This window comes from Sphingobium sp. 15-1, assembly GCF_013375535.1.
GTDB classification, from domain to species: domain Bacteria; phylum Pseudomonadota; class Alphaproteobacteria; order Sphingomonadales; family Sphingomonadaceae; genus Sphingobium; species Sphingobium aromaticivastans.
Genome location: NZ_JABXJG010000001.1, coordinates 2,516,832 through 2,628,491 on the forward strand (window position 1 = coordinate 2,516,832; position 111,660 = coordinate 2,628,491).

Below are 111,660 nucleotides of genomic sequence, written 5' to 3' on the forward strand. Positions count from 1 at the left end.
CATAGCTTTTCCAGCCGCGCATCCGGGCACCTTCTTCCGCCGCCGTCCGCTTCTTCTTCGCCTCCGCCAGCGAACGGCTGTGGCCCCAGAAGACCTCCGTCTTGCCATTTTCCAGCATCGCGACGATCCGCCAATAGTGCGTGAAGGCATCCGCCGTCGGCCCGATGGTCTTCACATAGCCGTCCGGCATCGTCGCGGTCAGATAGCGCTTCTTCCTGGCCATGCGCCTTCAGCCCATGAAGCGATGCAGCGCGGTCCCATGGGCGCGCAGCCAGGCCCGCGCAGGCCGGGGGTCTTCGCCCAATATCCGCTTGTGCGCCGCATGGAAGGCCGGGCTGTGATCCATGTGCAGCAGATGCGCCAGCTCATGCGCCACGGTCGCCCGGCGCACCTCCGGCGGGCAGAGGATCAACCGCCAGCTATAGCGGATCGCTCCGCTGGAGGCGCAGCTCGCCCAGCGGCTGCGCGGATCGCCAATGCCAACCGACGCCACGATCAGTCCATTGTCCCGCGCCATCTCATGGCTTTCGGTTTCCAGCACCGCCTTCGCCCGCGTCTTCAGCCAGCGCAGCACGCGCGATCCCACTGATTCCGCCGCCCCGCCGAGCAGCAACCGTTCGTCCTCCAGCCAGATCGTACGGGATGCGCCTTCAACCCAGCAAATGCGCACCTCCCGCCCCTCCAGCGGAAAGACGGCGCCGTCGCAAAGCGTCACTTGCGCCGGCTGCCTCGCCATTTGCGACCGGACCCAGCCCTCATGCTCCTGCGCCCAGCCGAGCGCCCGCTTCAGATTGGCGCGTGTAGGCAGCGAGAGCCGCAACTCGCCCCGCGCTTGATCCAGCGACAATCGATAGGCCTTAGCCCGCGCCGACCGGCAGACCCGCACCGGAACGGCGATGCCGTCGATCAGGATTTCGGCGTCAGAGCTCTCTGTCGACAAGATGGTTTTCCCAATCGCCAGCGTCGGCTTCCGCAATGGTCCAGCCGCGCACGGATTCCTTTGCCCGGTGCACCGCCTCCCGATCGCCGCAGATCAGATAATGCCATTCCGGCAATGGCTTGCCCTCCCCGCGCAGCCGATAGGAGCAGGTGCGCGGCAACCAGCTTATCGTCTTCACCTTGGCGGGTGTCAGCCGCACGCAATCGGGAACGAAACGGCGGCGTTCCTTATAATTGGTGCACTGCCCGCTATGCCGGTCGAGCAACTGGCAGGCGACATTGGTGGGATAGATGCGCCCGGTATCCTCATCCTCGGCTTTGTGCAGACAGCATTTGCCGCAGCCGTCGCACAGCGCTTCCCACTCCGCGCGATCCAGTTTGTCGAGGGGCTTTTCCCAGAAGTCCAACCGTCACTTCACCCATTTTTCGAGGAAGGCCGTCACCTTTGCAGGATCGCCCTCATCCGCATCCGGCGTCCCCGGATCGTCCACCGGCACCAACGCGACCGGCGCGCCATCGCCCCCGAAGAGATAGGGCGTGCGGCTGTGGCTGACCAGATAGCCGCTCGCGCCCTTCGTCTCTTCCTTATTGTAGAGCACGACGAAATCCTTCGCCACCTTGGCGATCTCGTCCGGCGTGCCGGTCAGGCCGATTAGGCGGGGGTGGAAGGCCGCGACATAGGTTTTGAGGACGGCGGGCGTGTCCCGATCCGGATCGACGCTGATGAAGATCGGCTGGACCTTTGCGGCGAGCGCCTGTTTATCCTTCTCGAACTTCGCGAAGCCCTGCATGATCCGTTGCAGGTCGACCGGGCAGACATCGGGGCAATAGGTGTAGCCGAAATAGACCAGCCGATATTGGCCCTTGAAATCCTCCCAGCGGACCTTCTTCCCATCCTGATCGGTCAGGGTGAAGGGCGCGCCGATGCTCGCTCCATGCAGATCGCCCTGGGCGCTTTCATCGCCGCTTGATGCATTGCCCCCGGCACCCATATTACAGGCTGCCAGCAGGGCGGTCAGCGGCAGGGCGAGCGAAATCAGCGCTTTGTTCATGGCGCCGCCAGCCATGCCCTGCTATGGCCCGATTTGCAAATCCCAACGGGGCTATGGACAAAATGACAGGACGTTTTCCGGCTTGGATGGGCGTTGGCCGTGCCGCCGCTTTGGCCTTGGCGCTGCTGTCGCCGGTCGCGGCGCAGGCGCAGTTTTCCGACAATTACAATTTTCTGAAGGCGGTCAAGGATGCCGACGGGCAGAAGGTGACCGACCTGATCCAGAAGCCGGGATCGACCGTCATCAACAGCCGCGACGTGACGACGGGCGACACCGCGCTGCATCTGGTCGTCGCCCGGCGGGACAATACATGGCTGACCTTCCTGCTCGCCAAGGGCGCGAACCCGAACCTCACCGACAATAATGGCAACACGCCGCTGATGGACGCGGTGCAGGCCCGGTTCGAGGAAGGGGCTCGCAGCCTGCTCACCTATAATGCCCAGGTGGACAAGGCCAATGGCAGCGGCGAAACCCCGCTGATCCGGGCGGTGCAATTGCGCGATGTCGGGCTGGTCCGGCTGCTGGTGGCGCAGGGCGCCAATCCCGACAAGCGCGATAGCATCGCGGGCATGTCGGCGCGGGACTATGCTGAGCGCGACGCGAGAACGCCGGGACTGGTGGAAGCGCTGAGCGCGGCGAAGACCAAGACCGCGCCCAAGGGGCCGGTGCAGGGGCCGGTGTTCTGATTTCGGGCAATTACAGGCACCTTGTAGGCCGTCACCCCGGGCTGGACCCGGGGTCCCGCTTTTCTTCCGAAACCGCACCTAGCCCAAGGCAGCGGGACCCCGGATCAAGTCCGGGGTGACGAGACAGGGAACGGCAGGAAACCACCCATCTCCGTCAAAGTCCGACTACCACCCCAGTTCCGCGGCATGATCCGGGTCCGCCAGCGCCGTCAGCCGCCTGGCCGCCCGCCTCGCAAAGCGCAGCGTTTCCGCCTTGCGCCGCGCCGCCGCCAGCGGCTCCATCGGCGCCGGGCGCACCAGTTCAGCGTCATATTGATCCGCGACGATCAATCCCGTCCGTCCCGGCCATAGCGCCTCGCTCTCGAACAGCGACAGGTCGAAGCCGGACGGCACCGCCCAGAAATAGCGATCGCAAAAGTCGAAATAATCCGGCCATTTCATGTCACCCAGCAGGTCGGCGCGGCTGCACTTGATCTCGACGATGGTGATCCGCCCCGCCCCGTCCAGCGCCATGATGTCGGCGCGCCGGCCATTGGGCAGCGGCACCTCCAAAATCCCGCTCATGTCGTGTCGGAAAAACAGGCGCAGCGTCCCCCGCGCCACGGCCAGCGCCGTGCCGTCGGTCAAGGGCGAACAACTGTCGGACAGATCGGATTCCATACCTTCCCTTTAGAACGGAAAGGGAACAAAAGAAAAGGGCCGATTCGGCAGACACCCGAACCGGCCCTTCTTCACCCCCTTCGCGCCGGGCGCGAAAGCGTATCAGCGATAGAAGATATGATTGTCGATCGCGGCGAGCTGACGCTTGCCCCAGCCCGGCGAAACGCGGCGGGCGTGGAAAAAGAGCGCACCCTCAGCCTTGCTGTCCCAGCTATCGTCCATCGCGATCTGGGCGATGGCGACAGCTTCGCGCCAGCTTTCGCTGCCCAGACGGATCGACGGCATGCCATTGCCGCGCACGAAGCTGAACTGGCCCGGCTGGTACACGACGCCGCACAGGCTGTCGGCAAAGCGGCCGGACTTGGCGCGGTTGATGATGACGCGGGCGACGGCCAACTGGCCTTCCAGGCTTTCGCCCTTGGATTCGAAATAGACGGCGCCGGCCAGGCACTTCATGTCGCCTGCAACATCCTCGGGCGCGCCTTGCGCATCCACGAGGGCGGCGAGATTGTCGGCCTTCACATCGTCGCTGTCGGAAAGGGGAGCCAGCGGCTGCGCGATTTCACGCGGCGCGGCGAAAGTGACGGCGGGCTTGGTGCCGACCGAAGGAGCTGCATTCAGCTCCGAAGTCCCGGTGAGGGACGTGACCGACGGAGCGGCTTCGGAAGCGCTCGACATATCGGCCGCGGTGACCGCCGCGGTGGCGGAAAGGGCAAATGCCGCGATGATCGCAGCCTTTAGACGAAAACTCATTACAGCTCAAAATCGTGCGGTTATTGGCCGGGGACGTCAAAACCCCAAAACACCGACGTCCGGCCGCCCCCCGTCTGCGTGTTTACCGCATCCGCCCCCCATGGACGAAAACCGGCAACCTGCGCGTTGAAAGCGTTGGAGGCCTGTGCCCACGCGCGGGAAATGAGTCAACGGTTAACAGATCGTTTCAGCGGCGAACCGTTCCGCATCCGCGATGTCGAGTTCAATGACCCACAGATCGGGGTCCGATCCGCGCCGGCGCGCAAGATATTGAGCCATGGCCTCTACCCCCTTTTCCGGGTCCGGGCCGCAGCGGGTGAGGCTATAGCCGCCCGCAAAGTCAGAAACGCGCTCCAACAGGCCTAGTTCCCGGCCTTTTTCAAGCGCTTGAATCAGGATCACGCCGCTGATCTCATCGCCCTTGACCAGCACCGTGGCAAATCCGCCCTCTGCGGCGCTGCGCCGCACCAAGGCGCCGACCAGCATCGCGCTGGTCAGCCGGGCGCCGGATCGGTCAGCCGGCATAGCCCGGCAGGGAGGATAGCGGAAATTGCGACCGCATGAAGGTGCCGGTGCCGCGCCCGACCTCCTCACCCTCGGCATCGATCAGGCTGGCTTCCGCGACATAGACGCGCCGCTTGCCGCTGATCCAGCGTCCTTCGGCGCGGATGCGGCCCGGCCCGATCGGGCGGGTGAACAGCAGGTTGAAGCTGGTCGTCAGCAGGAAACGGTCGCTGACCAGGCTGTTGGCGGCGTAGAAAGCCGCATCGTCCAGCATCTTGAAATAGACCGTGCCATGCACAGCGCCCGCCGCATGGAATTGCGTCTCATCCACATCGAAATGGATGATCGATCGCCCTTCTTCCGGCACGACCAGTTCCGACTGGAACAGCCGGTTGATCGGCGCGGAGCGGTAGAGATTCTCCAATGCCCGGAAATGCGCCGCCTCCCCGCTGGGCGAGGCGCCGCCACCGGGCCCGGAATCAGGCTGCGTCACGCGCCTCGCCACCGGCGAGCAAGGCGTGGAGCGCCGCCGCCGACTTGGCGCCGCGCAGCCGGGCGACCTGTCCCTCATCCCGCAAATAGCGGGACACGCGCGCCAGGGTCTTCAGATGTTCGGCCCCGGAATCGACCGGCGAGAGCAGCGCGAAGACAATATCGACCGGCGCTTCGTCCACCGCGTCGAACGACACCGGCGGATCGAGCAGGACGACCACGCCGCACATCTTCTGCAGGTCGGGAATCTTCGCATGGGGAATCGCGACTCCGCCGCCGAAGCCGGTCGACCCCAGCTTTTCGCGTTCCAGCAGCGCCTCGGCCACCAGATCGGCGTCGAGGCCGTAGGCTTTCGCCGCCAACGCCGCAACCCTCTGAAACAACTGCTTCTTGCCGTTCACCGAAAGGGCCGTGCCCAATGCATCCGGTGCGACGATATCGTTGAAATGAACCATGCCGAATCCCAGCCGAGCCGCGCCCAGCTTCGGAAAAATGACGCAATGCCCGGATCTTTAAAGTCCGGCCCCATAGGCCGCCAGCCGATCAAGGTCAACCAGCGGCCAAGGGCAAGCTATCAGCGCATCAACCCAGGCGCGGTTCCACCCAGCCGATGGTCCCGTCATGCCGGCGATAGACCATATTGTAGGCGGCCGTCCCCGCATTGACGAACAGCAGCGCGTTGGTGTTGCGCAGGTCCAGCATCATCACCGCGTCGGAAACGCTGGCTTCGGGAATGTCGACGCGGGTTTCCGCCACGATCAGCGGTGCTTCGGCCGGTTCCTCTTCATCGGCCAGGGAAGCGAAAATCGTATAGCCCGCGCCGTCCAGTCCATCGGGGCCAAAGCCGTTGGACCGGCTGGCTTCGGCGGCGGCGGCCTGGGCGCTGCGGTCCTTCAGGCGGCGCAGATAGCGGCGCAACTGCTTCTCGATGCGCTCGGCGGCCTGTTCGAAGGCGGGGTGCGCCTCCTGCGCCTCGCCGGCGCCCTTCAGGATCAGGCCCGTCATGACATGGCAGACGATGTCGCAATGGAAGGCGCCGTGCGGGGCCGGCCGGAATGTGACCTGGGCGGAAAGCGCGCGGGAGAAATATTTCTCGGCCATGGCCTCCAGACGGGTCCAGACATGCTCCTTGAGCGCGTCACCCGTATCGACCTGATGCCCGGAAACACGAATATCCATATGCCTTCTCCTTATTCTTGCCGGACCGCCCGGGATTGGCGACCCGGTTGGCATGGAGGCCGTGAAGGCAGTGCATCCCGAAAGGGGACGGCTGTAATCAGGCCTCCTCAAGCCAGAGCGGCTTGTCCAGCGTCGCGACGAACGCTGCATGCCTCTCCAGCTCCTCCGCGCTGGCCGTAAAGACGCGCGCGGGACGAACAGGGCGAACCGCGACTTCCGCCGCAAGTTCCATATTTATAACGAGTTTCTCTTCCTCCTGTGCAAGACCGAGGCCGATCTGACGGCCGCCGGTCAGTTCAATGTAAAGCTGGGCCAGCAATTCGGCGTCGAGCAACGCGCCATGCTTGATGCGATGGCTGCGGTCGATGCCGTAGCGGGTGCAGAGTGCGTCCAGGCTGTGCTTGGCGCCGGGATGGAGTTGCCGGGCGATGGCGACGGTGTCGATCATCCGTTCCATCGACACTTCGGGCAGGTTGCATAGCTTCAGTTCGTGATTGAGGAAGCCGAAGTCGAAGCGCGCATTATGCGCTACCAGATGGCTGTCCTCCAGAAAGGCCAGCAATTCCGCGACTCCCGCCGAAAATAGCGGCTTGTCCCTCAGGAATCCGTCCGACAGCCCATGAACCGCTTCTGCCGCCGCAGGCATGGACCGCTGCGGATTATAATAAGCGTGGAAGGTGCGGCCCGTGGGCACCCGGTTGAGGAGCTCAATACATCCGATTTCGACCAGGCGATCGCCTGAGGCAGGGTCGAAGCCAGTCGTTTCGGTGTCGAAAATAATCTCGCGCATCGCCCTCTACAACGACTCTTTCGGGACTGTCCCTTATCGGACTCTCTTCGCGCCAAGGCAAGCGACCAAGCGGCGAACCTGGAAGCGAGTCTCTGCGAAGGTGGTTCCGGTGTGAATGATATAGTCAGCCCGCCGCCGCTTTTCAGCATCGGGTGTTTGCAGATGGACAATCCGGCGGAATTTGGCGGCGGTCATGCCGGGGCGCGCCAGGACGCGCTTGCGCTGCTTCCAGGCGGGGGCGGTGACGACGATGACTCCGGCCAGCTTGCGGTAGCCATGGGTCTCGAACAGCAGCGGAATGTCCAGCACGACGAATTTCCGGGACCGATGGCGACGCAGAAACGCCTTGCGACTCTGCTGCACGGCGGGATGGACGATGGCTTCCAGCGCCTTCAGCTCCTGAGGATGGCCGAAGACCGCCGCGCCCAGCTTTGCGCGGTCCACGCCCTTGGGGCCGGTGGTGCCAGGAAAGCGGGCCTCTATGGCGGGCAACAACGCCCCGCCCGGTCCCTGAAGCCGGTGCACTTCGGCATCGGCGTCGAACAGGGGCACGCCTTCGCGCCGCAACATGGCGGCCACGGCGGATTTGCCCATGCCGATGGAGCCGGTGAGGCCGTAAATCTTCATGCCATAATCTTCATCGATCTCAGGCGGCGAGAAGCAAGGCGCGCAATTCCTCGTCCCGCTCGCGCGGCGCTTCGGCATCGAAGAAGATGTCGAAGGCCAAAGCGGCCTGTCCGATCAGCATTTCCAGCCCGTCGAGGGCCTTCAATCCCCTCGCCCGCGCCGCCTTGAGCAATAGCGTCTCCAGCGGCGCATAGACGATGTCATAGACGGTCGCGTCCGTGGCCAGGGGCGAAAGATCGAGATCCAGAACCGGCTGGCCCACCATGCCGAGCGAACTGGTGTTGACCAGCAGATCGGCCTTGGGCAGCGCATCCGCCATGCCGATCACCCGGCCCTGGGTTCCCGCCCGGTCGAGCAGCGCCTGGCCTTTCGCCGCGTCGCGGGCCATGACAGTGATGTCAGGCACGCCCAGACTCATCAGCGCGAACAGGATCGCCCGCGCCGCGCCGCCCGCGCCGACCAGCACCGCGCTTTGCCCTTTCCATTTGTCGCGCAACAGCGGCTGGAGGAATCCGCCCGCATCGGTGTTGGTGCCGATCAGCGGCCCGCCCGTTTCGCTCGCGATGGTGTTCATCGCGCCGATCCGTGTCCGAACGCCGCCCGGATCGTCGGTATAATCCATCACCGCAATCTTGTGCGGAATGGTGACGTTGCAGCCCAGCCAGTCGGGATCGGCCCGCCGCGCCAGGAAATAGGCGGACAGCCCCTCGCTGGTCACATGGGTCTTCTTATATTCCGCCTCGATCCCCAGCGCATCGAGCCAGAAATTGTGGATCAGCGGCGATTTGCTGTGCGCGATCGGGTCTCCGATCACTTCGGCATAAGGGAGCTTGTCGGTCATGACGCCAGAACGCCCCGGACGCGCAGAAAGTCAAGCAAAGGCAGCAGCGGCAGGCCCTGAATCGCGAACTGGCTGCCTTCCACCTTCGCGAAAAGCTGCGCGCCCGGCCCCTCTATCCGGTAGCAGCCGACGCACCAGCGGCATTCTTCCCAATCCGCGTCGAGATAGGAGGCGATGAAGGCGTCCGACAAAGAGCGCACGGTCATCCGCACCCGCTCGATATGCCGCCAGATTGGTTCGCCGTTCAAGGCGATCACCGCCGCGCTGTGGAGATGATGCACCCGGCCGGAGAGCCGTTTCAATATGCGCTCGGCATCGGCGCGGTCGACCGCCTTGTCGACCATCGCGCCGTCATCCAGGCTGAGGGTCTGGTCGCAGCCCAGCACCAGCCCGCCCGGCACCCGCCGCGACACGCGCAGCGCCTTCAGCTCCGCCAGGGCATCGGCCAGTTGCCGGGCATCCAGCCCGGCGGCGCGCAGCGCTTCCTTGGCCGCTTCCTCATCGACGCCGGGGGACAGGGCCTCGAACGGCACCTGCGCCGCTTCCAGCAGCGCCCGGCGGCTCGCGCTTTGCGATGCCAGCACGATCATGGTCTCATGCTCCTTCCGCCAGCACGCGGTCGTTGAACAGGTTGATGATGGCCGCCGCCGCTTCCTCGATCGAACGGCGGGTCATGTCGATCACCGGCCAGCCATTATCCGCGAACATGCGCCGGGCAAAGGCCAGTTCCTCCTGCACCTTTTCGATGTCGACATAGCTGGTCTCCGGCGCCTGATTCAGAGAGAGTAGGCGATTGCGGCGGATTTGCACCAGCCGCTCCGGACTGACGGTCAGCCCCACCACCATCGGGTGCTTCAGCGAATAGAGGGCGCGGGGCGGCGGCGACTGGATCACCAACGGGATATTGGCGGTCTTGTACCCGCGATTGGCGAGATAGATGGACGTCGGCGTCTTGGAAGCGCGGGACACACCCGCCAGCACGATGTCGGCCTCCTCCCAATTTTCATGGCCGACGCCGTCGTCATGGGCGATGGTGAACTGGATCGCCTCGATCCGGGCGAAATAGGCTTCGTCCAATATATGCTTGCGGCCCGGCCGGTTGCGGGTTTCCTGCCCCAATATGTTGGAGAGGGCGTCGGTCACGCTGTCGAGCGCCGCAACATGGGGCAGGCCCAACGCCCGGCAGCGTGTCTCCAGCCGCCGGCGGAGCTGATGGTTGGACAGGGTGAACAGCACCAGACCCGGATTGGCGGCGATCTCCTCCATGATCCGGTCAAGATGGACGTCGGACCGCACCATCGGCCAGAAATGCCGCACCGCCTCGACATTTTCGAACGCACCGATGGCGGCCTTGGCGATATTCTCCAGCGTCTCGCCGGTGGAGTCCGAAAGGAGGTGGAGATGGATGCGCGACATGAAGCATATCTCTGTGGGGAGGCTGTGGATAAATCAAGGTATAGCTTGCGGGCAAAATCAGGCACTTATCGCCCTCCTCGATTCCGGGAATCTTGTCCACAGCCCGCCAACAGATGGAAATTCATATCCACAGCCTGTGGATAACGGGGATAATGGGACTGACTCGGACCGGAATCAGTGACCTCAAGGAGTCAAGTTGTTGGCAAATCCGGGCACAGCGCATAAACCCCGCTGCCAACCGCCCTACTATCTCCATCATCCTTTTGAATCTAAATATAAGAGAGTTTATGACGGGATCTGATGCCGGCCTTTCGAATGGCCTAACGCCCAAGCCATTGCTTTCGGTCCTGAAAGGCGCGTGCCCCGATGTGCCCCCCATGTGGCTCATGCGTCAGGCGGGCCGTTATCTGCCCGAATATCGCGCCTTGCGGGCGGAAAAAGGCGGATTCCTCGAACTGGTCTATGACAGCGGGGCGGCGGCGGAAGTGACTCTGCAGCCCTTGCGCCGTTTCGGTTTCGACGGCGCGATCCTGTTTTCCGACATTTTGATCGTGCCCTATGCCATGGGGCAGGATCTTTGGTTCGAGGCCGGGGAAGGCCCGCGTCTGGCGCCCATCCTGGCCGAGACGGAGTTGTCGGCCCTCAAACCCGATTTCGGCCGCTATGAGGCGGTCTATGAGACGGTCCGGCAGGTCAAGGCCGCGCTGGACCCAGAAGTGACCTTCCTGGGCTTCGCAGGCAGCCCCTGGACCATCGCCACCTATATGGTCGCGGGGCAGGGCAGCAAGGATCAGGGCGCCGCCCGCCGCCTCGCCTATCAGGAGCCCGAACGCTTTGCCGCGATCGTCGAGGCCATCATCGACGCGACGGTCGTCTATCTTTCCGGCCAGATCGAGGCCGGGGTGGAGGCGGTCCAGCTTTTCGACAGTTGGGCGGGCAGCCTGGCCCCGCTGGAGTTCGAACGCTGGGTGATCCAGCCCAACAGGCGGATCGTGGAGAAGCTGAAGGCGATTCATCCGGAGATTCCGGTGATTGGCTTCCCCAAGGGCGCGGGCGCGAAACTGGCCGATTATGCGGCCGGGACCGGGGTCGATGCGGTGGGCGTCGATGAGACGGTCGATCCGCACTGGGCGAACCGTGCGCTGCCGCAGGGTCTGCCGGTACAGGGGAATCTCGATCCGCTGGCGCTGATCGCCGGCGGCAAGGCGGTGGAAGAAGCCGTCGACAATATCCGTGCCGCCTTTGCCGGGCGGCCGCATATCTTCAACCTGGGGCATGGAATCCTTCCCGACACCCCCATTGATCATGTCGAAGCGCTGCTTAGCTATGTGCGCCGGACGCGGCCATAGCGGGAGACTGAACCATGCCTTATCTGGGAGCAGCCTATTTGTGGGTCAAAGCCGCGCATGTCATCTTCGTCATCTTCCTGATGGCGGGCCTGTTCATGATGCCCCGCTTCTTCGTCTATCACCAGCAATGCCCGGTGGGGTCCGAAGAGGATAGGAAATGGATCGACCGGGAGCGGCGGTTGCTCAAGATCATCCTGAACCCGTCGCTGATTCTGGTCTGGGTCTTCGGTCTGATGCTGATGGTGGAGATCGGCGCCTGGCATTTCGGCTGGTTCCACCTGAAGCTGCTCTTCGTGCTGGGCCTGTCGGGCTATCATGGCTGGATCGCGGGCTATGCGAAGAAGCTGGCCAAGGGGCTGCGGCCGTTGACGGAGAAGCAATTGCGGTTCCTGAACGAGATTCCGGGAATCGCCGCCGCGGTGATCGTGATCGCGGTGATCGTGAAGCCGTTTTGATGATCTGACCCAATGCCGCATGCTCCTGCCTTCGCAGGAGCATGATGGGGTTTAGACCGGATCGACAGCGATATTGTCGATCAGTCGGGTCTTGCCCAGCTTCGCCGCACCGAGCAATCGTGCCGGACGGTCCAGCAGCGTCATCGGCTCCAGCGTCACCGCGTCGCACAGCGTCACATAATCGATCGGGTCGAAGCCATGCGCTGCCAACAGGGCGATCGCCTTGGCGAGAGCGGCCTCGACGGTGGCGCCCTTTTCCATCTGCCGGGCCGCTTCGCCCAGGGCGCGGGGCAGGGCCAGCGCATCCTTGCGTTCTTCCTCGGTCAGATAGGCGTTGCGCGACGACAGCGCCAAGCCATCCTCGGCCCGCTGGGTCGGCACGCCGATGATTTCGATCGGAACGTCCAGATCGCGCACCATCTGCCGGATCACGGCGAGCTGCTGATAATCCTTCTCCCCGAACAGGGCGACGTCGGGGCGGACCTGGTTGAACAGCTTCGTCACCACCGTCGCCACGCCGTCGAAATGGCCCGGCCGCGCCGCGCCGTCCAGCCCTTCGGTCACGCCCGAAACGGAGATGTTGGTGGCATAGCCCGCCGGATACATGACATCGACGCTCGGCGCCCAGAGGATGTCGACTCCGGCGGCCTGCAGCATCTGCGCGTCCTTCGCCTCGCGCCGGGGATAGGCGTCCAGATCCTCATTCACCCCGAATTGCCGGGGATTGACGAAGATCGACACCGCCACATGCCCGGCATGGCGGCGCGCTTCCTCGACCAGCGCCATATGCCCGTCATGCAGCGCGCCCATGGTAGGCACCAAAGCCAGCGGTTTTCCGTCGCTTTTCAGCGCCTCGACGGCGGCGCGCAGCGATGGCAGGTCACGGAGGGTTTGCACGACAGGAACGGCTCCGATAAGGGCATCAACAGGGGTACATCCTGCTAAGGCACGACCGGTTCGAACGGTCAACAGACAATGCGACAATCAACGGGGTTATAAAGGTCCGATGGCGAACGCCCAAACGCACCATATCGTCTTCGCCAATGAGAAGGGCGGAACCGGCAAGTCGACGACCGCCGTGCATACGGCCATTGCGCTGACGGTATTGGGCCATCGCGTCGGCATGATCGACCTTGACCCGCGCCAGCGCACCATCACCCGCTATATGGAGAATCGCGCCGACACCGCGCGCCGCCGCGGCATCGACCTGCCGACTCCAGAATTCGCGGTGTTCAAGGGCGACAGCGTCGAGGCGCTGGAGGAACAGGCCGCCGCCATGGCCGAGGACAAGGATTTCCTGGTCATCGACACGCCCGGCCGCGACGATGATTATGCCCGCCACATGGCCGCCCGCGCCAATACGCTGGTGACGCCGATGAACGACAGCTTCGTCGATTTCGACCTGATCGGCCAGGTGGACGCGGAAACCTTCAAGGTGAAGCGCCTTTCCTTCTATTCCGAACTGATCTTCGAGGCGCGCAAGACCCGCGCCAAGGCCGATGGCGTGACCATCGACTGGGTGGTGCTGCGCAACCGCGTCCAGCATCATGACGCCCGCAACAAGAAGCGGGTTGGCGACGCGCTGATGGAGCTTTCCCGCCGCGTCGGGTTCCGCGTGATTCCGGGCCTTTCGGAACGCGTGATCTTCCGCGAGCTGTTTCCATCCGGCCTGACCCTGCTCGACAAGGGGCATTTGGGCGAACTGGGCGTCAGTCATATCGCGGCGCGGCAGGAACTGCGCGAGATGGTGTCCGGTCTCGCCCTTCCCTCACGCGATGAGGTCGCGCCGCTGGATCTGCTCGGCGCGGCCTGATGGGTCTGCTGGCCTTGGCTTTGATCGGGCTTGCGGCCTGGCTTATCTGGACGGGACGATTGCAACGCATGAGCGCAAAGGATGGCATGGCGCTGGGCGCGGCTCTGGTCGGCGCGGTCATGGCGGCCAAGGGCAAGCCGCTGCTCGGCGCGCCGCTGTTGCTGGGCGCTACGCTGTTTTTCTTTGCCAAGAGTCAGCCGGGCAAGGCGAAAGCCAAGTCGGGCAAGCCCGCCCCGCAACCCGTTCCGCCGCAGGCGGTGATCGATGCCCGCAAGCTGCTGGGCGTCGGGCCTGATGCCGATGCCCGCGCCATTCGCGCCGCGCATCGCCGCCTCATCGCGTCGGTCCATCCGGATAAGGGCGGCACCGAAGCGCTGGCGGCCCAGATCAATGCGGCCCGCGACCTGCTGATCAAGGAAAGTGCGCAGCGCCACTAAAGCCAAGGGGAGAGGATGCCATGGCCCATCGCTTTCATCCCACGCTCCTGCGCGAATATGACATTCGCGGAGTGGTTGGCCAGACCCTGGGCGAGGCGGATGCCTATGCGGTCGGGCGCAGCTTTGGGACGATCGTAAGGCAGGCGGGCGTCAGGCGAGCAGGCGGATCAAGGGTCGCGGTCGGCTATGACGGGCGGCTGAGTTCCCCGGCGCTGGAACAGGCGGTCGTCCAGGGCCTTCAGGATTCCGGCGTGGATGTCGTCCGCATAGGCCTGGGCCCGACGCCCATGCTCTATTATGCCGAAGCGGTCCTCGATGTGGACGGCGGCATTCAGATAACCGGCAGCCATAATCCCGCCGATCATAATGGCTTCAAGCTGGTGCTTCAGCATAGCGCCTTTTTTGGCGAGGACATTGCGAAGCTGGGCGCCATGGCGGCGGCGGGCGACTGGAGCGATGGTGGCGGCCGGGTCGAGACCGTCGCCATCATGGACCGCTATGCCGCCCGGCTGGTGGAGCGGTTCGACGGCGCCGCCTGGCGCATTGGCTGGGACGCGGGCAACGGCGCCGCCGGCCCGGTGGTGGACAAGCTCGTCAAGCTCCTGCCAGGTGAGCATCATGTGCTTTTCACCCAGATAGACGGACATTTTCCCCATCATCACCCCGATCCTACTGTCGAGGCGAATCTGGCGGACCTGAAAGCGCTTGTCCGCTCGAAGAAGCTCGATTTCGGAGTGGCTTTCGACGGCGACGGCGACCGGATCGGCGTGGTCGACGGCAAGGGCCGGACGATCTGGGGCGATCAACTGCTCGGCATCTTCGCGGAACTGGTGCTGAAGGATCGCCCGAACGCCGTGATCGTCGCGGATGTGAAGGCCAGCCAGGCCTTGTTCGACCGCATTGCCGCGCTGGGCGGCCAGCCGCTGATGTGGAAGACCGGCCACAGCCTCATCAAGTCCAAAATGAAGGAGATTGCCGCTCCGCTGGGCGGGGAGATGACCGGCCACATCTTCTTCGCGGACGATTATTATGGTTTCGACGATGGGCTTTATGCCGCGGTGCGTCTGATCCGGGGTTTGACCCGGCTCCGCCGGAGCGTCACCGATCTGCGCGATGAGATGCCCGAAATGGCCAATACGCCGGAAATCCGTTTTCCCGTGGAAGAAAGCCGCAAATTCGCCGTGGTGGAGGAGGTGCGTGCCCGGTTGCTGGCCGCTGGCGCGACCGTCGATCAAACCGATGGTTTGCGGGTCACCACCGCTGACGGTTGGTGGTTGCTGCGCGCCTCCAATACCCAGGATTCGCTGGTCGTGCGGGCAGAGGCGAAGGATGCGCGCTCATTGCAGCGCCTGATCGCGGTCATCGACGCGCAATTGGGCGATTCGGGCGTGATTCGGCCTTGAATCATCCGTTGGAAGGCCGAACTAAAGGGTAAAATGCCAGGAAGGGGCGCCCTATTTCCTTTACGGAAATCAGGCAAAAGCATGACGATTGCATGAAACGCAATCGAGCATCAGCTTTTCGCATTTGCGGAAATCATCGCTGCACTGCAAAAGGAAAAGGCCTTTCAGGCATCCTCTCCTAAAACTTTCAAGCCGTCCTCCGGGGCGGCTTTTTTTTGCCCTAATCGAGAGCGCGATTTTCGCTTCCTGCCGTAACGTCGCTGCCCGATCCGACCGGAGAGTCCACGGAAACCCGTGCAAATTAGGGCTTTCCGAACGAATATTTAACCATAATGCTGATAACAGCGTGGCTCACAGGGGATCATTCTCTGGCGAAAGCCATTTTGCCTTGGTCGAGTTTCAGGAGAGGAATCATATGCCTTCGCGTCGCCCTATCATCGCCAGTCTCTTGCTGTCAGGCGCATTGGCAGCGCCCGTTCCGGCTTTTGCGGGCGGCTTCTACCTGCAGGAACAGTCGCCCAAGGAAACCGGCCGGGCGCTGGCCGGTGCGGGCGCGGCAGCGGATGATCCGTCCACCATTTACTTCAATCCCGCCGCGATGACGGAATTGTCGGGCGTCCAGACCTCGATCGGCGGCATCGCGCTGATGGCGTCGGCGCATCAGGCCAATCGCGGCACTTATCGCACCGTTCCGACCCTGCCCGGCGCGCGGGTGCCGGTGACGGGCAATGACGGCGGCCAACCGTTCGAAAAGGTCATTCCCATCCCCAGCTTCTATGTGACGGCGCAGGCGACCGACCGGCTGTGGCTGGGCCTCGGCGTCAACGCGCCGTTCGGATTGAAGCTGGATTATGATGATGGCTTTTTCGGCCGCTATGACTCGCTCTACACCAACCTCAAAACCTATAATATCCAGCCCAGCGCCGCCTATAAGCTCAATGAGAATTTCTCGATCGGCGGCGGCGTCGACGTGCAATATGTGAAGGCGACGCTGACCAACGCCCTACCCCAGCTTTCGCCCCTGGCCCCGGCGGACGGCTTCGCCCGGCTGAAGGGCGATGATTGGACCGTCGGCTGGAATGCGGGGCTGTTCTACACCAACGGCGCCACCAATGTCGGCGTCTCCTACCGCTCCGGCATCAAGCACAAGCTGACCGGCACGCAGAGCATTTCCGGCCTGCTGGGTCCGATCGCCGCCGCCAATGGCGAGCTGGACGCGTCCGCGCCGCTCAACCTGCCCGACATCGTGACGGTCGGCTTCATGCATCGCCTGACGCCGAAGCTGCGCGCCATGATCAGCGCCCGCTGGTACAATTGGTCGAAGTTCAGGGGCATCGCCATCACCTCCGCTGCCGGCACCAGCAACAAGGAACTGGATTACAAGGACAGCTACAGCGTCAGCCTGGGCGGCGAAGTTGACGTCAGCCCGGCTCTGACCCTGCGCGCTGGCACGATGTTCGACCGCTCGCCCACCAATCCGCAGCATCTGACGACCCGCGTGCCCGATGGCGACCGCACCTGGTTGTCGGCCGGCGCGACCTACAATATCTCGCCCGCCTTTGCGCTGAACCTGAGCTATGCCCATAATTTCGTGGAAAAGGCGAATATCATCCGCCCGGACAGCTATTATCCCGCGCCCGCGACGGTGACGGCGACCACCCTGTCGCAAACCAGCGGCAATGCGGACCAGATTGGCGCTTCGCTCACCGCGCGCTTCTAACTTGATCCAATAATCCCTATAGGGGCTCCATCATCACGGAGCCCCTTTTTCATGTCCGACCATAATCCCGGCCTGCGCCCCTGGCGCGACATCGCTCGTCGAGAGTGTCGCCAGATCATGGTCGGCAATGTTCCCGTCGGCGGCGGCGCCCCGGTCACGGTGCAGACCATGACCAACACGCCGACCCATGACGTCAAGGCGACCGTCGACCAGATCCGCCGCTGCGAGGAAGTGGGCGTGGACATTATCCGCGTCTCCTGCCCTGACGAGGCGTCGACCGCCGCGCTCAAGCAGATCGTCCGCGCCGCCCGCGTGCCGATCGTCGCGGACATTCATTTCCACTATAAGCGGGCGCTGGAAGCCGCCGATGCGGGCGCGGCCTGCCTGCGCATCAATCCGGGCAATATCGGCAGCGAGGCGCGGGTGAAGGAAGTGGTCGACGCGGCCAAGGCCAATGGCTGCTCGATCCGTATCGGCGTCAATGCCGGGTCGCTCGAAAAGGACTTGCTCGAAAAATATGGCGAGCCTTGTCCCGAAGCGCTGGTCGAAAGCGCGCTCGATCATATCAAGCTGCTCCAGGACCAGGATTTCCACGACTATAAGGTGGCGGTGAAAGCCAGCGACGTCTTCCTAGCGGTCGCCGCCTATATGCAACTGGCCGAAGCGGTGGATTGCCCGCTGCACCTGGGCATTACCGAGGCGGGCGGCTTGATCGGCGGCACGGTGAAAAGTTCCATCGGTATCGGCAACCTGCTTTGGGCCGGGATTGGCGACACGATCCGCGTCTCCCTGTCTGCCGAACCGGAAGAGGAAGTGCGGGTCGGCTATGAGATATTGAAGTCGCTCGGCATCCGCACGCGGGGCGTGAAGGTCATTTCCTGCCCCAGTTGCGCGCGCCAGGGTTTCGACGTGATCCGCACGGTGCAGGCGCTGGAGGAACGGCTCCAGCATATCCATACGCCGCTCTCGCTCTCTGTACTCGGCTGCGTGGTGAACGGCCCCGGCGAAGCGCGGGAAACCGACATCGGCCTGACCGGCGGCGGCGCGGGCAAGCATATGGTCTATCTCTCCGGCCTGACCGATCATACGATTCAGGACGAAGGGATGATCGATCATATCGTGAACCTTGTCGAAGCCAAGGCGGCGGAGATCGAGGCGGCCACCACCGACGCCGGCAAGGCGGAAGCGGCGGAGTAAGCCGCTTTCCTTCCATGCAGGCACGCCGTTCCCTCGCCCTCCCCTTTGCTGTCTGCTGCCTGGGGGTGGCGCTGTTTTCCGTGATGGATGCGGCGATGAAGGGATTGAGCCTTTCCATCGGCCTGTTCAACGCATTGTTCTGGCGCGCCGCGGCGGGCAGCCTGTTGGGGCTGGCGCTGATGCTGCTGACGCGGCAGCGCTGGCCGGGCCCGGCGGTGCTGCGGCTGCATATGCTGCGCGGGGCAGTCGTGGCGGCGATGGCCAGCCTGTTCTTTTGGGCGATCATGCGGTTGCCGTTGGCCGAAGCCATTGCCCTGTCCTTCATCGCGCCGCTGGTCGCGCTCTATCTTGCCGCGCTACTGTTGAAGGAAAGGATCGGGCGGCAGGCCATCGGCGCGTCGCTGCTGGGGTTGGTCGGGGTCGCCATCATCCTGTCCGGGCGGTTGCGGGGCGATTATGACGCGAATGCGCTGCTGGGCGCGGGCGCGGTGCTGGTTTCGGCGGTATTGTTCGCCTGGAACCTCATCCTCCAGCGGCAACAGGCGCAACTGGCTTCGCCCATCGAGGTCGCCTTCTTCCAGCATATCGTCATGCTGGGCGTGTTCACGCTCTTTGCCGGCGGCGCGGGATGGATGCCGGTCGTGCCTGAGGTCCGGTCCTGGGCGCTGATCGTCCTTGCCGCGACCCTTGCATTCACCTCGCTCGCCGCGCTCGCCTGGGCCTATGCGCGGGCGGAGGCGCAGGTGTTGATTCCGGTGGAATATACCGCCTTCGTCTGGGCGGCGATCATCGGCTGGCTGGCTTTTGGCGACCGCTTGACCCTGACCACGGTGGTCGGCGCGCTGCTGATCGTGGTCGGCTGCCTGATCGCGTCCCGCGCCGGTTCAGCCGAGCCGCCTCATGTCGAACCGTCCGTCGCCTGAAAGGAAAAGCATGTCCGTCACCATCCGCGAGGCCGCTCCCGCCGACATCGGGGCGATTCACGACTTCATCCTTGCTCTGGCCGACTATGAAAAGCTGTCGCATGAGGTGAAGGCCGACCGGGCCACGCTGGAGAAATATCTCTTCGGCCCGCGCCCAATGGCCGAGGTGCTGATCGCGGAAAATGACGGCCAGGCCATCGGCTTTGCGCTTTTCTTCCACAATTTCTCAACCTTCGAGGGGCGGCCGGGAATTTATCTGGAGGATTTGTTCGTCATCCCCGAAGCGCGGGGCCTGGGCGCTGGCAAAGCGCTGCTCTCCCGCCTCGCGCAACTGGCGCTGGAGCGGGATTGCGCCCGGCTGGAATGGTGGGTGCTGGACTGGAACGAGCCGTCCATCGCCTTCTATCGTTCGCTGGGGGCGCGGCCGATGGACGAATGGACGGTGCAGCGCGTCGACGGCGAAGCGCTCAGCGCTCTTGCTTCAGCGCATCCTGCACGCTGACGCCCAGCAGTACGGCGGTGAAAGCCCCCAGCGCAACGACAACAAGGATGGGATAGAGCGTGGCGATCATGGCGAAGTCTCCTTTCGCCGGACTTTTGCGCTGGGTCGCCCCGCATCGACATAAGGAATGTTACGGAGTCGACGGGACGAGCCGAGGGGCCGGACTCTTGACGGGGACTCCCCGCCCGGCGCATTGTGCCGGACGGAACATTTAGGGGACAAGGACTTACCATGGCTGTCAGCCGCGGAGCCAAACGCACGCCGGAATGGCGCGAAATGCTGAAACGCAGCCTGATCCGCAGCGGCGCGCTGATCGGATCGATCGCGTTGATCCTGGCGACCCTGTTCCTGGCGCTGGCGCTGCTCAGCTATCAGCCGAGCGACCCGTCGATGAACACGGTGGCGGGCGACCATGTGCAGAATATCATGCAGGCGCCCGGCGCCTGGATTGCCGATTTCCTGCTCTGGCTGTTCGGCGTGCCGGTGGCGCTGGTGCTGCCGCTGATGGCGATCACGGCGCGGCGGCTGTGGGGCGATCAGGACATGAGCGGGTGGAAGGCGCAGTTCGGCAAATGCTTCGCCGGCATCGCGCTGCTCGGCATAGCGCTGGCGCTGTTCCAGACCAATCCGCTGGTCGGCCTGCCCGCCGGATGGGGCGGCATCATCGCGCTGGTGACGGCGCGGGGCGTCATGAGCCTGGCCGCGCAGGCGCCCGCCGCGCAGAGCTGGATTACAGGAATCCTGGTCGTGCTGACGCTGATCGGGGGCGCTGTCCTCTGGTATCGCAGCCTGGCGCTGGAAAAGCCGATCATCGCGTTGCGTCGGCCTTCGCTGCCGCGTCTCAGCCTGCCCAAGCCCGCTTTCGCCCTGCCCGGCGGCGGGGCTGTGGCCGATCCCTTCGATGATGAGGATGAGGTTGTCGAGCGCATCGCCGCGCCACGCAAGACCGTCACCAACGAACCCAAGCCGCCGATCAACATCCAGACGCCCAAGCCCGCCCCGGCGCAGCGCCCCATGGCGCCGGTCAGCCAGGACGACCTGTTCGGCAACAGTTCCCTGCCCTCGCCCGACCTGCTGAATCCGATTCCCGCCAGCCAGGGGCAGAAGATCGACAAGGCCGCGCTGGAGCGCAATGCGCGCTTGCTGGAATCAGTGCTCGACGACTTCCATGTGAAGGGCAATATCGTCGAGGTCCGCCCCGGCCCGGTCGTCACCATGTATGAGCTGGAACCCGCGCCGGGCATCAAGGCGAGCCGGGTGATCGCGCTGGCCGACGACATTGCGCGCAACATGTCGGCGCTTTCCGCCCGCGTGGCGACGATTCCGGGCCGCACGGTGATCGGCATCGAACTGCCCAACGCCAATCGCGAGGGCGTGTCCTTCCGCGAACTCATTACCTCCGAGCAGTTCATGCAGGAAGCGACGCTGCCGATCATCCTGGGCAAGAATATCTCGGGTGAGCCGATCATCGCTGACCTTGCCCCCATGCCACATCTGCTGATCGCCGGTACGACGGGTTCGGGCAAGTCGGTGGGCTTGAACGCCATGATCCTGTCGCTGCTCTACCGCATGACGCCGGATCAGTTGCGGCTGATCATGATCGATCCGAAGATGCTGGAATTGTCGACCTATGACGACATTCCGCATCTGCTCTCGCCGGTCGTGACCGAGCCCGCCAAGGCGATCCGCGCCCTCAAATGGGCGGTGGAGCAGATGGAGGACCGCTATCGCATGATGGCGTCGATCTCCGTCCGCAACCTGGCCAATTATAATGAGAAGGTCCGCGCCGCGAAGGCCAAGGGAAAGCCCTTGGGCCGCCGCGTGCAGACTGGCTACGATCCCGAGACCGGCAAGCCGATCTATGAGGAGGAGCAGCTCGATTTCCAGCCGCTGCCTCAGATCGTGGTGGTGGTCGACGAGCTGGCCGACCTGATGATGACGGCGGGCAAGGAAGTCGAATTCCTGATCCAGCGGCTGGCTCAGAAGGCGCGTGCGGCGGGCATCCACCTGATCCTGGCGACGCAGCGGCCGTCGGTCGACGTCATCACCGGCGTCATCAAGGCGAACCTCCCGACCCGCATCAGCTTCTTCGTGACGTCGAAGATCGACAGCCGCACGATCCTGGGCGAACAGGGCGCGGAGCAGCTATTGGGCAAGGGCGACATGCTCTACATGCATGGCGGCAAGGGGCTGATGCGCGTCCATGGTCCCTTCGTGTCGGACGATGAAGTGCGCGTGGTGGCGGATCACTGGCGCGCCCAGGGACAGCCCGACTATATCGCCGCCGTCACCGAGGAACCGGAGGAAGGCAGCTTCGCGCTGGACGGCGTCGATCTGGGCGACGACAGCCCCGACGCGCAGCTCTTCCGCAAGGCCTGCCAGTTGGTGTTCGAGAATCAGAAGGCCTCGACCAGTTGGCTCCAGCGGCAATTGCGCATTGGCTACAACAGCGCCGCCCGCCTGATCGAGCAGATGGAGGAGCAGGGGCTGGTAGGTCCGCCGAACCATGTTGGCCGCCGCGAAGTGTTGCGCGACGAAAGCGGCAATCCGCTTTAGGCGGGGTGAGGATTGGCCAGAATGGCCAATCCAAGACATTCCCCTCCCGCAAGCGGGAGGGGTTAGGGGTGGGTGCGAGCGCAGCGAGCTTCCAGCTTAGCCGTTGAAAATTAACACTGATGTCGCGCCAGCCCACCCCCTAGCCCCCTCCCGCCCGCGGGAGGGGGAATGTCCTGAAACCACCCAATTCGCGTTATGAAGGCGACATCCCACGAACAAAGACCATTGCTCACGAATAAATTTCATTTGTCTGATGCGAAAAAGTCACTGCCCATTTCGCTCTGAAACGGGATTTTGCGTGACCGTTTGCGCTTTTGTGGGGTCGTAAAACATGCCCCGGCCCGCAGAAATCGCTGATTTCCAAGGCTGATTGCGTTTCGTGCAATCGTCCTTCGGTTCTTCGCATTTGCAGCGAAGCGTGATTTGGCCGAAGAGGGACCTGCCTTTCAGGCATCCTCTCCTAAAAACTTTCAGGCTGGTCTTCGGATCAGCCTTTTTTTTGTCACCCCGCCCGGCTAAGCAGAAGCCGCTTACCGCAGCGCCTAAAAAATAAATTGGGAGAGGGGCCGCCGGAAAAACCGGCACTGGCGAAGCGGGAGCAGAGGGGGATTGAGCGGTCGCGCCGCTCTCCCCCTTGCCGTTCTCATTTACTGATAAGATGCAAGGGCTGGGTGGCGTTAGCCGCCGTTAAGCGCAACGCGCTCCTGCGAAGGCAGGAGCCCAGTCCTGCCGTTTGTGTATCATTGCTCCCTAAGAACTGGGCTCCTGCCTTCGCAGGAGCACGTTGCGTCCGGCAGTCCACCATTCGCCAAACCGGCCCTCAGGCCCACCGTTGAAGCAGATGGCCGATTCGTTGCATGAAAGGAACGAACGGGTTCACAGCGGGTTCAAGCCCTGCCACCTAGACTTCCTCATCCTGAACAACCGGAGATGATTGCATGAAGCGCATCCTTGCGCCCTCCACTCTGACGTTGGCTGCCCTGACGCTGGTTGCCGTACCTTTCGCGGCGCCCATGATGCCGGCGTCCGCACAGGCGGATCAGTCCGATCTGTCGAAGGTCAACGCCTATATCCGCGCCGTCACCACCATGACCGCCGATTTCGCCCAGACCGACCGCAACGGCCAGACGCTGACCGGCCAGCTCACCATCAAGCAGCCGGGCAAGATCCGCTTCCAGTATCAGAAGGGCGTGCCGCTGCTGATCGTGGGCGACGGCAAGGCGCTGACGATGATCGACTATGAGGTGCGGCAGGTGCAGCGCTGGCCGATCGGCAATTCGCCGTTGGGCGCGCTGATCGACCCGAACAAGGATCTGTCGAAGTTCGGCAAGGTGATCCAGACCGGCGATCCGACGATCCTGAGCGTTCAGGCGCGCGATCCCAAGCGGCCGGAATATGGCACCATCACCATGATCTTCAAACGCAACGCGGCCAGTCCGGCGGGCTTGCAGCTTTATGGTTGGGTGGCGCTGGATTCGCAGAACAACCGCACGGCGGTGAAGCTGTCGAACCAGCGTTATGGCGTGGCGGTGGCCGATTCCGCCTTCCGCTGGGTCGATCCGCGGCCCAAGGGGCGCGCGTCGGGCGGCTAAACGGGCCACAGGTGCGACGGACCGAAAACTTTTCAGAATCGTTCATCTGAGGCTCATATCCCGGACCCTAAAAAGAACTCCACGGCGAGAGACGAAACCGGGATTTCCCCCCTGTTACCCGGAACCCCGCTCCCGTCGCAAAGCGCTTCAAGGGCGCGATCGAGGCCCCCGTTCCATGCCCCCGGAGCGGGGGCCTTTTTGCTATGTGTCGTCATTTGGCCCACGGAGGGCTGCAAATAGCGGCTTTCTGCGCTTCCGGTGCTCACGACCTGTAAGGTCGCTGCGCGCCGGTTCTCGAAATCCACTATTTTCGCTCCACCCTGGGCCAAATGACGACACATAGCGCCTCGCGTGATTGCAGGCCCGCCGCCCTTGCGCGGGAGGGCGGAGGGTCTTAGTGGATCACCATGCCTCAGACACTCAGTATCGCGTCCTGGAATATCAACAGCGTTCGTGCCCGGCTCGACATTGTGGAACGCTTTCTGACCGAGGAAGCGCCCGACATCCTCTGTCTTCAGGAAACCAAGGTGGTGAACGAGATTTTCCCCACCGCGATGTTCCGGCAACTGGGCTATGTTCATCAGGTGCTGAACGGTCAGCGGATGCACCATGGCGTGGCGATCATGTCCAAGGTGCCGATCCATGAGGATGACCGGTTTGACTGGCAGGCCAACGGCGAAGCGCGCCATGTCGGCGTGCGGCTCGACAATGGCGTCAGGATCGAGAATGTCTATGTGCCTGCCGGTGGCGATGTGGCGGATCGGGAGGTGAATCCGAAATTCGGGCAGAAGCTCGATTTTCTGGAGCGGATGATCCAATGGTCCTCTGGGTTGGAGGACAAGCCGACCATATTGACCGGCGATTTCAACATCGCGCCGATGGAATGCGACGTGTGGAGCCACAAGCAATTGCTGAACGTGGTCAGCCATACGCCGGTCGAGTGCGAGATATTGGCGCGGTTGCAGGCGTCGAACGACTGGGTCGACATAGGCCGCCATTTCTATCCCGCGCCGCAGCGGCTTTATACCTGGTGGAGCTATCGCGCGAAGGACTGGGCGGAATCGGATCGCGGACGGCGGCTCGACCATATGTGGATGACCCAGGATGTGGCGGGCAAGGCGCTCAGCCATCGCGTGGTCGAACCGGCGCGCAACTGGGGCAAGCCGTCCGACCATATTCCGATCGTCACCGAGTTCGCCTTCTGATGAGCGCGCGCGCCGCCGCTCGCGCCATCGACGCGCTGCGCCGGGGCTGGCCGGTGCGGGTGCAGGCCGCCGACGGCGCCTTGCGGCTGATGGCGGTGGAAGGGGCGGACGCGGTGACGCTTGCCGGATTCGATCCGGGGGCGGAAGCGGACATATTGATCTCCGCGGCGCGGGCGCAGACGCTGAAGCTCGCCAACCAGATCGCGGCGGCCGATCCCGACATGCCGGTGCTGGTGGCGCGGGCGCCGTGGATCGACGCCGATGTGGCGACGGCGATTTCCGATCCGGTTCTGGACCTTGCCTCGCCGCTCAAGGGTCCGTTCATGGCGAAGCCTCTTTCAGCGCCATTGGCGGCCAAGGCGGCGCTGCGGTTGGCGCGGCTCGCGGGCATATTGCCTGCCTATTTCGCGACAGTGGACGGCGATGTCGAGGCGGAGGTCAGCGCCGCCGATGTGGACGCCTATGACGATGCCGTGCATCTGGATATTGCGACGCGGGCAAGATTGCCGGTATCGGCCAGCGAAACCGCGGAGATCATCGCCTTCCGCAGCCCTGATGAGCCGCGTGAGCATGTGGCGCTGATCGTCGGCCAGCGCGATTCCTCGCCGCCAGTGATCCGGCTGCACAGCGAATGCCTGACCGGGGATGTGCTGGGGTCGCTGAAATGCGATTGCGGGCCGCAATTGCACGAAGCGCTGCACCAGATTGCGGATTCGACCTGGGGCATCTTGCTCTATCTCCGGCAGGAGGGGCGGGGCATTGGCTTGGTCAACAAGCTGCGCGCCTATGCCTTGCAGGACCAGGGGTTCGACACGGTTGACGCCAATGTGCGGCTGGGCTTTGCCATCGATGCGCGGGATTTCTCCGTGGCGGCGCGGATGCTGGACCTGCTGGGTGTGGGAGAGGTGCGGCTGCTCACCAACAATCCGAACAAGGTCGCCGGGCTGGAAGCGGCGGGAATCAAGGTGGCGGAGCGGCTGCCGATCATCCTGCCCGCCAATCCGCATAATGAGCGCTATCTGGCGACCAAGCGGGACCGGACCGGGCATCAGTTGTGAGCATTGTCCGCGTCGATACGGGCGCGGGGCGTCTGTCCTTCGGTGAGATCGAGATGTCCTGCACGATCGGTCGGGGCGGTTCTTGTGCGGCTGCGGACAAGCGGGAAGGGGATGGCTGCACGCCGCTGGGCGTCTGGCCGATCCGGGGCGTATTGCTGCGGCCGGGCAAGGTGGAGGCGGCGGGTATCCGCTTGCCGTGGCGCTGGGTGCGGGAGGGGGATGGCTGGTCGGATGATGTGGCCGATCCGGCCTATAACCGGCCGGTGCATCTGCCGCGTGCTTTCTCGGCGGAAAATCTGCTGCGGGGCGATGATGCCTATGATGTGATCGTGGTGCTGGGGCATAATGACTCGCCGCCGGTGCTGGGGCGGGGGAGTGCGATCTTCTTTCATCTTTTCGAGGGTCGTCCCACGGCGGGGTGCGTGGCGGTGGAAAGGGCGGATATGCTGCGGTTGTTGCCGTTGTTGGCGCCGGACGATGTGATGGAGATCGTTTAGAGAGACGTGCTCCTGCGAAGGCAGGAGCCCAGTTCTGACGGTGCATGATCCTCAGACGGCGGAACTGGGCTCCTGCCTTCGCAGGAGCAGGATGCATTCAAGCCCGTTCCAACTCCGCCACTTCGCCGCCGGCCGCTTCCAGCAACCGCCGTTCCAGCGTCTGCAAGCGCGCCTTGCTCTCGATCTTCCCGGCCAGCAGGTCGGTGACGTAGAAAGTATCCACCGCCCGCTCGCCATAGGTGGCGACATGGGCGCTGTGCACCGTCACCTTCGACTGGAACAGGGCGTTGGCCAGGCTGAACAGCAGCGCCGGGCGATCCCGCGCATTCACCTCGATCACGGTGAAGCGGTTCGACGCCTTGTTGTCGATCAGCACATTGGGTTCGATGCGGAAGGCTTCGGCGCGGGTGCGGGGCAGGGGGCGCGCTTCCAGCTTGGTGATCATGCGGTGCCGATTGGCCAGCGAATCCTCGATCGCCTTGCGGATGCGCGTCAATTGCTCCGGGCTGTGGAAAGCGCCGCCCAGCGGGTCTTGCACCAGGAAATTGTCGATCGCCACGCCGTCCCGCGTCGTATGGATGCGCGCGTCGATGATGTTGCCGCCCGCCAGGTGGATGGCGCCCGCGATCCGGTAGAACAGCCCCGGATGGTCGGCGGCATAGACCGTCACCAGCGTCGCGCCGCGCTGCGGATAATATTGCGCGGCGATGGAGAGCGGGGAATCGCCCGCCTCCAATATATGCTGCGCATTGTGGAACAGGATGTCGTCCGGCTCCGCGATCCAGTAGCTTTCGGGCAGGCGCTTGCTGAGCTTGGCGAAATCCGCCTCGGAGAGACCCAGCGCCTCGCGCAGCGATTTCTGCTTGGCGGTGACGCGCTCGCTGCGGCCCTTTTGCTTGTGGCCGAGGCGCAGCAGCTCTTCGGCGGACTCATAAAGATCGCCCAGCAACTGGCGTTTCCAGCTATTCCATACCCCTGGCCCGACGGCGCGGATGTCGACCACGGTCAGGCACAGCAGCAGCCTCAGCCGCTCCGGACTCTGCACCACGTCCACGAAATCGAGGATCGTCTTGTAATCGGCCAGATCGCGCTTGAAGGCGGTGGCCGACATCAGCAGATGATGCAGCACCAGCCAGGACACGGTTTCCGTCTCCGCCGGGGTCAGGCCCAGGCGGGGGCAGAGATGCTCCGCCACCTCCGCGCCCAATATGCTGTGGTCGCCGCCGCGTCCCTTGGCGATGTCGTGCAGCAGCACCGCAACATAGAGGACGCGGCGCGACAGCAGCTTGCCCATCAGGTCCGCCGCCAGCGGATGATCCTGATTCAGCTCGCCCTTTTCGATCCGCGCCAGCAGACCGACGGCGCGGATCGTATGTTCGTCCACCGTATAGTGGTGATACATGTCGAACTGCATCTGCGCCACGACCCGGCGGAAATCAGGGACGAAGCGGCCGAAGACGGTCGATTCGTTCATCCAGCGCAGCACCGTTTCCGGGTCGCGGGGGGATGTCAGCACCTCCATGAAAAAGGCGTTGGCGCGGGCATCGCGGCGTATCTTGGCGGTGATCAGGCTGGCGTCGCGGCTGGCGGCGCGCATGGCGCTGGGGTGGATGGCCAGGCCATGCTTGTCGGCCAGCGCGAAGATTTCCAGCAGCCGGACCGGATCGTCCTGAAAGAACTGGTCGGAGGGCAGCGCCAGCCGCCCGCGATCCAGCACAAAGCCGTCCAGCTTCTTGGGCCTGCGGAAGAAGCTGGGAATATAACGCCGCCCGCGTTCGGCCATCTGGTCATCGAGATGCGCGAGGAACACGGCGGTCAGGTCGCCCACCGTCTTCGCGTTTAGGAAATAATAGCGCATGAACCGCTCGACCCCCGACCGCCCGGCGCGTCCGGTGAAATGCATGCGGGTGGCGGTTTCCAGTTGCAGGTCGAAGGTCAGCCGGTCCTCCGCCCGCCCGGTGATCATGTGCAGGTGGCAGCGCACAGCCCAGAGGAAATCCTCCGCCTTCTGGAACTGACGCAGCTCGGTTTCGGTCAGCAGGCCGACATCGACCAGTTCCGCGACCGACTTCACCCGGTTCACATATTTGCCGATCCAGAACAAAGTGTGCAGGTCGCGCAGGCCGCCCTTGCCCTCCTTCACATTGGGCTCGACGACATAGCGGCTGTCGCCCATCCGCTTGTGCCGCTCGTCGCGCTCTTCCAGCTTTTCGGTGACGAAGGCGCGGGCCGTGCCCTGCATGACTTCGGCGTCGAAGCGCTTGGCAGTTTCCTCGTACAGCAGGCGGTCGCCCCAGATATAGCGGGCTTCCAGCAGGGCAGTGCGGACGGTGAGGTCCGCCTTCGCCATGCGCATCGTCTCGTCGATGGAGCGGCTGCTATGGCCGACCTTCAACCCCAAGTCCCACAGCGAATAGAGCATGGATTCGATGACCTGCTCTGTCCATCCGGTCGGTTTCCAGGGGGTGATGAAGCCGATGTCGACATCGCTGTGCGGCGCCATCTCGCCCCGGCCATAGCCGCCGACCGCGATCAGCACGATCCGCTCGCCAGTGCTGCGGTTGCTAGCCGGGTAGAGGTGATGGGTTGTCGCGTCGTAGAGCAGCCGCAAAATCTGGTCGACCAGGAACGCGAAGGCGGTGACGGCTTCACGCCCGCGGGTCGGCTTCTGGCTAAGGCGGCGGGCGACATCCTCGCGCCCGGCGTCCAGCGCGTCCTTCAATAGCTTCACGATCAGGCCGCGCAGCTTGATCTGGTCGCCCCGATGCTCCTGCGCCAGGGCGGTGATGCGGTCGGAAATGGCGCGCCGGTCGATGATCGCCCGCCTGGACCCCAATTTCGGAAACTGCATGACCATAAGGCTTATCTAGTCTTCCTGACCGGCCGCCGCCAGTTGCTTGAGCCGATAGAGTTGATCAAGCGCCTCTCGGGGGGAGAGCGCGTCGGCGTCGATCGCCACCAGCGCGGCGCGAAGAGGATCGACCTTCTCCTCGACCTGCGCGGTGGCGGCGGCGAACAGAGGCAGGTCGTCCAGCCCCGCCGCGATGCCGCCGGTCTTGGCCTTGCCCGCTTCGAGGCGCGCCAGAACGTCTTTCGCCCGCTTGAGAACGGCAGGCGGCAGTCCCGCCAGACGCGCCACGGCCAGACCATAGCTGCGATCCGCCGGACCCTCCCCAACCTCGTGCAGCAGTACCAGATCGCCCTTCCACTCCCGCGCCCGGACATGATGGAGCGAGAGCGAGGAAAGCGTCTCCGCCAGCCGGGTCAGCTCATGATAATGGGTTGCGAACAGGCAGCGGCAGCGATTGACCTCATGCACCGCTTCCACCACCGCCCAGGCCAGCGCCAGCCCGTCATAGGTCGACGTGCCCCGCCCGACTTCATCGAGGATCACGAAGCTGCGTTCGGTCGCCTGCGCCAGAATCGCGGCGGTCTCGACCATCTCGACCATGAAGGTGGAGCGGCCCTTGGCCAGATTGTCCGACGCGCCGACACGGCTGAACAGCCGGTCGACCAAAGTCAGGGTCGCGGATTGCGCGGGCACATAGGCCCCCGCCTGCGCGAGAATCACGATGATCGCATTCTGCCGCAGGAAGGTCGACTTGCCGCCCATGTTCGGGCCCGTGACGAGCCAGAGCCGGTCCCCCGCCACCAGCCGGCAATCATTGGCGACGAAGGGCTGGCCGTCGCGGCGCAGCGCATCCTCAACCACGGGATGGCGGCCGCCGGTGATTTCCAGGCAAGGCCCTTCGCCGTCTTCGGGCAGGAAATGGGGCCGCTGCCAGCCGCCTTCGGCTGCGCGTTCCGCCAGCGCCGCCGCCACGTCGAGCCGGGCGAGGGCGTCGGCGGCGCGGGCGATCTCCGCCTTGCGGGCGAGGGTGGCTTCGATAAGGTCTTCCAGATGCGCCGCCTCCGCGACCAGCGCATGGGCGCCTGCCTGTGCCACGCGGCTCGCCTGTTCGTGCAGGTCGACCGAATTGAAGCGCACCACCCCGGCCAGCGTCTGGCGATGGGTGAAGCCGCTGTCGGGCTGCATCAACTGGTCGGCGGCGCGGGCAGGCACCTCGACATGATAGCCAAGCACGCCATTATGCCGAATCTTGAGCGAGGCGATGCCGGTCTGCTCGCGATATTTCGCCTCCAGCGCGGCGATGGCGCGGCGGCCGTCCCCGGCGAGGCGGCGCAGCTCGTCCAGCGCGGCGTCATAGCCGTCCGCGATATAGCCGCCATTGGCGGTCTCGGTCGGCGGGCTGGGGACGAGGGCGCGCGACAGGCTGTCGACCAGCGCGCCATGGCCATCCAGCCAGGGCAGCAATTGCGTCAGCAGCAAGGGCTGATCGGGCAGCCGCCCCAACCGCTCGCGCAACAATCGCGCTTCGCCCAGCCCGTCGCGCAATTGGCCAAGATCGCGGGGGCTTCCCCGGCCCATCGCGAGACGGCCCAATGCGCGGCCGATGTCGGGCAAGGCGCGCAGCGCCACGCGCAACTGATCGCGCAGCAGGGAGTCGTCATGGAAGAGTTGCACCAGCCCCAGCCGCGCTTCGATCCCGGCCTGGTCCATCAGCGGTGCGGACAGGTCCTGCGCCAGCAGGCGCGCGCCCGCGCCCGTGACGGTCCGGTCGACCGCGCCCAGCAGGCTGCCCGCCCGCGTGCCGTTCATGGTGGCGGTGATCTCCAGACTCTCTCGCGTCGCGGCGTCGATGGCGACGTGCCCGCCGCTGGTTTTCCGCATCGGCGGGGCAAGGAAGGGCAGGGTGCCCTTGCCCGCATGGTCGAGATAGGAGAGCAGGCCGCCCATCGCCGCCAGCTCGGCGCGGCCGAACTGGCCGAAGCCGTCCAGCGTGGCGACGCCGAAAATTCGTTTCAGCGCCGCTTCGGCCCGGCTGCTGGAAAAGGCGGCACGGTCGAACGGGTGGGAGTCCGGCAGTTCCAGCTCCAGCCCGTCCGGCAGCACGATCTCGCTTGGCCGCAGCCGCGCCAGTTCGGCGGGTAGATCGGCCGCCCGCAAGGTCAGGGTCTCGAACCGCCCGGTCGAAATATCGGCGGCGGCCAGGCCATATTCGCCCGTCTCCTCGCCGCCGACCTGCGCCAGCGCGACCAGCATATTGTCGCGCCGACTGTCGAGCAGCGTCTCCTCGGTCAGCGTGCCCGCCGTCACGTAACGGACGATGGCGCGGGCGACGAGGGACTTGGACCCGCGCGCCTTGGCTTCGGCGGGCGTTTCGGTTTGCTCCGCGATGGCGACGCGATGGCCCGCCTTGATCAGCCGCGCCAGATAGGATTCCGCGCTGTGCACCGGCACGCCGCACATCGGGATCGGCGCGCCGCCATGCTCGCCCCGGCTGGTGAGCGCGATGTCGAGCGTCGCCGCCGCCGCCTTCGCATCCTCGAAGAACAGCTCGAAAAAGTCGCCCATGCGGTAGAAGAGCAGGCAATCCTGCGCCTCCGCCTTCAGCGCAAGATATTGCGCCATCATAGGCGTCGCCTGTTGCGTGGATGTGTCGATCGTTCGCGCCATGGCACAGCGGATAGCGTGAAGCCCGGCCTCATGCCAGTGCTGCAAGAAACGGCGTGAAAATTGCGCTTCTCGCACTTGCCCACACGATATTCTTACCGCTAGGGCGGTCCGGCATTCAGCCCATTCGGGCCTGCAAAGCGCGATTTTCTGCGCTTCGGTGCTCACATACTTGAGTATGCTGCGCTCCGATGCTCGAAAATCACCCTTTTCGGCTCCGCCTGAACTGAATGCCGGACCGCCCTACGGGCGAGCTTATTGTTTCAAACAAGGGGGTGGGTGCAGCCATGACCGACAAGTCGAATGTGGAATTTTCCGAGCGCGAGGCGCTGTTCTTCCACTCGACGGGACGCCCCGGCAAGATCGAGATCATCGCGTCCAAGCCGATGGCGACCCAGCGCGATCTTTCGCTCGCTTATTCGCCCGGCGTCGCGGTGCCGGTGCGCGCCATCGCGGAAGACCCGGCGACCGCCTATGACTATACCGCGAAGGGCAATCTGGTCGCGGTCATCTCCAACGGCACGGCGATCCTGGGCCTGGGCAATCTGGGGGCGCTGGCGTCCAAGCCGGTGATGGAGGGCAAGGCGGTGCTGTTCAAGCGCTTTGCCGATGTCGATTCCATCGACATCGAACTCAAGACCGAGGATGTCGACAAGTTCATCGACGCCGTCGAGCTGATGGAGCCGACCTTCGGCGGCATCAACCTGGAGGACATCAAGGCCCCGGAATGCTTCATCATCGAACAGACGCTGAAGGAGCGGATGAACATTCCGGTCTTCCATGACGACCAGCACGGCACCGCGATCATCGCGGCGGCGGGCGTCATCAACGCGGCGATGCTGACCGGCCGCGAGATGAAGGACATGAAGGTGGTGGTGAACGGCGCGGGCGCGGCGTCCATCTCCTGCACCGAACTGATCAAGGCGCTGGGCGTCCAGCATGACAATGTCATCATGTGCGACAGCAAGGGCGTGATCTACCAGGGCCGCACCGAGGGCATGAACCAGTGGAAGTCGGCCCATGCGGTGAAGACCGACGCCCGCACCCTGGCCGAAGCGGTGAAGGGCGCGGACGTGTTCCTGGGCCTGTCCGTCGCGGGCGCCATGAGTCAGGACATGGTGAAGTCGATGGCGGACAAGCCGATCATCTTCGCCATGGCGAACCCCGACCCGGAAATCTCGCCGCCCGAAGCGCATGCGGTGCGCCCCGACGCCATCGTCGCCACCGGCCGGTCGGACTATCCCAATCAGGTCAACAATGTGCTGGGCTTCCCCTTCATCTTCCGCGGCGCGCTCGACGTGCGGGCGACCGGGATCAACGAGCCGATGAAGCTCGCGGCCGCCAAGGCGATCGCTAACCTCGCGCGCGAGCAGGTGCCGGAGGAAGTGGCCAAGGCCTATGGCCGCTCGCACAGCTTCGGCCCGGATTACATCATCCCCGCGCCCTTCGACCCGCGTCTGATGGAGGTCGTCCCCTCCGCCGTCGCGCAGGCGGCGATGGAAACCGGCGTCGCGCAGAAGCCGATTGCGGACATGGCCGCCTATCGCCAGTCGTTGAAGGCCCGGCTCAATCCGACCACGTCCGTCCTGACCACCGCCTATGAAGTGGCGAAGGCCAATCCCAAGCGCGTCGTCTTTGCCGAAGCGGAAGAGGAAGTGGTGCTGCGCGCCGCGATCCAGTTCCGGACGCTGGGTTACGGCATCCCCGTGCTGGTCGGGCGCGGCCATGTCTATGACAAGCTCAAGGAACTGGGCGTGCAGGACCCGGAGAGCTTCGAACTGCACAACAGCGTCAACTCGCCGCTGGTGCCGGAGATGGTCGACACGCTCTACAAGCGGCTCCAGCGCCGGGGCTATTTGCGCCGCGACTGCGAGCGGATGGTCAATCGCGACCGCAACATCTTCGGCTCGCTGCTGGTGAAGATGGGTCATGCCGATGCGATGATCACCGGCATGACCCGGCCCTTCGCCCAGACGCTGCGCGAAGTGAAGCGGGTGATGGACCCGGCGGCGGACCGCACCCCCTTCGGCATCCATGTGCTGGTGACGAAGGACAAGACGGTGTTCCTGGCCGACACCACGGTCAATGAGCGTCCTTCGGCGCAGGAACTGGCGGACATTGCGGAAGGCACGGTGGCGGTCGCCCGCCGCATGGGCCATGACCCGCGTGTCGCCTTCCTCTCCTATTCCAATTTCGGCAACCCGCCGGGCAGCTTCCTTGAAAATATGCGCGAAGCGATCAAGGTGTTGGAAGAGCGGGATGTCGACTTCGAATTTGAAGGCGAAATGACCGTCGACGCGGCGCTCAACCCGACGGTGATGAAGAATTACCCCTTCAGCCGCCTGTCCGGCCCGGCCAATATCCTGGTGATGCCGGGCCTCCAGTCGGCCAATATTTCGGCCAAGCTGCTGCGCGAACTGGGCGGCGCGACCATGATCGGACCGATGCTGGTCGGCATGGACAAGTCCGTGCAGATCGCCACCATGGCGTCCAATGCTTCGGAATTGCTGACGCTGGCGGTGCTGGCTTCGGCGGGCGTGGCGGTCTGACGCGACGCCGCCCAATGTGAGGGGTGGCTACTATGGCGGAATCGAAGTTCATTACATTATCGTCATCCCGGGCTTGACCCGGGGTCCCGCTTCCTCTCCTGTACTGACTGAAGAAAAGCGGGATCCCGGGTCAAGCCCGGGATGACGAAATCAATGGAGCGAATTTCCGATTCAGGTAACTAGAGGCGGCCATGTGTTGCCGTTAGGCGCGCTTCAACGCAATGGCGGCCCGCCAGCCACCTGACTGACCTTCCGAAACCCGCTAAAAGAAGCTGCTAGAATCCACCCCGGCCAGCGTGTTGACGCCGAGCAGTTGCACGCTCTGTTCGAACGCCCCGTCGCCATTGGCGTCGTAGAAGATCCATCCGTCGGTCGTCCCAGCGACGAAGGTCACATGATTGACCCCGGCGGTCATATTGGCGGCCGCCAGCGCGTCGGCAAAATTATTGGTGGCGATCGCCCTCTCCGCATAATCGGCGGCGGGCAGGCTGCCGGTCAGGAAGTCGAGGTCGATGCGGTCGCCCTCGCTCGCCTTGAAATCAGTGATCCGGTCATAGCTCGCCGTGTTGAGCGTCGTGTCGCCCCGGTTGAAGACGAACATATCCGCCTCCGTCCCGCCGGTCAGCATATCCTTGCCCGCGCCGCCGATCAGCGTGTCGCTGCCCGCGCCGCCCTTCAGCGTGTCGCCTGCCGCGCCGCCGTCCAGCAGGTCGTTGCCCGCGCCGCCGTCCAGGCTGTCCTGCCCGTCCTCGCCATAGAGCCGGTCGTCGCCCGCATTGCCCAATAGCGTGTCGTTGCCCAGCCCACCCCAAAGGGCGTTGTGGCCGCCATTGCCAGTGATGGTGTTGGCCAGCTCATTGCCGGTGCCGTCGATATTGTCTGTGCCGGTCAGCACCAGCTTCTCGATCTCGGCGGCCATCTTGTAGCTGACCGAGGCGTTGACCTGATCGATGCCTTCGCCCGCCAGTTCGAAGATCAGATCGTCATTGGCGCTGTTGCCGTCATCGGACCAACTGTCGACGACATAGCTGTCATTGCCCAGGCCCCCGGTCATGCTGTCCGCGCCGCCGCCGCCATCCAGATAATCGTCGCCCAGCCCGCCGATCAGCGCATCGTTGCCGTCGCCGCCGAAGAGGTTGTCGTTGTCGTCCCCGCCGTCCAGCATGTCGTTGCCGCCCATGCCGTAGAGGATGTCCGCGCCCAGCCCGCCCGACAGCATGTTCGCCGCGTCATTGCCGGTGATGCTGTTGGCCAGCTCATTGCCGATGCCGTTGATCGCCGCCGCGCCGGTCAGTGTCAGCTTCTCGACATTGGCGGCCAGGCGATAGCTGACCGAGGCGTAGACCAGGTCGCTGCCCCCGCCCGCCAGTTCGATCACCTGGTCGTCGTTGCCGGCAAAGCCGTCGTCGGAGAAGGTGTCGACATAGAAGATGTCGTTGCCCGCGCCCCCGTCCATATAGTCGGCGCCCGCCCCACCATCGATGATGTCGTTGCCCGCCAGCGCATAGATGGTGTCGTTGAGCGCGGTCGTCTGATAGGCGAGCACGGTGGTGGTCGGGTTGATCATGTTGTTGCCGGAGGAACCGGTGATGGTCCTGCCGCCCTCCGCCACGTCGGTGATGGTGATCGACAGCGCCTGATCGTCGATATTGCTGCCGTCGGTCGCCCGGACCGTCACCTGATAGACGCCGTCGCCGTCGGCATCGAGGCGGTTTTCATAATCGGGCGGATTGATGAAGGACAGCGCGCCCGTCACCGCGTCGATGGTGAAGAGCGCCGCGTCGGCCCCGCCCCATATGGCGAAGCCGGGCGTGGTGCCGTCCGCGTCGGTGGCGGCGACGGTCGTGACCGCGCTGCCATTTTCCGCCATGCCGATCGCCGCCGATGCGCCGCCGCCATTGGAGGTGATGACCGGGGCATTGTCGTTCACGTTGGTGATGCCGATGGCCAGCGTCTGGGTGACGCTGTTGGCGCCGTCGCTGGCCCGGACGATCACATTGTAGATGCGGTCGCCATTGCTGTCATTGGGCACTTCATAATCGGGCGCGGTCTTGAAGCTGAGCGCGCCGGTCGCTGCATCGATGGTGAAGAGCGCCGCGTCCGCGCCGCCGCCGATCGTATAGCTGAGCGCCGTTCCGTCGGCGTCGCTGGCCTGCACCGTGGCGGCGAGCAGGCTGTTTTCGGCCACCGACAGGGCGATCGAGGCCGCCCCGCCATAGGAGGTCAGCATCGGCGCATTGTCGTTGAGATTGGCGACGGTCACGGCCAGCGACTGCTGGTCGGTGTTGGCGCCGTCGCTGGCCTGCACGATCACGTCATAGACATTGTCGTGATCGGCGTCGGCCGCCGCCTCATAATCAGGCGCGGTCCTGAAGCTGAGCGCGCCGGTCGTCGCATCGATGGTGAAGAGCGCGGCGTCCGCTCCGCCGACGATGGCGTAGCTGATCGACGGCCCGTCCGCGTCGGTCGCCGTCACGGTCGTCACGGCGGTCGCATTCTCATTGACCGCGATCGCCGCCGAAGCGCCGCCGCCATTGGAGGTGATGACCGGCGCAAAACCGTCCGGCACGTCGCGCACGGTCATGGACAGCGCCTGCGTGTCCATCCCGCCATTGCCGTCATTGGCGGCGACGATCAGTTGATAGACATTGTCGCCGTCGGCATCGGCCGGGCTTTCGAAATTGGGCGCCGCGATGAAGCGCAGCGCGCCCGTCACGGCATCGATGGCGAACAGCGCGGCATCGTCGCCGCCGATGATGGAGAAGCCGACCGTCTGCCCCGCATCCGGATCGGTCGCGGTGACGGTGGTGACGGCCGTGCCGTTTTCATCGATGGCCAGCGCCGCGCTCGCGCCGCCGCCATTGGAGGTGATGACCGGCGGCGCGTTCAAGGCCGTGGAGGCTGTGGTCATGTCCGCGAACTGGAAGAACTCGACATTGCGGATCGTCTTGCTGCCCTCCGGCGATCCGGCGCGCTGGTCGACCGCGATGAAGCTGCCGTCGGTCTGCAGCGTGAAGACATAATCCATCCGGTTGCCGGAAAAGACGATGGTGTCGGTATCGGCGCTGCCGTCGATCACATCGCTGCCGGCACCCGCGAGGATCGTGTCGTTGCCCGCGCCGCCATGCATATAATCGTTGCCGGCGCCGCCATCGAGCAGATCGTCGCCCGTGCCGCCATAGAGTTCGTCATTGCCCGCGCCGCCGTAAAGCAAGTCGCTGCCCGCATCGCCGTTCAGCGTGTCGTTGCTGTTGGTGTCGGCATCGTCGCCATAGAGCGTGTCGTTGCCGGTCCCGCCCGACAGATTGTCACCGCCGGCCTGGCCGTAGAGGATGTCGTCGTCATCGCCGCCGGTCATCTTGTCGCTGCCGCGGCCGCCATAGAGTATGTCGTTGCCCGCGCCGCCGTCGATATTGTCGTCCCCGGCGATGGCGTTGAAGCCCAGATCGTCGCCATAGAGCAGGTCGTTGCCCGCGCCGCCGGATATGGTGTCGCTGCCGCGCCAGCCGAAGATGATGTCGTCGCCCGCGTCGCCCTGCAGATTGTCCTTGCCCGCGCCGCCGATGATGATGTCGTTGCCCAGCCCTGCCTGGACCAGCGCATCCTTGGCATAATCGACCCCGCCCGCGTCGTGCGCCGTCAGGTCTATGATGTCGTCGCCATCGCCCAGCCAGAATTGCTCGATATTGTCGAAGCTGCCGAAACCGCCGGAAATCACGCCATTATTGTAGAAGATCGCATCGGCCAGGTTGGACCCGTAGATGACGTCCGTGCCGGTGCCGCCCATCAGCAGGTCCATGGAAATCTGAATGTTCGCCGCGGTCAGTTGATAGGCCGTGCCGCTGCCGGTGAGGATCGCGGAGTTCCAGACGAGCTGCGCCAGCACCGCGTCGGGGCGCACCATGTCCAGATTGGCGAGTCGGGTGAAGGCGAAGAACTGGTCCTTTTCGCTGCCTGCCATGATGGTCTGGCTGCCCACCACATTGAAAAAATTCGCCATGCTCGCCCCCTGTCCAGCGTCCTCATGAAAGGTCGCAGAGCTGTAGCTGCAAATGGCGCGGGCGCGGTGGGGGCATAGGGATAAGGGCTACTTCATCGGGAGTGCGCCGATGGGCTTAGCGCCATCCATTCGGGTTCAGTAGGAACATGGCAGCATGTAGCAGTCCGGAAGGTGGATCACGGCCGCAGCGCTTCGTAGATCGCGCTGACCTGAGCGGCATGGGTGGCTTCGCTGAAGCGGCGGCGCGCGTCGGCCTGCGCCGCCAGCGCCATCGGGCGGGCGTCGCCCAGCCCCTCGCAAGCCCGCGCCAAGGCCTCCGCATCGTCGGGTTCGACCAATATCCCGGCGCCCCCCTCCAGCGCCTCGATATTCCCGCCGGAGCGGGCCGCGACGATGGGCGTGCCGACCAGCATCGCCTCCACCAGCGTCCGCCCGAACGGTTCCCCCACGGCGGGCACCACAAGCTGGTCGCAGGCCGCGATCCAGAAGGGGCCGGGCGTGCGATAGCCCATCAGCTTCACCCGATTCCCGGCGCCCTTGTCGGCAATCCGCTTGCGCAGGGCGGCATCCATGGCGGGCAGGCGCGCCTCCCCGAACATCAGGCCGATGACGGGACGGCCGCCCGCTTTCCGCAGCCGGGCGATCATGTCGACGAACAGCAAGGGCCGCTTCCTTGGCACGAAGGCGCCGAAATAGCCCAGCAGCAATGTGTCCGGCGTCACGCCCAGTTCGCGGATCAGCGCCTCGCGCGCTTTGATCCTGTCCACCTCCAGGCTGGTGTCGAAGGGGCTGTGCACCACCGACGCCCGGTCCCGCGCCGACCAGACGCCCTGGGGCGGCAGGGCGAAGGACGAGACCGCCAGCACCCGATGGGCAAGGGCAGGGGCCAGCAGGCGCAGGCCCAGCGCCTTCGGATCGCCGCGATGGTGCCAGATCAGCTTCGCGCCCGCCAGCCGCGCCGCCAGCGCCCAATTGGCGCTGCTCCGCCCGTCATTGACATGGACAATGTTGATCCGGTGGCGCCGCAGGAAGCGCATGCGCGGCAGCACGCCGGCCAGCGTCCGCCCGAATTTCCGCAGGGTGAAGGCTTCGCCGGGAACGAATGGACCCGGCACCAACAGGGATTGGGCGGCGGGATCGTCCATCCGCTCATGCCCGGCGAAGAAATTGGCGATCATGCCGCCGGGCACTTCGGTGACGACGACCGGCCGGTAGAGCGTCGGGTCGAGATGCTCCATCAACCCCCGCACCGAAATATGGCTACCGCCGATGCTGTCTCCGGAAAAGGGAAAGCAGATGCGCAGGCGACGGTCCTCCGCCGCATCGGCGGGCGTCAGTTGGGGCAGGGGTGCGTTCATCCGGCGTCCCCGTCGATCAGTTCGCGGGAACGCTGGTCGAGGAACCGGTCGAGATGGGCGGTGCCGTCCGCATTGCCCCAGGGATCGGGCTTGCGCGGATCGGCGCCATGCCGCGCTTCCCAGCGGTCGTCCATGCCGTCGCCGTCCGCATCGGGATAGGGCGCGCCCGGACCGGGTTCGTCGATCACGCCGGGTTGCTTGACGATATGCCCCTTGCGCTCGCGCACCTGATGGACGATCCGCCGGTCGAACGGATCGCGGGGGAAGGCGCCCGCATCGCCCAGCACCGCCTCATAGGCGGCGTCCGCCGGTTCCGCCGCGATGGTGGAAGGGCAGGGGGGCCTGTCCACTGTCGCCTCCTCCAGCAGTGGGGAGAGGTGGACGAAATCGCCGTCGAACCGGTTGTCGGCCAGATAGACCTTTGCCCGCCCCTTCGACCCCATGACGTTGCGCGCCACGCCCACCGTGTCGGGCCGGGTGTTCCGGCCTGCGATGAAGCTGTTGCCGATCAGCGATACCGGCACGCCGCCGAAGCTTTCCCAGATCTCCGCGAATTCCGACTGGCCGTTATAGAGGATGTTGTTGATCACCTCCGCGCAGGAGCCGGGCGGGAAGTTGAGGTCCGGATTGCGGTCGCCATTATGGGCGCAGATATTGCCGATGAAGCTCAGATGCTGCGGCCCCTTGGGATCGCTCGCCAGCAGCGCGCATTTGTCGTGGCGGGGAATCCCCTCGGCAAAGATGCTGTTGCTGATGGTGATCCAGTCATTGTCGCCATAGCCGTTGATCAGCTCGTCCCGCGCCCAGCTTGCGCTCACATGGTCGATGATGACCTGGCGGCTGTTTTCGATGGTGAAGCTGTCCTCCGACCCCCGATGGATGCCGGTGCGGTCGTTGCGCACGCGGATATGACGGATGACGATGTCATGCGTGTTCTTGATCAGGATCGGCGTGCGCCCTTCCTCGCCCCCCGCATGGGCGATGACGATCCCTCCGCCCGGCGCCGTCTGCCCGGCTATGGTGAGATAGGGGTTGGCGATGACAGGTGGGCGCGTGGTGAAGCGGATCACGCCGCTCATCCGGAATATGCACACCCGCGGTCCAGAAGCGTCGATGCAGGCGCGCAGCGATCCCGGCCCGCTGTCGGCCAGCGTATCGATCGGGATGATCCGCCCGCCGCGCCCGCCCTTGGCCGCCGCGCCATAGCCGACCGCGCCGGGAAAGGCGGGTTCGCCCTTCACCGGCTGCGCCCGCGATTCGCTGCCCGCGCCGGAGCAGCCCGCCATCGCGACGGGCAGCAGGACAAAGATCAGCAACCGCCTCATGCTGCATCTCCGCCGCGCAGCGTATAGCCGTAGCGGCGCAGCAAAGGCGCGCACAAAAGGGTGAAGACCCGCTGCTTCCAACCCGGCATTTCCCGTTTCCACTTGTCATCGCCCCGGATGGCGAGCGATTTCTGCATCCGGTGCCGGCTGCCCGCGACCTGATGCTGCGGTTCGAAGGGGGCAAGGCCGGTAGCGGGCAGATGCGGTTCCTCCCCCACCAGCGCGACGATCCGGGCGATTTGCCCGCGCGGATCGTCCACGAAATCCTCGTAGCGGACGCGGATGCTGCGCCCCGGCCCGACCCGGCGGCACAGCCATTCCGCGGCCAGATTGACCATCGACCAGCGCAAGGCGGTGTAGAACAGTGGCTTGGGCCGCAATTCCCGCTGCACGCCCTTTTCGACGCTCTGCCGATGTCCCTTCATCAGCGACCAGGCGACTCCGCGCCCATCGCGCACGACATGCACGACATGCAGGTCGATCCCCGGCATCGCCGCCAGCGCAAAGGCGCGTCCGGGCAGCTTCGATGAATCCACCAGGATCGGCCGCCCCGACACCATCGCCATGCCGCGCAGCAATTTCATCGTCCGGCGCCCGTGATCGCGCCATCCCGGCCACCGCAACAGCCGCCCCGGCGCGACCAGCCCCTCGGTCCGTTCCTGCGCCCGGCGATAATCTTCCAGAAATCCCTTCGGCTCGCCCAGCGTCCAGCGCGCAACGATCGCCTTCCATTTCGGGCAGTCCCGCACCCGCGCACCGCAGGCGCAATATTCGTCCCTGTCCCATACATGCCGCGCCAGCGTCGTGACCTCGCCCGCGCCCATGATCGCGGGATGCTCGCCCAGCGCGATGTCGAGCAGGGTGGTCCCGCTCCGGCCATAGCCCGCCACATAGATCAGCTTGATGGCGGCCTGTCCGGCGGCGGGGGCGGCGGCTTCGACGGCCTGCTCCGCCATTGGGGGCGCTTCGGCATCGCGCAGGGGGGCATCGCGCAGGGGCAGGAACGCATCCGTCACCAGGGTCATCCTTGTCGCATGAAGCGCCCTGCCGGTCCGGCGGCGCTCCGGCGCATTTATCCCGTCAGTCCCATGGGCATTTCAACGGATCACAAGGCTGATGCGCCGGCAAATTCGGATAGTGCGGATGGCTGGAATCGTCCCTTGTCCTGCCCCGAAGGGCGTTTGCGCCCGGCATGCGCCCGGCGCAGCTTCATTCGCCGTGACGACTCTCGCCAGCCCCGCTTCGCCTGCCTCTTCAGCGACCGTCATCCGGCCGGATGTCTTCGCCGTCCATGAGCAGATCTGGGACAGGGTCGCCCGCTATTGCCTGCTGGTCGCGATATTCCTAAGCGGCTGGGGCCTGCTGCGGGTCGGGCAGATCAACCTCACCTTCTCCGACTTCTTCTTCCTGATCAGCTTCGCCATCTCCGGCCTGCGGGGACGGCTCAGCGCCACGCCCTTCCGCTCGCTCACGCCCTTCTGGCTCACTGGCCTGGTCATGATGCTGGGCGGGCTTTTCGTCGGATCGGTGATCAACGGCGACCCGTTGCGCTGGGTCAACATCGCGCTGCAATATACGGTGGCGTTCCTCTTCATCCCGATCCTGCTGATGCAGCAGGAGGAAAGGACGGTGCGCATCGCCCCGCTGATCTTCATGCTGGGCATCACCTGTTCGGAAGCGATCGGCATCGCCGCCAGCTTCTTCCTTACTTTCCATGATACGCTGCACTGGCTGGGCGATGGCTTCATCACCGGCAACGGCCGTCTGGGGTCGATGGCGGGCCAGCCCAATCCCAACGGCGCGGTCGTCGCCTTTTCGCTGCCCATGCTGCTCTATTCGATGCGGCACCGGCTGATCGGCGGCCTTGGCGGCTTCGCCTGTCTGATCCTGCTGCTCTGGGGCCTGATGCTCAGCGCGTCCTTCACCGGTTTCGCCGCCTCGCTGCTGGCGATCTTCACGACGTTGCTGCTGATGGGGGTGCGCTACATCCTGCGTCTGGGGCTGGCGGTGGCGGTGGCCGCGGGCCTGTTTCTCGCCAGCGGCGCGCCGTTGCCCAAGGCCTTTCAGGAACGCGTCGGCAATGCGGTGGAGAGCGGCGACATCGACCAGGCGGGCACCTTCATCAACCGGTCGCAGCTCATGGAGGAAGCCTGGAGCTTTGCCGAGGACAACACGATCATCGGCATGGGCGTCGACCGCTATCGCGAACTGTCCGCCTATGACAATCCGGTCCACAATCTGTTCCTGCTGATCTGGAACGAAGGGGGCGCCATCGCCTTTTGCGGCCTGATCCTGTTGCTGGCGCTGATCGGCCTGCTGGCGGTGAACGGGCTGCGGATCAGCCGCGACAAGGGGGCGATGGCGGCGGCGGTGGTGCTGGTCTTCCTGATCTACACCCTGTCCTATCCGCACATGTATTCCCGCATGTGGGTGATGCCGGTCATGGTCGCGCTGGCCGCCACCTATGCGCGGCGCAAGCCGGTCCGGTCCGACGCTGTGCGGCTGATCTACGCCCGGCCGGTCGGGCCGCAGCTATTGCCGGAATTCTAAATGAACGTGCTCCTGCGAAGGCCGGAGCCCAGTCCCGCCGTTTGAACTGGGCTCCGGCCTTCGCAGGAGCATGTAAGATCATCCGGCTCAAATTGGTCCCATTCTTCGCATCAAGCCGATCCGATCAGCAGCGTCACATTGTCCGTGCGCGGATTGCCTGTTCCGCCCTGATCTTCCTTTTCCACATGCAGCACGCGATGCAGCACATGCCGCACGCCATAGGCCTGCGTCGCCATGCTGCCGGGAAAGACCGCCAATGTCGCGCGATCGATCGGCAGGTCGATCCATCGCCCATCGGCAAAGACCTGCGTCAGCATATGATCCCGCTGGCCGCAGAGGGCGGAAAAATAGCGATAGTCGACATGCGCGCCCTCGATCAGCCTTTGCCCCGGCACGATCGCCCGGCTGCGGTCGCGGCGCAGCGCCAGGCGGTTGAGACCCTGCACCAGCCGCCCGATGACGGGCGCATCCGCCAGCAGGCCGTAAAGATCGGACAGCCCGCGCGGGCTGAGCGCCCCCGCCGCCTGCCACCGCCTTTCGTCGAGCGCGCAGCCCGCCCGGCCCCACCGCCCCAGCGAATTGCGGGCCAGCGCCCCCAGCCGGTCGAAATCGCCCATGGTCTCCTGATATTTCAGCCGCTGTACCACCACCTGGAACATGGCGGGCGGGGAGCCTTCGGGCGCCAGGGCCGCCATCAGTTGCGCGCCAAGGGCCCAGCATTGGTCCAGCAGCGCCTGGCGCGGCGCATAATGTCCGGCCCCCTGCATGAAATGGGCCGGCCGCATGGTGACGCGCCCCTCCCGCGCGTCCCGCGACAAGGCCATTTTCCGGGCGATATAGCCATGGCGTCCGGGCTGGAAATAGAAGAGGTCGCCCAGGCTGGCGGTGATGTCGCCGCTGCCATGATAGTTGCGCGCCATGTCGACCAGCGGCGCTTCCCACGGCATCTGTTCGGCCGGGTCTTCCAGCAGTCCGCGCCACAGCGGGGCCACGATCTCCGGACAGCGCACCAGCACCGCCGGATGGCCCGCCCGGAACAGCCGGGCCAGCGCCCCCGGCTTCAGATCCTGATATGTCAGCTCCGCGATCATTGGCGCTCCCCTGTGTGGAAGCGTTCTTATCCTTGATCAACTTCCCGACAATGGTTCGGAATGGGGCGATCCGGAATAGTCAGACACATGCCGGAAATATCTATGCCGGGCGGGGGCTGACCCTTCATCCGAAGGGTTAGCACCTATGCGCAGCCCAAGGCCCCGATGCGCTTTTGCTCTATCCCGCCGCAACCCGCACTATCGCCGTCAATGAGGACTGCCTCACCGCAGGCGGCCCGCGCGCGCCCGATGCGACGGGCCCGATGCGACTGGGAGACTATCATGGCGTCTGCACAGCTCACTCTGATCGATGGCGCCGCATCCGGCGGCGGTGGGGAAAAGCCGCGCGACCTGTCCTTCGAACTGCAGCAGATGTCGGCGCGCCAAATCTGGTTCCTGCTGCGGCGGCATATGAAGCTGGTGGCGGCCATCGTCATCAGTTGCGTGGTGGTGGTGCTGATCGTCCAGTTGCAACTGCCCAACCGTTATGAGGCGACCGCGACGGTGCAGGTGGAGCTGAACGACTCCACCGGCTCCAACCAGGCCGACGCCACCCGCAACCAGCAGCGCGTCGCCAATGAAGCGCGCATATACCGCTCACAGGCGCTGGCCGAACAGGTGGTGCGCGACCTCAATCTCGACCGCAATCCGGCCTTCACCCATAATGTGCCGATGACGGCGCAGCAGGCGGCGGCGCAACTCGCCAAGACCACCCGCGTCGCCAGCTCGACCGACTCCGATTTCATCGACATCACCGTCCAGTCGCGCAAGGCGGAACTGGCCTCGCGCATCGCCAACCGCTTCGTCGACAGCCTGCAGAAGATGCGCTCGCAGCGGCGTCAGAGCTGGCGCAACGGCCTCAGCACCGCGCTGGACAAGGAAACCGCCCGTCTTGCCCATGAGGTCGAACTGGCCGAGCGCGCCGTCGCTGATTTCCGCCGCCAGCATTTGATGCCGATGGGTGCGGGCAGTGCGGAGGATTATCAGCAGATGAACCGCATCGCCGTGGAAGCCGCGTCCACCGCCGCGATGAGCAGCGCGATGCAGGCGCAGGCCGCCGGCGTCAGCCGGGCCGCCACCCTGCGGACGGTGGCGGGCGCGACTTCACCCGCGCTCGACAATCTGCAGAAGCAATATGACGACCTGATTCGTCAGCGTTCCGAAATTTCAGTTCAGATGGGCGCCAACCATCCGCAGATGCAGGCGCTCTCCGCGCAGATCGCGCAGGTGAGCAAGGCGCTCATCCAGGAACGCGCCTCGGTCGTCACCACCCAGCAGACGAAGAACGACACCGATGCCGGGCGCGAGCGGGCGATGGCGGTGGCGGAGGCGAGCGCCGCCTCGGCCCGCGCAGGGCAGCTCCAGTCGAAGCTAAACGCCATGACCGGCGCGGCCTTCCGCAACAACGCCAATCTGGTCGATCTTTCGATCCTCGATCGGCGGGCGGAGGTGGCGCGCCAGGCCTATCTCACCACGGCGCAGCGCGCCCAGACGGTGCAGTCCGAACTGCAGACCACCGGCGTCAACTCCTCCATGGTGTCGGCCGCCGCCGTGCCGCTGCAACCGGTCGCGCCCGCGCCCAAGAAAATGGCGCTGGCCGCCTTTGTCGGCTCCTCGGTGCTGGCCTTCCTGATCGTGCTGGGAATCGAGATGTTCGACAACCGGCTGCGCAGCGGGGACCAGCTCCGCCGCCTCTTCGGCCTGCGGACGCTGGCGATGCTGCCGAAGCTGGAGGAATCGATCGGCACCACGATCGAGGACAATCCCGTGACCACCCAGCCGCAATCCTTGTTCACGGAGGTCGCCCGCAACTTGGCCAGCGAGATCGGGGAACTGCCGCATCAGGACGCAAGCCAGCGCGTGCTGGTGACGTCGCCGCTGCCGGGCGACGGCAAGTCCAGCGTCGCGCTGACGCTGGCCGCCGCCGCCGCGTCGATGGGCCGCCGCGCCATCGTGGTCGATCTCGACCTGCGCCGTCCCGGCCCCAGCATATTGCGTTCGATCCAGGACGGTTCCGACACGCCCGACCTGATCGAAGTGCTGACCCATGCGGGCGCCAGCCGGCGACTCATCCCGCAGGCGGAGCGCCATGTCGAACATGATGCGGCGGAAGGCGCGGCCCCCACCGCCTTGATGCCGGTGGTGCTCAGCACCCGCGGGCCAATCCGCAATCCAGCCGCCGTGGTGCAGGGCTGGCAGATCGGCCGGTTGCTCGACGATCTGCGCGAACGGTTCGACCTGGTCGTGATCAACGCGCCCGCTATCCTGGCCGTGCGCGATGCGCGGACCCTCTCCACCCTGGCCGATTCGACCGTGATGGTCGTGCGCTGGGGGCATACGACGGTGGAACAGCTTCGCGCCTCGCTCCAGATGGTGAACAATCAGGTGGTCGGGGCCGTCTTCAACCAGGTCGATTATGAGGAGCACGCCCGTCGCGGCTATGGCGACGCGGTCCAGTTCTACATGGGATCGGCCGCTTATTATTCCGACAGCTTCCCTGACCGCCAGAGCTGGGCCAGCCGGGTCCGCCACGCCTTTGCGCGCAAGGCGGCGTGAGCGGCCCGCCGCCTTCGCGGGAGGCGCCTTCGCCTCCCTTTCGTTTCGAAAGCCTGATAGTGAAAGAGGATGCTCCCCGTCTCAATCTGTTGATCCTGGACGGCAGCCCGCTTCGCCGCGCCTGCATCGCCGTCGCGCTGGAGACGGCGGGCACGCGGATAGTGCAGCAATCCAGCCTGGATCAGCCCGCATCGGGGGAGCCGCCCGACATCATCCTGTTCCAGACCGGGGATTCCGAACTGGAAAGCACCGCATTGCCGCTGCACATCGCCCAGGCGAAACGGCTGTGGCCCACCGCCGCGGTCCTGGTGATCGCTGACCATGGCAATGAAGCGCTGATGCAGACCGCCGTCGCGGCCGGAGCGCAGGCCCTGCTGCCTTCCAGCACGGGCATCGTCACCATGCAGCGTGTGCTTTTCCTGCTGAAAGAAGGGCTGGCGGTCTATCCGGTCCCGCTCGCCGCGGCTTTGCGGTCGCGCCAGCCGGGCGCGGCCGACGGCCTCAATGAGCGGATCGCGCTGGCGGTGGACAAGTTCAAACTGCTCACCAAGCGGCAACGCGATGTGCTGCGCCTGCTCGCCCAAGGCGCCTCCAACAAGGACATCGCCCAGCGGCTGAACATCAGCGAAAGCACGGTCAAGGTCCATGTGCGGGCGATCATGGCGGTCAACGGCGCCTCCAACCGGACGCAGATCGTCGCGCATCTGTTGAAGGGCGGCGACGGCCAAGATTAGCGGAATGGGTGGGAAGCGGACAGTCAGCTTTCCTTGAAGTATGCCGTGCTCCTGCGAAGGCAGGAGCCCAGTTCCGCCCTCCGTGTATCATTGCATCGTCTGAACTGGGTTCCTGCCTTCGCAGGAACACGGCGCGCCTAATGTCCGCAAATGGCCACGTCCCGCCTCCGCTTACCCCACCACGCTCGCCGCGACCTTCCGAACCTTTGCCCGCCGCAGCCAGCTCACGTCCAGCAGCACGGCTGTCGCCACGCCCAGCACGACATGGGCGATATTCCCGCCGATCGCGCCATAGCGCGGCACGGCATAGGCCGCGACCGCCACGAACAGCGCCGTGCCGAAGCCGGAGATCGCCAGCACCTTCCAGCTCTGGTTCATCGCCAGCATGGCCGATCGCGAAGGGGCGGCGTGCAGCATCAGCATCACCGCCACCAACTGGGTCAGCAGCAGGATATAGGTGTCCGAATAGGCCGCGCCCGGCCCCACCCGGATGAGCAGCGGCCCGAACAGCCAGGCCCCCGCCAGCATGGCGAGGCCGACCGCCGCCAGCGCGATCTGCACCTGCAGCGTGGCTGCCCGGAAGTTGCGGATATTGCCGTTCGCCCACATGCGCGCGACGTCGGGATAGACCACGGCCTGCACTTGCGCGCCGACCTGGGTCGCGACCTTGGCGATGCGCTTGGCGAGATAATAGACCGCCGCCGCCGAACTGCCCGCCACCGCGCCGACGAACAGCGAGTCCGCCTCCGTCGTGATGACGCGCAGGGTCAGCGACAGGTTGGTCGAGCAGGCGAAGCCGAAGAAGCCGGGGAAATCCCTCACCAGGCCCTTCAGCCGGGCGTGCAGCGGATTGGGTATCCCCATCTGCCGCAGGGCACGGAAGCCGACCCAGAAGACCAGCACGGACCCCAGCGCCTGCGACACCGTCCAGGCGATCATGAAGCCGATCACGCCCGCTTGCGTCACCATGCAGAAGAAGGCGAGCAGGATGCGCAGCACATTGCCCGCGACCTGCGCGTAGGCCAGCATCTTGAACTGGCCGGACAGGCGCAGCGCGGCGGTCGGCACGCCGGCGATGTTGAACAGGGTCGCGACCGAATAGATCGCCACCAGTTCGACATGCAGGGGTTTGAGGCCGAACAGCGGACCGAACAGCAACGCCAGGCCGATCGCGCTGACGGCGGCCAGCGCCGCCGCGCCCATGTCCAGCATCAGGCCGTAGCAGTAGAGCCGCTGCAAGCGCCGTGGCGAACCCTTCGCTTCTTCTTCCACGGCGAACCGGATCAGCGGTTGCCAGGATTCGAAGCGCAGGATTCGCTCGACGACGCGATTATAGGACAGGACCAGCACCATGACGCCATAGGTCGCCGGTCCCAGGGATCGGGCCGCCATCGCCACGCTGACCAACATGATCAGCGCGTTCAGGAAATTGCCCGACAATAAATGCCCCACCGCCACCAGCCGGCGCCGGCTTCCCTTGACCAGGAAGCCGCCGAACCGGCCGCGCAGCATCGGCAAGGCGCGTGCGGTCAGCACGCCCTTCACATCATAGCGCATGACGATCCCCCCGTTGGGGTCGTGAAGATCAGACGCGGCTGGCCACGCCCGCAAGTTCCAGGACCGGCAATTGCGCCGGGTGGGGAATGGCGACGGGCAGTTCGGGCTCGACCTCCGTCACGCGTCCGCGCATGCCGTGATTGGCCGCCCAGATCGCCGCCTGGGTCCGGTTCTTGACGCGCAGCTTGCGCAGCACGGCCTTCACATGGACCTTCACGGTCGCCTCGCTGATGTCCATCCGTTTGGAGATGACCTTGTTCGGGCATCCCATGATCAGCCAGCGCAGGATTTCCAGCTCCCGGTCGGACAGGCAGGCCGCGTCCACCGGGCGTTCGACTTCCATCGCGTCGGTCAGGCTTGGCCGGGATTGCAGTTCGTCCGCCAGTTGCGGCGGAAGTACGCGCTCGCCCATGGCCACCAGCCGCAGAGTCGCCACCAGCCGGTCGCAGGAAATTTCCTTGACGATATAGCCCAGCGCTCCCAGCCGGAACGCCTTCAACATGATCTGGAAATCGAATCGGTCGGATAGAAGGACAAGGTAGGAACAGGGAAAACGTTTCTGCAGAACCGACAGCGTCTCGACATCCATCGCGTCAGTTCCATCGTCGATCAGCAACAGGGATGGTCCCGTATCTTCTTCCGGCACCTCGATTTGCTGAAGCACCGTAGTGACATTCGGATATTGGGTTACGCGGAAATCCCTTTCCATCAGGATGCGGCTAAGCCCTTCCCGAACGATCGCATTACCGCACAACAGACGCACATTAACTGGGTAAGACATTGGGTGGTCCCCTCATGATCTCCTCTACCTCCGTAAGCAGGCCCCAAACGGAATGTAGAAGACCAGTAATCAAATGCCTGTAGTGCGACCCTTTCTTTTTCTTTCAACAACTTATCAGTACCATATTTTTGCCGCGAGAGTCCCGGAATGTACAATGGAAATTTTGAGTGCACGCAATAACGCGTTAACGCACTGTTAATTTTCCGAATTTTTCTTGCGACTGATGGTAGATGCTGCGGTTGCAACAGCCAAAGTTACAACTTTGGTGGTATTTCAAACGGTGTAGCCGGGGGCAGAATCGCGCTGATTCACCGCCCAGACGATTCGCTGGCAGGTTAACACAAGTTAATAAATTTGTCGAACCAGAACAAAGGCTTCGGCAGCGTAACGATAGGCCGTCGCGCCCCTCAACGTCGCCAGGGCGCGGATGGCCTCGACCGACCGTTCGTCGGGCTGGGGCTTCACCTGGCTCTGGAAGGCCTGGAAGGCGGCGACCTTCCGTTCCAGGGTCTCGCTGATGTCCACGAACATGTTGGGAATGAACGCCGGGGTCACGCCGGGCGCCAGCCAGTTGGTTTCCGACAGCGTCTCATAGGCCAGGACGCAGCCGGGACCGCCGCTGCCGCGGGGCCGCGCATAGACCAATGCGGCATTGAAGACGATCTGGTGATCCAGATGAATGTCGCCAATGAAGGGGATCAGCAGCAGGTCGGGCTCGATCCGCGACAAAGCCGACGACAGGGCCTGGTTGAGATCGCTTCGTTTGACCTGGTCCAGTCCGGCGGCGGGGAAATCCAGGAATTGCGTATCGGCCACGCCGATCATGTCATGGGCGCGCAGGGTTTCCGTCCGGATCTGCCGCACCAGTTCTTCGTCGAACAAGGGCGGTTGGCCGCGGGTGACGACGATCACATGCACCTCGCCGCCCGCCGCCGCCGCCCGCGCCATCGTTCCGCCGCAGCCCAATATCTCATCGTCGGGATGGGGCGCGACGACCGCGATCCGGCGGGCGTTGAAAGGCAGAGACATGGGTCTAATCCCCTAAAATGGCGTGAAGTTTCGGCGGCTTGTCGGGGCCGCTCCACTGGGTGACGGTAAGGGCGGTCGCTTGGCCGCACAGGACGGTGAAGCTTTCCGCCGTCCGCGCAACGACCTGGCCCAACGAGGCGGCATGACGCCCGCCCATGTCCGAAAGCGCCGCCCCCCAGATGCGTAGCTCCGCGCCGTTCGACCGGGTGAAGGCGCCCGGATAGGGATGGCCGGTCGCCCGGATCAGGCGCAGCACATCGACGGCGGGTTGCCGCCAGTCGATCAGCCCGTCCGCCGGCGTGCGCCGCGCCGCCCATGTCGCGCAGCTTTCGTCCTGGACCATGCGCGGCATCTCCCCCGCCGCGATCCGCCCCAGCGAGCGGTCCATCATGACCGCCAGCGCCCGCATATGCTTGGCATAGAGCGTCGCGGCCGTTTCCATCGGCGCGACATGGAAATAGTGCTGGTCGACGATGGCGCCGGTATCGGTGCCCGCATCGATCCAGAACAGCGTCCCCGCCGTGATCGGTTCCTGCTGCAATATCGTCCAGGGGATGGCCGCCCGCCCGCGCAGCCGGGGCAAGGCGGCGGGATGATAGCCCACCACCCGGTCCGGAAACAGGTCGCGAAAGGCCTGTCCGCAGATCTGCGACCAGCCCATGACGAAGGCGATGTCGGCCCCGGCGTCCCGGATGGCGGACAGCGCCTCCTCCCGGTTGATATTGTCCACATGGATGACCGGGCAACCTTGTTCCCGCGCCTCCGGCTCCAGCTCGACATAATCCGAATGGCGGCCGGCCAAAGCGGGATCGAGCGTGACGAGGGCGGCCATTTCCCATGCGGGATGCCGCGCGATCGCGTCGAAGGCGATCCGGGTGGTTTCAACTGCCCCAATGAGGAGGGCGCGCTTCATCGGCATGCCAATCGATCCTTTTCTCGCCCCTCGTCACGACCAGCAGCGTGCGGGCGATGATCTGCGCGTCCAGGCGGGCGCTGCGGTTGCGTCCGTACCAGAGGTCGAAGCGAAGCTTTTCCTCCACGGTGAGCAGGGTGTTGCCGCTCACCTGGGCCAGCCCGGTAAGGCCGGGACGCACCTTGCCGCGTTCCACCCCGTCGCGGCCCATGGCGCTGATCATATGCGGCAGGAGCGGGCGGGGACCGACGAAATCCATCTCGCCGCGCGCGATGTTGATCAGTTCGGGCAGTTCGTCCAATCGCGACCGGCGCAGGAACTGGCCCAGCGCCGTCACCCGCTGCGCGTCGGGCAGCAAAGTCCTGTGCGCGTCGCGCAAATCCCGCATGGTGCGGAACTTGATCATCGCGAATGGCCGTCCCCCCAGGCCGCTTCGAACCTGGCGGAACAGCACCGGCCGGCCGAGCCCCAGCAGCACCAGCACCGCCAGCAGCAGCAACAGCGGAGCGAGCAGGGCGAGCAGCCCGGCGGCCAGCAATGCCGAGGGGCGGAGGCAGGCGGTCATGCGCGCTCCGCCACCAGCATGGCGGGCGACGGCGCCGCAGACCCTGTCGGCGCGCCGGCGTCGCGCAATTGCATGACGTCCAGCAGCATCGCGTTCACCCTGTCCACATCATAGATGTCGACCGCCGTCCGCCGCGCCGCGCCGGCCATGGCGGCCAGACGCGGCGGATCGGTGATCAACCGTTCCATCGCGGCGGCCAATGCAGGCCCGTTGCGCGGCGGCACCAGCAGGCCGTTGACTCCATCCCGGATCGGTTCGCGGCATCCCGGCATGTCGGTGGTGATCACTGGCCGCCCGGTTGCCAGCGCCTCCAGGATGGTGCGCGGCAGGCCCTCGCGGTAGAAGGAGGGCAGCACGAAGACATGGGCGGACGCGATGAAAGGCCGCACGTCGCGGGTTTCGGGCAGGAACTCGATCAGCCCCGCCTTGCGCCATCGCTCCAGATCGGCGGCGGTATAGCCGGTCGGATTCTCGGTCTCCGGCCGGGTCAGCAGCAGGAAGCGCACGTCGGGGCGCCGCGCCCGGATGATCCGCGCCGCCTCCACATATTCGCCCACGCCCTTGTCGCGCATCAGGCGCCCCATCATCAGGAAGGTGAAGGGCCCCTGCGGCAGCGGCTGCCCGGCGAAATGCCGGACATCGATGCCTGAGCCGGGCACTTGCATCACCTTCTGTCCGGCCGAGACGATGCCGCTGTCCCGCATCACGCGATGATCGTCGCCGTTGAACACGAAGATGCACCGCGCCCTGGCGATGCCGATCCGGTAGAGCAGCGAGACGATCGTCCGCAGCCAGCGGCGATCCTCCGCCTCCTCGCTGAAGACATAGCCCAGGCCGCTCATGATCGCGAAATAGCGCGCCCGGCTCCAAAGCCGTGCTGCAAGGCCGCCATAGATGATGGGCTTTTGCGTATACGCAACGACCACATCGGGCCGCTCGCCGCGCATCAGATGGCGGTAATGCAGCAGGGTGCGGACGTCGTGCAACGGGTTGGTGCCCGCCCGCGCCATCGGCGTCCGGCGGAAGCGAACGCCCATTTGCGCCAGCCTCTCCAACACTTCCGGCTCTTCATCGGGGGCGCAGGCGACCACCTCATGCCCTTCATCGATCATCCGGGCGATCAGCGCGCCGCGGAAATTGATCAGCGACCAGGACAGGCTGGAGAGGATCACGACTTTCATGGCGCATATGCCTCCCTTTGGCCTTCGATTCGGACCGTGTTCCTGCCTGCGCAGAAACATGTGGATTTATTAGACGGGGGTATCACAGCCCACCGCGCTGTCCGGCGGTGCATCGGTAGATTACCCCTTTGAGGCAGGGCGCATCCCCTCCCGGCGCCGTGTGGCGCCGCGGCGGGCGCCATCGCGCCGGCCCTCTAGCCCCAATGGGCGGACAAGCGCGCCGGACGGGTCGCGCATGGGATAAAGGATGATGTCCGGTCGACCGATTACCGGGAAGCGCCTGTTTCGATAGCCTTATCCTCACCGTCGGTTGCGGCGGGATCGCAGGGTGACGCCTCCAGGCAACCCTCTTCCCCTGCAACCGGCGGACCAAGGGATCGGAGACAAGCGGATGCCGAATATCGCACCAGCCGGGCAGGACGGAACGGAGGCCGCCGCGCAGACGCCGCTCCTGCGACTGGATGCTGCCGTCCGCGCTTTCGCGGCGCGGGGGGCGACGCGCTTTCAGGCGATCAGGCTGGCCGTCATCCTGATGCTGGACGCGCTGATCATGCTGGGCAGTTTCATGCTCTCCCGCCGGATTCTGTCCGACCTGCCCATGCCGCAGACGCTGTTCGACCCTTGGTTCATGGCCCTGTGCGTCGGCGTCAACCTGACCGCGCTGTTCGTTATCGGCACCTATCGGCAAAGCTGGCGTTTCCTGTCGATCGGGGACGCGCTGTCGCTGGCGGTCAGCCTGCTCGCCAGCAGTTGGCTGGTCTGGATGATCACGGCCGGGCTGATCGCGCCGCAGAAGATGATGCGTGGGCCGATGACCATCTTTCTGACGGTCGACGTGCCGCTGACCGTTGCCGCGCTGCTGGCGGCGCGCGCGCTGCGTCGGCTATTCTTCAAGCATGTGCGCTCCACCCGCCTGCGCCGGACGATCCAGCCGCGCCGCCGCATATTGCTGCTGGGCGAGCTGGACTGGGCGCGGGTCATGGCGGACCTTGTGCCCACCGATGCCGGTTCGGGACTGGAGATTGTCGGCGTCATTTCCTTCGACGGGCATGAGCGGCGGCTGAATCTCGGCGGCCTGCCGATATTGGGGTCGCCGGAGATGCTGCCCCGGATCGTCGCGGACCTCGACCGGGCCGGGAAACGGCCGGTCAGCCTGGTCGTGCAGGAAAGCAGCGAGCGGCTCGACCGGCAGCAGATATTGCGCATCGCGAGCCTGGCCGAACAGGAAAATCTGGTGGTTTCGCGCTTCCGCAATCCCTGGACCAGCGCGCAACCCCTGAACGGCGACCGCATGGCGATCGAGAAGATGCCGCTGGCCGAACTGCTCGGGCGGCCGGAAATCACCGTGCAGCACAGCTATCTGGAGCGCGTCGTCACCGGCGCGCGGATCATGGTGACGGGGGCAGGGGGCACGATCGGCGGCGAACTGGTGCGCCAGCTCGCTTATTATGCGCCGGTCGAGATCGTGCTGCTCGATCACAGCGAATTTAATCTCTACGCGATCGAAATGGAGGCGCGGGAGAAATTCCCCCATGTCCGCTTCCACGCCGAACTCTGCTCGATCCGTCAGCGCCCGGCCTTGTGGCAGGTGTTCGAGCGGCGGCGGCCGGAGATCGTCTTCCACGCCGCCGCGCTCAAGCATGTACCGATGGTGGAGGCCAATCCCTGCGCCGGGGTGCATACGAACGTGTTGGGCACCCGCAACGTGGCCGATGCCGTCTGCGAGTTCGAGGCGCGGGCGATGATCCAGATCTCCACCGACAAGGCGGTGAACCCCGTCGGCCTGATGGGCGCGACCAAGCGATTGGGGGAGCTTTACTGCCAGGCGCTCGACCTGATCGGGAGCTGCGATCCGGACAGCCCGCGTTTCCTGACCGTGCGCTTCGGCAATGTGCTGGGGTCCAGCGGCTCGCTGATCCCGCTGTTCCAGCAGCAACTGGCGAATGGCAAGCCGCTGACCGTCACGCATCCGGATATCGAACGCTTCTTCATGACGGTGCAGGAGGCGGTGCTGCTGATCCTGCAAAGCAGCGCCCGCGCACTGGAAACGGATTCGGAACGCGGCACCATCTTCGTCCTCGACATGGGCGAGCCGGTGAAGATCGTGGAGATCGCCCGCCGGGTCATCCGCATGGCGGGGCTGCGGCCGGAGATCGACGTGCCGATCAAGTTCATCGGGCTTCGTCCTGGCGAAAAGCTGTTCGAGGAACTGTTCGACACGTCGGAGGACAAGATCGAAAGCGCCATTCCGGGCATTTTCGAAGCCATGCCATCCCCCATTCCGCTGGAGATGCTGGTGGAGGGTTTCGGCCAGCTCGCCCGGCTGATCGCGGCGGGCGATGCGGACGAGCTGGTGCGGCTTACGCATGAGATGGTCGCCGCCTCGGCCAGTTCGCGCTGGGCGGAGATATTGCGGCGGCTGGCGGCCGAAAGCGCCGACACGCTGTTCATGATGCCGCACCCCGCCGAAATCCCGGCCGCCTTGCCGACCCACCTGCCGCGCGACGTCGCCTGACTTTTTTGGGGGAACCATGATGCAAGCTGCACCTGCCCAAGCCAGGGTCCATCTTCGGCTCAGCCCGCTCGACAATCCCGCCTTGCGCTGGCCGCAACATGAGGCGGATGAGGTGGCGGCGGTCATGCGCGTGCTGGAGAGTGGCCGGGTCAATTCGATGGTCCATGGCGACCAGACGCGCCGGTTCGAGGCGGAGTTCGCCGCCTTTTGCAGCATGCCCCATGGCGTCGCCGTCAGCAACGGCACGGTCGCGCTGGAACTGGCGCTGCGGGCTTTGGGTATCGGGCCGGGAGATGAGGTGATCCTGCCCGCGCGCAGCTTCTTCGCCAGCGCGGCCTGCATCGTCGCGGTGGGCGCGACGCCGGTCTTTGCCGACATCGATCCGGTCAGCAACGGCATCGATCCGCAATCCGTCCGCCGGATGCTGACCGGGCGCAGCCGTGCCATATTGTGCGTGCATCTCGCCGGATGGCCCTGCGACATGGATGCGCTGCGGACGCTGGCCGACGAAAAGAAGCTGTGGCTGGTCGAGGATTGCGCGCAGGCGCATGGCGCCACCCTTCATGGCCGCTCGGTCGGCAGCTTTGGAGATGCCGCCGCCTTCTCCTTCTGCACCGACAAGATCATGTCGACCGGTGGCGAAGGGGGCATGCTGCTGCTGCGCGATGAGGCGCATTGGAAGCGGGCCTGGGCCTATAAGGATCATGGCAAGAATCCCGACAAATTCTTCACCCCCGCGACGGCCAGCGGCTTCCGCTATCTGCACGACAGCTTCGGCAGCAATGGGCGGATGACCGAAATGCAGGCCGCCATCGGCCGGGCGCAGCTCGCCAAGCTGCCCGGCTGGCTCGACCGCCGCCGTCGCAATGCGCAGGTGCTGATGCGCTTGCTGCGCAGCGATCCGGCGGTGGAGGTGCCGGACATTCCGGACCATGTCGGCCATGCCTTCTACCGGCTCTACGTCACCATCGCCGCGGATCGCCTGAACGAAGCGGGGACGGCGCCGATCATTGACCGGATTGCGCGCATGGGCATGCCGGTCGGCAGCGGCTCCTGCGCCGACATGACGCAGGAGGCGGCCTTTGCCGGACTGGATGTGCGCCGCGACGGCGCGCTGCCGGTGGCGCAGGAGCTGGGACGCCGCAGCATAGCTTTCCCGGTCGACCATCTGCTTGACGGGGAGGATATGCACCGCCTCGCCAACTGCCTCGAAATCGCGATGGCGGAGCCGGCATCCTGACGAAAGGGACAAGCAATCATGAGCAACGACCGCCTGCCGCATTTCGTCATCATCGGCGCCGTCAAGGGCGCGACGACCTGGATACATAACCAGCTTAAGGACAATCCGGCGATCTATCTGCCATCCCCGGAACCGCATTTCTTCAGCCAGGATCATGATCTCGGCCTGGACCATTATCGCCGCTTCTTCGAGGGTGCGCGGCCCGGCCAGATGCTGGGGGAGAAGTCCGCCGACTATCTCGCCCATCCCGACGCCGCCGCCCGTCTTGCCGCCGTGCTGCCGAATGCGCGGCTGGTGGTGCAGTTGCGCAATCCGGTCGACCGCGCCTATTCCGATTACAAGATGCTGTTCCGGCGGGGCACCGTGACCCAGGGGCCGGACCATTATCTGGACGGCCGCCCCAGCGACCAGCCGCGCTTTCTGGAGGATGGCCTCTATGCAAGGCATCTGCGCCGCTGGCTCGGCCATTTCAGCGCGGAGCAGATCAAAGTCATCCTGTTCGAAGATGTGAAGGCCGCGCCCGAAGCCACGGTCGCCATCGTCAGCGACCATATCGGCGCGCCCTGCCATTATTCGACGCAGGTGGGGTCCGATCCGCGCAATGACAGCAGCGAACATTTCCTGCCCCTGCCGGTGCGCACCGCGCTCGCGCCGCTGAAGGAGGCGGTGCGCCCGTTGCGCGGCAATGCGGTGTTCGAGCGGGTGCGCGGCGTGTTCGCCCGGCAGATCGCCTATCCGCCGTTGCCTGCCGAGCTGCGTCAGCGCATGGTCAACTATTATGCGCGGGACATGGCCGATCTGGAGGATCTGATCGGGCGGGACCTCAGCCATTGGAGACAGGATAGGCGGCTGGCTGCCTGAGGTCCGTGCTCCTGCGAAGGCAGGAGCCCAGTCCCGCCGTTTGAACTGGGCTCCTGCCTTCGCAGGAGCACGATATGCCAAGGACGCTCCTTCGTATCACCCCCCAAAGCGCCCCGGCTCTCGCCCCTTTTTGCCGGCCAGCCAGCCGTTATTGCCCGCCCCTGAATCAGCCGAAGGGCTTAAACTTCCGCCATATCCATTGAGAGGGGACGCAGATGCGCAACCGGCTTTATCATGGTCTTTTCCTTGGCCTTTTTGCCGTGACGACGGCCTGTTCGGGTGGTCTTTCGGGCCTTTCCAGCCTACCCCCGGCGCCGACCGTCGCCTATCGCCTGGGCGCGGGCGATGAGGTGCGGGTGGCGATCCCGGGCCTTTCCGCCACCGATCCCGGCAACGGCAGCTACACGATCAACGATCGCGGCCAGATTTCCCTGCCGGTGCTGGGCGATGTCGATGCGGGCGGCAAGACGGTTCCGGAATTGCAGGCCAGCATCGTCCGGGAACTGACCCAGCGCCAGTTGCTGAACGCGCCGACGGTCAGCGTCCAGCCGGTGAAGCTGCGCCCCTTCTATGTGCTGGGCGAGGTGAAGAGCCCCGGCGAATATCAATATCGCGCGGGCATGTCGGTGCTGGCGGCGGTGTCGGTCGCGGGCGGCTACACCTTCCGCGCCGAGCAGGGCAGCGTCGCCATCACGCGCATGGTCGATGGCCGGCAGGTCGTCGGCCGGGCGGGCGAGCGCGACATGATCCAGCCGGGCGACACGGTGCGCATCTATGAGAAGTGGTTCTGATGCGCGGCCCGGCTTCGGCCCCTCTGGCTTCGGTCTCTCTGGCGTCGAGCGCCGCTGCCATCGCCCTTGGCCTGGCCGTGCCGCTTTCGGTCGCCAGCGCGCAGGAGCTGCAATCCCCGACCATCGCGCTCGACGCGCCCGAAGCGCTGTTCGTGCCGACGCCGCTGACGCTGGGCAGCGCGACCGTGGAGGTTGGCGGCGCGGCGCGGATCGAATATGACAGCAATATCTACGCCCAGGCCTTTGACGAAAAGGATGATTTCCGCGCCGTCTTCCGCCCCTATGCGGAGATCAACCGGAAGGGCGGCGCGATCGAACTCAACGCCCGGGCCGAAGGCGATTTCCGCAAATATTTCCAATATGACAGCGAGGATGCGGCGGGCGGCAAGATCGGAGCCGGTCTCACATGGACCCCGTCGGCATCGGACAAGCTGGCGGCGGCGGCAAGCTGGCAGCATGTCATCGAGGATCGCGGCGAGCCGGAGGGCAACACCGCGCCCTCCATCGGCCCACGCGAACTCAATGCCTGGGAAGGCGATCTGGCCTATACCCACCAAGGAGCGCGCGTCGGCTTCATGCTGAGGGGCACGGCATCGCGTTTCCGCTACACCAGGGCGATCGACGACAATCGCGACCTCGACAATATGGGCGCGCTGGCGCGGGTCATGCTGCGGGTGTCGCCGCTGATGAACGGTTTCGTCGAGGGTTTCGCGTCGCAGCGGGATTTCCGCCGCGTGCCGCAATTGGGGGAAATCGACCGGGATTCCAAAACCTATGGCGGCCGCGTCGGCATCGCCATCGATCCGGGCGGGACGATCCGAGGCGAAGCGGCGGTCGGCGTCTATCGCTTCGATCCTAAGGACTCGCGGATCGATCCGCGCACCCGCCTGTCGGCGCAGGTCGGGCTGGTCTACGCCCCCCGGCCGCGCACGGCGATCACGCTGGACGGCTTCATCGGCAATGTCGCCACCTACCGCACCGGCGTGCAGTCGCGGGAGGACATGCGCTTCCGCTTGGGTGTCCAACAGGAAATCCGCCATAATCTGCGCGGCGAGCTGGGGCTGGTCTATCGCCGCAGCAAATATTTCGGCACCGGCCTGACCGAGAAGATTTACGGCGTGACCGGAGAGCTGGAATATGCGCTCAACCGCCGCATGGCGCTGGCGGCCACGGCGCGCTTCTCCAAACGCGACAGCACCGATCCGCTGGACGATTATGACCGGACCCGCGCCGGGCTGGAGCTGCGCATCCATTATTAAGGGTGGCATTGTCGAACACCCAAAGAGGCAAGCCCTAACCCCTTCGCGCAATGGACTTGCAGTCCGCCGCCAAGGACACTGGCCCGCGTAACAGCGTGATTATACAGGACCCCGCCGCCATGCTGGTAAGAGCATCCAGGCCACCCATGCTTGCATTCGTCCTTCCGGGGATGGGCGCCGGGGGCTCAGAACATATTGTCAGCTTGCTCTGCAACCATTTCGCGGCGCAGGGCTGGGCGATCACCCTGATTGCCTTCGAGGAGCCGTCCGCGCCCTCTTATTATGCCTATCATCCGGAGGTGCGGATCATCCGGCTGGGCATGAAGTCGCGCCGCCGCGCCGCCGCGACCGGCGCGCTGGCGATGGTGCGGCGGCAGAGATTGCTCCGGCGGGCGCTGAAAGAGGTGCGGCCCGAACTGGTGATAAGCTTCCTGACGCGCACCAATATCCTGTCGGTGTTCGCCGCCCGGTCGCTGGGCATTCCGGTGATCGTGTCGGAACGCAACAATCCCGCGCTCCAGACGGTGGGACCGGTCTGGGGCAGGCTGCGGCGGATGACCTATCCCCGCGCTGTGGGCCTGATCACCATGACGCAGGGGGCGATGGACTGGTTCAAGGCGGCGATGGAGGTGCAGGGCTGGGTGATCCCGAACCCCGTGCCGCCCGCGGTCATGGCGGCGGAGCGCAGGCCCGATGGCCGCACCATCGGCGCGGTCGGGCGGCTGGTGCCGCAAAAGGGCTTCGACCTGCTGCTGGATGCCTTTGCCCGTGTCGCGACGCATATTCCCGACTGGAAACTGATGATCTGGGGCGAGGGGCCGGAGCGGGCCGCGCTGGAGCGTCAGCGCGACCGCTTGGGTCTCATGGAGCGCGTCAGCCTGCCCGGCGTGACGGAGAAACCGGGCGGATGGATTCCCCAGTCGGACCTGTTCATCCTCTCGTCCCGCTTCGAGGGCTGGGGCATCGTCGTGGGCGAAGCGATGGGCGCGGGCCTGCCGGTCATTTCCTTCGATTGCCAATGGGGCCCGGCGGAAATGATCGAGCATGGCAAGAGCGGCCTGCTGGTGCCCAATGGCGACGTGGCGGCGCTGGGGGAAGCCATCGTCGCCCTCTGCACCGACGAAGCCCGGCGCGAGGCGTTGGGCGTGCAGGCGTGCGAGCGGATGGCGCTGTTCGGCCATGACCAGGTGCTTGCCCGCTGGCAGTCGGTCATCACCAGCGTTCTCGACCATCATCGCATAAGGGCCGGATCATGAACATGATGTCGTTGAAGGGCTTTGCGCGGGCGATGCGGCGGCGGTTGCGGGACGAACCGTATCTGCGGCTGGCGGCGGCGCGGGCCGACGCCTTCCTCGTATCCTATCCCAAGAGCGGGCGGACCTGGCTGCGCTATCTGCTTTCCTGCTATTTCGCGGAGAGCGCATGGCTGGGTTTCGAGCCCGACCTGACCAGCACCTTCCGCGTCCTGCCCAATTTCGACCGCGATCCGGTGCGCGGCATCGACGCCTTTGTGGGACGGATGGGCGTGGGACGGACGGGGGAGGCGGACCTGCCGCTGATCCTGGTCAGCCATTTGCCCTATCGGGAGCGGCTGTTCCTCGACCGGCCGGTGCTGTTCCTTGTCCGCGATCCGCGCGACGTGATCGTGTCCGCCTATTTCCACGCGACCCGGCACAAGAAGAGCTTTTCCGGCGACATGGCCGCCTTTCTGGACGAACCCAAATATGGAATGGCGGCGCTGACCGGCTATCTGAACGGCTGGGCGGCGGGGCTGGAGGGGCGGCCGCATCATCTGATCAGCTACGAACATATGCTGGCCGAGCCGATCCCGGCGGTGGGCGGCATCCTTGCCTTTCTGGGCGTGGAGCCGGAGCCGGACATACTCGCCCGCGCCGTCGCAGCGGCGCGGTTCGACCGGATGCGCGACAAGGAACGCGATGGCGGCATTCCCGGCCATGACTATGACCGCAACGACGACCAGAGCCTGCGCATGCGCAGCGGCAAGGCGGGCAGCTACGGCGAGTGGCTGAGTCCCGATCGGGCCGATCTGGTGCTGGAACGCTGCCGTTCCGACCTGTCGCCCCGTGCCCTTTCCCTGTTGGCGGCTACCGGCGTCGATCTGGCCCGCTGACATGCGCATCTGTTCGATCATCACCAGCTTCACTTCGGGCGGCGCCGAAATGCTGGTCTGCAATCTGGCGGAAGCCTTTGCGGGGGCGGGGCATGAGGCGACCGTCCTTGCGCTCAGCGATGCGGCGCAGGTCGGCAATGCGCCCGATAGCGAAGCGGCGATGATGGCGCGGGTGCGGCAGGGCGGCGCGCAGGCGCTGTCGCTGTGTTTGGCCAACCGCAATAATTGGCTGGGCGGGGCGCTGGCGTTGCGCCGGGCGCTGCGGTCGATCCGGCCGGACGTGATCCATGCCCATAGCGCCCGCGCTCTGTTCCCGGTCGCGCTCGCCATGCCCGGCGTGCCGGTGGTGCTGACCCATCATAACAGCCGCCTGTCTTTCCCTCCGGCGGCGTTCCGCTTCTTCAACCGCATCGTCGACAGTTATGTCGCGATCAGCGACCAGTGCGAGGCGCTGCTGCGCGGCCATGCCCGCAAGCCCATCCGCATGATCCTGAACGCGGCCAGCGCCCGCTTCCAGGCGGGAGCGCCGCGCAGGGCGGCCGGACGCGATCCAATGATCCTCGCCGTCGGCACGGTGTCGGAGCAGAAGGATTATCCGACCCTGCTGCGCGCCGCCCGCCCCTTGACCGAAGCGCTGGCGGCGCAGGGCCGCCGCGCCCGCATCTGCATCGCGGGGGCAGGGCCTGAGTTCGACCGGCTCCGCGCCGAAGCCGAGGGCGTGCCGGTCGAACTGCTGGGGGCGCGGGGCGATGTCGATGCGCTGATGCGGCAGGCGGACCTGTTCGTGAACTGCTCGCTTTGGGAGGGCTTTCCCATCGCGATGATCGAGGCGGCGATGAGCGGCCTGCCCATCGTCGCAACCTCCGTGGCGGGCAATCGGGAGATGGTGATGCCCGGCGTCAACGGCCAGCTCGTCCCGCCCTCCGACCCCGCCGCGCTGGCGCGGGCGATGGTGGAGACGCTGAGCGATGACGCCCGCTATGCCGCATTGTCGCAGGGCGCCCTGCAAGCGGCCCGGCGCTTCTCCATCGAAAGTTGCGCGGTGGCGCATCTCGACCTTTATCGGCAGTTGATCGACGCCCGCCGCCCGCGCTTTGCCGTCCGCCCTCTGACCCGGCCGGTGTCGCCATGCGAATAGCCGCCCTGACCGACATTCATGCGGCCAGCGACCCGCTGCAACTCGCCCTCACCGCGGCGCGGCGGGAGGGGTTCGACCGGATGCTGATCCTGGGCGACCTGCTGACCTATGGCGTGCAGCCGCTGGAGACGCTGGAACTGGTGCAGGGCGCGGCGGCGCGTGACGGCGCGATCCTGATCCGGGGCAATCACGACCTGCTCTATCAGGGGGAGGCGGCGGCGCAGGTCTATCGCGCCGACCTGCCCGACTGGCTGCGGGAAAGCGTCGACTGGACCGATGCCCATATCCCTTCCGGCTGCATGACGGCCTTTGACTGGCGGGAAAGCTGGTCGCAGGGGCCGCTGTTCGCCGCGCATGCCAATCCCTTCGATTTTGGCGACTGGCGCTATATCCGGTCGGCGCAGGATGCGGAGGAGGCCGCCGCCGTGGTGGCCGCGCGCGGTTTCCTCTACGGTCTGTTCGGCCATGTCCACCGGCACCGCCGCTATGATTGCGCCGCCGCCACCATCTTCACCCTCGCCTCGCTCGGCCAGCCCCGCGACGACCGGGACCGGACGCCGAAATGGGCGATGATCGAGATCAGAGGAGAGCTTGTGACCATCGAAACCCGCGACATCGATTTCGATCCGGAGGACCAGATGCACGCCATCCGCGCCACCACCCTGTCCGCTGCCACGCAGGAGCGGCTCTGCCGGTTCTTCGCATGAAAATCCTCGTCACCGGAGCCGGCGCGGTGCTGGGACAGGGCATCATCAAGTCGCTGCGGCAGTCGGCCCTGGACTGCCAGGTGATCGCCGCCGATCCTAATCCGCTTTCCTCCGGGCTTTACTGGGCGGACAGAGCCTATCGCTTGCCCTTTGCCCATGATCCGGCCTTTGGCGACCGCATCCATCAACTGCTGGACCGGGAACGGCCCGATGTCGTGCTGGTCGGAACCGATGTCGAACTGTCCTGGTTCGCCGCCGAACGCCACCGGCTGGAGGCGCTGTTCGGGACGCATGTGCTGGTCAGCGATCCCCGCGTCGTCGCCATTGCCGACGACAAGCTGGAAACCGCGCGCTTTTTCGAAAGCGTCGGCCTGCCGCACCCCGCCTCGGCCGCTGGCGAGGATGAGGAGGCGGTCGAGGCGCTGATCGATGCGGTCGGATTTCCGCTGGTGGTGAAGCCCCGGATCGGTGCGCGGTCGGTCGGCGTGTCGGTGGTGCGGGACCGGGCCGCGCTGGCATCGGCGCTGGAGGGGTGCGGCGGGCTGGTCATCCAGCAATGCGTGGGCGATCCCGATTGCGAGTTCACCGCCAGCACGCTGGTCTTCGACGGAGAGGTGCGGGCGTCCATCGTGATGCGCCGCGACCTGCGCGACGGGAATACCTATCGCGCCTATACCGGCGACTATCCCGAGCTGAACGAACAGGTGCGGGTGCTGGGCAAAGCACTGCAACCCTATGGCCCCGCCAATTTCCAGTTCCGCACCGATGCCGATGGCACCCCCCGCGTGTTCGAGATCAACGCCCGCTTTTCCGGCACGACGCCGCTGCGCGCCATGGCGGGCTTCAACGAGGTGGAGATGTGCGTGCGCAAACTGCTGCACGGCACGCCGATCATCCAGCCGCCGGTCCGGTCCGGCGTCATCCTGCGCTATCTCGACGAGATATTCGTGCCGCAGGAGCGCATCGACGCGGTGCGATGAGCGGTGTGGCTCCCTTGCTGGCCCTGACCGGCGGTTCGGGCTTTGTCGGTCGCCATTTCGCGGCTGCCGCGCGCCGGAGCGGCTGGCGCATCCGCCATCTCGCCCGCCGTTCGCCCGCCGGTCCGGAGGATGAATGGCGCTCTTTCGATCTGGATACTGGCGAGGGTGCGGACCTGACCGGCTGCGCGGCGCTGGTCCATCTGGCGGCGTATATTCCTTCCGATCATCGGGATCTGGCCGCAGCGGAGCGCTGCTGGCGGATCAACGCGCTCGGCACGCTGCATCTGGTCGATGCGGCGATCCGGGCAGGCGTGGGCCGGATCATGCAGGCGAGCAGCGCCAACGCCTATGCGCCGACGGGCAGGCCGCCGGGTGAGGCTACGCCGCTTTTTCCCCGCAGCCGGGGCTATTATCTGGGGTCGAAGGTCGGTCAGGAAATCTACGCGGCGGAACGTTGCCGGGGGGAGGCTGTGCTGCTCCAGACGATGCGGCTGGCCTCGGTCTATGGGCCGGGCCAGCAGAGCGGGGCTTTGGGACTGATGATGAAGGCCGCCGCCAGCGGAGAGCCGATCTGCGTTCATGGCGGCGGCGCGTTCGGGTCGGACCTTGTCCATGTCGACGATGTGGCGCGGGCTATGCTGCTGCTACTCGGCAGTGGACAAGCGGGGGCCTTCAATGTCGGAAGCGGGGTCCGCACGACCATCGCGGAATTGGCGGAGCTGCTGAGTGAGCAGACTGGCGCGCCGATCGTGCATGAAGGGAGAGCCGAGGAGGATTGGGGCTTTCCGGCGCTCAATATCGACCGGCTCAAAGCGCTGGGATACCAGCCCCGATCTTTGGCAGACGGTCTGTCTACGCTAGGCTAATTACTTGGCCCACCGTGCTCCTGCGAAGGCAGGAGTCCAGTCCCGCCGTCTGAACTGGGCTCCTGCCTTCGCAGGAGCACGATTCACACTAGGAATAGGAAGGGCGCTCCGTCAGCTCCCGTTCGGGCCGCCGCCGGTGTTGCTGCCGCCGCCACCGCCGCCCATGCCGCCGGCGCCGACCGCGCCGATATTGCCGAAAATCTCGTCGAACAGGCTGCGATGGCGGCCCAGCGTCGGCGTCTTGTCGCCGGAGGGCGAGATTTTTGCGACCTGCTCCAGCCCCATGCGATCCACGGCCACCACATTGCCCGCCGTATCGAAGCGCACATGCAGCACGCTCTGCGACACCGGCTTGGGGTTGGAAAAGGCGAGCGAGCGCATGTCCCGCGACACATAATACCAGTCCTGGTCCCCGAACTGCGCGACGAAGCTCGGCCGGCCCAGCGTGCCTTCCACCGATGCGCGGTTGTCGATGCCCGGCTGCACCGAATCGACCAGCAGCTTGTCGACCTGATAGCCCTGATGGGTGCGGATGCGCGTGCAGCCCGACGCGCCCAGAAGCAGCGCGCAAAGGCCTGCGCCAAGCAAAATCCGCCCGCTGCGGGATTGGCGGCTGAACTGGCGCATGAACTTCTCCTGCGGGGCGCACCCCGGACCTTGCCGAAAAACAAAGCCGCCATTGCATCGGGCGGCTGGGCGATCAATATGGAAATGCGCGAGCCTCGGCAAGGGGCCGCCTATCGGTTCAGCCAGGAAACAGTGTCAATCATGCCCAGCATCTTCCAGCGTCTGTTCGCGTCCAGCGACCCCAAGGACGCGATGCGCACCCTCTACAACGCCATCGTCGCGGAGGGACGCCAGCCCCATTGGTATGTGGAAGGGCAGGTTCCCGACACGATGGACGGCCGCTTCGACATGATCGTCGCCATTCTCGCCCAGGCGCTGATGCGGCTGGAGGCGCTGGGCGCTGCCCAGGAAAGCGTCTGGCTGACCGAGCTGTTCGTCGACGATATGGACGGCCAGTTGCGGCAGGAAGGGATTGGCGACGTTGTCGTAGGCAAGCATATTGGCCGCATGGTGAGCGCGCTGGGCGGGCGGCTGGCGGCCTATCGCGCGGCATTGTCGGGCGAAACGGACCTGAGCGAAGCGATTGCGCGCAACCTCTATCGCGGCGATGCGCCGTCGGCCGACGCGCTGGCGCATGTCGAATCGCATCTGCGCTCGCGCTGGGTCAGGCTTGGCTGCATCAGCCGCGACGCGCTGATGGCGGGAGACCTTGGATGAGCGCCGCCCCGGAATTTTCGCGGCCCGTGCGGGTCGACCAGCTTGCCCGCCATGTGCAGCCGGTGACCATCGCCGCCGATGCCGCCGAGCGCGAGGCGCTGGCCAAACGCTTCCACCTGCTCGCCCTCGACCGGCTGGAGGCGGATTATGCGCTGAGCGAGGAAAATGGCGCGATCTTCGCCAAGGGGCGGGTGCGGGCCGCGCTGGCCCAGCCCTGCGTCGCGACTGGCGTCGCCGTGCCGGAGACGGTCGATAGCGATTTCCTCCTGCGCTTCGTCAAGGAAGGCGCGGAGGTGCCCGAGGGCGACGAACTGGAACTGGATGCCGAGGATTGCGACACCATCGGTTATGACGGCCTGGTCATCGACATGGGCGAGGCGGTGGCCGAGACGGTGGCGCTGGCCATGACGCCCTATCCGCGCGCGCCGGAAGCCGACGTCGTCCTGCGCGAAGCGGGCGTGCTGAGCGAGGAGCAGGCCAGCCCCTTCGCCGCGCTGCTGTCGCTCAAGGACAAGAAATGAGGCTGGCGCGGGCGGCGCTGGCCGCTGCCCTGCTGTCCAGCGCCATGCCGGCTTTCGCGGCGGAAACCGCAACGCTGATCGGGGAAAGGCGCGCCCGCGCCGAATGGGCCAAGGCGGAGAACCGCCGGTCCTGCGCGCCGCTCGCGCTCGCCCGGCCCGGCGATCCGGAGGGGACGCCCCGCGCCGCCAGCTTCGGCGGCGGCTGGGGCGTTGCCTTCGACCTTCCGGGACTGCGCAGTGCCTATGGCTTTGCCGGAACCGGCCTGCTGCCCCAGGACCGGGCCGATGCGCGAATCCAGCGGCGCAGACTGACCGACCAATGGCCTTATATGCGCGAACTGCCCCGCCTGCCCGCGCCATCCTTCGCCGGTTACGGGCAGGAGGGCGCGGAACCCTATCCCGCCGCCAATGCGGGCGGCAAGGGCCTGCATTCCCTCGCTTATGTACGCATCGGCGGGCAGCGCTGCACCTATAATGTGTGGAGCCGGATCAGCCGCGCCCATCTTGAATGGCTGCTCGACAATCTGCGCCTGCTGCGGCGCTGAGGGGCCGCCCTCCCTTTTCCTTCCGCTCTGCCCTGTGGCATAAGCGCCGATCATGGAAACCCCGCTGCGCAAGATCATCCATATCGACATGGATGCCTTTTACGCTTCGGTCGAGCAGCGCGACGATCCCTCGCTGCGGGGCAAGGCGTTGGCGGTCGGCGGCGGCGGTCCGCGTGGGGTGGTCGCCACGGCCAGCTATGAAGCGCGCAAATTTGGCGTCCGCTCCGCCATGCCCGGCGCCAGGGCGCGGCGGCTCTGCCCCGACCTGCTGTTCGTCCGCCCCCGTTTCGAGGTCTATCGCAGCGTGTCGGCGCAGGTGCGGGAGATATTCTCGCGCTTCACCGACATCATCCAGCCGCTGTCGCTGGACGAAGCCTATCTGGACGTCACGCAGAACAAGCCGGGCATCCCCTCCGCCACGCGCATAGCCGAGGAAATCCGCCGCCTGATCCGGGAGGAAACCGGGCTCACCGCTTCGGCGGGCGTGTCCTACAACAAGCTGATCGCCAAGCTGGCGTCGGACCAGAACAAGCCCGACGGCATCTGCGTCGTCCGGCCGGAGGAAGGTGCGGCCTTTATCGCGCAGATGCCGGTGCGGCGCATCCATGGCGTCGGGCCGGTCACGGCGAAGCGGATGCAGGCGCTTGGCATCGAGACGGGCGCCGATCTGCGCGCCCGCGACCTCGCCTTTCTCCAGCATCATTTCGGCAGCGCGGCGCTGTTCTACTATCACGCGTCGCGGGGCGAGGACGACCGCCCGGTGCATGAGCGGCAGGAACGCAAATCGGTGAGCGTCGAGGATACGTTCTTCGACGATCTGGTGACGGAGGAAGCGCTGATCCCGGAAATCGAGCGGCTCGCGGAGAATCTCTGGGGCCGGATCGAAAAGAGCGGCGCTTATGGCCGGACAGTGGTGCTCAAGGTCAAGTTCGCGGATTTCAGGATCATCACGCGGTCGAAAAGCTTCGGGGGCCCGGTGCGCTCGCCCGATCTGTTGGCAGAGACCGGCCGGGCGCTGCTGCGGGCCCAATTGCCGCTGCGCATGGGGGCTAGGCTGCTGGGACTAGGCGTGCACAATCTCGATCATGAGGAGCCGGAGGAGGCCGGCGGGCAGCTCAACCTCTCCTTCTAGTGCGGGTAGAGGGGGCGGGAGCGACCCCTCAAAATCCTCCCCATCGAGAGATGGGGAGGGGGACCGCCGCCAAAGGCGGTGGTGGAGGGGAAGGGGGATGCCGTTGCTGCTGGCTTCTTAAAACTATGACCCGCTCCAATTCCCTTAGAAGGGCAGCCAGTTCCGCTTTTCGGTGAACTTCATGTAACCGGCATTGACGCCTAGCCGATACCCCACGCCCAACCGGATCGGGATCAGCACCACGCTGCCCCAGCGCAGATAGCTGGCGGTGAAGCCGCCCACCAGATAGGCCGTACCCTCCGCCGCCGGGAAGCGGTGATAAAGCTCCTGCGTGTCATACAGATTATAGACCAGCACGAAGGTGTTGGCCGCATTGCCGCCCACGTCGAAGCCGATGGATGGCCCCGTCCAATAGACTTCCCGCTTGCCCTCGATCTTGTGATTGAGCGTGCCCGAACCATAGCGCAGGCCGACGACGAACGCGCCCGACGCCTCGCGCCCGGCGATATAGGCGTTGGGGCGGCCCTGATCCTTCAATATCTTCTCGATGATGCCGGCCAGCCCTTCGGCGCCCTTGCCGAACACGCCCTCGGCCGCGCCGATCAGGTCGTCCTGCTGGTAGGAATCGCCGGGGGTGATCGCCGCCGGGGGAGAATTGGCCGTCACTGGCGCGCCGGTCGCGGTCGAACCCGCGCTGGCCGCGGGCGGATTATAGGGTGCGCCGCTGTCGGCGGGGACGCTGCTCCCCGACTGGCCGGGGTCGACGCCCGGGTCTGTGGGCGTGCCGTTCTGCTGCGGCACGGGCGCCAGGTCGGAATCGATGGCGCTGTTGGGATCGACGGTGCGCACCTGCGCCTGCGCGCCGATCGGCGTCAGCGTCATGCCGGCCAGCGCGACCGCCAGAGCGCCTGCCATTGCCGCGCGGCCCGAAACCCGCCCCAGAAACCCGATCATGCCCGCTACTCCCCAAAGGACCCGCACTTCAACCATATTTCAGATTATCGGGGAACAAGCTGAAACGACAATGAACGAACGGCGACCCGAGTCGATTCCGCGCCAGTCCGAATCCTCTTTTCGAAATAAGCGCGATTTTTCTCCGCTGCGGACCGTTGCCATGCATGAAAGCCGCCGCTATAGGCCGACATATAGCCACTGCTCACCTCATCCGGTGGGCAAATTCGTGCGGAGACGTGGGTGAGTGGCTGAAACCAGCGGTTTGCTAAACCGTCGTAGCCTTAAGGGGCTACCGAGGGTTCGAATCCCTCCGTCTCCGCCACCTTTCCTTCATTCTGCTTCAGACCCTGCGGGCATGTGCCCGGGGGGGGATGGAGCCATGGCTAGCGCCTTCGTCGCGACAATTTTCCCTTGATTCTCAAATAGCGGGCGCAGCCATCCGTTTCGCATGCCGAACGATATATTGCGGCAATGAAAGCTGATGCTAGATTTCCCGCAAAACAAGAAGGAGAGGGTCGTGACTAGCTTGGTCAAGCGGGCATTTTGCGTGTTCCATCGCCGTCGCCATATTCGCCAGCGGCTGGAGCAAATCCGGCATGAAAGATGCTCGTCGGGCACCAGCGCCTTCACCGTCATCATGTGAGACGGATATGGCTGGCCGCGGCGCTAGTCCGCCGTTGGCTGCCCCCATTTCTCAGCGACCGAGATGCCTTTGCGATGGATTGGCGGGGCATGGAGAGACATGCCATGCGGCATGGCTGGGCAGTATGCTGCAGAGATGAGTGAAGCGTCCGGGCTCAGCGTTCCGGAGCGATCCGGCCGACTGTCGTGCATTTCCAACCATGTCGGAAAATGGTGCCAGAAGAGGACTCGAAAAGCGACTATCCGCCCCGGAAAACAGCCATTTCCTAGGCCAGCCCGATCACGATACCTCGATCGATACCTTTGAAGTTTTTATTTGAGGAAGTTCGAGTCCCGACGGGCCGATTAGCACTGTGGAGCATCGCGATTCGCGATCTTGGTACATTCTAACCGACGACGAGCAGATCGCTGGTGGCCTTCTTCAGGCGTTGATCCCCGATGGCACCAAGAAGGTAGCCTGCGGCCTCTCACCGGCGCTAGCGCCTTGGCACAGATTGACGATGATGGGGATGATCGCGAGCAAGGTTAGAGATGTCCCCTACTTCCCACCCCGCCAAACGCCCCACAGCAGAAACCGATCAGGATGAAAATCTTGAGCCGATAAGCGTCAGGATAGCGACTGCAGTGAAGTTGACCGGCATCGGTCGCTCGACCTTGTACGAGTTGATTGGCTCTGGAGAGATTGAGACGGTGAAGATCGGCAGATCCACTTTGATACTATACCGATCTTTGAAGCGTCTTATCCTCCGCTAATGCGCGGGAGGGATTCGAACCGATCGGTTAAGCGGCTGATTTATTTCGCTTCTGACCGGTCCGAATTTCCGCCATACCTCGGAAAATACCTCGTCGACTTTTTCCTCTGAAAACCGTCACTTGGCGGCTCAGTTCGACTGCGAACACCGTATTCGAACCCACGATACAACGCAAGGTTTCGGCGAAGTGGGAATGACTTGCTTTGGGACGAAGCCGTCATTTAGGTGTGGCAGGCGGTATGACCGCTTTCGGCAGAACCGGTCGCTCGCGAGCCCGACCATCTATCGCATCAACGGGCAGATCTTCTTCGCCCCGGTTGATCGCTTTCCCCGCGCGCTACAGACGCCGGACGCCACCAACAGGGTCTTCATCGACGTCTAGGGAGCGCATTTCTGGGACATCTCGGGCGTCGGCGCACTCGACAAGATCGTCGCCCGACTGCGCCGTGATGGAAAAGACGCCGAGGTCGTCGGCTGTAATCGGGCCAGCGCCGACTTGGTTGGTCGCTTCGCCCTTCACGACAAGACTGGCGTGGAAATGGGCATCGTGCTTCATTGAGCGATGGGCGGACGGCGCGCGCTAGTCCTGCGCGCGCGTCTGCACGAGATCGCTCTCTTCCCCTTGCTCGCTCCCAGCCTTGGCGCTGCCATGCGCATGGAGGAAGGGCTTTGCTAGTCCATGATAAAGCCGTTCCCGACAGACCAGTGCGCTGACCAGATCGGCGATCAGTGCGGTAGCAAACAGCGGCACGATCATGCCGCGACTGGCGGTGGTCTCGGTGACGATGATCACCGCTGTCAGCGGCGCGCGGACGACACCCACGAAATAGCCGATCATACCCAGCAGGACGATCGCACCCTTTGGATCGTCGGGGAAAATCCCGGTCAACAAATCACCGAAGCCTGCGCCGACCGACAATGACGGGGCAAAAATGCCCCCCGGTGCGCCGCTCAGGGCGGTCGCGACCGTGGCAACAAATTTGGAGGGGCCAAACCAGGCGGAGCCCCCATGCGATTCCACAAGCTGCCGGGTGGTTTCATAGCCGGTGCCCCATGTCGCGCCTGCCGTGGCAACGCCCAGTGAAGCAACGACCAGCCCGCAGACGCCGGCCAACAGGACCGGCCGCCGCTTGACGACCTGGATCCAGCGATGCGTCGGCGCCGCAAAGGCCAGCAATATCCGCGAGAACAGCCCGCCCGCCAATCCGCCGCCGATCCCGGCAATTGGCGCTATGACCAGCACCGAGCGCAGGTCGAGCGTCTCGCGCATCGCCCCGAAATAGATATAGTCGCCAGCGATGCCTAAGCTGACGAGCCCGGCCACCATGACAGCCGCCATGACCAGCACGGCGACCTTTTGTTCATAGGCCGAGGCCAGTTCCTCGATCGCAAAGGCGACGCCCGCAAGCGGCGTGTTGAAGGCGGCCGCCACGCCGGCGGCGCCGCCGGCGATGAGCACCCCGGCGGTGATCGGCACACGCAGGGCGCGGTGTACGGCAACCATGATCGCTGCGCTGATCTGGACCGTTGGTCCCTCGCGCCCGACCGAACCGCCCGCGCACAGCATCATGACCGTCATGAGCAACTTCGCCGCTGCGGTCCGAAGCGATACCAGCGGCCCCGGCGCGTCGCGGCCCGGATTGCGCGCTGCCGCGATCACCTGGGGTATGCCGGAGCCACGTGCGTCAGGCGCGATACGGTTGGTGATATAGACGACGCTGGCGAACACCGCTGGCGTTAATAGCAGGGCTCCGTAAGGCCAAAGGCTTTCCAGATGCAGGAAAAGGCGCTGGGCAAGATCGCCCATTTTGGCGAAGGTGATCGCAAACAAGCCCAGCAGCACCGCGCCGATACCGGTCGCGATGCGGCGGCGAAAAACAGACAGCGCATCGCGCGCCTTTGAACTCGCATCGCCCGAGACAAATTCCCGCCAGGCGGGCGCGATCTGTCGCAATCCGGGGAACAGCCTCACAGCCGCTGTCCTTGCGGCGCGAGCCGCAGTATGAGGAAGCCGGCGACGGCGGAGAGGATAGAGCCGAGCAGGATGCCGACCTTCGCAGCATCGTTGAGATGGGATCCATCGCCGAAGGCGAGACCGCCGATGAACAGGCTCATCGTAAAGCCGATCCCGCACAGGAGCGCGACGCCATAGATTTGCAGCCAGCTCGCATCGCGCGGCCGCTCCGCCAGCTTCAGGCGGACGATCAGCCATACCGCACTGAAAATGCCGGCCTGCTTGCCAAGGAAGAGTCCCAAGGCCACGCCCCAGGGCACTGGCTCTAGAAGATCCGCCGGCGTAAAGCCGGCCAGCGGAACGCCGGCATTGGCGAAGCCGAAGATCGGCACGATCGCAAAGGCCACCCAGGGGTGGAGACCATGCTCAAGCCGATAGAGTGGGGATTGCGCGTCATCTGGCCGTCCCGGCGTGCGGTTCAGCGGGATCGTCATCGCCACTGCTACACCGGCCAGTGTCGCGTGAATGCCAGATTGCAGCACGAGAACCCAGACCCCGGCTCCGACCAGCAGATAGGGCCAGAGCGCTGCGACGCCGCGCCGGTTGAGGATGGTCAGCAAACCAAGCCCAAGCGCAGCTCCGGCCAGCGCCGCCAGGTTGAGCTGCGCCGTGTAGAAGAATGCAATGATCAGGACGGCGATGAGATCGTCGATGATGGCAACGGCCGTGAGAAAGACCTTGAGCGATGTTGGCACGCGGCTGCCAAGCAGCGCCAATACGCCCAGAGCAAATGCGATGTCGGTGGCGGCCGGGATGGCCCACCCCCTCAGGCCCGCGACATCGTCATGATTGATGCCCACATAGATCAGCGCGGGGACGGCCACCCCGGCGGCTGCGGCAAGCCCGGGAAGGAGACGATCGGACCAGCGGGCGAGCTGGCCGTCGAGAACCTCGCGCTTGATCTCCAGGCCCACGATCAGAAAAAACAGCGCCATCAAGCCATCGTTGATCCAGTGCAACAGGCTAAGGCCGCTCAAATCAACATGCAGGGCGCCCAGATAGGCACGCGAAAAGCCGGAATTGGCGACCATCATCGCCGTAGCGGACGCAACAATCAGAATGATGCCGCCGGCCGCTTCGGTCGCCAGGAAGCTGCGCATCATGGAAAAGGGGCGTCTTACGATTTGTGAACTTTGCATGGGTTCGTGCCTAGCCGAAACGGCTCTTTTCAGCCACCCAAACAGGCGGCGCCCGGCATTTTCGTGGTTCGTTCAAGCGCCGGAAGCGAGGCTGGAAAATGCGTCGAGTGGCGGTCATGGCGAGACGCGACGCGACCTTTCGCTCATCATGCGCTCGCGAAATCAGCAGAGTCGGTGAAGGCTGCGCGCCGATTGCGGCGCCGCCACGCGCTCTCCCGCCTTACGCGATCGACATGGGCCCACTTAACGGCCCGGAACGCTTAACCCCCTGCACTTTTTGCTTTTCGATTGCCGGCGCCGAGATATTAGTCGGGCTGCACTCTCGAAATGTTCAAGCAGGAAGTCACAAATGGAGGAATTTTCGCGCCTTGCGAGTGGAGTCAGCGGGCTGGATCACATCCTTGCGGGAGGGCTGATCAAAGGGGCCTCCTATATCATCCAGGGCCGACCCGGCGCGGGCAAGACCATTCTTTCCAATCAGATCGCGTTTCATCACGCGGCGGGCGGGGGCAAGGTCCTGTTCGTGACCCTGCTTGCCGAAAGCCATGACCGCCTGTTCCAGGCGCTGGGTACGCTCGATTTTTTCGATGCGGAGATCCTTGGCCAGGACATCTCCTATGTGAGCGTTTTCCAAGCCATGCGCGAAGAAGGGCTCGATGCGGTCGTCAAACTGCTCCGCAAGGAAACCAAGCGCCACAATGCGACCCTGCTGGTCTTCGACGGCCTGCTCAACGCACGCGATCGCGCGGACACCGATTTCGACGTCAAGACATTCGTCGCTGAGGTTCAGGGCCAGGCCGCCTTTGTCGGCTGCACCGTCCTGTTCCTGACCAGCGCGAGTCTCGAAGAGACCAGTCCAGAGCATACGATGGTCGATGGGGTCATTGAGCTGAGCGATATGCTGGCCGGTGTGCGCACGGTGCGACAGTTGCAGGTTCGCAAATCACGCGGCAGCAACGCGCTTGGCGGGCTGCACAAGTTCGAGATCGACCGTCGCGGCATCACGATATATCCGCGGATCGAGGCGCTCTATGCTGGCAATGGGGCATCCGGCGATATTTCACCGGCCAAGCTATGTTCTGGCCTGCCCGAACTGGATGCGCTGATGGGCGGCGGCTTGCCGCAGGGCTCCATCACGCTTGTCGCTGGTCCGACCGGCAGCGGCAAGACTACATTGGGGCTGCATTTCCTGTCCCAGGCCTCGCCAGACGAGCCTGCCCTGCATTTTGGCTTTTTCGAGAATGAGGCGCGCCTGCGTCTCAAGGCGCAGAGCCAGAATATCGTTCTGCCCGACAGCGGATCGCCCCATTTTTCCGTTCAATGGCGTCCGCTGGGCGAGAACCTGATCGACCGGCTCGCTCATGAGTTGCTGGAAGAAGTGCGCGATCGTGGGATCAAGCGCCTTTTCATCGATGGTCTGGGGGGCTTCGAACGCGCCGCTGTGCACCGCGACAGGCTGATCGAGTTTTTCGCCATTTTCACGAACCAATTGCGCACGCTCGGCGTTACGACACTGGCGACCTGGGAAGTCCGCGAGATCATTGGCCCGAACGTGACCGCACCGGCTAGCGATCTTTCGGCCGTTCTCGATAACCTGATCCTCTTGCGGCAGTTCGAAGAACACCATGATCTCCAGCGCTCCTTGTCGATCCAGAAGATGCGCGACAGCGCGTTCGACACCGCAGCGCGCCACCTTTCCTTCGCCCCGTCAGGCCTTGCGATCGGCGACCGCCTGGCAGGCACGCCGGGAAAATCCTCCTCCCGCGAGCCTGTCGCGGACTGATCCGCGATGATCGGAAAGGGAAGAGGATAGAATATGGCGCTGATCGTCGTTGCCGATGATGAACATCTGCTAGCATTCATGCTTGCCGATATTCTCGAGGACGAGGGGCATGAAGTGGCGACGGCCGCCCATGGCCAGGATGCCCTCGAGCAGATTCGCACGCGTCGGCCTGCCCTCCTGATCACCGATTTCATGATGCCGGTGATGACCGGCCTGGAACTGGCTCAGGCCATCCGGGCCGATCAGGAAATTGCCGATTTGCCCATCATCCTGGTCAGCGGGGCGCAAGGGGCGATTGCCCGCCAGCATGAAGAGCTGTTCGCTGCGGTCCTGGACAAGCCATACCGCAATGATGATCTTCTCGAAGCCGTCAATCTCATCTTGCGCGCATAACCGGACTGCTCGTCAATCTTGCGTCTTGCCGCGCGAAACCCGACTTCTGACTGCGCGAGACCGCTTTGGCATCTACACGCGCTTGGACCTGTTCGATCCAGTTCGCGCTAAACTTACAGGTTGCATGTCCGCTAATTTTGCAAAGCGCCAGGATATCACCGCGCAGTTCGATGCGTGTAGGATCGCTACCAAGTGCTGGCTTACCCTCAGAAAGGAAAGGCGAACTGGATCGCGACGATCGCGACGGCGGCGGTAATGAGATTCAGCGGGAGCCCAACGCGCACGAAGTCCATGTAGCGGTAGCCTGCCATCTGGTAGACGATGACGTTGGTCTGATAGCCGAAAGGGGTCGCGAAGGCCGCGCTCGCGGCGATCATGACGGCAACCAGGAACGGCCGGGGACTGACACCGAGGCTTTCGGCCAGCGCGACCGCGATCGGCGTCACCAGCACGGCGACGGTTGCGTTGGACAGGAGTTCGGTGAGCACCATCGTCACCATGTACAGTACGATCAACGCCACCATCGGGCTGAGCCCGTCGACGGTTGCGATCAGCAGGCTCGATGCCTGCGCGGCCAGACCGCTCTGCTCCATGCCGATGCCGATCACGACCATACCGGCGATGAGGATCAGGATTTCGGGCTTCAGGCCTGAATAGGCCTGGTCGGCACTGATCACCTTGAGCAGGATCAGCAGGACGGCGCCCGCAAAGGCGGTGGCGGCAATCGGCGCCACCTCCAGCGCGGCCAGTCCGATCGCGCCGATGAACACTGCGACCGCGATCGTGGCTTTGACCGGCTGGAGCGGGCGTGGCTCCGCAAACAGGCTGGCATCGCCGATCTGGGCGCCATGGATCTCATGCGGATCGACCTCCGGTCGATCGACCGGTGCGCTGTCGAACCGCTTGCCCAGCAACCTGCCGCTGACCAGGAGCAGGTAAAGGCCGCCCGCGAGCGCGACGGGGACGCCCACTGGCGTGATCTCGAACAGCCCGAATCGCGGCTGGCCGGCGACCCGCGCCATGTCGTCGACTAGCAGATTAGTCGAGGTGCCGATCAGCGTGCAACAGCCGGTCAGCACGGTGATGTAGGATAGCGGCATGAGATAACGCTTGGGAGACTGGCCCATGGCCGTCGCGACGTCTCGGATCACCGGCGCGCCCAGCACGACGATCGGAGTCGAATTAAGGAAACAGGAGACGCCGCCAATCATCGTCAGCAACAGCCAGATGCCCTTGGTCCCCATCCGCTTGCACAGATCGACCCCGAGAGCGATCGCGCGGTCGAGCAGCCCGCTGAGCTCCAGCGCGTAAGCGATGACGAAGAGCGAGGCCAGCGCCATGATCGCGGGGCTGGCGAACGCCGCCTGCACCTCGACCGGGCGGACGACGCCGGACATCAGCAGGATCGCCGCTCCGGTGAGCGCGACAACGTCGGCGCGGACCTTGTCCCAGATCAGCGCCCCGACCACTGCGGCGAGGACAAGCAGAGTCAGGATTTGGTCGGCGGTCATAGGCCCTGACTCGGCGGAGCCCGAAGGGGAGTCAACTTGCGATGCTGCAAAACCGTCTCCGGGGTGTGACGAAGGGGCGATGTTTGCTACCCATGCCCCATGCAAGAGCCAAGCCCCCGGAAAAGCCGTCTCGCGATCGCCGGCGGTCTCGTAGCGGCGATCGCGCTTGCCGGGACGGGTTTCCTGGCAGGCCGCAGTTCCGTCCCGCCGCCTCAAGCTCTCCCGCTGGTCGCCGACCTTCCGCCAAAGCCGGTCCAGACCCCGTCGCCGAGTATGTCGGTGACCCTCGAGCGCGCGCAGTTGCTCGCTTTGGCGACCCAGGCGGCCGATGCCTTCGCCTCGAAAGCGCCTGTTCCCGAAGCCGTTGAGGCGGCGGGGGGACAGCGTTTCGATCTGGTGCTGCCCTTCGGTTGCGAAGCACCGGGCACCGTCGAAAGCCCGGGCGCGATGCGTTGGCGCTTCGACGAGAAGACGGCGACATTGCGGATCACCATTGAGCCAGTGCTTTGGCGCGGCGACACATGGGGCGATGCGCCTGTGAGTGGCGAACAGGCGACTTTTAGAGGGTTCTGGATAGCCCGGCCGTGGTCGAGTGCGACGAGTTGCAAGGCGTTCCGCGAGCCGAATGCCGAAACGGGGAGTGATCCCGTCCTGCTTTCGGGCCAGACGGTCGCGATTGCCCGCCTGACCGATGAAGCTGCCGGCGGTAAGCTGCGGCCCTATGAAGTGGTGCAGCGCGCGACAGCTGACGATTTCGACCCGGCGCGCGGGTTCCGCTTGCGGATCGTCGGCAGGTTGGCACCGGCTGCTGGCACAGGGCCATTCCATTGCGTTCAGCCAGGCGGGGACGCACAGCGACCGCTTTGCCTGATCAACGCCAACTTCTCCGAAGTCCGTATCGAGAACCCGAAAAGTGACAGAGTGCTGGGGCGTTGGCCGATTGGCGACGACATACGCGGCTCCGACGATCGCGCGCAGTAAGGTCTGTCCCAATCGTCTGGCTTGATGCGGAATTAAGGGAGCGGTTCCGCACAGCCGGTGGCAGCGCCGCGCGCTCAGCCAGTCGAACGAGAGGCAAGATCGGCCGCCTCGCCTCGATGCGCATCCGGGGCTTTCTTCCGAATAGCGGTCGACAAGCTGCTCGGCATGGCCGCGCGTTAGGACGGTGAATCGACGGGTTGCTCCATCGTGTCGACGATACGATGGTGATAATTCGACGCCTTCAAACGTCCGGCCTCGTTGAATTGACCGCCTCCGTTAAAAGCGGAAAGCGCAGGGCACGACGAGAGGAATTGGTCGCCTGACGCCGAAGTTGATCGACGCGTCTTGGCAGCGGGCCGCGCGGTCGCGGCGCGCACGGCGCAGCACCCGGCGTTCAGCTCTGCAGAGCGGTGGGAGGCCGCCAAGCGCGACAGACGAGCTGGTCGATAGACAGCAGGACGAGCAGCGATACGCCGAACAAAGGAAGCAGCAGCGCCAGACCGATCAGCACCGCGATCATCCACGGCCTGCCTCCGCCTGCCGCCGCAGGCGGCGCGCCGATGCTATCTTGCGGACGGCGTTTCAGCCACATCACTGCGCCGAGAATGCTGATCGTCACCAATGCGATGGCGGTGAAAACGCCGATCAACTGGTTCAGCCAGCCGAACAACTGCCCTTCGTGCCAGGCTACGCCGGTGTTCACGATCCGGTCGAGCATATGCTGGTCGGCGAACCCGCGCCTTCCGTTCTCGGCGCCGGTGATCGGATCATAGGTAACCTGTCGTCCGAGCCAGCGGTTCTGCGCCTCGGACTTAGCAGTCCACTCATTGCCGGTCGGCGGACCGAAGCGTTGCGGCGCATGCGGCGGCAGCACCAGCGCCGGAAAAGCGAGGTGCTGGTCCCGAGCCTTTGCGACGAACACCGACAGCGGCAATCCGGTCGCTTGCGGGACTAACGGCATCGCCATTGGCATGACAGAATGGTGCCCGGCATGGCCGCCATCGACGCCGATCTTCCAGTCCTCCGGCCCCTTGACCAGGCCCAGCTCGGTCCGCGCCCATTTGAACGCGCTTCCCCAAGCGCCTGCCCAAGGAAGGCCGCTCGCGAGCATGACCAGCACCAGTCCTGCGATCCAGAACCCGGTGACGCGGTGGATGTCCTTCAACAGTGGCCGGCCCCTCAGCGACAGGCGCGGCCACAGCGAGCCCGCGAATTGGAAGGGGCGCGGCCACCAGAGATAGAGGCCGGTCAGGATCATGACGATCGTCCAGCTCGCCGCCAGTTCGACGAGCCAGTCGCCCCAAGTGCCGATCAGCAGAGACCCGTGGATGCGCGCGACCGTTTCCGAAATCTTGGCGTTCGGATCGCGGCTGCCCAGCACCTGGCCCTGCGGTGAGACGAAGACGTCGCGTTGCGCGCCATTGGGCGCGATCACATGGATCACCGCGGCATCGCCTGGCCGCTCGGGCAGGCGGTAATAGTTGAACCGCATGTTCGGGGTCGCGGAAAGCGCTGCCGCCAGTTGTCTGTCGGGCGACACGGCCTCCGACATGGCAAGCCCCTGATAAGCCCGCTCTTCCCAACGGTCGATCTGCGGCTTGAACAGGTAGATTGCGCCGGTGACCGAAAGGATCAGGATGAAGGGCAGGACGAACAGCCCGGCATAGAAATGCCAGCGCCAGATCGTGCGGTAGGCGCTGCTTGCCCCTCCAGCCGCTACCGTGCCGGCGCGGGTCACCATGTGAACCGTACACCGCCGAATACGGCGCGGCCGGTGCCGGGATTGAATATCTCCGAGCTGGCATTGGCGACGCCCGCGATAGCGACGGTCGCAATATAGTGCTTGTCCGTCAGGTTCCGGCCTTCGAGGTAGACTGACCAGCGCTTGCCGGTGTCGAACCCGACCTTTAGGTTCAGCAGCGCATAGGGATCGACGGTCAGCGTGTTGGCATTGTCCGCGAAATAATGCCCCGGCGCCCATTCGACATTGGGACCGGCGTAGAAGCCGCTGGCATGCTTGTAGAGCAGTTCGGCACGCAGATAGTGTTTGGGAATGCCTGGCAGCTCGTTGTTGCCGTAGTTCGGATCGCCGTCGAAGTTGAAGTCGCTATAGGTATAGGCGGCGGTCACCATGAGCTTGTCGCCCGATGCTGACAGGGGGAAGTCGACGGTCAACCCAGCCTCTATGCCCTGGTGAATGGTTCGGCCGGCATTGATGATCGAGCAGGCGCTGAACGGCCCAGTGGTCAAGCACTGGAGCTCGTCGCGGATCGCTGAGCGGTAGAACGAGACATCCCAGCCGACCATGCCGCTATGCCCGCGCGTGCCGATCTCGTAGGTTGTTGCGCGCTGTGGCTTGAGGTTCACGGCGGTGATCACGTTGGCGTCGTAGCTCGGCACTTCCGCGCTGCGCGATACATTGGCGAAGAGCTGCGCCTTCGAATTTATATCCCATAGGACGCCGAACTTCGGGCTCAACAGGCTGAAGTCCTTGCGCCCAGACTGATCGCCGTTGGACAGGAAGCGGTCGCGCCGGTCACGGACGGCATCGAGATATTGCACGCCCGCGATCAGCGAGAGCTGCGGCAGCACAAACAGCGAGTCCTCAGCGTAGAAGGACAGGTTGCGTGATTTGTCGATCATTGAGGCCGCGAGCGCGCCCTTGGTCGCGGCGACGTTGACATATTGGTTGGTGTCGATCGTCCCGTTGTGGAGATTGACGCCGGCGATCAACCGGTTCCGCATGCCTCCGATCGAACGATCGTCCACAATGCGCGCGAACGCGCCGTAATCGTCGACCGTGAAGTCCAGATACTGGAAAATCGGGTGGTCGACATGGCGCCAGTTGTAGAAGGCGCCGATCTCCAGCGCCGCATTGCCCAGGTCGAAGCTCGTCTTGTTCGATATCCGGACAGAATCGACGTTGCGCTGCTGATCTTGTGCCACCCACACCGGGTTGGCGGCGCGGGGTGTATTGAGTGCGGTCGCCTTGCTGACCTCGCCGGGAATGTGCTGGTTGGTGGTGGCTGCAGCCACGTAGAAGCGCGTCTCCACCTTCGGCGAGATGCGATAGCCGAGGTTGAAATTGCCACGAACAGCATTCCCGTTGCTATGGTCGCGGTATCCGTCGTTCGACCGCGCCGAGACCGTCGCGAACCAGTCGAGATCGCCCGACACGCCGCCTGTGCTCACCTGGCCTTTGATATAGCCAAAGCTGCCGCCATCGATCCGGGCGTCGAGCCGCGAAGCATCACGGCCGGTCGGGGTGACGAGGTTGATCGCGCCGCCGAGCGCATTGGAGCCAAAGCGCAGGGCATTGCCGCCGCGATACACCTCGACATAGCGGTAAGCGGTAGGGTCGATCTCGAAGAAATCCATGAGGCCGTCCGACGTGTTCATGGGAATACCATTGAGCAGCACACTGATGCCGCGAATACCGTAGGCACGCGAGAGCCCCGACCCCCGGATCGAGACGCGGGCGTCGTCGCCCATGCGTGTCTGAGTGATGACGCCGGGGACATAGCTCAATATGTCCTTGATGTGCTGGACCGGCGTGTTCTTGAACGCCGTGTCGGGCACGACCTCGACGCCGCCCGGCGTGCGCTGGATCGCGTCGGTCGCTTGTTCGATAGTCGGCGTGGCGGTGACGACGATATCGTCGGACCGTAGGCTTTCAGCGTCGCTCGGCGCGCGGTCCTGAGCGATAGCGGGGGTGGCGGCCAGACAGGCGGCCAGCGCGATAATGGATGTTTTCACTGTTCTTCCCTGAATCTCTTTATGCGCGGGCCGACGAGGTGTCGCTGCCCGACATGCGGCCGCGAGCGGCCGCCTCAATGCACATGCGCAGCGACGCCGGCGGAGGCGCTTCCAAACGCCCACACCAGCAGCCGCTTACGCGACGCGAGAAATCAGTGGAGAGGCGGCCCTCTCAGCGGCGGACGAAGATAGGGTGGCGCGATCGAAGCCGGCAGCGCCAACGGGCGCATGCCGAGCGCCAGCACGAAGAGGATCGCGGCCGCGAGCAGGAGCGGGTCAGCAGCCGCAAGCGATGGCGCGGATAGGCCCGTAAAGGCGCAGGGCTGTTCCGCCTTGCCCTTATGACTATCGCCGCCCGACTTATGCTCGAGACCGGGTATGGTGATAACCATCGTCTTCGGACCCATGCCCGAGCAGAGGCTGACCACGATATGACCGTTGGAGATCGTCGGCATGAACCCTGACGGCACGACGATCTTCATCAGCAGCGCGAGTGCGAGGACCGCGCAGGCAAAAGGCCTATTGGCAAGGACGAGGCGACGCAGCCGATGCACGAGGGATGCCCTTAGCGAGGACGGTCGGCGCTGTCATTTCATATCGCTCGATCCCTTCGCTGTCATTGGTGGCGACGCAACGCCCTTTCGCCGAATGGCGGCTATTCTCAGATCCGGACGTTCGCAGCGAGCAGAGCAAACGACTTTAGTTGATCGGCACGAGCCCCAAAGCAAGTCCTGCGCATCCTTGTCGGCAAGCGTTCTGCAGATTGCCAATGTGGCCATAGGAGAACGATCATCGAGATGCCTGAAACAGAACTCAACGCCACCAAGCGCCCGGTTTGGAATGCCGGCAGGACCGTGGGTGCAAAGCGGGCTCTGAAACCGAAGCAGATTTGGGAAATCCGTTTCTACCTCAATCAGCGCCGCCGCCTGCGAGATCGGGCGCTGTTCGATCTGGCGATCGACAGCAAACTTCGGGGCTGCGACCTGGTGCGGATGAAGATCGGTGACCTTGTCAGCGGAGGGCAGATCCGAACGCGGGCAATCGTAATGCAGCAGAAAACAGGCCGGACCGTTCAGTTCGAACTGCTGCCCGATGCTCGAACGAGCTTGCTGGCATGGCTCGAACGCCGGGGCGGCACGGTGGACGATTATGTGTTCCCGAGCCGATTTGATCATAATGGGCATCTCAGCACTCGCCAGTATGCTCGGCTTGTCGATGAATGGGTGACAGGGGTCGGTTTGATGCGAAGCGAGTATGGCACCCACTCGCTTCGCCGAACGAAGGCATCGATTATCTACCGGGCGACCGGCAATCTACGGGCTGTCCAGATCCTTCTCGGCCACAGCAAGATCGAGAATACGGTGCGCTATCTCGGGATAGACGTGGAGGACGCGCTAGCCCTTGCCGAAAACACCGAGATCTGAACCCTTCGGCGCCCGTTTGCGGTAGAGAGCCGGACACGGGCGCCTGGGACGAAGCCGCCATTCGCCATCCTGCCTTTGAATGGCGGGTTTCCGATGGCGCAGACGTTCGCGCCGCTCCTACAGTCAGCAGCACCCTCATCGCGGGTGATTGGCGGATCGTCCTTGCATCTGTCTCTGAAGTTCCAGCATCGTTCCCAGACCACCCGATATGACGTGGCCGCAAGGCGCAGCCAGCTAAGTGGCGCCTGCTTCGGCGGCAATAAGCATCCCATACCATTGTCCGGTAACGGTGCGGATCATTAACATCGGCCTATCGTCTGCCTCGGGCTGAAGCCGATAGCGGTCGTGATCTGCATTATTCTCGAGCCAATGCCGCGCCCAGGTCAGCGCTGCAAATTCGCTATCGAGGTCGCCGTTCTTTACCGCGATACTGCCGTTGTCCTCGCGCACTAACTTCCATTCCATAGCCTTGAACCTCCTTTCTCGGGCTGAATCGCCGGGTAAATTTGCGAAGCGAGATCAGGTTCCTACCCACTTACTGACGCCACGGTAGCGCAGTGTCCGCTCCCTGCTCATTTTTTTGGCCGAGACATCTTGAAAGCCGCGCGACTAAAATTAGCTCAATGATACCGGACGCCAAACCGGGTCCGGTTGGACATCGAGAGCGCCGGCTCATCGATACCGGCGCATCTCATGCCCAAATTGCTCAAATGGAGGATTTGGAGATGAGACCGAACTTTGATTTTACGCCCTATCGCCGATCTACGGTCGGTTTCGATCGCCTGTTCAACCTGCTCGAAGCGGGTGCGCGCGAGGACGATGGCTATCCGCCGTTCGACATCCAGAAGATCGACGACGACAATTTTCGTGTCACCGTCGCGGTCGCCGGCTTCAAGCCCGAGGATATCGAGATCGTCGCGCATCAGAACCTGCTCTCGGTGGCCGGCAAGCGTGCCGATGACGCCGACAAGGGCGAATACCTGCATCGCGGCATCGCGGCCCGGGCCTTCGAGCGGCGCTTCCAGCTCGCCGATTTCATCGAGGTCGGCAACGCGAACTTCGAGCACGGCCTCCTGTCGATCGAACTGACGCGCGTCGTGCCGGAGGCGATGAAGCCGCGTCGGATCGAGATCGGCGGCAATGCATCCGACAGCAAGCGACTGGACGAGGTGAAGGAAAAGGCGAGCGAGCCTGCCTGAACCGCGTCCACCGGCCTGCCGGCGCCGCCTCCCGCCCCCCCCCCCGCACGCGGCGTCCGGCAAGTTCAGCCCTTAGTCCAGCCAGAAAAGGAGATGTCATCATGGCTATTCGTGATCTCATTCCCTGGAGCCGGCAGGAAAACCGGCTGCCCGTTCCGGTGAGCGCCGAACGGGAAAGGGACCCCCATCCACTGCAGTCGCTCCACCGCGACGTGAACCGTCTCTTCGACGATGTCTTTCGCAACTTTGGCATGCCCGCCTTTGCCGGTTTCGACCGCATGTCGGGATGGCCGCACCTCGAGCTCGGCGAGACCGACAAGGAAATTCGCGTGACGGCGGAACTGCCGGGCCTCGACGAGAAGGACGTGGAGATCTTCGTCGAGGACGGCGCCTTGACCCTGCGCGGCGAAAAAAAGTCCGAAGTCGAGGACAAGGATCGCGGCTACTCGGAGCGCAGCTATGGCCGCTTCGAGCGCCGCATCGGCCTGCCCAAGGGCATCGAACACGACAGGGTCGCTGCCACTTTCAAGAACGGCGTGCTGACGGTGACTCTGCCGCGGTCGGAGGCGGCGGAACAAAGCGCCCGCCGAATTCCCGTCAATGGCGGCGCCCGTTGACGGCCGGGCCCGGACTTTCGAGTCCGGGCCTTCGGCTAACGACAATGTAGCGGTCGCCGTCGCGGGTGCGACCCCGTTTCCGCGCGGCGCGAAGGCCATCATCGAGCCGCTGGCCCCTGCGACAAACGGCGGCCGACGCCGCCAAAGTGCATGGCGGGTCAGGTTCGCCCAGCGCTGGGGCCAAGTTGCCGATCCGCTGATGGGTTGGACCGGCGGGGGCGATCCGCTCTCGACGATCGAGCTGCGCTTTCCCGACCGCGCGGCGGCCGAGCGATATTGTCAGAGGCAGGGTCTCATCTTCGAATGCCGGACGGCGCCATCGCTAGGGCAAATCCGACCGGCTATAATCGATGCCATGGGCCCTGCGCTTTGCTGCTGGCCCACGGGTCCGCATGCTCTGTGCTGCGGCAAGTTCCCCTGCGCTAGCACGGCCGCCAATGAGGAGGATGATCGCAGGTCTGCATAACCTGGGGCGCGCTTCAGGTAGGCGAGGATTGCACGCCAGAGCTTGCAGTGTGTGATGGACGCTCGTGTCGATGCCATGCCTGGTCGAGGGCGGTGAGCACGCGGTCGATCACCGCCGCGTTGCTCGCCGCCTTGGGCAGTTCGCGCACCGCGAATTGCTGCAGCGGACAAGGTCCTTCTTCGGCAAGCGCAGCTCGATCTGTTTGGTGGCCAGCATGTTCGACTCGATGCCCTCGGCGGCACGGCCACAAGCCAGCATGTGATCCAGCAGTCGCTTTCGTTGAGCAAAGGTCCAGCCCAGCGCTCGCAGTTCGCACGGCGAGATCGACACGAGCGCGATCGCGAACTCCATGATGTCGCTGAAGGGCAGGCGCACCGGCACGTCGTCCGGCTTCGGCTTGCGCCACCGCTTGAGAGACAAGCGCTTCACTGGATATCGATCACGCCATCGACCGCGCGCCACTCGGTAGGGCGGATCATCCCGTCATGCGAAATGCGCACCGAGTGGAGTGCGGCCTCGATCTCGCGCCGCCAATGCTCGAGAAACGCGAACAGCGCCGGAAAGTCGGGCGCGAGATCGTACTCCTGCCAAACGAATAGCTGCAGCAGCGAGGGCGCATCCGGGCGGTAGTAATGAATTTCTGCCGTCGTAAGCCGATGGCCCTCGAACTGCCTGATGAAATCCCGTCGGCTCATGGCGAAGCGCGGGGACCTTCCGCGGACCTGTCGATCGCATGCATGGCGGCAAGGATGTCATCAATCGGCACTGCCCGCCTGGCGCCGGGGGGCTTGCGCAGGTCGGGATGGTCGCGCACGGCGGAACGGTCGGACGCCCAGGATGCCAGAATTGCGCGCTTCACTTCCGGCTCCAGGCTCGGGTTGTGCGCAACGTCGAAGGGATGAAGATAACGGGAAAATGGCTGCGACATGGCTGTGCCTCCTTCCTTTGTGTCGCTCCTTTCTCATCTGCGGGCGCAGCGGCCCACGCCGCAAATTTTGGAACGCAGGCGAGTCGCGTCAAGAGGGAAAGTCGTACTGGAACAACTTGATAAGCTGGCGTTTGGCACTCATCGCCTCCGAGTGCCAAAAATTTTAGCTCGCCATCTTGACGCGAAAAATGACCTTTCCTAATTCCGCGTCACCTGTCGTTCGAAGGATCGGCAGGCCTATCACATCTCAGTTTTGCATCTGGAGGTTATGCATGCATTTCCGCCCCTTGCACGACCGTGTGGTCGTCCGCCGCATCGAAGCCGAGGAGAAGACCTCGGGCGGCATCATCATCCCCGACACCGCCAAGGAAAAGCCGCAGGAAGGCGAAGTGGTCGCCGTCGGCGCGGGACTGCGCGACGACAGCGGCAAGCTCGTTGAACTCGCCGTCAAAGCGGGCGACCGCGTGCTTTTCGGCAAATGGTCGGGGACCGAGGTCAAGATCGACGGCGAGGATCTGCTCATCATGAAGGAGAGCGACATCCTCGGCGTGATCGAGGCTGCGGCCCAACTCAAGCAGGCCGCCTGACAGCGACCTGCATCCTCTGACACTTGGAAGGATATCGAAGAAAGGAGACGAGGCAATGGCTGCCAAGGAAGTGAAGTTTGCGTCCGACGCGCGTGATCGCATGCTGCGCGGCGTGGATACGCTGGCCAACGCAGTGAAGGTGACCCTGGGCCCCAAAGGCCGCAATGTGGTCATCGAGAAATCGTTCGGCGCGCCGCGCATCACCAAGGATGGCGTCACCGTCGCCAAGGAAATCGAGCTCAAGGACAAGTTCGAAAACATGGGCGCGCAGATGCTGCGCGAAGTGGCCTCGAAGCAGAACGACAAGGCCGGCGACGGCACCACGACCGCGACCGTGCTCGCCCAGGCGATCGTGCGCGAGGGCTCGAAGGCGGTCTCTGCCGGCATGAACCCGATGGACCTGAAGCGCGGCATCGACCTCGCCGTCGGCGCCGTGGTCAAGGACCTTGAAGCCCATGCGCGCAAGGTCAGCGCCAACAGCGAGATCGCGCAGGTCGCGACCATCTCGGCGAACGGCGACGAGGAGGTCGGCCGGATCCTTGCCGACGCGATGGAGAAGGTCGGCAACGAGGGCGTGATCACGGTCGAAGAGGCCAAGAGCCTCGCGACCGAGCTCGAGACGGTCGAGGGCATGCAGTTCGACCGCGGCTATCTCTCGCCTTACTTCGTCACGAACACGGAGAAGCTCAAGGTCGAACTCGACGATCCCTACATCCTCTTCCACGAGAAGAAGCTCTCGAACCTGCAGGCGATGATCCCGCTGCTCGAGCAGGTCGTCCAGTCGGGCCGACCGCTGCTTATCATCGCCGAGGACGTCGAAGGCGAGGCGCTGGCGACGCTCGTCGTCAACAAGCTGCGCGGCGGCCTCAAAGTTGCGGCGGTCAAGGCGCCGGGCTTCGGCGATCGCCGCAAGGCGATGCTCGAGGACATCGCGATCCTCACCGCCGGCAATGTCGTGAGCGAGGAACTCGGCACCAAGCTCGAGAGCGTCACAATCGGCATGCTCGGCCGCGCCAAGAAGGTCATCATCGACAAGGACAACACCACCGTCGTCGATGGCGCTGGCGCGCGTTCGGACATCGATGCCCGCGTTGCGCAGATCAGGGCGCAGATCGAGACCACGACGAGCGATTACGACCGCGAGAAGCTGCAGGAGCGCGTGGCCAAGCTCGCGGGCGGTGTAGCGGTGATCCGCGTCGGCGGCGCGACCGAGGTCGAGGTCAAGGAGAAGAAGGACCGCGTCGACGACGCGCTCCACGCCACCCGCGCCGCGGTCGAGGAAGGTATCCTGCCCGGCGGCGGCATTCCGCTGCTGCGCGCTCTCAAGGCGCTCGACGGCCTCAAGGCCGCGAACGACGACCAGCAGTCGGGCATCGATATCGTGCGCCGGGCACTGCGCGCGCCGGCACGGCAGATTGCCGACAACGCCGGCGAGGACGGCGCCTTCATTGTCGGCAAGCTCCTGGAGAGCGAGGACTACAACTGGGGCTTCAACGCCGCCACCGGCCAGTATGAGGACCTGGTCGGCTCCGGCGTGATCGATCCCGCCAAGGTGGTCCGCACTGCGCTCCAGGATGCCGCTTCGGTGGCCTCGCTCCTGATCACGACCGAGGCGCTCGTCGCCGAAGCGCCCAAGGACGACAAGGGCGCCAAGGCCGCGATGCCCGAGATGGAGTACTGATACACGTAGGGCCCGGCTGGGGCCGGGCCCCATCATCGAACATGAGGAACTCGACGATGAACGACCACTATCTGCGCTACCTCGAGCGCGAACATGCGCGTCTCGATGCCGAAATTCGCGAAGAGGAGAAGCGTCTCCCTCCGCGCCATTTCCTGATCGGCCAGCTCAAGAAGCTGAAGCTGGCAGTCAAGGACCAGATGGCGGCCTGCTCGGGTCACGAGGAAGAGCGCGAAGCGGCTTGAGCGAATGTTCGGTGCGGACGATCCGCGCAGGTGCCCGCAACTTTACGGCTACGAGCTGTTGCCGGAAACCCGATGGCGCCCATCTGCGTTGCATTGTCGTCCGCCCCGTTCGGGGAAGCTCGCGAGGATGGACAGGGGAGCCCCGAGCCAGCCGGGGCTCCTTTCTCTGTTAGTAATAGGGCAGCCAAGGAACTTGGCAATGCACTGGCGCGTGACGAAACGGCTGCCTGCGGCTAGCGAGCATGGCTGGAACACATCATCGTCCAGGTGGAGAAGGCGCGTTTTTGCCAAACGGCTCCGCGCTGAGCGAATGGCTGGTTCTGACGGAAGCTGCCGTGCATAGCCCGATCGGCGAACGACGCATTTTGGTCGCCTGCTGCTAGAGGCGGGAGCAAGAATATGCGCCCGCCGCTGTATGCTCATGGCTTCGCTGCAACGGGAAGGCGGAAAGGGGCGCCGAGCCGATTAAAGGCGTTCATCGCCGCTATGACGAGCGTCAGGTCGACCAAATCCTTCGGCGCAAAAGCGGCAGCCGCAGCTGCGTAGGCCACGTCAGAAGCGTGGGTGGTGCTGAGGTTCGTCACTTCCTCTGCCCAGGCAAGCGCCGCGCGGTACTGATCGGAGAACAGGTGCGGCACCTCCGCCCAGACGGGGAGCAGCGCGACCTTGTCGACCGGCATGGTCCGAAGCAGGTCGCGCGTGTGCATGTCGATGCAATGGGCGCAGCCGTTGATCTGCGATACCCGAAGGAAAACGAGGTGGATTAGCTCCTCGGGAAGATCCGTCTTCTTCGTCACATAATGGTGAACCCCGAATAGCGCCTTAGCGCCCTCGGGCGCGATCTCGGACCAGTTCAAACGTTTCATTTCGGTCATGATGCTTTCCTCGTCACGGCGCCGGTTGTCGGCGCTCATCGGCATGACGAGACAGGCGGGCGCTCCGTGACATGGCGGCGCATATTTTTTCATTCCGCCATCGCCCCATGTCACACTGGCTGCGGCCATCTCGTCATGCAGGCAGACACCTTGCATGGGAGACATGGACATGCGTACTTTAGTGCCGAGCGCAGAGGCGAGGATTGCACCTACGCGCTTCGAACATTGGCTAGCCCCTCAATCTCCGGAGCGGGCGGCATGAACAGGAGCTTCCCCCTCGTCCTAGCCGCGGCGCTTGGCATCGGAGCCGCCGTCAATGGTCTTTTTATGCTGATCTCACCCGCCAACTGGTATTTCGCAGTGCCGGGTGTCACAACCACCGGCCCGTTCAACCAGCATTTCGTGCGGGACATAGGACTGATTTTCCTGTTGGTCGCGGTAGCGATGTTTTCGGGCGTAGCGCGGCCGGCGGCGCGCCTGCCGCTCTGGTCTGCCGCCGCGCTTTGGCTGGCGGGCCATGCGCTGTTCCACTTCTGGGAAGTGGCGGTGGGCATCTGCGGCACCGGTGCACTCGCCCAAGATTTTCCCGCGGTGACGCTACCGGCTATACTTACGGCCGGGCTTGCCCTGTGGGCATGGCGCGATACGGCGCATGAGAGCTGCCGACCGCGCTCTGTGGAGCACACGAATGCCGCATAGGGATGAATATCTCGTCGACTTCGAGGCGCAAAGGCCACGGTTGTTGCGCCTGGGGTACCGGATGCTCGGCTCTGTCAGCGAAGCGGAGGATATCGTTCAGGAGGCGTGGCTGCGCTGGTCGGCGAAAGTGGAAAGCGTCGATGCTCCGGCTGCTTATTTGACCCGCATCGTCACCCGCCTCTGCCTCGACCAGCTCAAGTCCGCCCGTACGCGCCGGGAGACCTATATCGGTGCTTGGTTGCCCGAGCCGCTGATGGGCACCACCGAGCCCGAAGAGACGATCGCCGACGAAGTGACGCTGACGCTGATGCTGGCAATGGAGCGGCTGTCCCCACTGGAGCGCGCCGCCTTCCTCCTCCACGACGTGTTTGGCGTGGCGCTGACAGATATCGCGACGACATTGGCACGCGAACCCGCGACGGTCCGCCAGCTTGCTTCGCGCGCCCGCAAACATGTGCAGAATGCGCGACCGCGTTTCACGGTGGAAGCGAGCGAGGCTGACCGGATCGCTCGGGCCTTCTTCACCGCGTCGCGCGACGGCGACACGGACACGCTGTCTGCGCTGCTTGCGCACGACATCGAGATCTATTCAGATGGCGGCGGCAAGGTGATCGCCTTTCGAAATATCGTTCGCGGCCTCGATCGAGCACTTCGCTTATTCGCTGGGCTGCGGCGCAAATATACTTCGATGCCGACGCTCCTGCGGACCGCGACGATCGACGGCCTGCCCGGTTATGTCAGTATCGATCGCGGCGATGTGCTCCAGACGACCGCGCTAGACGTGCGAGATGGGCGGATTGCGGCGATCTACATCGTGCGAAATCCTGACAAGTTACGTCATCTTGCGGCAGCTTTCGACACAAGCCGCCGCCAGCAACATAGCGTTTAATGTCTTGAAATGGGTCGAAAGCTGCCGAGCGAAGGTATTTCAACGATGCCTTCAAACGCGATAGCCGGTTGAGAAAGTGAACTTTTTTCTCAGGCGTGCAACACCGCGCAACCATGGGGGAAGGTACGAGACGAGGCAATTCGCGGAATCGCTGAAAATTTACGCATTTAGATCAGCGCTTTATCGATCAACTGCGACGGCAGGATGGTATTCGAACCCACGACACGAAGCAAGTATCCGGGACGCCATTGGTGGCCTCGTCTAATCCCGTTCTGCGCCGACTAGATGTCACGGTGGAGGCGTTGCGAGCTTTGCGCGGAGGCTGGAGACGTCCGGGGAAGCCAGCAGGAAATAGGCTGTCCCAAGGGTCTCAAGAAAGACCGCGGAAAGGCCGTCCCCATTCAGTTCAAGGCCATGGCCCACGCTGGTTATCCCGTGCTCGATCGCGTCGAACTTCTCGGTGTCGTCGTGATGATGCGCGCCACCACATTTGTTCGCGACATAACGGATGACAGCCTCTCGCGAGTACACTTCGCCCATGATGGCGAGACACGCTGCTTGCTGGAAGGCGCCAAGCTTTACCGCCGCCAGCGGCAGGATCGGAGGAGACGCAGCTGCTTGTTCCTCGAACTGGCGCCGGTAGGGACTTTGCTCACCCGGTTTCCTATAAGCGTAGTAGGCGCTGAACTCGTTGCCCCCAATCGTGTAGCCGCCGCACGCGAAGACCAAAGCCTGTTCGATCGGGGCGCCCGCCACATCCGGTACTGTGACCAGCAGGGGCTGCCCCGCCTCGAATGCCGCCCGGTTCAGCGCCCCGTCGAACAGAAAGCGAAGCGACATGCTTGCTCGAATAGCCTGGCTCGCGCCCAAGGGCTCCCGTAGCAACGCATCGAGGATATCGAGGTGAACACGAACTACCTCAGCCCTGCGGATCAGCACGTCATCTGCAATCATGTGACAACCCTCTTCTCCTCAAGATGACGTCCGCTGGCTCGGCTCAGTACCGCCTGTCCGCCTCCGCGCCCGTCAGTTCTTGGTGCCCGACCAGGGTCGCCAGAGCCGAGAAATCATCAGGCGGTTCCAGTACCACGATGTTGCTTCCGCCAACGCTTTTGGTTGACCCGTACCGGATTGCATCAAAGCCGGCGGCTCGGGCGCAGTCGGCGACAAATCGAGAGAACACATATTGCTTCTTGAGCCAGCCCTCACCGGCATTGGGCGCAAGCAAGAGCGCAGAGGAGGCCAATGCCTTCATCAACTCGAAGCCCGTTGCTCCTTCCTCAAGGTCGACCAGATCCAGCATGAGCAACTCCGATCCGATGCGCAGTTCGGCGACATGGGCCCGGTCTCCGGGCCGTCCGAGCTCGGCAGCAGCGACCATCGGCGAGCTAGCGGCGTATAGCATCGGTGAGCCGGCATGGTTGAATCGGCCCTCGCCTACAAAGGCAGCGGGCGGCGGGGCGTAGGTCGACAGCTCCGCCGGGTTCTGGCCCAGGCGAGCGACGTCCGCCGCAAGTCGGGCGCGATAGAGCGCCTCCGAGACACTTCGGCGAGAAGCCGTCGCGAACATTTCCTTTATTTGCTCGAGGACTCGCCGGGCAAATTGGTGTTCGAGCATCAGGAAGGGCGTCTTGCTGCCAAGGACGAGCAGCTCGTCGGCTGCTTCCTCGATCTCGTCGGCGTCGCTGAAGAGATGCTCATAAAGCCACAAGTTATGGGAATCGACACGCCCGCAGCGGAGGCATGTCACGAAGTGCCGCAAGGTGGACATTTCCGCGGGATTGTAGATGTCCACCATCCGCGAATATTCCAGGAACCACCACGATTCCATCGCTTGCGTTTGGAACTCCATCTCCCGGAAGGCGACGTCCGGCCAATGCTTCTTGAAGTCGGCGTAGCAAAAGTCGCAGCAGCAGATGGTCGAGGAATACGCCGAGTCTATCTCGTCACCGAGGATGTCGTTGAAGACCTCGATATCGCCCTGGGTCACTGGGAGGTGCGGCCCCATCAGCCAGTCCGGGACCTGGGCTTCCGCACCAGCGGGATCGTTGGTGAGTGTCCTGGCTACCATTAGCAACTGGACTCGCTGTCGCTCTGTCGGCTTTGTTTGGAATGCTTGCTCATGACAGAGATGGCATAATTGATCGACAGGGCCGCGCACGGCCTATTTCACGGGTCGGTGCTATATCTTTCGTCGCTTACCCTCGAACCCGTCCTTCACCTCATTGATCCACGCGCGAATCTCCTGATCACTCCAGCGAGATGCCAACGGCGAGACCTTGTATGGTGCCGGAAACTTCCCCTCCTGGATCAGGCGATAGATCATCGACTTTCCCAGCCCGACCCGGCGCTTGACCTCATCGAGCTTCAGGAAGCGATCGGGCTGGTCGTCGTTCATTTTCCACCCGCGCGGGTCCGCGAGAATCCGCGGTCGCTTTCCAGGAAGGCGCTGAGCATCGCCGGGATCAGCTCGGCGACCGGTTCGTCCCGGCCATACGTCTTGGCGTACAGAGCGGCGTATTCCGTCAATGCTTGGTGGAGGTCGGGCATCACCGAAATCGTAAGCTTCATCGGCGTGCGGTCCGGAAGCTGCTGCAGCTTGATGTCGGCCATTCAATTGCTCCTGTCCGAGGGTGGGGCAAGGATCAGGTCCTTGTGAACGACGAGGCGAACCGGGGCGCCCGGCCGTATGGTAATCGTCGGCTGGACGCCGAGATTGCGCCGGGTGATCTGATCGCCAGCCCGGGCCACGTTGTCCTGCGTCGACATCCGGATCGCCTGGACAAGATCGCTCTGACCCGACAGCGCGAGCTCCGAGCTGACGCCAAGCAGGGTCGAAAGGACGACACCCTTGAGCAGCTGCCAGGTATGGAGGTCGACCTTGTCGGCGAGACCGGCGTACCCCGACGGATCGGTCGCCGGCACGTTGTCGATCCGCAGCGAGCTGCCGTCCGGCATGATGATGCGTTGCCAGACGATGAGCGCTCGCTTCTGCCCGAAGGCGACGACGCTGTCGTAACTTCCGATGAGCCGCGCGCCTTGCGGTACGAGCAGGATGCGACCGGTCGCACTGTCGAAGGTGTTCTCCGTGACCTGGGCGGTGACCAGTCCCGGGAGATCAGATCGCAGCCCCGTGATCAGGCTGGCCGAAATCACGCTGCCAGCCGACAGTGTGTATGGCGACGGCAACGCGGCCAGCGCGTAGGGATTGATGTCCCCCGTCGCATCACGTTTGCCGACGAAGGCGGCCTTGCGTCCCTGCGCGTTCGGATCCCGATCCGGATCGAGCGCGACCTTGTCGGTATCGCTCGCCGGTGCGGGCGACGACCCGGCCGCAACGGGGTCAATCGGCGTCGAAGCCTGCCGGTTCTGCACGAGCACGCCGGATTCCCGGGCGGCCTTGAGTTCGGCCAGGCGACGTTCGCTTTCCGCGGCCTCTGCCTGCTGCAGTTGCTGGCTGCCGGGATCCACGCCGGTCGCCAGCTGCTGCTGCCGTTCCAGGATCGGCTTGCCGAGGTCTCCGGGAAGCGGCGGGCCGAGCCGGGGCACGTCGCCATAGGTGGCAGGCGCGCCGTTCAGACCGTCGCTCATGGGCCGCACGTTCGGCTGTGAGAGCTCCTGCTGGTTTTCGCCGTGCTGGAACAGGCGCGGTTTCAGCGCCATCCACGTCACGGCGATCAGGCTGACCGAGCCGATGGCGGCGATCGCGATGATCACACCGCGCTTGAACCGGATCGCGCGCGGTGGTCGGGCGCGGATCGCCAGCGTCTCCGGGTCGAGCTTCGCATTCTGCGGGAGTGCGGTCTCCGTCACGACGCCCTCCGTCGTGTGTCGGACCGACCGGCCCGGCTGATCCGCACGATGTCCTGGCGTTTCAGACCGAGGCGCAGCTCGGCCGTCTCGAACAGGCGATCGACGACGTAATACCGACCCTGCACGCGATAATTGACGAGCTGAGCAGCGCCTTTCGCGTCGACGAGAAAGAGCGGCGGTGCTTCACCGGTCCCGAGATCTGACGGAAATTCGATGTAGGTCTGGCGGCCGTCGTCGAATGCACGAACGGGCCGCCATGTCGGACGGTCGCCCGAGATGACATAGTCGAAGTGGAGCTGGTCGACCGAAAGTCCGGTGGCAACCGGCTGCGCGGCGCGAGCGCGATCCGCAGCTGCCTTCAGCGCGATGAGCTGGTCCTGCGGATATGTCCAGGAGATCGCGACCATTGCCGAGCGTCCGACGCTGGTCAGCGCGAGATGATAGGTCCGGCGATCAGTGGTGATGATGATGTTCGTGGCAAGCCCGGGTGCGAACGGCTTGACGAGGACGTGCGTTCGCCGTGAATCGCCGGTCCCGCTGGTGGTGTCGCCGATGACCCATCGCACGGTGTCGCCCGCGGCGACCGCACCCAGCACCTCGCCGGGCTGAAGCGTGATGTCGGTCACCTGTCCCGGAGCAGTGAGCACATGATAGACCGCCCCGTCGCTGAACGGGTAGACCTGCACCGCATTGATGTAGCCGGCCGTCGCCGGCTCCAGCGTCGCGGCGCGATTGGCAGCGCGCACCCGCAGCTCCGTCGGCGAAGGCGGTAGTCGCCGACGCGGGGCCGGCGGCCTGGTCACGATGGGCACCGGCACCGCGGCGACTGGCGCCGCGACGGGCGGGATGGTGCCGGCCGATGATGGCGGAGGCGCTGGAACGGTCTGCGCTGCAGCGCTGCCGGCGCTGGCGAGCAGCGCGACAAGAAGGTGGAATCTCATTGACGGGTCTCCGCTTGGGGTTGCTGAGGCTGGGCGAGGCTTGGATCGAGCGGCGATCCGAGCGGCAGGTTCGCTGTCGGCGCTGCTGCGGGACGCGACGCAGCCGGCGCTGTCGTTCCCGGCTCCAGCTCGCGGCTCCAGTCGACCGCGTCGACGTAGAGACCGAGAGGATTGCGTCGAAGAGCGTCCGCTGTCGGCGGCGACTTGAGCACGACCGTCAGGATTCCGGTCCAGTGCGTCGATCCGGCCTGCGCGCCGCGCTCGTAGGCGGTCTCGATCCATTTCACCTGAAAGGAACGATCGGAGGCGCGGACCACGCTGGTGACCTGCACCGAGACTGTCCTTTCACCCACGCGACCGAACGGGTCTGCAGAGCGGGCATAGTTTCCGAGGAAGACGGCGCCTCGCTTGGTCGTGAAGTCATAGGCCGACAGCCAGTCCTGGCGCATCAGGACCGGATCGAGCGATACCGACCGGACGCTCGTCACGAACCGCCCGAGGAACCATGCGATCTGCGGATCGGTCGGATGGTAGACGGCATCGGCGGCCGACACGGCACGGGGTTCGCCGAGCTTGTCGACCTCTACGACATAGGGGACGACCCGGCTCTGAACCGACTGCCAGAGCAGGCCGCCCGAGAGGGCAGCGGTCAGGCCGAGGCATCCGAATGCCATCAGACGCCAGTTCCGGGCCTGCACGCGGGCGGAGCCGATCCGATCGTCCCAGAGCTGACCAGCTCGCTGGAATGGCGTTTCGGGTATGGGCGATCGCCCATAGCGTTGCACGGCACGTTTGAAGATCATCAGTCGTCCCTTTCCTTGATGTCGGGGGTGGCGCCGCCGCCGCCGCGGTCGCCTTGACCGATGGCGTGGATGGCAGCCTGGCGGTGGTGTCGAGCGGACGCCTGATCCTTCATCGCGCGCGCCCAGCCGGGCATGCTGCGGGCGTCATCGGCGGCGGCACCGGCGGGCGCCTGTCGACCGACCATGGCGTTGAAGGCACCCTGCCGGCCGACTTCGGCGGCCTCGCCGAGACCGAGGGCGGCGGACATGCGCGAGCGGGCAGCACTGGAGGCGGCGGTGGCGACCCCCTTCATCCCGGCGCCGACGGACGCCGAGCCGCTCGCCTCCTGGCCCAGCTTGTAGGCCGTGCCTGCGGCAGACCCCATCGAAGTGCCCGCCCGGACGGCGCCCATGCCGGCCGCCGCCAGTCCGCGTGCGGCGCCGGCGGCGCCCGCCGCGCCCAGGACAATGACGCCCCCGGCACCCAGAGCGGTGCCGAACGCCGCGCCGGCGCCGAGCTGCGGCGCGCCCGATACCAGTCCCGAGGCGATCCCGGGGCCGAAGATGCCGAGGCCGAAAAGCGCAAGGCTGGCGAGCACGAGGCTCAGTGCCTGGCCGATATCGGGCTCCTGGCCCTGCAGGGCGGTGGTGAACTGGGAGAAATAGTTGGAGCCGATTCCGACGATCACGGCGAGCACCATGACCTTGATGCCGGAGCTGACGACGTGTCCGAGAACGCGTTCGGCGAGGAAACTCGTCCGGTTCCAGAGCGCGAAGGGGACGAGGATGAACCCGGCAAGCGAGCTCAGCTTGAACTCGAGGATCGTCACGAACATCTGCACGGCCAGGATGAAGAAGGCGAGGATGACGAGCACCCAGGCGATCAGCAGGACCATGATCGTGAGGAAATTGTCGAAGAAGCTGGTGAAGCCCATCATCTGCGAGGCCTGCTCGAGCAGGGGCCAGGCCGCGGAGAAGCCGGTTCCGGCGAGGCGACCGGGCTTGAGCAGGTCCGCCGCCGCCATCCCGCCCCCGCCAGCGGTCAGCCCGGCCTGGGCGAACGAGCGGAAGATGATGTCGGCGAGCGTCGAGAAGCTGTTCAGGATGAACGCGAAGGCGCCGATGTAGAGGATCTTGCGGATCAGGCGTCCGAGAACATTGTCCTCGCCGCCGAGCGCCCAGAACAGGCCGGCCAGCGTGATGTCGAGCGCGATCAACGTCCGACTGAGGAAGCTGACGTCGCCGCCGAGAAGGCCGAACCCACTGTCGATGTAGGTGATGAAGGCCTGCATGAACTGGTCGATGACGTTGAGGTCGTTCACGGTGGTGATGTCCTGACGAGATGAGGAGAAATGCCGCGGGGCGCGCCTGGGGGAGCTGCGACGCGCCCCGCGGCGGCGTCGGCGGAGGGGCGAGGTCCGTCGACGCCGTGCCGGCGCCTACTGGGGGGTGTAGGCGTTGCCGGAGCCGAGGAACTTCTTCGTCGCGCCCTGCGCGTCCGACTGGGCTTGCGCGCGGCTTGCCCGCTCGATCGCGTCGGCGCGGTACTGTGGACTTGTAACGGTTTTGCGCCGATCACCTATCTCATTATGCCACCTTGGCTTCGAATGCGAGCGGACTGATGCCGCCCAGATATGAATGGCGCCGGCGGGAATTGTAGAAGCCGTTGATGTACTGGAAGATGGCGGTCTCTGCTTGCCGCCGGGTTGGCCAGCTCTGCCGCCAGATCATTTCCGCCTTCAGGGATTTGAAGAATGTCTCGACGGCGGAATTGTCGTAGCAATTGCCTTTGCCGCTCATCGATGGAAGCAGGCCGTAGGCCTGCAGCTTCTTCTGATAATCATAGGAGCAATATTGGCTGCCGCGATCTGAATGGAAAAGGCAGCCCTGTGGTGGCCTTCGCAGCCGGACCGCCATGTCGAGTGCCCGGATCGCCAGGTCCTTCTTCATTCTGTCGCTGACCGCCCAGCCAACGACGCGACGGCTATGCAGGTCGAGGATGACGGCAAGATAGAGCCAGCCTTCCGACGTCCAGATATAGGTAATGTCGCCCGCCCATTTGCGGTTGGGCGCATCGGCCGCAAAGTCGCCGTCCATCCAGTTCGCCGCGACACCCAAACGATGGTGGCTGTCTGTCGTCACCTTGTGCTTGCGCGTGCGGACCGGCCTAATCCCGTTGATCCGCATCAGTCGGCCGACACGACGCTCGCCGACATCGAGCCCCGCCTCCTTCAACTCCATCGTCATTCTTGGACGACCATAGCTGCCAAGGCTCAGGCTATATTGTTCCCGGATATGGGCCAGCACCCTCATGTCCGTCCGCTCCCGGTGGCTTATCGGTCGCGAACGCCAGGAACGATAGCCACGCTCGCTGACCTGCAAGACACGGCACATCAGCTCTACCGGCCAACGATGCCGCCAGCTGTGCACAAAGGCGAACCTCACGGCCTTTGGCCCGCGAAGAACTGAGTTGCCTTTTTTAGCACTTCCCTCTCCTCCCGGAGCACGCGGTTCTCAAGGCGAAGTCGCTCATTCTCTCGAGCCAGATCTGCCTGCGGCGCTGCCACCAGGTCCGACGGCCGATAGTGCGACACCCATTTGTTCAAGGTCGACTTGCCTACGCCCAAATCCGACGCGACCCGTTCGCGCGACAACCCGCTGGTCAGCGCAATACGCACCGCCTCCTGCTTGAACTCTTCACTATGCTTGATCATCTCGTCGGTCTCCTTGAATGAGCCTTAAACTCTCAGGTGACCGGCACAAAACCGTTACAAGTCCACTGTGCCGCCATCAGCGTCTGGAGCTGGAACTGCTGCTTGGCGACGAGTGCGAGAAGCTGGTTCGTGGCCTGCTGCGCCTGAAGCGCGCCCTGCGCACCCTGGCTGCGCTGGACGATGCCGTTGAGCGTGCTCGCGTCCGCGGCGACGTTCTCGACCACCTGTGCCTGGACGGTCATGGTGTGCTTGTACGCGTCCATCGAAGCATCCAGCCGCGCGCGCGCGTCGATGACATGCTGATTGCTGGTGAGAGCCTGATTGAAGCTCGTCGGGAACATCGACTGGAACTGCTGATCGAGGCCGGCGACGCGGAATCGGATGGCCTGCGCCTGACCCATCAGCTGGTCGATCTGCTGGATCGTCTGGGTGATCGCCTGCAGCTCGGGAAACGTGATCGTGCTCAGGTTCCTGGCCTGGTTGATCAGGCTCTGCGCCTGGTTCTGCAGCATCTGGATCTGATTGTTGATCTGCTGCAGCGTCCGCGCCGCGGTCAGGATGTTCTGGCTGTAGTTACTCGGGTCGAAGACGGTGAGCTGCGCTCGTGCCGGCGTAGCCGTCGTCAGCACACCCATCACGAGCGAGCCGCTTGCGCCGAGCGCGAGCGCGCCAGCCATCAGATACTTCTTCAGGGGGATTCTGGTCATCTTGAGTCTCCGGGGCTTGGGGTCAGGGAGCGGTGAAATCGGCGAGAAGGTCGGCAGCCCAGCCGAGATCGGCGGCCGCCAGGTAATCGGCGGCGAACCGGTCGGGGCCGGCCTCGGCGAGGATGGTGTCGATGCGGCGCTGGCTGGCCGGGTCGGATGCACCGCACAGCGCCAGCGCAACCGGTCCGAGACCCAGCTCGAACAGTCGGTTCCCGCGCGCGGACTGCAGGTAATAATGCCGCTTCGGCGTCGCCCGGCTGACCAGCTCGATCTGGCGATCGTTGAGACCGAAGCGGGCGTAGCCCTCCCTGCTCTGGGGCTCGATCGCGCGATCGTTGGGAAGCAGTATGCGCTGCGGGCAGCTCTCGATGATGGCCGGCGCGATGCTGCTGCCCGCGACATCGGCCAAGCTCTGCGTGGCGAACAGGACCGCCACGTTCTTCTTGCGCAGGGTCCTCAACCACTCGCGGATGCGCGCGGCGAAGAGCGGATGGTCGAGGAAGATCCAGGCCTCGTCGAGGATCAGCAATGTCGGGCGGCCGTCGAAGCGTTCCTCAAGGCGGTGGAACAGATACGTCAGCACCGGGGCCACGACGCTCGCCTGTCCGAGCAGAGCCTCGGTCTCGAAGCACTGGACGTCGGCGAACGCCAGCCCGCTCTCGCTCGCATCCAGAAGCCGCCCGTGCGGTCCGTCGAGCGTGTAAGGCTGGATCGCGGTACGCAGCGCATTTGTCAACGGCGGTCGGATTCCAGGCCAGCGTGGCGGAGTAAAAGCAGGCCATTGATGGGGCGCTGTGAAGATATGCAAAGGGCCCCGATCGGGGCCCTTTGCATATCTTGGCCGTGATCGGGGATCAGGGGGCTGTAATTTCGCCGGTGTCCGGGTCGACGACAGGGGTGGCCTGTTTTTGCTCCGCCCCGGCAGCACGGCGGCGGGCGGACTGCTTGAGACGGTAGCTGTCGCCGTTCATGGCCAGGATGCTGACGTGGTGCGTGAGCCGATCGAGCAGCGCGCCGGTGAGCCGCTCGGATCCCAGGACCTGCGTCCAGTCCTCGAACGGCAGGTTGGATGTGACGATCGTCGATCCACGCTCATAGCGCTGCGAGAATGTCTCGAACAGCAGTTCGGCGCCCGTGGGGGAGAGCGGCACATAGCCCAGTTCATCGACGATGAGCAGCTTCACCGCCGCCAGCTCGCGCTGCATCTTGAGCAGCCGCTTTTCGTCTCTTGCCTCCATCAACTGGTTGACCAGCGCGGCCGCGGTCGTGAACGCGACGGTGAAGCCTTTCTGGCAGGCCGCCAGTCCCAGGGCGAGCGCCACATGGGTTTTGCCCGTGCCACTGTTACCCAGCGCAATGATATTTTCCCGCCGCAGGATATATTCGCAGCGCGCCAGTTCCAGCACGAGCATCTTGTTGAGGCTGGGGATGGCCGTGAAGTCGAACGTGTCGAAGCTCTTCACCGCCGGGAAGCGGGCGGCACGGATCCGGCGCTCCACCGTGCGGCGCTCGCGGTCGATCAGCTCCAGTTCGATGAGCCGCAGCAGGTAGCGGCTATGATCCACCCCATCGCGCGCGCATTCGCGGGCCAGCTTCTCATATTCGCGCAGCACCGTAGGAAGTTTGAGCTGCTTGAGATGATGCGCGAGCAGGATCTGGGGCGTCCCCGCCATAGTGCCGGTCGGCATCCTGTCCTCAGGAACCCGGTTCATGCCGCCAGCCCCGGCACGAGCGCAGCATAGTCAGCAGCGCGCGTCGTCTTCACGTCCATTCTGGGCAGGTGGGGGTAAGCCGCCAGATCGAGGCGGGCGGGCCGCCGTTCGATGCGCGCCAGCGCGATCTGCTTGACCGCGTCGAAGCCGATCGCGCCGATATGGATCGCCTCGTTCACCGCGAAGGTGACGGTATCCATCGGTATCGCCTCCAACAGGCGCAGCACCTGGATAAACTCGCGCTTGCCCTTGTTGCCCATGCGCGCCTCGAGAAGATGGCGCAGATGCTGGAACGCCTCGGGCAAGGCCCAGTCCTGCAGCGCGGCGGCCTGATCGAGCGCATTAGGCTTGGTCTCGATCAGCGCCAGATAATGGAGCGGGTTCGCCACGAACATGGCTTCACCATAACAGCGGGCATGTCGGGCGATCTCCTGATTGCCGCACAGGATGACGACCGTGTCGACAAAGCCCTTCACCATGACATCCTGGAAGCCGTAACGGGTCGGCACCGAGTAGTCGTTGGTCCGGTAGCGCACCAGCGCCGTTGATGACACGCGGGCCGCCCGTGTCTCGCACGGCTCGAACAGCCCTGCTGGCAATGCCCGCATCGCCGCCAGATCGGCCATGAGCCGCGCACCGATCGCCTCGCTGTGCCGACCGGCCCGCTCCTCCTGTCGGACCCGGCAACGGCGTTCCAGTTCAGCATTGAAGTCGTCGAAGCTTGCCGTATGCGGGATCGGCACCATGAAGTGCGACCTGGCATGCTTCACCAGTCCTTCCACCTTCCCCTTATCGTTCCCCTTGCCGGGACGACCGAACCGATCGGTGAAGAGGTAGTGACTGACCAGCCCCGTAAATGCCCGCGTCCGCTCACGCTTGCCATCGCCGCAGATCTTCGCGACCGCGACCTTCGTGTTGTCATACAGAATCGATAATGGCACGCCGCCAAAGAAGGCGAACGCCGATACATGGCCGTCCAGAAAGGCCTCGGTGGTCTCCGCCGGATAGGCCTTCACGAAGCAGGCATCCGACTGAGGCACGTCCATGCAGAAGAAGTGGATCTTCCGGCGAACGCCGCCGATCACTCCCACCGCTTCACCAAAATCCACCTGTGCATGTCCCGGTGGATGGGCCAGCGGCACGAACGTCTCGCGCCCCCGCGCCCGGCAAAGCCGGACATAATCCTTCACGACAGTGTAACCGCCGCCAAAGCCATGTTCATCGCGCAGTCGCTCGAAGATCCGCTTGGCACTGTGTCGCTGCTTCACGGGCGCAACGCGATCCGCCGCCAGGATCGCGTCAATCACCGGCAGCAACGGTCCCAGCTTCGGCTTCGCCACAGGCTTCGTCCGCGTGTAGCCCGGCGGCAGCGAAAAACGGCACATCTTCGCTATCGTGTCACGGCTCAGCCCGAAGACCTTCGCCGCTTCTCGCCGGCTGTTACCTTCCACAAACACAAAGCGCCGAACGGCGACGTAGCTCTCCACGGCAAACATCCCCGGCCGCCCCCCTTAAAAAGGAGCAACCTATCCAATGGCTGGTTTTTAAACCGCCACGCTCAGCAAATCGCCGGCGTTCCATTGGCCTGGTTTGTCACCGCCCTCTACACGCCCGCTCGCTTAGGGCTGGTGATAGCCGCGAGATGCCTGGTCTTGGGCACGGTGAGCGCGCCGCGCAAATCGCCGGTCGGATCGCGCTCGGCGCGGGTGGTCGCGACGGCGTAGCGGAAGACACGGCCGAGGACGCTACGCATCCGGCGGGCGCTCTCGTAGCGGCCCGTAGCTTCCACCGATCGGAGAACGACCAGAACTTCCTGCGTGGTGATCTTGGCGATCGGACGGTTGCCGATCTTCGGATAGGCCATATCGAGCAGCCAGCGGATCTTGCTGAGCGTGATCTCGGCCATGTTCTCGCGCTCGTTCTTGGCGATCCACTCCTTGGCGACCGTCTTGAAGGTGTCGTTCTCCTCGACGCGCGCCTTGGCCCGCGCGACTTTCTCCTCGTGGGAGGGGTCGAGGCCGGCCGCGACAAGGCGGCGAGCCTCGTCGCGTTTGCCGCGTGCGTCAGCGAGGCCGACCTCGGGCCAGGCGCCGAAGGCGAGTGTGCGGTGCTTGCCGTGGTGGACATAGTTCAAGCGCCACAGCTTCGAGCCGTTCGGTCGCACGAGGAGATATAGCCCGGCGCCGTCGGAGAGCTTATAGTCCTTCTCGGCTGGCTTCGCGCTGGCCACGGTCGTGGCAAAGAGGGTGGCCATCTGAGGTATCGCCTCCAAAAAGGGAGGAGAACGATACCTTCCGAGATACCCGAATTGTTCTCGATTGGTGCCGTATCCGCCCGGATTTCGCCGGACGCTTATAGCACAAGAATCGATGGATTTCAGCCATTTCCGGGACGTCCACGGACGCCCCCGGAAGAACAAATGGTGCCCAGAAGAGGACTCGAACCTCCACGACCTTGCGATCGCCAGCACCTGAAGCTGGTGCGTCTACCAATTCCGCCATCTGGGCACGGGGTAGGAGCGCGCAACTAGCCGCTGGCCGGAGGGCTGTCAATCACGGCAGCCGCATTATTTTTATTTTTCTGGTTTCCCGGCCAAGAGCTTTTTACGGCCCTTTTTTCAGGCCCCTGCCGCTGAACTGGAGAATCGCATGGAACGCCCCGATGTCGCGCCGCCCGCCCTATATGCTCGCCCGGACGGGGTGCGGCTTGCCTATCGCCATCGGCCTGGCACGGGGCCTACGATCGTCTTCCTGCCCGGCTATATGTCCGACATGGAAGGCGGCAAGGCGGTCGCGCTGGATGGCTGGGCGCAGGGTCAGGGCCGGGCGATGCTGCGGCTCGACTATGCCGGCAATGGCGCGAGCGAGGGGCGGTTCGAGGATGGCACGCTGGCGAGCTGGCGCGACGATGCGTTGCTGCTGATCGATTCGTTGACGCAGGGGCCGGTGGTGCTGGTCGGCTCCTCCATGGGCGGTTGGCTGGCGCTGCTGATCGCGCTGGCCCGGCCGGAACGGGTGGCGGGGCTGGTCGGCATCGCGGCGGCGCCGGACTTCACCGAATGGGGCTTCACCGATTCGGACAAGGCGCTGCTGGCGACGGAGGGGCGGATCGTCGAGCCGATCCCCTATGGCGACGATCCCTATGTCACCACTTTGGCGTTCTGGAAATCCGGCCAGTCGCTCCGGCTGCTGGAGGGGGAGATTGCGATCGATTGCCCGGTGCGGCTGTTGCATGGGCAGGACGATCCTGACGTTCCCTGGCAGACGGCGCTGCGGATCGCGGAGCGGCTGCGTTCATCCGATGTGCAGACGCTGCTGATTAAGGATGGCGACCATCGTCTTTCCCGCGATCCGGACATCGCCCTGCTGATCCGGACCGTCGCCAGCCTGTTGGACAGCCTCTGATGCCCTTCCTCCTCCCGCTGCTGCTGCTCGCCCCGCAGGCCTATGATCCGGAGATCGAGGCGGTGATGAACCGCAAGAGGAAGGAAAAGGCGGAAGCGGCGGCGTCCGCCTCTGCCGCTGCCGCGCCCGCCGCTCAGGCGAGCGACGGCCGCATTCCGGTGCCGGACAAATATGCCGCGAAATTCCAGGCCTGTCTGGACCAGGCGGCGCAGGCGCCGGACAAGGGCGTCGCCTTCGCGCAGCAATGGCGGATCGACGGCGGCAGCTTCTATGCGCGCAACTGCATGGGCTTTGCCTATGCCCGCGCCGAACGCTGGGCGCCCGCCATCGTCGCCTTCGAACAGGGAGCCGATGAAGCCGAACGCAACGGCGAAATGGTGCAGAGCGGGCGGCTGTGGGCGCAGGCGGGCAATGCCGCGCTGGCCGGTGGCGATGCCGCCAAGGCGCGGGACGATTTCGACGCGGCGCTGGCGCGTGGGTTGCCGGACGGTCTGGAGAAGGGCGAGGTCCATCTGGACCGCGCCCGTGCGCTGGTGGCGCTGAACGATGTGAAGGGCGCCCGCGCTTCGCTCGATGCCGCGCTGGATCAGGTGCCGCGGGACCCGCTGGCCTGGCTGCTTTCGGCCACTCTGGCCCGTCGTTCCGGGGAAATGAAGCTGGCGCAGGCGCATATTGCGCGGGCGGTGCAGCTTTCGCCCGATGACGCCTCGGTCGCGCTGGAGGAGGGCAATATCGCTATCCTCACCGATCATGAGGATGTCGCCCGCTCTGCCTGGCAGCGCGCGGTGAAGCTGGCAGCGCCATCGCCCGCCGGGAAGGCGGCCGCCGACAATCTTTCCCGCCTGCCGGCGCCCAAACCCGCCAACTGATCGCCCGATACGGAACCTTGGCCCCTTCCTTTCCGTTAGCCCGGCAAGCGGGACGCGAAGAACAAGAGGAACCGAGGATGAAGCATCATCATGGAAAGTTCGCGGCGCTCGGCCTGCTGGCGGCGGGCGTGCTGGGGCTGACCGCTTGCTCTCACGGCGCGACGCGCGGCGGCCTGATCGGCGGCGCGGGCGGCGCTGTCGTGGGCGCGGCGACCGGCCTTGGCACGGTGGAAGGCGCGGTGATCGGCGGCACGGCCGGGGCGATCATCGGGGATAATAAGAGCAAGCGGCGCTAGAGCATTTTCAAGTTGACCGTTTAGGTCAACGGCTCGGAAAATGCGGCATCGAAAGACGAGAGCGTGTCCGCTAAAGGCGGAAACACTTTAGGGTGTTTGGGGATTCAGCCCATGGCGGGCTGCAAATGGCGGCCTTCTGCGCTTCCGGTGCTCACGCACTTTGAGTACGCTGCGCGCCGGTTCTCGAAATCCACCATTTTTCGCTCCACCCTGAACTGAATCCCCACACACCCTAGAGCGCGCTGCGTTAAATCTGGCGCAGGCTGCGCGCTCTAAGTTTTTTGTTGTCGCATCGTTTTAAGCAGAAAACCGGTTCCCACTTTTCTGCACGATGTTCTAATTGAGATAGAAATCGACGGTCGTGACGACGCGCACCTTCTTATAGGGCGTGTCGCTCGCCCCGTCGGCTTCGCCGTCGCGGGCCTCGATCGAGAAATAGCCCTGGGTCGCGCTCTTGATGCCGCCGACGCTGGCGCCGCTGTCGCGGGCGAATTGCTCGGCGGCGGCGCGAGCGTCCCTGGTGGCGGCGGCGACCATGGGCGGCTTCACGTCGTTGAGCCTGGTGAAGCTGTACCGCATGCCCGACCCTTCCTGCAGCGTAACGCCGCGCCGGACGAGATCGAATTGCTGCGCCACGGCGCGCTGGGCGCGCGCGATGTGGGTCGTGCGCAGCAACATGCGCTGGGTGATGGTGATCGTGTTGACGCCATTGTTGATATATTGGTTCACCCCCGCTCCGGTGGCAGTCAGGGCGTCGGGCTTGAAGCCGAGGCTGGCGAAATAGGCGCGCAATTCTCGGGTATTATTGTCGATTTCGGCGCGAACGGCGGGCAGGTCGAAGCCGGTGGCGGAATAGCTGATCGACCAGGTGGCGAGGTCGGCGGTCACGTCCTTTTCAGCCAACCCGCGCACCGTGACGGAGCGATCCGCCGCCTTGGCGCGTTTCAGCCCGTCGCCCAGGAGATAGCCGCCGCCGACCATCCCCAAGGCCAGCACCGCCGCGCAGCCCAGCAGAAGTTTATCATGATATGTTAAGGCCATGCCCGCCTCCCTCTTCCGTCCAAGCTCGACGCGTCTTATCTTGGGGCTGTACTAAGACTTCAGAGATGAACCGTTGCTTTATAGCGACGAATGGAGTGTTTCCTTGCCCAAATATCTGCACACGATGATCCGCGTGACCGACATCGACCGGACGGTCGGCTTTTTCCGGATGCTGGGTCTGGAGGAACAGAAGCGTTTCGAGAATGCGCAGGGGCGGTTCACGCTGGTCTTTCTCGCCGCGCCGGGCGATGAGGAGGCGCAGGTCGAACTGACCTATAACTGGCCCGCCGAGGACGGCACGCCGTCGGAAGCCTATGGGGGCGGGCGCAATTTCGGGCATCTGGCCTATCGGGTGGAGAATATCTACGAGACCTGCCAGCGGCTGATGGACGCGGGCGTCACCATCAACCGCCCGCCGCGCGATGGACACATGGCCTTCGTGCGCACCCCGGACAATATTTCGATCGAACTGTTGCAGGATGGGCATCTGGAACCGGCCGAACCCTGGGCGTCCATGCCCAACACGGGAGTCTGGTAAGCCATGCTGGAAGTCGTCCGCATACCCGTGCTCAACGACAATTATGTCTGGCTGCTGCACGACGATGCCAGCGGGGAGACGGTGGCGGTCGACCCCGCCGTCGCGGAACCGGTGCTGGAGGCGGCGCGGCAGAGGGGCTGGACGATAAGCCAGATCTGGAACACCCACTGGCATGGCGATCATGTCGGCGGCAATGCGGCGATCCAGGCGGCGACAGGCTGCATCGTCACCGGGCCGGCGGCCGAGGCGGAGAAGATCGGCACGCTGAATCGCACGGTGCGGGAGGGGGACAGCGTCCGCATCGGCGCGCGCCAGGCCGCCGTGCTGGAGGTGCCTGCCCATACCGCCGGCCATATCGCCTATCATCTGGCGGAGGACCGGCTGATCTTCGTGGGGGACACGCTGTTCGCCATGGGCTGCGGACGGCTGTTCGAGGGGACGGCGGCGCAGATGTTCGCCAATATGCAGCGTTTCGCCGCCTTGCCGGACGATACGGTCGTCTATTGCGCGCATGAATATACGCAGTCGAACGGCCGTTTCGCGCTGACGGTAGAGCCGGACAATGCCGCCTTGCAGGCCCGCATGGCGGAGGTGGATGCGGCGCGGGCGCGGGGGGAGGCCACGGTGCCGACCAGCATCGGGCTGGAGCGGGCGACCAATATCTTCCTGCGCGCCAGCGATGTCGCGCAATTGGCGGAACGGCGCGCGGCCAAGGACGCCGCGTGACGGTTTGCGCGCTGTCCCATCGTCTTGAAGGCGGGGACGAACGAGGAGAGGTGTCATGCGCCGATGGATGTTGCGCCCTGGACTGGTTCTGGCGCCGCTGCTGCTGGCCGGATGTTCCGGCAGCTATGAGCCGCCCAAGCTGACCGAAAAGCAGACCGGCGAACTGGAGCGCGCCCTCGCGGGCAAGGTGCCGGGCGAAAAGACGAGCTGCGTCAATCGCGTATCGCAGGCCAATCTGACGGCGATCAGCAACAGCGTGCTGCTT

General features: G+C 64.6%; 110 protein-coding genes, 2 tRNA genes and 2 pseudogenes (2 of these 114 running past the window's edge). 56 read left to right on the forward strand and 58 right to left on the reverse strand.

Features of this window, described 5'->3' with window-relative positions; translation table 11 throughout:
• The 4 genes in view from HUK72_RS11990 to HUK72_RS12005 are tightly spaced (at most 6 nt apart) and all read right to left on the reverse strand, a layout consistent with a single transcriptional unit that may run on beyond the window.
• A protein-coding gene (locus HUK72_RS11990) for a hypothetical protein (protein ID WP_176596966.1) crosses the window boundary here: on the reverse strand, positions 1-223 show its 5' portion. Its footprint begins 38 nt before the window's first position; only the first 223 of its 261 coding nucleotides appear in the window; it begins with the start codon at positions 221-223; the stop codon falls past the left edge of the window.
• Between the two features lie 6 nt (positions 224-229).
• Positions 230-940 carry a M48 family metallopeptidase gene (locus tag HUK72_RS11995; protein WP_176596967.1) on the reverse strand — a complete coding sequence of 237 codons (711 nt, stop codon included), beginning with the start codon at positions 938-940 and terminating at the stop codon, positions 230-232.
• Positions 921-1,346: a YcgN family cysteine cluster protein gene (locus HUK72_RS12000; RefSeq protein ID WP_176596968.1), complete on the reverse strand. Its 426-nt coding sequence runs from the start codon at positions 1,344-1,346 to the stop codon at positions 921-923. Before HUK72_RS12000 ends, HUK72_RS11995 begins: the two co-directional genes overlap by 20 nt.
• Before the next feature lie 3 nt (positions 1,347-1,349).
• Positions 1,350-2,006: an SCO family protein gene (locus HUK72_RS12005; protein WP_176596969.1), complete on the reverse strand. Its 657-nt coding sequence runs from the start codon at positions 2,004-2,006 to the stop codon at positions 1,350-1,352.
• A gap of 47 nt (positions 2,007-2,053) precedes the next feature.
• Here HUK72_RS12005 and HUK72_RS12010 point away from each other — a divergent pair, with 47 nt between their 5' ends.
• A complete protein-coding gene (locus HUK72_RS12010; RefSeq protein WP_255325678.1) occupies positions 2,054-2,677 on the forward strand; it encodes an ankyrin repeat domain-containing protein in 624 nt (207 codons plus the stop codon).
• 165 nt (positions 2,678-2,842) lie between these two features.
• Here the strand turns inward: HUK72_RS12010 and HUK72_RS12015 are convergent, their stop codons facing one another.
• From HUK72_RS12015 to HUK72_RS12065, 11 genes are all read right to left on the reverse strand, one after another.
• A complete protein-coding gene (locus HUK72_RS12015; RefSeq protein WP_176596971.1) occupies positions 2,843-3,337 on the reverse strand; it encodes an MmcB family DNA repair protein in 495 nt (164 codons plus the stop codon).
• Positions 3,338-3,439: 102 nt separating this feature from the next.
• Positions 3,440-4,090 carry a cell wall hydrolase gene (locus HUK72_RS12020; RefSeq protein ID WP_176596972.1) on the reverse strand — a complete coding sequence of 217 codons (651 nt, stop codon included), beginning with the start codon at positions 4,088-4,090 and terminating at the stop codon, positions 3,440-3,442.
• A 174-nt stretch (positions 4,091-4,264) separates the two neighbouring features.
• Positions 4,265-4,576, reverse strand: coding sequence for a DUF1491 family protein (locus HUK72_RS12025; RefSeq protein WP_176596973.1), 312 nt, complete (start codon positions 4,574-4,576; stop codon positions 4,265-4,267).
• A gap of 28 nt (positions 4,577-4,604) precedes the next feature.
• Positions 4,605-5,165, reverse strand: a complete 561-nt coding sequence (locus HUK72_RS12030; protein WP_218035955.1) for a PaaI family thioesterase — start codon at positions 5,163-5,165, stop codon at positions 4,605-4,607.
• Positions 5,074-5,541 carry a PTS sugar transporter subunit IIA gene (locus HUK72_RS12035; RefSeq protein WP_176596975.1) on the reverse strand — a complete coding sequence of 156 codons (468 nt, stop codon included), beginning with the start codon at positions 5,539-5,541 and terminating at the stop codon, positions 5,074-5,076. The genes HUK72_RS12030 and HUK72_RS12035 overlap by 92 nt, the downstream gene beginning before the upstream one ends.
• A gap of 127 nt (positions 5,542-5,668) precedes the next feature.
• Positions 5,669-6,265, reverse strand: a complete 597-nt coding sequence (hpf, locus tag HUK72_RS12040) for a ribosome hibernation-promoting factor, HPF/YfiA family (protein WP_176596976.1) — start codon at positions 6,263-6,265, stop codon at positions 5,669-5,671.
• A gap of 97 nt (positions 6,266-6,362) precedes the next feature.
• On the reverse strand, positions 6,363-7,055 hold the full coding sequence (gene dnaQ / locus HUK72_RS12045; RefSeq protein ID WP_176596977.1) for a DNA polymerase III subunit epsilon: 693 nt from the start codon (positions 7,053-7,055) through the stop codon (positions 6,363-6,365).
• A 33-nt stretch (positions 7,056-7,088) separates the two neighbouring features.
• Entirely contained in the window at positions 7,089-7,682 is a 594-nt protein-coding gene (gene coaE / locus HUK72_RS12050; RefSeq protein ID WP_176596978.1) for a dephospho-CoA kinase, read from the reverse strand.
• A gap of 19 nt (positions 7,683-7,701) precedes the next feature.
• Positions 7,702-8,523: a shikimate dehydrogenase gene (gene aroE / locus HUK72_RS12055; RefSeq protein WP_176596979.1), complete on the reverse strand. Its 822-nt coding sequence runs from the start codon at positions 8,521-8,523 to the stop codon at positions 7,702-7,704.
• Positions 8,520-9,113, reverse strand: a complete 594-nt coding sequence (locus tag HUK72_RS12060) for a nucleoside triphosphate pyrophosphatase (RefSeq protein ID WP_176596980.1) — start codon at positions 9,111-9,113, stop codon at positions 8,520-8,522. The genes aroE and HUK72_RS12060 overlap by 4 nt, the downstream gene beginning before the upstream one ends.
• 4 nt (positions 9,114-9,117) lie before the next feature.
• Positions 9,118-9,939: a pyruvate, water dikinase regulatory protein gene (locus HUK72_RS12065; RefSeq protein WP_176596981.1), complete on the reverse strand. Its 822-nt coding sequence runs from the start codon at positions 9,937-9,939 to the stop codon at positions 9,118-9,120.
• Positions 9,940-10,226: 287 nt separating this feature from the next.
• On the opposite strand from HUK72_RS12065, the gene hemE reads away from it, so the two are divergent.
• Both hemE and HUK72_RS12075 read left to right on the forward strand, forming a co-directional pair.
• Positions 10,227-11,288 carry a uroporphyrinogen decarboxylase gene (gene hemE, locus HUK72_RS12070; protein ID WP_176596982.1) on the forward strand — a complete coding sequence of 354 codons (1,062 nt, stop codon included), beginning with the start codon at positions 10,227-10,229 and terminating at the stop codon, positions 11,286-11,288.
• Between the two features lie 14 nt (positions 11,289-11,302).
• On the forward strand, positions 11,303-11,743 hold the full coding sequence (locus HUK72_RS12075) for a CopD family protein (RefSeq protein ID WP_176596983.1): 441 nt from the start codon (positions 11,303-11,305) through the stop codon (positions 11,741-11,743).
• Between the two features lie 51 nt (positions 11,744-11,794).
• Here HUK72_RS12075 and panC read toward each other — a convergent pair whose 3' ends face one another.
• Positions 11,795-12,640 carry a pantoate--beta-alanine ligase gene (panC, locus tag HUK72_RS12080; protein WP_176596984.1) on the reverse strand — a complete coding sequence of 282 codons (846 nt, stop codon included), beginning with the start codon at positions 12,638-12,640 and terminating at the stop codon, positions 11,795-11,797.
• Positions 12,641-12,749: 109 nt separating this feature from the next.
• On the opposite strand from panC, the gene HUK72_RS12085 reads away from it, so the two are divergent.
• From HUK72_RS12085 to HUK72_RS12140, 12 genes are all read left to right on the forward strand, one after another.
• The gene (locus HUK72_RS12085) at positions 12,750-13,556 is read left to right on the forward strand and encodes a division plane positioning ATPase MipZ (protein ID WP_176596985.1); all 807 of its coding nucleotides are present in this window, start codon (positions 12,750-12,752) and stop codon (positions 13,554-13,556) included.
• Complete coding sequence (locus HUK72_RS12090) at positions 13,556-13,993, forward strand: DnaJ domain-containing protein (RefSeq protein ID WP_176596986.1); 438 nt, start codon at positions 13,556-13,558, stop codon at positions 13,991-13,993. The genes HUK72_RS12085 and HUK72_RS12090 overlap by 1 nt, the downstream gene beginning before the upstream one ends.
• Before the next feature lie 20 nt (positions 13,994-14,013).
• Positions 14,014-15,396: a phosphoglucomutase/phosphomannomutase PgmG gene (gene pgmG, locus HUK72_RS12095; protein WP_176596987.1), complete on the forward strand. Its 1,383-nt coding sequence runs from the start codon at positions 14,014-14,016 to the stop codon at positions 15,394-15,396.
• A 415-nt stretch (positions 15,397-15,811) separates the two neighbouring features.
• A complete protein-coding gene (locus HUK72_RS12100) occupies positions 15,812-17,116 on the forward strand; it encodes an OmpP1/FadL family transporter (protein WP_176596988.1) in 1,305 nt (434 codons plus the stop codon).
• Between the two features lie 51 nt (positions 17,117-17,167).
• The gene (ispG, locus tag HUK72_RS12105) at positions 17,168-18,313 is read left to right on the forward strand and encodes a flavodoxin-dependent (E)-4-hydroxy-3-methylbut-2-enyl-diphosphate synthase (protein WP_176596989.1); all 1,146 of its coding nucleotides are present in this window, start codon (positions 17,168-17,170) and stop codon (positions 18,311-18,313) included.
• 14 nt (positions 18,314-18,327) lie between these two features.
• Positions 18,328-19,236, forward strand: a complete 909-nt coding sequence (locus HUK72_RS12110) for a DMT family transporter (protein WP_176596990.1) — start codon at positions 18,328-18,330, stop codon at positions 19,234-19,236.
• Between the two features lie 10 nt (positions 19,237-19,246).
• A complete protein-coding gene (locus HUK72_RS12115) occupies positions 19,247-19,738 on the forward strand; it encodes a GNAT family N-acetyltransferase (RefSeq protein ID WP_176596991.1) in 492 nt (163 codons plus the stop codon).
• A 231-nt stretch (positions 19,739-19,969) separates the two neighbouring features.
• Positions 19,970-22,294, forward strand: a complete 2,325-nt coding sequence (locus tag HUK72_RS12120) for a DNA translocase FtsK 4TM domain-containing protein (RefSeq protein WP_176596992.1) — start codon at positions 19,970-19,972, stop codon at positions 22,292-22,294.
• A 938-nt stretch (positions 22,295-23,232) separates the two neighbouring features.
• A complete protein-coding gene (locus tag HUK72_RS12125) occupies positions 23,233-23,886 on the forward strand; it encodes an outer membrane lipoprotein carrier protein LolA (RefSeq protein WP_176596993.1) in 654 nt (217 codons plus the stop codon).
• Between the two features lie 407 nt (positions 23,887-24,293).
• Positions 24,294-25,091 carry an exodeoxyribonuclease III gene (xth, locus tag HUK72_RS12130; protein ID WP_176596994.1) on the forward strand — a complete coding sequence of 266 codons (798 nt, stop codon included), beginning with the start codon at positions 24,294-24,296 and terminating at the stop codon, positions 25,089-25,091.
• Entirely contained in the window at positions 25,091-26,149 is a 1,059-nt protein-coding gene (gene ribA / locus HUK72_RS12135; protein WP_176596995.1) for a GTP cyclohydrolase II, read from the forward strand. The genes xth and ribA overlap by 1 nt, the downstream gene beginning before the upstream one ends.
• Positions 26,146-26,646: a L,D-transpeptidase family protein gene (locus HUK72_RS12140; RefSeq protein WP_176596996.1), complete on the forward strand. Its 501-nt coding sequence runs from the start codon at positions 26,146-26,148 to the stop codon at positions 26,644-26,646. Before ribA ends, HUK72_RS12140 begins: the two co-directional genes overlap by 4 nt.
• 97 nt (positions 26,647-26,743) lie before the next feature.
• Here HUK72_RS12140 and HUK72_RS12145 read toward each other — a convergent pair whose 3' ends face one another.
• Positions 26,744-29,503: a [protein-PII] uridylyltransferase gene (locus HUK72_RS12145; RefSeq protein ID WP_176596997.1), complete on the reverse strand. Its 2,760-nt coding sequence runs from the start codon at positions 29,501-29,503 to the stop codon at positions 26,744-26,746.
• 9 nt (positions 29,504-29,512) lie between these two features.
• A complete protein-coding gene (mutS, locus tag HUK72_RS12150) occupies positions 29,513-32,164 on the reverse strand; it encodes a DNA mismatch repair protein MutS (RefSeq protein WP_176596998.1) in 2,652 nt (883 codons plus the stop codon).
• Between the two features lie 284 nt (positions 32,165-32,448).
• Between mutS and HUK72_RS12155 the strand changes: the two genes are divergently transcribed.
• A complete protein-coding gene (locus tag HUK72_RS12155) occupies positions 32,449-34,710 on the forward strand; it encodes an NADP-dependent malic enzyme (RefSeq protein ID WP_176596999.1) in 2,262 nt (753 codons plus the stop codon).
• Positions 34,711-34,972: 262 nt separating this feature from the next.
• On the opposite strand, the gene HUK72_RS12160 is transcribed toward HUK72_RS12155, so the two are convergent.
• The 4 genes from HUK72_RS12160 to HUK72_RS12175 all read right to left on the reverse strand — a co-directional run bounded on the left by HUK72_RS12160 (position 34,973) and on the right by HUK72_RS12175 (position 42,409).
• Positions 34,973-38,710 carry a calcium-binding protein gene (locus HUK72_RS12160; RefSeq protein WP_176597000.1) on the reverse strand — a complete coding sequence of 1,246 codons (3,738 nt, stop codon included), beginning with the start codon at positions 38,708-38,710 and terminating at the stop codon, positions 34,973-34,975.
• Positions 38,711-38,886: 176 nt separating this feature from the next.
• Positions 38,887-40,068, reverse strand: a complete 1,182-nt coding sequence (locus tag HUK72_RS12165; RefSeq protein ID WP_176597001.1) for a glycosyltransferase — start codon at positions 40,066-40,068, stop codon at positions 38,887-38,889.
• Positions 40,065-41,393, reverse strand: a complete 1,329-nt coding sequence (locus tag HUK72_RS12170) for a polysaccharide lyase family 1 protein (RefSeq protein WP_176597002.1) — start codon at positions 41,391-41,393, stop codon at positions 40,065-40,067. The genes HUK72_RS12165 and HUK72_RS12170 overlap by 4 nt, the downstream gene beginning before the upstream one ends.
• Complete coding sequence (locus HUK72_RS12175; protein ID WP_369805951.1) at positions 41,390-42,409, reverse strand: sulfotransferase; 1,020 nt, start codon at positions 42,407-42,409, stop codon at positions 41,390-41,392. Before HUK72_RS12175 ends, HUK72_RS12170 begins: the two co-directional genes overlap by 4 nt.
• 202 nt (positions 42,410-42,611) lie before the next feature.
• On the opposite strand from HUK72_RS12175, the gene HUK72_RS27625 reads away from it, so the two are divergent.
• The gene (locus tag HUK72_RS27625; RefSeq protein WP_176597838.1) at positions 42,612-43,943 is read left to right on the forward strand and encodes an O-antigen ligase family protein; all 1,332 of its coding nucleotides are present in this window, start codon (positions 42,612-42,614) and stop codon (positions 43,941-43,943) included.
• A 110-nt stretch (positions 43,944-44,053) separates the two neighbouring features.
• On the opposite strand, the gene HUK72_RS12185 is transcribed toward HUK72_RS27625, so the two are convergent.
• Positions 44,054-45,034, reverse strand: coding sequence for a 2OG-Fe(II) oxygenase family protein (locus tag HUK72_RS12185; protein ID WP_176597004.1), 981 nt, complete (start codon positions 45,032-45,034; stop codon positions 44,054-44,056).
• 282 nt (positions 45,035-45,316) lie between these two features.
• Between HUK72_RS12185 and HUK72_RS12190 the strand changes: the two genes are divergently transcribed.
• Complete coding sequence (locus HUK72_RS12190) at positions 45,317-47,590, forward strand: polysaccharide biosynthesis tyrosine autokinase (protein WP_176597005.1); 2,274 nt, start codon at positions 45,317-45,319, stop codon at positions 47,588-47,590.
• Between the two features lie 59 nt (positions 47,591-47,649).
• The gene (locus HUK72_RS12195) at positions 47,650-48,324 is read left to right on the forward strand and encodes a response regulator transcription factor (protein ID WP_176597006.1); all 675 of its coding nucleotides are present in this window, start codon (positions 47,650-47,652) and stop codon (positions 48,322-48,324) included.
• Positions 48,325-48,495: 171 nt separating this feature from the next.
• On the opposite strand, the gene HUK72_RS12200 is transcribed toward HUK72_RS12195, so the two are convergent.
• The 6 genes from HUK72_RS12200 to HUK72_RS12225 form a co-directional block, all read right to left on the reverse strand.
• Positions 48,496-49,881, reverse strand: coding sequence for a lipopolysaccharide biosynthesis protein (locus HUK72_RS12200; protein WP_176597007.1), 1,386 nt, complete (start codon positions 49,879-49,881; stop codon positions 48,496-48,498).
• A 28-nt stretch (positions 49,882-49,909) separates the two neighbouring features.
• A complete protein-coding gene (locus HUK72_RS12205; protein ID WP_176597008.1) occupies positions 49,910-50,662 on the reverse strand; it encodes a response regulator transcription factor in 753 nt (250 codons plus the stop codon).
• A 345-nt stretch (positions 50,663-51,007) separates the two neighbouring features.
• Positions 51,008-51,691: a PIG-L deacetylase family protein gene (locus HUK72_RS12210; protein ID WP_176597009.1), complete on the reverse strand. Its 684-nt coding sequence runs from the start codon at positions 51,689-51,691 to the stop codon at positions 51,008-51,010.
• Positions 51,692-51,695: 4 nt separating this feature from the next.
• Positions 51,696-52,610 (reverse strand): formyltransferase family protein, encoded by a 915-nt coding sequence (locus HUK72_RS12215; RefSeq protein ID WP_176597010.1) that lies wholly within the window; start codon positions 52,608-52,610, stop codon positions 51,696-51,698.
• Positions 52,573-53,169 carry a sugar transferase gene (locus HUK72_RS12220; RefSeq protein ID WP_176597011.1) on the reverse strand — a complete coding sequence of 199 codons (597 nt, stop codon included), beginning with the start codon at positions 53,167-53,169 and terminating at the stop codon, positions 52,573-52,575. The genes HUK72_RS12215 and HUK72_RS12220 overlap by 38 nt, the downstream gene beginning before the upstream one ends.
• Positions 53,166-54,350, reverse strand: a complete 1,185-nt coding sequence (locus HUK72_RS12225) for a glycosyltransferase family 4 protein (RefSeq protein WP_176597012.1) — start codon at positions 54,348-54,350, stop codon at positions 53,166-53,168. The genes HUK72_RS12220 and HUK72_RS12225 overlap by 4 nt, the downstream gene beginning before the upstream one ends.
• Before the next feature lie 391 nt (positions 54,351-54,741).
• On the opposite strand from HUK72_RS12225, the gene HUK72_RS12230 reads away from it, so the two are divergent.
• From HUK72_RS12230 to HUK72_RS12280, 11 genes are all read left to right on the forward strand, one after another.
• Positions 54,742-56,865: a polysaccharide biosynthesis protein gene (locus HUK72_RS12230; RefSeq protein WP_176597013.1), complete on the forward strand. Its 2,124-nt coding sequence runs from the start codon at positions 54,742-54,744 to the stop codon at positions 56,863-56,865.
• A gap of 16 nt (positions 56,866-56,881) precedes the next feature.
• Positions 56,882-58,105 (forward strand): DegT/DnrJ/EryC1/StrS aminotransferase family protein, encoded by a 1,224-nt coding sequence (locus tag HUK72_RS12235; protein WP_176597014.1) that lies wholly within the window; start codon positions 56,882-56,884, stop codon positions 58,103-58,105.
• Positions 58,106-58,123: 18 nt separating this feature from the next.
• Positions 58,124-58,966, forward strand: a complete 843-nt coding sequence (locus tag HUK72_RS12240) for a sulfotransferase (RefSeq protein WP_176597015.1) — start codon at positions 58,124-58,126, stop codon at positions 58,964-58,966.
• Between the two features lie 215 nt (positions 58,967-59,181).
• Positions 59,182-59,757, forward strand: coding sequence for a polysaccharide biosynthesis/export family protein (locus HUK72_RS12245; protein WP_176597016.1), 576 nt, complete (start codon positions 59,182-59,184; stop codon positions 59,755-59,757).
• Positions 59,757-61,016 carry an outer membrane beta-barrel protein gene (locus HUK72_RS12250; RefSeq protein WP_176597017.1) on the forward strand — a complete coding sequence of 420 codons (1,260 nt, stop codon included), beginning with the start codon at positions 59,757-59,759 and terminating at the stop codon, positions 61,014-61,016. Before HUK72_RS12245 ends, HUK72_RS12250 begins: the two co-directional genes overlap by 1 nt.
• A 146-nt stretch (positions 61,017-61,162) precedes the next feature.
• Positions 61,163-62,272, forward strand: a complete 1,110-nt coding sequence (locus HUK72_RS12255; protein ID WP_255325679.1) for a glycosyltransferase family 4 protein — start codon at positions 61,163-61,165, stop codon at positions 62,270-62,272.
• Complete coding sequence (locus tag HUK72_RS12260) at positions 62,269-63,147, forward strand: sulfotransferase domain-containing protein (RefSeq protein ID WP_176597019.1); 879 nt, start codon at positions 62,269-62,271, stop codon at positions 63,145-63,147. The genes HUK72_RS12255 and HUK72_RS12260 overlap by 4 nt, the downstream gene beginning before the upstream one ends.
• 1 nt (position 63,148) lies before the next feature.
• Positions 63,149-64,285, forward strand: coding sequence for a glycosyltransferase family 4 protein (locus tag HUK72_RS12265; RefSeq protein ID WP_176597020.1), 1,137 nt, complete (start codon positions 63,149-63,151; stop codon positions 64,283-64,285).
• Positions 64,276-64,992: a metallophosphoesterase gene (locus HUK72_RS12270; RefSeq protein WP_176597021.1), complete on the forward strand. Its 717-nt coding sequence runs from the start codon at positions 64,276-64,278 to the stop codon at positions 64,990-64,992. The genes HUK72_RS12265 and HUK72_RS12270 overlap by 10 nt, the downstream gene beginning before the upstream one ends.
• The gene (locus HUK72_RS12275) at positions 64,989-65,972 is read left to right on the forward strand and encodes an ATP-grasp domain-containing protein (protein WP_176597022.1); all 984 of its coding nucleotides are present in this window, start codon (positions 64,989-64,991) and stop codon (positions 65,970-65,972) included. The genes HUK72_RS12270 and HUK72_RS12275 overlap by 4 nt, the downstream gene beginning before the upstream one ends.
• A complete protein-coding gene (locus HUK72_RS12280; protein WP_176597023.1) occupies positions 65,969-66,838 on the forward strand; it encodes an NAD(P)-dependent oxidoreductase in 870 nt (289 codons plus the stop codon). The genes HUK72_RS12275 and HUK72_RS12280 overlap by 4 nt, the downstream gene beginning before the upstream one ends.
• Before the next feature lie 111 nt (positions 66,839-66,949).
• Here the strand turns inward: HUK72_RS12280 and HUK72_RS12285 are convergent, their stop codons facing one another.
• Positions 66,950-67,465 carry an outer membrane protein assembly factor BamE gene (locus HUK72_RS12285; protein WP_176597024.1) on the reverse strand — a complete coding sequence of 172 codons (516 nt, stop codon included), beginning with the start codon at positions 67,463-67,465 and terminating at the stop codon, positions 66,950-66,952.
• 141 nt (positions 67,466-67,606) lie between these two features.
• On the opposite strand from HUK72_RS12285, the gene HUK72_RS12290 reads away from it, so the two are divergent.
• Genes HUK72_RS12290 through dinB form a run of 4 tightly spaced genes read left to right on the forward strand, consistent with a single transcriptional unit; the run spans position 67,607 to position 70,320 of the window.
• Positions 67,607-68,122, forward strand: coding sequence for a ubiquinol-cytochrome C chaperone family protein (locus tag HUK72_RS12290; protein ID WP_176597025.1), 516 nt, complete (start codon positions 67,607-67,609; stop codon positions 68,120-68,122).
• Positions 68,119-68,643: a DUF177 domain-containing protein gene (locus HUK72_RS12295; protein ID WP_176597026.1), complete on the forward strand. Its 525-nt coding sequence runs from the start codon at positions 68,119-68,121 to the stop codon at positions 68,641-68,643. The genes HUK72_RS12290 and HUK72_RS12295 overlap by 4 nt, the downstream gene beginning before the upstream one ends.
• Positions 68,640-69,188 (forward strand): hypothetical protein, encoded by a 549-nt coding sequence (locus tag HUK72_RS12300; RefSeq protein ID WP_176597027.1) that lies wholly within the window; start codon positions 68,640-68,642, stop codon positions 69,186-69,188. The genes HUK72_RS12295 and HUK72_RS12300 overlap by 4 nt, the downstream gene beginning before the upstream one ends.
• Positions 69,189-69,240: 52 nt before the next feature.
• Positions 69,241-70,320 carry a DNA polymerase IV gene (gene dinB / locus HUK72_RS12305; protein ID WP_176597028.1) on the forward strand — a complete coding sequence of 360 codons (1,080 nt, stop codon included), beginning with the start codon at positions 69,241-69,243 and terminating at the stop codon, positions 70,318-70,320.
• Positions 70,321-70,464: 144 nt separating this feature from the next.
• Here the strand turns inward: dinB and HUK72_RS12310 are convergent, their stop codons facing one another.
• A complete protein-coding gene (locus HUK72_RS12310) occupies positions 70,465-71,274 on the reverse strand; it encodes a DUF1134 domain-containing protein (protein WP_176597029.1) in 810 nt (269 codons plus the stop codon).
• A 230-nt stretch (positions 71,275-71,504) separates the two neighbouring features.
• On the opposite strand from HUK72_RS12310, the gene HUK72_RS12315 reads away from it, so the two are divergent.
• The 4 genes and pseudogenes from HUK72_RS12315 to HUK72_RS26990 form a co-directional block, all read left to right on the forward strand.
• Positions 71,505-71,596 (forward strand) — tRNA-Ser (locus HUK72_RS12315).
• Between the two features lie 195 nt (positions 71,597-71,791).
• A complete protein-coding gene (locus HUK72_RS27245) occupies positions 71,792-71,917 on the forward strand; it encodes a hypothetical protein (RefSeq protein ID WP_255325681.1) in 126 nt (41 codons plus the stop codon).
• Between the two features lie 530 nt (positions 71,918-72,447).
• Positions 72,448-72,669, forward strand: coding sequence for a helix-turn-helix domain-containing protein (locus HUK72_RS12320; protein WP_176597030.1), 222 nt, complete (start codon positions 72,448-72,450; stop codon positions 72,667-72,669).
• Between the two features lie 282 nt (positions 72,670-72,951).
• Positions 72,952-73,227 (forward strand): annotated as a pseudogene (locus tag HUK72_RS26990) (STAS domain-containing protein); the annotation flags it as partial.
• Between the two features lie 21 nt (positions 73,228-73,248).
• On the opposite strand, the gene HUK72_RS12330 reads toward HUK72_RS26990, so the two are convergent.
• Both HUK72_RS12330 and nhaA read right to left on the reverse strand, forming a co-directional pair.
• The gene (locus HUK72_RS12330; RefSeq protein ID WP_369805953.1) at positions 73,249-74,640 is read right to left on the reverse strand and encodes a chloride channel protein; all 1,392 of its coding nucleotides are present in this window, start codon (positions 74,638-74,640) and stop codon (positions 73,249-73,251) included.
• A complete protein-coding gene (gene nhaA / locus HUK72_RS12335; RefSeq protein ID WP_176597032.1) occupies positions 74,637-75,821 on the reverse strand; it encodes a Na+/H+ antiporter NhaA in 1,185 nt (394 codons plus the stop codon). Before nhaA ends, HUK72_RS12330 begins: the two co-directional genes overlap by 4 nt.
• 349 nt (positions 75,822-76,170) lie before the next feature.
• On the opposite strand from nhaA, the gene HUK72_RS12340 reads away from it, so the two are divergent.
• Together HUK72_RS12340 and HUK72_RS12345 are read left to right on the forward strand one after the other, a co-directional pair.
• Positions 76,171-77,604, forward strand: a complete 1,434-nt coding sequence (locus HUK72_RS12340) for an ATPase domain-containing protein (RefSeq protein ID WP_176597033.1) — start codon at positions 76,171-76,173, stop codon at positions 77,602-77,604.
• A 33-nt stretch (positions 77,605-77,637) separates the two neighbouring features.
• Positions 77,638-77,997 carry a response regulator gene (locus HUK72_RS12345; RefSeq protein ID WP_176597034.1) on the forward strand — a complete coding sequence of 120 codons (360 nt, stop codon included), beginning with the start codon at positions 77,638-77,640 and terminating at the stop codon, positions 77,995-77,997.
• Between the two features lie 206 nt (positions 77,998-78,203).
• Here the strand turns inward: HUK72_RS12345 and HUK72_RS12350 are convergent, their stop codons facing one another.
• Positions 78,204-79,508 carry an SLC13 family permease gene (locus HUK72_RS12350; protein ID WP_176597035.1) on the reverse strand — a complete coding sequence of 435 codons (1,305 nt, stop codon included), beginning with the start codon at positions 79,506-79,508 and terminating at the stop codon, positions 78,204-78,206.
• Positions 79,509-79,607: 99 nt separating this feature from the next.
• Here HUK72_RS12350 and HUK72_RS12355 point away from each other — a divergent pair, with 99 nt between their 5' ends.
• Positions 79,608-80,489: a hypothetical protein gene (locus HUK72_RS12355; RefSeq protein ID WP_176597036.1), complete on the forward strand. Its 882-nt coding sequence runs from the start codon at positions 79,608-79,610 to the stop codon at positions 80,487-80,489.
• Positions 80,490-80,883: 394 nt separating this feature from the next.
• Here the strand turns inward: HUK72_RS12355 and HUK72_RS12360 are convergent, their stop codons facing one another.
• The 3 genes from HUK72_RS12360 to HUK72_RS12370 form a co-directional block, all read right to left on the reverse strand.
• Positions 80,884-82,230, reverse strand: a complete 1,347-nt coding sequence (locus HUK72_RS12360) for a PepSY domain-containing protein (protein ID WP_176597037.1) — start codon at positions 82,228-82,230, stop codon at positions 80,884-80,886.
• The gene (locus tag HUK72_RS12365) at positions 82,224-84,245 is read right to left on the reverse strand and encodes a TonB-dependent receptor (protein ID WP_176597038.1); all 2,022 of its coding nucleotides are present in this window, start codon (positions 84,243-84,245) and stop codon (positions 82,224-82,226) included. The genes HUK72_RS12360 and HUK72_RS12365 overlap by 7 nt, the downstream gene beginning before the upstream one ends.
• A gap of 152 nt (positions 84,246-84,397) precedes the next feature.
• Positions 84,398-84,799, reverse strand: a complete 402-nt coding sequence (locus HUK72_RS12370; RefSeq protein ID WP_336950723.1) for a hypothetical protein — start codon at positions 84,797-84,799, stop codon at positions 84,398-84,400.
• 237 nt (positions 84,800-85,036) lie between these two features.
• Here HUK72_RS12370 and HUK72_RS12375 point away from each other — a divergent pair, with 237 nt between their 5' ends.
• Positions 85,037-85,669 (forward strand): tyrosine-type recombinase/integrase, encoded by a 633-nt coding sequence (locus HUK72_RS12375; protein WP_336950776.1) that lies wholly within the window; start codon positions 85,037-85,039, stop codon positions 85,667-85,669.
• A 234-nt stretch (positions 85,670-85,903) separates the two neighbouring features.
• Here HUK72_RS12375 and HUK72_RS12380 read toward each other — a convergent pair whose 3' ends face one another.
• Complete coding sequence (locus HUK72_RS12380; protein ID WP_007683852.1) at positions 85,904-86,134, reverse strand: hypothetical protein; 231 nt, start codon at positions 86,132-86,134, stop codon at positions 85,904-85,906.
• Positions 86,135-86,394: 260 nt separating this feature from the next.
• Here HUK72_RS12380 and HUK72_RS12385 point away from each other — a divergent pair, with 260 nt between their 5' ends.
• From HUK72_RS12385 to HUK72_RS12395, 3 genes are all read left to right on the forward strand, one after another.
• On the forward strand, positions 86,395-86,868 hold the full coding sequence (locus HUK72_RS12385; RefSeq protein ID WP_066562012.1) for an Hsp20 family protein: 474 nt from the start codon (positions 86,395-86,397) through the stop codon (positions 86,866-86,868).
• A 101-nt stretch (positions 86,869-86,969) separates the two neighbouring features.
• Positions 86,970-87,485 (forward strand): Hsp20/alpha crystallin family protein, encoded by a 516-nt coding sequence (locus tag HUK72_RS12390; RefSeq protein ID WP_066560384.1) that lies wholly within the window; start codon positions 86,970-86,972, stop codon positions 87,483-87,485.
• Positions 87,469-87,951 carry an NADH dehydrogenase ubiquinone Fe-S protein 4 gene (locus tag HUK72_RS12395; protein WP_176597040.1) on the forward strand — a complete coding sequence of 161 codons (483 nt, stop codon included), beginning with the start codon at positions 87,469-87,471 and terminating at the stop codon, positions 87,949-87,951. Before HUK72_RS12390 ends, HUK72_RS12395 begins: the two co-directional genes overlap by 17 nt.
• Before the next feature lie 108 nt (positions 87,952-88,059).
• Here HUK72_RS12395 and HUK72_RS12400 read toward each other — a convergent pair whose 3' ends face one another.
• From HUK72_RS12400 to HUK72_RS12410, 3 genes are read right to left on the reverse strand one after another with little or no spacing between them, the layout of a single operon-like run.
• Positions 88,060-88,380 carry a hypothetical protein gene (locus HUK72_RS12400; protein WP_255325682.1) on the reverse strand — a complete coding sequence of 107 codons (321 nt, stop codon included), beginning with the start codon at positions 88,378-88,380 and terminating at the stop codon, positions 88,060-88,062.
• Complete coding sequence (locus HUK72_RS12405; RefSeq protein WP_176597041.1) at positions 88,377-88,646, reverse strand: usg protein; 270 nt, start codon at positions 88,644-88,646, stop codon at positions 88,377-88,379. Before HUK72_RS12405 ends, HUK72_RS12400 begins: the two co-directional genes overlap by 4 nt.
• Complete coding sequence (locus HUK72_RS12410; protein ID WP_066560376.1) at positions 88,643-88,879, reverse strand: hypothetical protein; 237 nt, start codon at positions 88,877-88,879, stop codon at positions 88,643-88,645. Before HUK72_RS12410 ends, HUK72_RS12405 begins: the two co-directional genes overlap by 4 nt.
• A 272-nt stretch (positions 88,880-89,151) precedes the next feature.
• On the opposite strand from HUK72_RS12410, the gene groES reads away from it, so the two are divergent.
• From groES to HUK72_RS12425, 3 genes are read left to right on the forward strand one after another with little or no spacing between them, the layout of a single operon-like run.
• On the forward strand, positions 89,152-89,466 hold the full coding sequence (gene groES, locus HUK72_RS12415) for a co-chaperone GroES (protein ID WP_087576271.1): 315 nt from the start codon (positions 89,152-89,154) through the stop codon (positions 89,464-89,466).
• Between the two features lie 55 nt (positions 89,467-89,521).
• On the forward strand, positions 89,522-91,147 hold the full coding sequence (groL, locus tag HUK72_RS12420; protein WP_176597042.1) for a chaperonin GroEL: 1,626 nt from the start codon (positions 89,522-89,524) through the stop codon (positions 91,145-91,147).
• Between the two features lie 56 nt (positions 91,148-91,203).
• A complete protein-coding gene (locus HUK72_RS12425; protein ID WP_066560368.1) occupies positions 91,204-91,389 on the forward strand; it encodes a YdcH family protein in 186 nt (61 codons plus the stop codon).
• A 419-nt stretch (positions 91,390-91,808) separates the two neighbouring features.
• Here the strand turns inward: HUK72_RS12425 and HUK72_RS12430 are convergent, their stop codons facing one another.
• The gene (locus HUK72_RS12430) at positions 91,809-92,435 is read right to left on the reverse strand and encodes a carboxymuconolactone decarboxylase family protein (protein WP_255325683.1); all 627 of its coding nucleotides are present in this window, start codon (positions 92,433-92,435) and stop codon (positions 91,809-91,811) included.
• Between the two features lie 87 nt (positions 92,436-92,522).
• Here HUK72_RS12430 and HUK72_RS12435 point away from each other — a divergent pair, with 87 nt between their 5' ends.
• Both HUK72_RS12435 and HUK72_RS12440 read left to right on the forward strand, forming a co-directional pair.
• Positions 92,523-92,963 (forward strand): hypothetical protein, encoded by a 441-nt coding sequence (locus tag HUK72_RS12435; protein ID WP_176597043.1) that lies wholly within the window; start codon positions 92,523-92,525, stop codon positions 92,961-92,963.
• Complete coding sequence (locus HUK72_RS12440) at positions 92,953-93,852, forward strand: sigma-70 family RNA polymerase sigma factor (protein WP_176597044.1); 900 nt, start codon at positions 92,953-92,955, stop codon at positions 93,850-93,852. Before HUK72_RS12435 ends, HUK72_RS12440 begins: the two co-directional genes overlap by 11 nt.
• A 288-nt stretch (positions 93,853-94,140) precedes the next feature.
• Here the strand turns inward: HUK72_RS12440 and HUK72_RS12445 are convergent, their stop codons facing one another.
• The 15 genes and pseudogenes from HUK72_RS12445 to HUK72_RS12515 all read right to left on the reverse strand — a co-directional run bounded on the left by HUK72_RS12445 (position 94,141) and on the right by HUK72_RS12515 (position 107,028).
• Entirely contained in the window at positions 94,141-94,806 is a 666-nt protein-coding gene (locus HUK72_RS12445; protein ID WP_176597045.1) for a hypothetical protein, read from the reverse strand.
• Positions 94,807-94,849: 43 nt separating this feature from the next.
• Positions 94,850-95,923 (reverse strand): RES family NAD+ phosphorylase, encoded by a 1,074-nt coding sequence (locus HUK72_RS12450; RefSeq protein ID WP_176597046.1) that lies wholly within the window; start codon positions 95,921-95,923, stop codon positions 94,850-94,852.
• Positions 95,924-96,034: 111 nt separating this feature from the next.
• Positions 96,035-96,250: an AlpA family transcriptional regulator gene (locus HUK72_RS12455; protein ID WP_176597047.1), complete on the reverse strand. Its 216-nt coding sequence runs from the start codon at positions 96,248-96,250 to the stop codon at positions 96,035-96,037.
• Positions 96,247-96,465, reverse strand: a complete 219-nt coding sequence (locus tag HUK72_RS12460) for a DUF2274 domain-containing protein (RefSeq protein ID WP_176597048.1) — start codon at positions 96,463-96,465, stop codon at positions 96,247-96,249. The genes HUK72_RS12455 and HUK72_RS12460 overlap by 4 nt, the downstream gene beginning before the upstream one ends.
• Positions 96,466-97,665 carry a TrbI/VirB10 family protein gene (locus HUK72_RS12465; protein WP_176597049.1) on the reverse strand — a complete coding sequence of 400 codons (1,200 nt, stop codon included), beginning with the start codon at positions 97,663-97,665 and terminating at the stop codon, positions 96,466-96,468.
• A complete protein-coding gene (gene trbG, locus HUK72_RS12470) occupies positions 97,662-98,606 on the reverse strand; it encodes a P-type conjugative transfer protein TrbG (RefSeq protein ID WP_176597050.1) in 945 nt (314 codons plus the stop codon). The genes HUK72_RS12465 and trbG overlap by 4 nt, the downstream gene beginning before the upstream one ends.
• Positions 98,603-99,409, reverse strand: coding sequence for a conjugal transfer protein TrbF (trbF, locus tag HUK72_RS12475; protein WP_176597051.1), 807 nt, complete (start codon positions 99,407-99,409; stop codon positions 98,603-98,605). The genes trbG and trbF overlap by 4 nt, the downstream gene beginning before the upstream one ends.
• On the reverse strand, positions 99,409-100,710 hold the full coding sequence (trbL, locus tag HUK72_RS12480) for a P-type conjugative transfer protein TrbL (protein ID WP_176597052.1): 1,302 nt from the start codon (positions 100,708-100,710) through the stop codon (positions 99,409-99,411). Before trbL ends, trbF begins: the two co-directional genes overlap by 1 nt.
• Before the next feature lie 265 nt (positions 100,711-100,975).
• A protein-coding gene (locus tag HUK72_RS12485; protein ID WP_218035957.1) for an IS3 family transposase occupies positions 100,976-102,102 on the reverse strand; the annotation gives its coding sequence in 2 pieces (ribosomal slippage) (positions 100,976-101,871 and positions 101,871-102,102; 1,128 coding nt in all).
• 32 nt (positions 102,103-102,134) lie between these two features.
• A complete protein-coding gene (trbJ, locus tag HUK72_RS12490) occupies positions 102,135-102,809 on the reverse strand; it encodes a P-type conjugative transfer protein TrbJ (RefSeq protein ID WP_255325707.1) in 675 nt (224 codons plus the stop codon).
• A 22-nt stretch (positions 102,810-102,831) separates the two neighbouring features.
• Positions 102,832-103,542 (reverse strand): annotated as a pseudogene (locus HUK72_RS12495) (conjugal transfer protein TrbE); the annotation flags it as partial.
• Between the two features lie 121 nt (positions 103,543-103,663).
• Positions 103,664-104,521 (reverse strand): IS21-like element helper ATPase IstB, encoded by an 858-nt coding sequence (gene istB / locus HUK72_RS12500; RefSeq protein ID WP_176597053.1) that lies wholly within the window; start codon positions 104,519-104,521, stop codon positions 103,664-103,666.
• Entirely contained in the window at positions 104,518-106,017 is a 1,500-nt protein-coding gene (gene istA / locus HUK72_RS12505) for an IS21 family transposase (protein ID WP_176597054.1), read from the reverse strand. The genes istB and istA overlap by 4 nt, the downstream gene beginning before the upstream one ends.
• 107 nt (positions 106,018-106,124) lie before the next feature.
• A complete protein-coding gene (locus tag HUK72_RS12510; protein WP_255325708.1) occupies positions 106,125-106,775 on the reverse strand; it encodes an integrase arm-type DNA-binding domain-containing protein in 651 nt (216 codons plus the stop codon).
• 166 nt (positions 106,776-106,941) lie between these two features.
• A tRNA-Leu gene (locus HUK72_RS12515) sits at positions 106,942-107,028 on the reverse strand.
• A gap of 141 nt (positions 107,029-107,169) precedes the next feature.
• On the opposite strand from HUK72_RS12515, the gene HUK72_RS12520 reads away from it, so the two are divergent.
• The 3 genes from HUK72_RS12520 to HUK72_RS12530 all read left to right on the forward strand — a co-directional run bounded on the left by HUK72_RS12520 (position 107,170) and on the right by HUK72_RS12530 (position 109,090).
• Positions 107,170-107,925, forward strand: a complete 756-nt coding sequence (locus HUK72_RS12520) for an alpha/beta fold hydrolase (protein WP_176597055.1) — start codon at positions 107,170-107,172, stop codon at positions 107,923-107,925.
• The gene (locus tag HUK72_RS12525; RefSeq protein WP_176597056.1) at positions 107,925-108,794 is read left to right on the forward strand and encodes a tetratricopeptide repeat protein; all 870 of its coding nucleotides are present in this window, start codon (positions 107,925-107,927) and stop codon (positions 108,792-108,794) included. The genes HUK72_RS12520 and HUK72_RS12525 overlap by 1 nt, the downstream gene beginning before the upstream one ends.
• A gap of 77 nt (positions 108,795-108,871) precedes the next feature.
• Entirely contained in the window at positions 108,872-109,090 is a 219-nt protein-coding gene (locus tag HUK72_RS12530) for a hypothetical protein (RefSeq protein WP_176597057.1), read from the forward strand.
• A 336-nt stretch (positions 109,091-109,426) separates the two neighbouring features.
• Here HUK72_RS12530 and HUK72_RS12535 read toward each other — a convergent pair whose 3' ends face one another.
• Positions 109,427-110,131 carry an SIMPL domain-containing protein gene (locus HUK72_RS12535; protein ID WP_176597058.1) on the reverse strand — a complete coding sequence of 235 codons (705 nt, stop codon included), beginning with the start codon at positions 110,129-110,131 and terminating at the stop codon, positions 109,427-109,429.
• Between the two features lie 103 nt (positions 110,132-110,234).
• Here HUK72_RS12535 and HUK72_RS12540 point away from each other — a divergent pair, with 103 nt between their 5' ends.
• The 3 genes in view from HUK72_RS12540 to HUK72_RS12550 are tightly spaced (at most 55 nt apart) and all read left to right on the forward strand, a layout consistent with a single transcriptional unit that may run on beyond the window.
• Positions 110,235-110,669, forward strand: coding sequence for a VOC family protein (locus HUK72_RS12540; RefSeq protein WP_176597059.1), 435 nt, complete (start codon positions 110,235-110,237; stop codon positions 110,667-110,669).
• Between the two features lie 3 nt (positions 110,670-110,672).
• Entirely contained in the window at positions 110,673-111,395 is a 723-nt protein-coding gene (gene gloB, locus HUK72_RS12545) for a hydroxyacylglutathione hydrolase (RefSeq protein ID WP_176597060.1), read from the forward strand.
• 55 nt (positions 111,396-111,450) lie between these two features.
• A protein-coding gene (locus tag HUK72_RS12550; protein WP_176597061.1) for a hypothetical protein crosses the window boundary here: on the forward strand, positions 111,451-111,660 show its 5' portion. 207 nt of this gene lie beyond the right edge of the window; only the first 210 of its 417 coding nucleotides appear in the window; it begins with the start codon at positions 111,451-111,453; the stop codon falls past the right edge of the window.

Bases quoted from the DNA above. Each gene is read 5' to 3' on its own strand.
- HUK72_RS12005 (WP_176596969.1), bottom strand. From the start codon at position 2,006: ATGGCTGGCGGCGCCATGAACAAAGCGCTGATTTCGCTCGCCCTGCCG.
- HUK72_RS12010 (WP_255325678.1), top strand. From the start codon at position 2,054: ATGACAGGACGTTTTCCGGCTTGGATGGGCGTTGGCCGTGCCGCCGCT.
- HUK72_RS12015 (WP_176596971.1), bottom strand. From the start codon at position 3,337: ATGGAATCCGATCTGTCCGACAGTTGTTCGCCCTTGACCGACGGCACG.
- HUK72_RS12020 (WP_176596972.1), bottom strand. From the start codon at position 4,090: ATGAGTTTTCGTCTAAAGGCTGCGATCATCGCGGCATTTGCCCTTTCC.
- HUK72_RS12025 (WP_176596973.1), bottom strand. From the start codon at position 4,576: ATGCTGGTCGGCGCCTTGGTGCGGCGCAGCGCCGCAGAGGGCGGATTT.
- HUK72_RS12030 (WP_218035955.1), bottom strand. From the start codon at position 5,165: ATGAGGGACAGGTCGCCCGGCTGCGCGGCGCCAAGTCGGCGGCGGCGC.
- HUK72_RS12035 (WP_176596975.1), bottom strand. From the start codon at position 5,541: ATGGTTCATTTCAACGATATCGTCGCACCGGATGCATTGGGCACGGCC.
- hpf (WP_176596976.1), bottom strand. From the start codon at position 6,265: ATGGATATTCGTGTTTCCGGGCATCAGGTCGATACGGGTGACGCGCTC.
- dnaQ (WP_176596977.1), bottom strand. From the start codon at position 7,055: ATGCGCGAGATTATTTTCGACACCGAAACGACTGGCTTCGACCCTGCC.
- coaE (WP_176596978.1), bottom strand. From the start codon at position 7,682: ATGAAGATTTACGGCCTCACCGGCTCCATCGGCATGGGCAAATCCGCC.
- aroE (WP_176596979.1), bottom strand. From the start codon at position 8,523: ATGACCGACAAGCTCCCTTATGCCGAAGTGATCGGAGACCCGATCGCG.
- HUK72_RS12060 (WP_176596980.1), bottom strand. From the start codon at position 9,113: ATGATCGTGCTGGCATCGCAAAGCGCGAGCCGCCGGGCGCTGCTGGAA.
- HUK72_RS12065 (WP_176596981.1), bottom strand. From the start codon at position 9,939: ATGTCGCGCATCCATCTCCACCTCCTTTCGGACTCCACCGGCGAGACG.
- hemE (WP_176596982.1), top strand. From the start codon at position 10,227: ATGACGGGATCTGATGCCGGCCTTTCGAATGGCCTAACGCCCAAGCCA.
- HUK72_RS12075 (WP_176596983.1), top strand. From the start codon at position 11,303: ATGCCTTATCTGGGAGCAGCCTATTTGTGGGTCAAAGCCGCGCATGTC.
- HUK72_RS12085 (WP_176596985.1), top strand. From the start codon at position 12,750: ATGGCGAACGCCCAAACGCACCATATCGTCTTCGCCAATGAGAAGGGC.
- HUK72_RS12090 (WP_176596986.1), top strand. From the start codon at position 13,556: ATGGGTCTGCTGGCCTTGGCTTTGATCGGGCTTGCGGCCTGGCTTATC.
- pgmG (WP_176596987.1), top strand. From the start codon at position 14,014: ATGGCCCATCGCTTTCATCCCACGCTCCTGCGCGAATATGACATTCGC.
- HUK72_RS12100 (WP_176596988.1), top strand. From the start codon at position 15,812: ATGCCTTCGCGTCGCCCTATCATCGCCAGTCTCTTGCTGTCAGGCGCA.
- ispG (WP_176596989.1), top strand. From the start codon at position 17,168: ATGTCCGACCATAATCCCGGCCTGCGCCCCTGGCGCGACATCGCTCGT.
- HUK72_RS12110 (WP_176596990.1), top strand. From the start codon at position 18,328: ATGCAGGCACGCCGTTCCCTCGCCCTCCCCTTTGCTGTCTGCTGCCTG.
- HUK72_RS12115 (WP_176596991.1), top strand. From the start codon at position 19,247: ATGTCCGTCACCATCCGCGAGGCCGCTCCCGCCGACATCGGGGCGATT.
- HUK72_RS12120 (WP_176596992.1), top strand. From the start codon at position 19,970: ATGGCTGTCAGCCGCGGAGCCAAACGCACGCCGGAATGGCGCGAAATG.
- HUK72_RS12125 (WP_176596993.1), top strand. From the start codon at position 23,233: ATGAAGCGCATCCTTGCGCCCTCCACTCTGACGTTGGCTGCCCTGACG.
- xth (WP_176596994.1), top strand. From the start codon at position 24,294: ATGCCTCAGACACTCAGTATCGCGTCCTGGAATATCAACAGCGTTCGT.
- ribA (WP_176596995.1), top strand. From the start codon at position 25,091: ATGAGCGCGCGCGCCGCCGCTCGCGCCATCGACGCGCTGCGCCGGGGC.
- HUK72_RS12145 (WP_176596997.1), bottom strand. From the start codon at position 29,503: ATGGTCATGCAGTTTCCGAAATTGGGGTCCAGGCGGGCGATCATCGAC.
- mutS (WP_176596998.1), bottom strand. From the start codon at position 32,164: ATGGCGCGAACGATCGACACATCCACGCAACAGGCGACGCCTATGATG.
- HUK72_RS12155 (WP_176596999.1), top strand. From the start codon at position 32,449: ATGACCGACAAGTCGAATGTGGAATTTTCCGAGCGCGAGGCGCTGTTC.
- HUK72_RS12160 (WP_176597000.1), bottom strand. From the start codon at position 38,710: ATGGCGAATTTTTTCAATGTGGTGGGCAGCCAGACCATCATGGCAGGC.
- HUK72_RS12165 (WP_176597001.1), bottom strand. From the start codon at position 40,068: ATGAACGCACCCCTGCCCCAACTGACGCCCGCCGATGCGGCGGAGGAC.
- HUK72_RS12170 (WP_176597002.1), bottom strand. From the start codon at position 41,393: ATGAGGCGGTTGCTGATCTTTGTCCTGCTGCCCGTCGCGATGGCGGGC.
- HUK72_RS12185 (WP_176597004.1), bottom strand. From the start codon at position 45,034: ATGATCGCGGAGCTGACATATCAGGATCTGAAGCCGGGGGCGCTGGCC.
- HUK72_RS12190 (WP_176597005.1), top strand. From the start codon at position 45,317: ATGGCGTCTGCACAGCTCACTCTGATCGATGGCGCCGCATCCGGCGGC.
- HUK72_RS12200 (WP_176597007.1), bottom strand. From the start codon at position 49,881: ATGCGCTATGATGTGAAGGGCGTGCTGACCGCACGCGCCTTGCCGATG.
- HUK72_RS12205 (WP_176597008.1), bottom strand. From the start codon at position 50,662: ATGTCTTACCCAGTTAATGTGCGTCTGTTGTGCGGTAATGCGATCGTT.
- HUK72_RS12210 (WP_176597009.1), bottom strand. From the start codon at position 51,691: ATGTCTCTGCCTTTCAACGCCCGCCGGATCGCGGTCGTCGCGCCCCAT.
- HUK72_RS12215 (WP_176597010.1), bottom strand. From the start codon at position 52,610: ATGCCGATGAAGCGCGCCCTCCTCATTGGGGCAGTTGAAACCACCCGG.
- HUK72_RS12220 (WP_176597011.1), bottom strand. From the start codon at position 53,169: ATGACCGCCTGCCTCCGCCCCTCGGCATTGCTGGCCGCCGGGCTGCTC.
- HUK72_RS12225 (WP_176597012.1), bottom strand. From the start codon at position 54,350: ATGAAAGTCGTGATCCTCTCCAGCCTGTCCTGGTCGCTGATCAATTTC.
- HUK72_RS12230 (WP_176597013.1), top strand. From the start codon at position 54,742: ATGCCGAATATCGCACCAGCCGGGCAGGACGGAACGGAGGCCGCCGCG.
- HUK72_RS12235 (WP_176597014.1), top strand. From the start codon at position 56,882: ATGATGCAAGCTGCACCTGCCCAAGCCAGGGTCCATCTTCGGCTCAGC.
- HUK72_RS12240 (WP_176597015.1), top strand. From the start codon at position 58,124: ATGAGCAACGACCGCCTGCCGCATTTCGTCATCATCGGCGCCGTCAAG.
- HUK72_RS12245 (WP_176597016.1), top strand. From the start codon at position 59,182: ATGCGCAACCGGCTTTATCATGGTCTTTTCCTTGGCCTTTTTGCCGTG.
- HUK72_RS12250 (WP_176597017.1), top strand. From the start codon at position 59,757: ATGCGCGGCCCGGCTTCGGCCCCTCTGGCTTCGGTCTCTCTGGCGTCG.
- HUK72_RS12255 (WP_255325679.1), top strand. From the start codon at position 61,163: ATGCTTGCATTCGTCCTTCCGGGGATGGGCGCCGGGGGCTCAGAACAT.
- HUK72_RS12260 (WP_176597019.1), top strand. From the start codon at position 62,269: ATGAACATGATGTCGTTGAAGGGCTTTGCGCGGGCGATGCGGCGGCGG.
- HUK72_RS12265 (WP_176597020.1), top strand. From the start codon at position 63,149: ATGCGCATCTGTTCGATCATCACCAGCTTCACTTCGGGCGGCGCCGAA.
- HUK72_RS12270 (WP_176597021.1), top strand. From the start codon at position 64,276: ATGCGAATAGCCGCCCTGACCGACATTCATGCGGCCAGCGACCCGCTG.
- HUK72_RS12275 (WP_176597022.1), top strand. From the start codon at position 64,989: ATGAAAATCCTCGTCACCGGAGCCGGCGCGGTGCTGGGACAGGGCATC.
- HUK72_RS12280 (WP_176597023.1), top strand. From the start codon at position 65,969: ATGAGCGGTGTGGCTCCCTTGCTGGCCCTGACCGGCGGTTCGGGCTTT.
- HUK72_RS12285 (WP_176597024.1), bottom strand. From the start codon at position 67,465: ATGCGCCAGTTCAGCCGCCAATCCCGCAGCGGGCGGATTTTGCTTGGC.
- HUK72_RS12290 (WP_176597025.1), top strand. From the start codon at position 67,607: ATGCCCAGCATCTTCCAGCGTCTGTTCGCGTCCAGCGACCCCAAGGAC.
- HUK72_RS12295 (WP_176597026.1), top strand. From the start codon at position 68,119: ATGAGCGCCGCCCCGGAATTTTCGCGGCCCGTGCGGGTCGACCAGCTT.
- HUK72_RS12300 (WP_176597027.1), top strand. From the start codon at position 68,640: ATGAGGCTGGCGCGGGCGGCGCTGGCCGCTGCCCTGCTGTCCAGCGCC.
- dinB (WP_176597028.1), top strand. From the start codon at position 69,241: ATGGAAACCCCGCTGCGCAAGATCATCCATATCGACATGGATGCCTTT.
- HUK72_RS12310 (WP_176597029.1), bottom strand. From the start codon at position 71,274: ATGATCGGGTTTCTGGGGCGGGTTTCGGGCCGCGCGGCAATGGCAGGC.
- HUK72_RS12320 (WP_176597030.1), top strand. From the start codon at position 72,448: ATGTCCCCTACTTCCCACCCCGCCAAACGCCCCACAGCAGAAACCGAT.
- nhaA (WP_176597032.1), bottom strand. From the start codon at position 75,821: ATGCAAAGTTCACAAATCGTAAGACGCCCCTTTTCCATGATGCGCAGC.
- HUK72_RS12340 (WP_176597033.1), top strand. From the start codon at position 76,171: ATGGAGGAATTTTCGCGCCTTGCGAGTGGAGTCAGCGGGCTGGATCAC.
- HUK72_RS12345 (WP_176597034.1), top strand. From the start codon at position 77,638: ATGGCGCTGATCGTCGTTGCCGATGATGAACATCTGCTAGCATTCATG.
- HUK72_RS12350 (WP_176597035.1), bottom strand. From the start codon at position 79,508: ATGACCGCCGACCAAATCCTGACTCTGCTTGTCCTCGCCGCAGTGGTC.
- HUK72_RS12355 (WP_176597036.1), top strand. From the start codon at position 79,608: ATGCAAGAGCCAAGCCCCCGGAAAAGCCGTCTCGCGATCGCCGGCGGT.
- HUK72_RS12360 (WP_176597037.1), bottom strand. From the start codon at position 82,230: ATGGTGACCCGCGCCGGCACGGTAGCGGCTGGAGGGGCAAGCAGCGCC.
- HUK72_RS12380 (WP_007683852.1), bottom strand. From the start codon at position 86,134: ATGGAATGGAAGTTAGTGCGCGAGGACAACGGCAGTATCGCGGTAAAG.
- HUK72_RS12385 (WP_066562012.1), top strand. From the start codon at position 86,395: ATGAGACCGAACTTTGATTTTACGCCCTATCGCCGATCTACGGTCGGT.
- HUK72_RS12390 (WP_066560384.1), top strand. From the start codon at position 86,970: ATGGCTATTCGTGATCTCATTCCCTGGAGCCGGCAGGAAAACCGGCTG.
- HUK72_RS12395 (WP_176597040.1), top strand. From the start codon at position 87,469: ATGGCGGCGCCCGTTGACGGCCGGGCCCGGACTTTCGAGTCCGGGCCT.
- HUK72_RS12405 (WP_176597041.1), bottom strand. From the start codon at position 88,646: ATGAGCCGACGGGATTTCATCAGGCAGTTCGAGGGCCATCGGCTTACG.
- HUK72_RS12410 (WP_066560376.1), bottom strand. From the start codon at position 88,879: ATGTCGCAGCCATTTTCCCGTTATCTTCATCCCTTCGACGTTGCGCAC.
- groES (WP_087576271.1), top strand. From the start codon at position 89,152: ATGCATTTCCGCCCCTTGCACGACCGTGTGGTCGTCCGCCGCATCGAA.
- groL (WP_176597042.1), top strand. From the start codon at position 89,522: ATGGCTGCCAAGGAAGTGAAGTTTGCGTCCGACGCGCGTGATCGCATG.
- HUK72_RS12425 (WP_066560368.1), top strand. From the start codon at position 91,204: ATGAACGACCACTATCTGCGCTACCTCGAGCGCGAACATGCGCGTCTC.
- HUK72_RS12430 (WP_255325683.1), bottom strand. From the start codon at position 92,435: ATGTCCATGTCTCCCATGCAAGGTGTCTGCCTGCATGACGAGATGGCC.
- HUK72_RS12435 (WP_176597043.1), top strand. From the start codon at position 92,523: ATGAACAGGAGCTTCCCCCTCGTCCTAGCCGCGGCGCTTGGCATCGGA.
- HUK72_RS12440 (WP_176597044.1), top strand. From the start codon at position 92,953: ATGCCGCATAGGGATGAATATCTCGTCGACTTCGAGGCGCAAAGGCCA.
- HUK72_RS12445 (WP_176597045.1), bottom strand. From the start codon at position 94,806: ATGATTGCAGATGACGTGCTGATCCGCAGGGCTGAGGTAGTTCGTGTT.
- HUK72_RS12450 (WP_176597046.1), bottom strand. From the start codon at position 95,923: ATGGTAGCCAGGACACTCACCAACGATCCCGCTGGTGCGGAAGCCCAG.
- HUK72_RS12455 (WP_176597047.1), bottom strand. From the start codon at position 96,250: ATGAACGACGACCAGCCCGATCGCTTCCTGAAGCTCGATGAGGTCAAG.
- HUK72_RS12460 (WP_176597048.1), bottom strand. From the start codon at position 96,465: ATGGCCGACATCAAGCTGCAGCAGCTTCCGGACCGCACGCCGATGAAG.
- trbG (WP_176597050.1), bottom strand. From the start codon at position 98,606: ATGAGATTCCACCTTCTTGTCGCGCTGCTCGCCAGCGCCGGCAGCGCT.
- trbF (WP_176597051.1), bottom strand. From the start codon at position 99,409: ATGATCTTCAAACGTGCCGTGCAACGCTATGGGCGATCGCCCATACCC.
- trbJ (WP_255325707.1), bottom strand. From the start codon at position 102,809: ATGACCAGAATCCCCCTGAAGAAGTATCTGATGGCTGGCGCGCTCGCG.
- istB (WP_176597053.1), bottom strand. From the start codon at position 104,521: ATGAACCGGGTTCCTGAGGACAGGATGCCGACCGGCACTATGGCGGGG.
- istA (WP_176597054.1), bottom strand. From the start codon at position 106,017: ATGTTTGCCGTGGAGAGCTACGTCGCCGTTCGGCGCTTTGTGTTTGTG.
- HUK72_RS12510 (WP_255325708.1), bottom strand. From the start codon at position 106,775: ATGGCCACCCTCTTTGCCACGACCGTGGCCAGCGCGAAGCCAGCCGAG.
- HUK72_RS12520 (WP_176597055.1), top strand. From the start codon at position 107,170: ATGGAACGCCCCGATGTCGCGCCGCCCGCCCTATATGCTCGCCCGGAC.
- HUK72_RS12525 (WP_176597056.1), top strand. From the start codon at position 107,925: ATGCCCTTCCTCCTCCCGCTGCTGCTGCTCGCCCCGCAGGCCTATGAT.
- HUK72_RS12530 (WP_176597057.1), top strand. From the start codon at position 108,872: ATGAAGCATCATCATGGAAAGTTCGCGGCGCTCGGCCTGCTGGCGGCG.
- HUK72_RS12535 (WP_176597058.1), bottom strand. From the start codon at position 110,131: ATGGCCTTAACATATCATGATAAACTTCTGCTGGGCTGCGCGGCGGTG.
- gloB (WP_176597060.1), top strand. From the start codon at position 110,673: ATGCTGGAAGTCGTCCGCATACCCGTGCTCAACGACAATTATGTCTGG.